Source organism: Salinivibrio sp. MA607, from assembly GCF_001996245.1.
GTDB classification, from domain to species: Bacteria; Pseudomonadota; Gammaproteobacteria; order Enterobacterales; family Vibrionaceae; genus Salinivibrio; species Salinivibrio costicola.
This window is the reverse complement of record NZ_MUFJ01000008.1, coordinates 1-115343: the sequence shown is the minus strand read 5'-3', so window position 1 is coordinate 115343 and position 115343 is coordinate 1. Positions and strand designations below refer to the sequence as shown.

100 protein-coding genes, 5 pseudogenes, 1 CRISPR repeat array and 2 riboswitches (1 of these 108 running past the window's edge) are annotated in these 115343 nt (G+C 48.6%); of the genes and pseudogenes, 62 read left to right on the top strand and 43 right to left on the bottom strand.

Annotated elements, in window-relative coordinates:
• Positions 1-1579 carry the 3' portion of an acetoacetate--CoA ligase gene (locus BZG81_RS05955; protein ID WP_077676963.1) on the top strand. It extends 380 nt beyond the left edge of the window, so 1579 of the gene's 1959 nt are visible here — the last part of the coding sequence; its start codon lies beyond the left edge, outside the window; its stop codon occupies positions 1577-1579.
• A gap of 113 nt (positions 1580-1692) precedes the next feature.
• Here BZG81_RS05955 and BZG81_RS05950 read toward each other — a convergent pair whose 3' ends face one another.
• Positions 1693-2214: an FxsA family protein gene (locus tag BZG81_RS05950; protein WP_077676962.1), complete on the bottom strand. Its 522-nt coding sequence runs from the start codon at positions 2212-2214 to the stop codon at positions 1693-1695.
• A 306-nt stretch (positions 2215-2520) separates the two neighbouring features.
• On the opposite strand from BZG81_RS05950, the gene aspA reads away from it, so the two are divergent.
• Positions 2521-3972 (top strand): aspartate ammonia-lyase, encoded by a 1452-nt coding sequence (gene aspA, locus BZG81_RS05945; protein WP_443216219.1) that lies wholly within the window; start codon positions 2521-2523, stop codon positions 3970-3972.
• Positions 3973-4047: 75 nt separating this feature from the next.
• Here the strand turns inward: aspA and BZG81_RS05940 are convergent, their stop codons facing one another.
• A complete protein-coding gene (locus BZG81_RS05940) occupies positions 4048-5358 on the bottom strand; it encodes an anaerobic C4-dicarboxylate transporter family protein (protein ID WP_077577070.1) in 1311 nt (436 codons plus the stop codon).
• 254 nt (positions 5359-5612) lie between these two features.
• On the opposite strand from BZG81_RS05940, the gene BZG81_RS05935 reads away from it, so the two are divergent.
• The 7 genes and pseudogenes from BZG81_RS05935 to BZG81_RS15690 all read left to right on the top strand — a co-directional run.
• Positions 5613-5882 carry a type B 50S ribosomal protein L31 gene (locus tag BZG81_RS05935; RefSeq protein ID WP_021024093.1) on the top strand — a complete coding sequence of 90 codons (270 nt, stop codon included), beginning with the start codon at positions 5613-5615 and terminating at the stop codon, positions 5880-5882.
• The gene (gene ykgO / locus BZG81_RS05930; RefSeq protein ID WP_077461903.1) at positions 5879-6022 is read left to right on the top strand and encodes a type B 50S ribosomal protein L36; all 144 of its coding nucleotides are present in this window, start codon (positions 5879-5881) and stop codon (positions 6020-6022) included. Before BZG81_RS05935 ends, ykgO begins: the two co-directional genes overlap by 4 nt.
• A 133-nt stretch (positions 6023-6155) precedes the next feature.
• A complete protein-coding gene (locus BZG81_RS05925) occupies positions 6156-6671 on the top strand; it encodes a thioredoxin fold domain-containing protein (protein ID WP_077676960.1) in 516 nt (171 codons plus the stop codon).
• 88 nt (positions 6672-6759) lie between these two features.
• Entirely contained in the window at positions 6760-7392 is a 633-nt protein-coding gene (locus BZG81_RS05920; protein ID WP_077676959.1) for a response regulator, read from the top strand.
• 35 nt (positions 7393-7427) lie between these two features.
• A pseudogene (locus BZG81_RS15480) lies at positions 7428-7535 on the top strand (MarC family protein); the annotation flags it as partial.
• Between the two features lie 177 nt (positions 7536-7712).
• On the top strand, positions 7713-8840 hold the full coding sequence (locus BZG81_RS05915; protein ID WP_077676958.1) for an ISAs1 family transposase: 1128 nt from the start codon (positions 7713-7715) through the stop codon (positions 8838-8840).
• 28 nt (positions 8841-8868) lie between these two features.
• A pseudogene (locus tag BZG81_RS15690) lies at positions 8869-9157 on the top strand (ISAs1 family transposase); the annotation flags it as partial.
• Positions 9158-9166: 9 nt separating this feature from the next.
• On the opposite strand, the pseudogene BZG81_RS05905 reads toward BZG81_RS15690, so the two are convergent.
• Positions 9167-9413, bottom strand: a pseudogene (locus BZG81_RS05905) (type II toxin-antitoxin system RelE/ParE family toxin).
• On the bottom strand, positions 9406-9684 hold the full coding sequence (locus BZG81_RS05900) for a type II toxin-antitoxin system RelB/DinJ family antitoxin (RefSeq protein WP_077676974.1): 279 nt from the start codon (positions 9682-9684) through the stop codon (positions 9406-9408). The pseudogene BZG81_RS05905 and the gene BZG81_RS05900 overlap by 8 nt, the downstream one beginning before the upstream one ends.
• Before the next feature lie 152 nt (positions 9685-9836).
• On the opposite strand from BZG81_RS05900, the gene BZG81_RS05895 reads away from it, so the two are divergent.
• Positions 9837-10283, top strand: coding sequence for a GNAT family N-acetyltransferase (locus BZG81_RS05895; RefSeq protein ID WP_077676956.1), 447 nt, complete (start codon positions 9837-9839; stop codon positions 10281-10283).
• A 124-nt stretch (positions 10284-10407) separates the two neighbouring features.
• Here BZG81_RS05895 and vapC read toward each other — a convergent pair whose 3' ends face one another.
• The 5 genes and pseudogenes from vapC to BZG81_RS15470 all read right to left on the bottom strand — a co-directional run.
• Positions 10408-10800 (bottom strand): type II toxin-antitoxin system VapC family toxin, encoded by a 393-nt coding sequence (vapC, locus tag BZG81_RS05885; RefSeq protein ID WP_241824056.1) that lies wholly within the window; start codon positions 10798-10800, stop codon positions 10408-10410.
• 5 nt (positions 10801-10805) lie between these two features.
• Complete coding sequence (locus BZG81_RS05880) at positions 10806-11000, bottom strand: type II toxin-antitoxin system VapB family antitoxin (RefSeq protein WP_077460653.1); 195 nt, start codon at positions 10998-11000, stop codon at positions 10806-10808.
• Between the two features lie 139 nt (positions 11001-11139).
• On the bottom strand, positions 11140-11430 hold the full coding sequence (locus tag BZG81_RS05875; RefSeq protein WP_021022844.1) for a type II toxin-antitoxin system RelE family toxin: 291 nt from the start codon (positions 11428-11430) through the stop codon (positions 11140-11142).
• Positions 11420-11668 carry a type II toxin-antitoxin system Phd/YefM family antitoxin gene (locus BZG81_RS05870; RefSeq protein ID WP_021022843.1) on the bottom strand — a complete coding sequence of 83 codons (249 nt, stop codon included), beginning with the start codon at positions 11666-11668 and terminating at the stop codon, positions 11420-11422. The genes BZG81_RS05875 and BZG81_RS05870 overlap by 11 nt, the downstream gene beginning before the upstream one ends.
• A gap of 312 nt (positions 11669-11980) precedes the next feature.
• Positions 11981-12127, bottom strand: a pseudogene (locus BZG81_RS15470) (IS4 family transposase); the annotation flags it as partial.
• A 53-nt stretch (positions 12128-12180) separates the two neighbouring features.
• Here BZG81_RS15470 and BZG81_RS05860 point away from each other — a divergent pair.
• The 9 genes and pseudogenes from BZG81_RS05860 to BZG81_RS05820 all read left to right on the top strand — a co-directional run bounded on the left by BZG81_RS05860 (position 12181) and on the right by BZG81_RS05820 (position 19950).
• On the top strand, positions 12181-12609 hold the full coding sequence (locus tag BZG81_RS05860; protein ID WP_077676955.1) for an N-acetyltransferase: 429 nt from the start codon (positions 12181-12183) through the stop codon (positions 12607-12609).
• Positions 12610-12630: 21 nt separating this feature from the next.
• Positions 12631-13158 (top strand): GNAT family N-acetyltransferase, encoded by a 528-nt coding sequence (locus BZG81_RS05855; RefSeq protein WP_241827362.1) that lies wholly within the window; start codon positions 12631-12633, stop codon positions 13156-13158.
• A 41-nt stretch (positions 13159-13199) separates the two neighbouring features.
• Positions 13200-13463: a DUF4282 domain-containing protein gene (locus BZG81_RS05850; protein ID WP_077676953.1), complete on the top strand. Its 264-nt coding sequence runs from the start codon at positions 13200-13202 to the stop codon at positions 13461-13463.
• A gap of 53 nt (positions 13464-13516) precedes the next feature.
• Positions 13517-14212, top strand: a pseudogene (locus tag BZG81_RS05845) (arylamine N-acetyltransferase family protein); the annotation flags it as partial.
• 89 nt (positions 14213-14301) lie between these two features.
• Entirely contained in the window at positions 14302-14544 is a 243-nt protein-coding gene (locus tag BZG81_RS05840; RefSeq protein ID WP_021022842.1) for a type II toxin-antitoxin system Phd/YefM family antitoxin, read from the top strand.
• Positions 14541-14804, top strand: coding sequence for a Txe/YoeB family addiction module toxin (locus BZG81_RS05835; RefSeq protein ID WP_021022841.1), 264 nt, complete (start codon positions 14541-14543; stop codon positions 14802-14804). The genes BZG81_RS05840 and BZG81_RS05835 overlap by 4 nt, the downstream gene beginning before the upstream one ends.
• 231 nt (positions 14805-15035) lie before the next feature.
• Positions 15036-15425 carry a response regulator gene (locus tag BZG81_RS05830; protein ID WP_077660780.1) on the top strand — a complete coding sequence of 130 codons (390 nt, stop codon included), beginning with the start codon at positions 15036-15038 and terminating at the stop codon, positions 15423-15425.
• Positions 15418-17067: a diguanylate cyclase gene (locus tag BZG81_RS05825; RefSeq protein WP_077676951.1), complete on the top strand. Its 1650-nt coding sequence runs from the start codon at positions 15418-15420 to the stop codon at positions 17065-17067. Before BZG81_RS05830 ends, BZG81_RS05825 begins: the two co-directional genes overlap by 8 nt.
• Before the next feature lie 24 nt (positions 17068-17091).
• Positions 17092-19950: a PAS domain-containing protein gene (locus BZG81_RS05820; protein WP_077676950.1), complete on the top strand. Its 2859-nt coding sequence runs from the start codon at positions 17092-17094 to the stop codon at positions 19948-19950.
• Between the two features lie 85 nt (positions 19951-20035).
• Here the strand turns inward: BZG81_RS05820 and BZG81_RS05815 are convergent, their stop codons facing one another.
• Entirely contained in the window at positions 20036-20302 is a 267-nt protein-coding gene (locus BZG81_RS05815; RefSeq protein WP_021022836.1) for a GrxA family glutaredoxin, read from the bottom strand.
• Positions 20303-20551: 249 nt separating this feature from the next.
• Here BZG81_RS05815 and nfsA point away from each other — a divergent pair, with 249 nt between their 5' ends.
• Entirely contained in the window at positions 20552-21274 is a 723-nt protein-coding gene (nfsA, locus tag BZG81_RS05810) for an oxygen-insensitive NADPH nitroreductase (protein ID WP_077676949.1), read from the top strand.
• Between the two features lie 255 nt (positions 21275-21529).
• Positions 21530-22132 carry an acetate uptake transporter gene (locus BZG81_RS05805; RefSeq protein WP_077460644.1) on the top strand — a complete coding sequence of 201 codons (603 nt, stop codon included), beginning with the start codon at positions 21530-21532 and terminating at the stop codon, positions 22130-22132.
• Positions 22133-22296: 164 nt separating this feature from the next.
• Here the strand turns inward: BZG81_RS05805 and BZG81_RS05800 are convergent, their stop codons facing one another.
• From BZG81_RS05800 to pabB, 4 genes are all read right to left on the bottom strand, one after another.
• Positions 22297-23658: an L-serine ammonia-lyase gene (locus tag BZG81_RS05800; protein ID WP_077676948.1), complete on the bottom strand. Its 1362-nt coding sequence runs from the start codon at positions 23656-23658 to the stop codon at positions 22297-22299.
• Between the two features lie 225 nt (positions 23659-23883).
• Positions 23884-25152 carry a serine/threonine transporter gene (locus BZG81_RS05795; protein WP_077660786.1) on the bottom strand — a complete coding sequence of 423 codons (1269 nt, stop codon included), beginning with the start codon at positions 25150-25152 and terminating at the stop codon, positions 23884-23886.
• Positions 25153-25355: 203 nt separating this feature from the next.
• On the bottom strand, positions 25356-26177 hold the full coding sequence (locus BZG81_RS05790; RefSeq protein ID WP_077676947.1) for an NUDIX hydrolase: 822 nt from the start codon (positions 26175-26177) through the stop codon (positions 25356-25358).
• A gap of 9 nt (positions 26178-26186) precedes the next feature.
• The gene (pabB, locus tag BZG81_RS05785) at positions 26187-27572 is read right to left on the bottom strand and encodes an aminodeoxychorismate synthase component 1 (protein WP_077676972.1); all 1386 of its coding nucleotides are present in this window, start codon (positions 27570-27572) and stop codon (positions 26187-26189) included.
• A 307-nt stretch (positions 27573-27879) separates the two neighbouring features.
• Between pabB and BZG81_RS05780 the strand changes: the two genes are divergently transcribed.
• Entirely contained in the window at positions 27880-29397 is a 1518-nt protein-coding gene (locus tag BZG81_RS05780; RefSeq protein ID WP_077647025.1) for a fumarate hydratase, read from the top strand.
• A gap of 159 nt (positions 29398-29556) precedes the next feature.
• Here the strand turns inward: BZG81_RS05780 and BZG81_RS05775 are convergent, their stop codons facing one another.
• Both BZG81_RS05775 and BZG81_RS05770 read right to left on the bottom strand, forming a co-directional pair.
• Positions 29557-31188, bottom strand: a complete 1632-nt coding sequence (locus tag BZG81_RS05775; protein WP_077676946.1) for an ABC transporter ATP-binding protein — start codon at positions 31186-31188, stop codon at positions 29557-29559.
• A 502-nt stretch (positions 31189-31690) separates the two neighbouring features.
• Positions 31691-33046, bottom strand: a complete 1356-nt coding sequence (locus BZG81_RS05770; RefSeq protein ID WP_021022827.1) for a dihydroorotase — start codon at positions 33044-33046, stop codon at positions 31691-31693.
• Positions 33047-33247: 201 nt separating this feature from the next.
• Here BZG81_RS05770 and hinT point away from each other — a divergent pair, with 201 nt between their 5' ends.
• The 7 genes from hinT (at position 33248) to BZG81_RS05735 (ending at position 39767) form a co-directional block, all read left to right on the top strand.
• Positions 33248-33598, top strand: a complete 351-nt coding sequence (gene hinT / locus BZG81_RS05765; protein ID WP_077460639.1) for a purine nucleoside phosphoramidase — start codon at positions 33248-33250, stop codon at positions 33596-33598.
• Positions 33599-33620: 22 nt separating this feature from the next.
• Entirely contained in the window at positions 33621-34211 is a 591-nt protein-coding gene (locus BZG81_RS05760; protein ID WP_158011539.1) for a hypothetical protein, read from the top strand.
• Entirely contained in the window at positions 34198-35055 is an 858-nt protein-coding gene (locus BZG81_RS05755; RefSeq protein ID WP_077676945.1) for a phosphotransferase, read from the top strand. The genes BZG81_RS05760 and BZG81_RS05755 overlap by 14 nt, the downstream gene beginning before the upstream one ends.
• A gap of 67 nt (positions 35056-35122) precedes the next feature.
• A complete protein-coding gene (locus BZG81_RS05750; RefSeq protein ID WP_077676944.1) occupies positions 35123-35977 on the top strand; it encodes a DUF6279 family lipoprotein in 855 nt (284 codons plus the stop codon).
• Positions 35978-36083: 106 nt separating this feature from the next.
• Positions 36084-36626, top strand: a complete 543-nt coding sequence (gene ycfP, locus BZG81_RS05745; protein ID WP_077577006.1) for an alpha/beta hydrolase YcfP — start codon at positions 36084-36086, stop codon at positions 36624-36626.
• Between the two features lie 289 nt (positions 36627-36915).
• Positions 36916-38205, top strand: coding sequence for an NAD(P)/FAD-dependent oxidoreductase (locus tag BZG81_RS05740; RefSeq protein ID WP_077460634.1), 1290 nt, complete (start codon positions 36916-36918; stop codon positions 38203-38205).
• 257 nt (positions 38206-38462) lie between these two features.
• Positions 38463-39767: a DEAD/DEAH box helicase gene (locus BZG81_RS05735; protein ID WP_021022820.1), complete on the top strand. Its 1305-nt coding sequence runs from the start codon at positions 38463-38465 to the stop codon at positions 39765-39767.
• A gap of 115 nt (positions 39768-39882) precedes the next feature.
• On the opposite strand, the gene BZG81_RS05730 is transcribed toward BZG81_RS05735, so the two are convergent.
• The 3 genes from BZG81_RS05730 to BZG81_RS05720 form a co-directional block, all read right to left on the bottom strand.
• Positions 39883-40755, bottom strand: a complete 873-nt coding sequence (locus BZG81_RS05730) for a peptidoglycan binding protein CsiV (protein ID WP_077676943.1) — start codon at positions 40753-40755, stop codon at positions 39883-39885.
• A 64-nt stretch (positions 40756-40819) separates the two neighbouring features.
• A complete protein-coding gene (gene mfd, locus BZG81_RS05725; protein WP_077676942.1) occupies positions 40820-44284 on the bottom strand; it encodes a transcription-repair coupling factor in 3465 nt (1154 codons plus the stop codon).
• A 4-nt stretch (positions 44285-44288) separates the two neighbouring features.
• Positions 44289-44882 carry a hypothetical protein gene (locus tag BZG81_RS05720; protein ID WP_021022817.1) on the bottom strand — a complete coding sequence of 198 codons (594 nt, stop codon included), beginning with the start codon at positions 44880-44882 and terminating at the stop codon, positions 44289-44291.
• A 195-nt stretch (positions 44883-45077) separates the two neighbouring features.
• Between BZG81_RS05720 and BZG81_RS05715 the strand changes: the two genes are divergently transcribed.
• From BZG81_RS05715 to lolE, 3 genes are read left to right on the top strand one after another with little or no spacing between them, the layout of a single operon-like run.
• The gene (locus BZG81_RS05715; protein WP_077676941.1) at positions 45078-46265 is read left to right on the top strand and encodes a lipoprotein-releasing ABC transporter permease subunit; all 1188 of its coding nucleotides are present in this window, start codon (positions 45078-45080) and stop codon (positions 46263-46265) included.
• Entirely contained in the window at positions 46258-46947 is a 690-nt protein-coding gene (gene lolD, locus BZG81_RS05710; RefSeq protein WP_021022815.1) for a lipoprotein-releasing ABC transporter ATP-binding protein LolD, read from the top strand. The genes BZG81_RS05715 and lolD overlap by 8 nt, the downstream gene beginning before the upstream one ends.
• Positions 46941-48182 (top strand): lipoprotein-releasing ABC transporter permease subunit LolE, encoded by a 1242-nt coding sequence (lolE, locus tag BZG81_RS05705; protein WP_025744329.1) that lies wholly within the window; start codon positions 46941-46943, stop codon positions 48180-48182. Before lolD ends, lolE begins: the two co-directional genes overlap by 7 nt.
• Positions 48183-48431: 249 nt before the next feature.
• Here the strand turns inward: lolE and BZG81_RS05700 are convergent, their stop codons facing one another.
• Positions 48432-48992, bottom strand: a complete 561-nt coding sequence (locus tag BZG81_RS05700; protein WP_021022813.1) for a DUF2062 domain-containing protein — start codon at positions 48990-48992, stop codon at positions 48432-48434.
• Between the two features lie 29 nt (positions 48993-49021).
• On the opposite strand from BZG81_RS05700, the gene BZG81_RS05695 reads away from it, so the two are divergent.
• Genes BZG81_RS05695 through kdsB form a run of 5 tightly spaced genes read left to right on the top strand, consistent with a single transcriptional unit; the run spans position 49022 to position 55074 of the window.
• Positions 49022-51319 (top strand): DNA internalization-related competence protein ComEC/Rec2, encoded by a 2298-nt coding sequence (locus BZG81_RS05695; protein ID WP_077676940.1) that lies wholly within the window; start codon positions 49022-49024, stop codon positions 51317-51319.
• 43 nt (positions 51320-51362) lie between these two features.
• Positions 51363-53117, top strand: coding sequence for a lipid A ABC transporter ATP-binding protein/permease MsbA (msbA, locus tag BZG81_RS05690; protein ID WP_077577016.1), 1755 nt, complete (start codon positions 51363-51365; stop codon positions 53115-53117).
• 2 nt (positions 53118-53119) lie between these two features.
• Complete coding sequence (lpxK, locus tag BZG81_RS05685) at positions 53120-54112, top strand: tetraacyldisaccharide 4'-kinase (protein ID WP_077676939.1); 993 nt, start codon at positions 53120-53122, stop codon at positions 54110-54112.
• A gap of 12 nt (positions 54113-54124) precedes the next feature.
• Entirely contained in the window at positions 54125-54307 is a 183-nt protein-coding gene (locus BZG81_RS05680; protein ID WP_077460625.1) for a Trm112 family protein, read from the top strand.
• A complete protein-coding gene (kdsB, locus tag BZG81_RS05675; RefSeq protein ID WP_077460624.1) occupies positions 54304-55074 on the top strand; it encodes a 3-deoxy-manno-octulosonate cytidylyltransferase in 771 nt (256 codons plus the stop codon). Before BZG81_RS05680 ends, kdsB begins: the two co-directional genes overlap by 4 nt.
• Positions 55075-55211: 137 nt before the next feature.
• Here kdsB and elyC read toward each other — a convergent pair whose 3' ends face one another.
• Entirely contained in the window at positions 55212-55988 is a 777-nt protein-coding gene (gene elyC / locus BZG81_RS05670; protein WP_021022808.1) for an envelope biogenesis factor ElyC, read from the bottom strand.
• A gap of 115 nt (positions 55989-56103) precedes the next feature.
• Between elyC and cmoM the strand changes: the two genes are divergently transcribed.
• Genes cmoM through mukB form a run of 4 tightly spaced genes read left to right on the top strand, consistent with a single transcriptional unit; the run spans position 56104 to position 63437 of the window.
• Positions 56104-56913: a tRNA uridine 5-oxyacetic acid(34) methyltransferase CmoM gene (gene cmoM, locus BZG81_RS05665; RefSeq protein WP_077669653.1), complete on the top strand. Its 810-nt coding sequence runs from the start codon at positions 56104-56106 to the stop codon at positions 56911-56913.
• On the top strand, positions 56910-58274 hold the full coding sequence (gene mukF, locus BZG81_RS05660) for a chromosome partition protein MukF (protein WP_021023818.1): 1365 nt from the start codon (positions 56910-56912) through the stop codon (positions 58272-58274). Before cmoM ends, mukF begins: the two co-directional genes overlap by 4 nt.
• On the top strand, positions 58255-58986 hold the full coding sequence (gene mukE, locus BZG81_RS05655) for a chromosome partition protein MukE (protein ID WP_021022806.1): 732 nt from the start codon (positions 58255-58257) through the stop codon (positions 58984-58986). The genes mukF and mukE overlap by 20 nt, the downstream gene beginning before the upstream one ends.
• Positions 58983-63437 (top strand): chromosome partition protein MukB, encoded by a 4455-nt coding sequence (gene mukB, locus BZG81_RS05650; protein WP_077676938.1) that lies wholly within the window; start codon positions 58983-58985, stop codon positions 63435-63437. Before mukE ends, mukB begins: the two co-directional genes overlap by 4 nt.
• Before the next feature lie 569 nt (positions 63438-64006).
• Here mukB and BZG81_RS05640 read toward each other — a convergent pair.
• A complete protein-coding gene (locus tag BZG81_RS05640) occupies positions 64007-66322 on the bottom strand; it encodes a methyl-accepting chemotaxis protein (RefSeq protein ID WP_077676936.1) in 2316 nt (771 codons plus the stop codon).
• Positions 66323-66423: 101 nt separating this feature from the next.
• Positions 66424-66921, bottom strand: a complete 498-nt coding sequence (locus BZG81_RS05635) for a GNAT family N-acetyltransferase (RefSeq protein ID WP_077676935.1) — start codon at positions 66919-66921, stop codon at positions 66424-66426.
• A gap of 280 nt (positions 66922-67201) precedes the next feature.
• Between BZG81_RS05635 and BZG81_RS05630 the strand changes: the two genes are divergently transcribed.
• Positions 67202-68062, top strand: a complete 861-nt coding sequence (locus tag BZG81_RS05630; RefSeq protein WP_077460668.1) for an aldo/keto reductase — start codon at positions 67202-67204, stop codon at positions 68060-68062.
• 183 nt (positions 68063-68245) lie between these two features.
• On the opposite strand, the gene BZG81_RS05625 is transcribed toward BZG81_RS05630, so the two are convergent.
• Positions 68246-68743 carry a MarR family winged helix-turn-helix transcriptional regulator gene (locus tag BZG81_RS05625; protein WP_021023622.1) on the bottom strand — a complete coding sequence of 166 codons (498 nt, stop codon included), beginning with the start codon at positions 68741-68743 and terminating at the stop codon, positions 68246-68248.
• A gap of 412 nt (positions 68744-69155) precedes the next feature.
• Between BZG81_RS05625 and BZG81_RS05620 the strand changes: the two genes are divergently transcribed.
• The 5 genes from BZG81_RS05620 (at position 69156) to BZG81_RS05600 (ending at position 75921) form a co-directional block, all read left to right on the top strand.
• A complete protein-coding gene (locus BZG81_RS05620) occupies positions 69156-70412 on the top strand; it encodes an imelysin family protein (protein ID WP_077676934.1) in 1257 nt (418 codons plus the stop codon).
• 60 nt (positions 70413-70472) lie between these two features.
• On the top strand, positions 70473-71870 hold the full coding sequence (locus tag BZG81_RS05615) for a di-heme oxidoreductase family protein (protein WP_077676933.1): 1398 nt from the start codon (positions 70473-70475) through the stop codon (positions 71868-71870).
• A gap of 40 nt (positions 71871-71910) precedes the next feature.
• Positions 71911-72924, top strand: a complete 1014-nt coding sequence (locus BZG81_RS05610) for an imelysin family protein (protein WP_158011829.1) — start codon at positions 71911-71913, stop codon at positions 72922-72924.
• Positions 72905-74011: a DUF1513 domain-containing protein gene (locus BZG81_RS05605; RefSeq protein WP_077676931.1), complete on the top strand. Its 1107-nt coding sequence runs from the start codon at positions 72905-72907 to the stop codon at positions 74009-74011. Before BZG81_RS05610 ends, BZG81_RS05605 begins: the two co-directional genes overlap by 20 nt.
• 149 nt (positions 74012-74160) lie before the next feature.
• Positions 74161-75921 carry a L,D-transpeptidase family protein gene (locus BZG81_RS05600; RefSeq protein ID WP_077676930.1) on the top strand — a complete coding sequence of 587 codons (1761 nt, stop codon included), beginning with the start codon at positions 74161-74163 and terminating at the stop codon, positions 75919-75921.
• Positions 75922-76069: 148 nt separating this feature from the next.
• On the opposite strand, the gene BZG81_RS05595 is transcribed toward BZG81_RS05600, so the two are convergent.
• A complete protein-coding gene (locus BZG81_RS05595; protein WP_077676929.1) occupies positions 76070-77815 on the bottom strand; it encodes a GNAT family N-acyltransferase in 1746 nt (581 codons plus the stop codon).
• A gap of 185 nt (positions 77816-78000) precedes the next feature.
• Here BZG81_RS05595 and BZG81_RS05590 point away from each other — a divergent pair, with 185 nt between their 5' ends.
• Entirely contained in the window at positions 78001-78645 is a 645-nt protein-coding gene (locus tag BZG81_RS05590) for an MBL fold metallo-hydrolase (RefSeq protein ID WP_077460613.1), read from the top strand.
• A 143-nt stretch (positions 78646-78788) separates the two neighbouring features.
• Here BZG81_RS05590 and BZG81_RS05585 read toward each other — a convergent pair whose 3' ends face one another.
• Positions 78789-79472 (bottom strand): DUF2982 domain-containing protein, encoded by a 684-nt coding sequence (locus tag BZG81_RS05585; RefSeq protein ID WP_241827360.1) that lies wholly within the window; start codon positions 79470-79472, stop codon positions 78789-78791.
• Positions 79473-79738: 266 nt separating this feature from the next.
• On the opposite strand from BZG81_RS05585, the gene BZG81_RS05580 reads away from it, so the two are divergent.
• Together BZG81_RS05580 and BZG81_RS05575 are read left to right on the top strand one after the other, a co-directional pair.
• The gene (locus tag BZG81_RS05580; protein WP_021023613.1) at positions 79739-80104 is read left to right on the top strand and encodes a hypothetical protein; all 366 of its coding nucleotides are present in this window, start codon (positions 79739-79741) and stop codon (positions 80102-80104) included.
• 276 nt (positions 80105-80380) lie between these two features.
• Positions 80381-80815: a hypothetical protein gene (locus BZG81_RS05575; protein ID WP_077676928.1), complete on the top strand. Its 435-nt coding sequence runs from the start codon at positions 80381-80383 to the stop codon at positions 80813-80815.
• Between the two features lie 8 nt (positions 80816-80823).
• On the opposite strand, the gene BZG81_RS05570 is transcribed toward BZG81_RS05575, so the two are convergent.
• The gene (locus tag BZG81_RS05570; RefSeq protein WP_131825315.1) at positions 80824-81231 is read right to left on the bottom strand and encodes a hypothetical protein; all 408 of its coding nucleotides are present in this window, start codon (positions 81229-81231) and stop codon (positions 80824-80826) included.
• Between the two features lie 198 nt (positions 81232-81429).
• Between BZG81_RS05570 and BZG81_RS05565 the strand changes: the two genes are divergently transcribed.
• Positions 81430-82047 (top strand): thiopurine S-methyltransferase, encoded by a 618-nt coding sequence (locus tag BZG81_RS05565; RefSeq protein WP_077660811.1) that lies wholly within the window; start codon positions 81430-81432, stop codon positions 82045-82047.
• Between the two features lie 44 nt (positions 82048-82091).
• Here BZG81_RS05565 and BZG81_RS05560 read toward each other — a convergent pair whose 3' ends face one another.
• The 5 genes from BZG81_RS05560 to BZG81_RS05540 all read right to left on the bottom strand — a co-directional run bounded on the left by BZG81_RS05560 (position 82092) and on the right by BZG81_RS05540 (position 87181).
• A complete protein-coding gene (locus BZG81_RS05560) occupies positions 82092-82991 on the bottom strand; it encodes a DMT family transporter (RefSeq protein WP_174566346.1) in 900 nt (299 codons plus the stop codon).
• A 95-nt stretch (positions 82992-83086) separates the two neighbouring features.
• On the bottom strand, positions 83087-83983 hold the full coding sequence (gene cdd / locus BZG81_RS05555; RefSeq protein WP_077676927.1) for a cytidine deaminase: 897 nt from the start codon (positions 83981-83983) through the stop codon (positions 83087-83089).
• A 309-nt stretch (positions 83984-84292) separates the two neighbouring features.
• Positions 84293-84793: a hypothetical protein gene (locus BZG81_RS05550; protein ID WP_241827359.1), complete on the bottom strand. Its 501-nt coding sequence runs from the start codon at positions 84791-84793 to the stop codon at positions 84293-84295.
• Between the two features lie 213 nt (positions 84794-85006).
• Positions 85007-86428: an exodeoxyribonuclease I gene (gene sbcB / locus BZG81_RS05545; protein ID WP_025744587.1), complete on the bottom strand. Its 1422-nt coding sequence runs from the start codon at positions 86426-86428 to the stop codon at positions 85007-85009.
• 168 nt (positions 86429-86596) lie between these two features.
• Entirely contained in the window at positions 86597-87181 is a 585-nt protein-coding gene (locus BZG81_RS05540; protein ID WP_077660813.1) for an FMN-dependent NADH-azoreductase, read from the bottom strand.
• Positions 87182-87488: 307 nt separating this feature from the next.
• Here BZG81_RS05540 and BZG81_RS05535 point away from each other — a divergent pair, with 307 nt between their 5' ends.
• Positions 87489-88163: an HAD family hydrolase gene (locus BZG81_RS05535; protein ID WP_236719564.1), complete on the top strand. Its 675-nt coding sequence runs from the start codon at positions 87489-87491 to the stop codon at positions 88161-88163.
• Between the two features lie 80 nt (positions 88164-88243).
• Here the strand turns inward: BZG81_RS05535 and BZG81_RS05530 are convergent, their stop codons facing one another.
• The gene (locus BZG81_RS05530) at positions 88244-89647 is read right to left on the bottom strand and encodes an alanine/glycine:cation symporter family protein (RefSeq protein WP_077676926.1); all 1404 of its coding nucleotides are present in this window, start codon (positions 89645-89647) and stop codon (positions 88244-88246) included.
• 80 nt (positions 89648-89727) lie between these two features.
• Positions 89728-89805: riboswitch (glycine riboswitch) on the bottom strand.
• Positions 89806-89808: 3 nt separating this feature from the next.
• Positions 89809-89896, bottom strand: a riboswitch (glycine riboswitch).
• Between the two features lie 275 nt (positions 89897-90171).
• Here BZG81_RS05530 and BZG81_RS05525 point away from each other — a divergent pair.
• Positions 90172-91341, top strand: coding sequence for a J domain-containing protein (locus tag BZG81_RS05525; protein ID WP_077676925.1), 1170 nt, complete (start codon positions 90172-90174; stop codon positions 91339-91341).
• A gap of 126 nt (positions 91342-91467) precedes the next feature.
• Positions 91468-92631, top strand: a complete 1164-nt coding sequence (locus BZG81_RS05520; protein ID WP_077676924.1) for an amidase family protein — start codon at positions 91468-91470, stop codon at positions 92629-92631.
• A 333-nt stretch (positions 92632-92964) separates the two neighbouring features.
• Here BZG81_RS05520 and BZG81_RS05515 read toward each other — a convergent pair whose 3' ends face one another.
• From BZG81_RS05515 to BZG81_RS05490, 6 genes are all read right to left on the bottom strand, one after another.
• Positions 92965-93234 (bottom strand): TIGR03643 family protein, encoded by a 270-nt coding sequence (locus tag BZG81_RS05515; protein WP_021023599.1) that lies wholly within the window; start codon positions 93232-93234, stop codon positions 92965-92967.
• A gap of 218 nt (positions 93235-93452) precedes the next feature.
• Positions 93453-94501: a CRISPR direct-repeat array (repeat unit 28 nt; unit sequence GTTCACTGCCGCACAGGCAGCTTAGAAA).
• Between the two features lie 499 nt (positions 94502-95000).
• On the bottom strand, positions 95001-95285 hold the full coding sequence (locus BZG81_RS05510; RefSeq protein WP_077676923.1) for a helix-turn-helix domain-containing protein: 285 nt from the start codon (positions 95283-95285) through the stop codon (positions 95001-95003).
• Positions 95278-95601 carry a type II toxin-antitoxin system RelE/ParE family toxin gene (locus BZG81_RS05505; RefSeq protein WP_077460598.1) on the bottom strand — a complete coding sequence of 108 codons (324 nt, stop codon included), beginning with the start codon at positions 95599-95601 and terminating at the stop codon, positions 95278-95280. Before BZG81_RS05505 ends, BZG81_RS05510 begins: the two co-directional genes overlap by 8 nt.
• 395 nt (positions 95602-95996) lie before the next feature.
• Positions 95997-96344: a type II toxin-antitoxin system RelE/ParE family toxin gene (locus BZG81_RS05500; RefSeq protein ID WP_077676922.1), complete on the bottom strand. Its 348-nt coding sequence runs from the start codon at positions 96342-96344 to the stop codon at positions 95997-95999.
• Positions 96313-96549, bottom strand: a complete 237-nt coding sequence (locus BZG81_RS05495) for a TA system antitoxin ParD family protein (protein WP_077676921.1) — start codon at positions 96547-96549, stop codon at positions 96313-96315. Before BZG81_RS05495 ends, BZG81_RS05500 begins: the two co-directional genes overlap by 32 nt.
• A gap of 194 nt (positions 96550-96743) precedes the next feature.
• Positions 96744-98645: a bifunctional metallophosphatase/5'-nucleotidase gene (locus tag BZG81_RS05490; RefSeq protein ID WP_077676920.1), complete on the bottom strand. Its 1902-nt coding sequence runs from the start codon at positions 98643-98645 to the stop codon at positions 96744-96746.
• Positions 98646-98960: 315 nt separating this feature from the next.
• Here BZG81_RS05490 and BZG81_RS05485 point away from each other — a divergent pair, with 315 nt between their 5' ends.
• Positions 98961-100697 carry a methyl-accepting chemotaxis protein gene (locus tag BZG81_RS05485; protein WP_077676919.1) on the top strand — a complete coding sequence of 579 codons (1737 nt, stop codon included), beginning with the start codon at positions 98961-98963 and terminating at the stop codon, positions 100695-100697.
• Between the two features lie 176 nt (positions 100698-100873).
• Positions 100874-101854: a VirK/YbjX family protein gene (locus tag BZG81_RS05480; RefSeq protein WP_131826429.1), complete on the top strand. Its 981-nt coding sequence runs from the start codon at positions 100874-100876 to the stop codon at positions 101852-101854.
• Between the two features lie 68 nt (positions 101855-101922).
• Here BZG81_RS05480 and BZG81_RS05475 read toward each other — a convergent pair whose 3' ends face one another.
• The 4 genes from BZG81_RS05475 to BZG81_RS05460 form a co-directional block, all read right to left on the bottom strand.
• Positions 101923-102819 (bottom strand): DMT family transporter, encoded by an 897-nt coding sequence (locus BZG81_RS05475; RefSeq protein WP_025744670.1) that lies wholly within the window; start codon positions 102817-102819, stop codon positions 101923-101925.
• 169 nt (positions 102820-102988) lie between these two features.
• The gene (locus BZG81_RS05470) at positions 102989-103471 is read right to left on the bottom strand and encodes a DUF2780 domain-containing protein (protein ID WP_077460594.1); all 483 of its coding nucleotides are present in this window, start codon (positions 103469-103471) and stop codon (positions 102989-102991) included.
• A 103-nt stretch (positions 103472-103574) separates the two neighbouring features.
• Positions 103575-105179: an ABC-F family ATPase gene (locus BZG81_RS05465; protein ID WP_021023270.1), complete on the bottom strand. Its 1605-nt coding sequence runs from the start codon at positions 105177-105179 to the stop codon at positions 103575-103577.
• A gap of 193 nt (positions 105180-105372) precedes the next feature.
• Positions 105373-106008: a GGDEF domain-containing protein gene (locus BZG81_RS05460; protein WP_077676918.1), complete on the bottom strand. Its 636-nt coding sequence runs from the start codon at positions 106006-106008 to the stop codon at positions 105373-105375.
• 224 nt (positions 106009-106232) lie between these two features.
• On the opposite strand from BZG81_RS05460, the gene BZG81_RS05455 reads away from it, so the two are divergent.
• From BZG81_RS05455 to BZG81_RS05430, 6 genes are all read left to right on the top strand, one after another.
• Positions 106233-107294 (top strand): helix-turn-helix transcriptional regulator, encoded by a 1062-nt coding sequence (locus tag BZG81_RS05455; protein ID WP_077676917.1) that lies wholly within the window; start codon positions 106233-106235, stop codon positions 107292-107294.
• Between the two features lie 21 nt (positions 107295-107315).
• A complete protein-coding gene (locus BZG81_RS05450; protein WP_077676916.1) occupies positions 107316-108941 on the top strand; it encodes a dynamin family protein in 1626 nt (541 codons plus the stop codon).
• Between the two features lie 11 nt (positions 108942-108952).
• Positions 108953-112576: a patatin-like phospholipase family protein gene (locus BZG81_RS05445; RefSeq protein ID WP_077676915.1), complete on the top strand. Its 3624-nt coding sequence runs from the start codon at positions 108953-108955 to the stop codon at positions 112574-112576.
• Positions 112577-112642: 66 nt separating this feature from the next.
• Positions 112643-113626 (top strand): hypothetical protein, encoded by a 984-nt coding sequence (locus BZG81_RS05440; RefSeq protein ID WP_077676914.1) that lies wholly within the window; start codon positions 112643-112645, stop codon positions 113624-113626.
• A gap of 22 nt (positions 113627-113648) precedes the next feature.
• Positions 113649-114824: a tellurite resistance TerB family protein gene (locus tag BZG81_RS05435; RefSeq protein WP_077676913.1), complete on the top strand. Its 1176-nt coding sequence runs from the start codon at positions 113649-113651 to the stop codon at positions 114822-114824.
• A gap of 113 nt (positions 114825-114937) precedes the next feature.
• Positions 114938-115343 (top strand): tellurite resistance TerB family protein (locus tag BZG81_RS05430; protein ID WP_131826428.1); only part of this gene is annotated, 406 nt, incomplete at its 3' end.

The following is a 115343-nucleotide window of genomic DNA, read 5'->3' as shown; positions in this document are numbered from 1 at the left end:
TCAGGTTGCGGCCATCCGTCACTACCTAGATATGCAAGGTGTTCAGCCGGGCGATGTGGTTGCGGGCTATTTACCTAACCTGCCTGAAACCGTGATTGCGATGCTTGCCACCGCGGCACTAGGCGCGATTTGGACCTCAACCTCACCGGACTTTGGCGTCGACAGTGTGTTAGACCGTTTTGGCCAAACCGAGCCCAAAGTGCTGTTTACCGCCGATCATTACCACTACAACGGCAAAACTTATGACTGCCTGAATAAAGCGCAGCAGGTGGTGGATAACGTACCGGCCATTGAGCGCCTAGTGGTGATCCCTTTTGATGGCGATCGACCTTCTTTACCTGCTGGCGTGGATAACTGGCAGGACTTATTAGTCAAGGACGTGCCGCCGCTTCGCTTTACCCGCGTGGCGTTCAATGCCCCACTCTTTGTGCTTTACTCTTCCGGCACCACGGGTAAACCTAAGTGCATTATCCATTCAGTGGGGGGAATATTGCTCAATCACCTGAAAGAGCATCAGCTCCATTCAGATGTGCGCCCCGGCGATCGCTTTTTCTACTTCACCACCTGCGGCTGGATAATGTGGAATTGGCAAGTCAGCGCTTTAGCAAGCGGCGCGACCTTGGTGCTCTATGATGGCTCGCCGTTTTATCCCGATGCGGGGGTACTTTGGCGACTGGCCGAGCAGCACCGGCTCACCCTTTTTGGCACCGCAGCCAAATACTTAGAGGCATTGGAAAAACAAGGCGTAGCGCCGAAAGACGATTACTCGCTGACGTCGCTACGCGTCCTATGTTCGACCGGCTCGGTACTTGCGCCCGAGCAGTTTGATTATGTCTATCAAAAAATAAAGTCTGATCTGCAATTAAGCTCGATTGCGGGTGGCACCGACATTTGTGGCTGTTTTGTTCTTGGCAGCCCACTATCACCGGTTTATCGCGGTGAAAGCCAAAAGCGGGGCTTGGCGCTCGATGTACAAGTGTTTAACGCCCAAGACCAAGCGGTTGAAGAGCAAAAAGGTGAGCTGGTGTGTTGTAATAGCTTCCCCAACCAGCCGGTTGGCTTTTGGCACGATACCGATGGCAGTCGCTATCACAATGCCTACTGGAACAAGATTGATGACATCTGGTTCCATGGTGACTATGTGCGCCTGACCGAACAAGGTGGCATGGTGTTTTATGGTCGGTCTGATGCGGTATTAAACCCAGGCGGGGTGCGAATTGGTACGGCGGAAATCTATCGCCATGTAAATCAGCTTAGCGAGATCATCGATTCAGTGGTCATTGGTCAGCAATGGCAAAATGATGTCCGCGTGGTGCTATTCGTCAAACTCGCCGCCGGAGTGACACTGGATGAGCCAATCAAGCAAGCCATCAAAAAAACCATCCGAACCCAGTGTACACCGCGTCATGTTCCCGCGGTGATTGCCGAGGTGAGCGATATTCCGCGCACCAAGTCAGGCAAACTGGCTGAGTTGGCGGTGCGCGATGTGGTCCATGGCCAAGACGTGGCACAGTTAAGCGCACTGGATAACCCAGCATCACTCGACCAATATCGCCAACGCCCTGAGCTTGCTGAATAAACGACACTCGCTGAATAAACGACAATAGTGCAATAGGCCCATAAGGTCCGCAAAAAACTAAAAATGGCCGCAGTGTGCGGCCATTTTTGTCGATGTTTTTTACAACGTAAACGTTATCTTAGGCGATGACTGTCATCGTCGTCATCGTCTTTACGCTCGTACTCACCTTCAAAGGTGTTGCCATCGTCATCGCGCCCGCCACGACGAAAAGGATCGTCACCAAAGGGGCCTTGCGTATTACCTCCTTGGTGGAAGCCGCCTTGGCCAAAGCCCGCTTGAGACACAGTGACCCGTTTCATCACTTGTTTGGCGAGCGCCGCACGCGGTGCTGGTAGCAGCACCAACATCCCCATCGCATCGGTCATAAAGCCTGGCGTCAACAGCAAGACACCTGCTACCGCAAGCATCACGCCTTCAAGGATTTGCTGCGCCGGTAACTCACCGCGATTGAGCCTATCCTGCACCGAGGCTAGCGTCATCAACCCCTGATTACGGACCAAAGACGCACCGACAAATGCCGTGATCAGAACCAACGCCAAGGTCGGCCACAAGCCCAGCCAGCCGCCGACCTGAATAAATAGGCCAATTTCGATCACTGGGACCAGAATAAATAGCAGTAGTAAGACTGGAAACACGGTTCACCTCGCGCTAAAAATTGACGTTTCATCCTAACATCAAAATAAGGCAAAAGCCGAACCGGGATCCTGTATTTACTGCTTGAATCCCAGCGCAAGAAAGCGCATTTTGTTTAGTCATCATGTTACAGCTGTGACGGAAGTCAGCCATTTCAACCGCATCATGTGCTGTAATATGGGTTGAAACGATGTAATAGACGATACATCCAGCCAAAATCTCTGAGGAATGGATTCTACAGCAATATTTGTGGCGACGTTTTAATCATTATAATAACTTGATGTTAAGGCCAACGCATGTCTCAGACGATTATTACCCCCAATGATACCCCTACGCAAACCACTGCCACCCGCTTGGAAGAGGACTTACTCGGCCAACGAGCGGTGCCTGCAGATGCGTATTATGGCATTCATACCTTGCGCGCGATTGAGAACTTCACTATTTCAAGCACCCGTATTTCTGATATCCCAGATTTCGTACGCGGCATGGTTTACACCAAAAAGGCCGCCGCAATGGCCAACCAAGAACTTGGCGTGCTCCCTGCTGACGTTGGTGATTACATCATCAAAGCCTGTGACCAGATGTTGGAAACCGGCAAATGCATGGATCAGTTCCCCTCGGATGTCTTTCAAGGCGGCGCAGGCACCTCGGTAAACATGAACGCCAACGAGGTAATTGCCAACCTTGCGCTTGAACTGATGGGGCACGAGAAAGGCGATTATGATGTGATTAACCCTAACGATCACGTCAACAAGAGCCAATCCACTAACTGTGCGTATCCAACCGGATTTCGAATTGCGGTATATAACAGCATTCTCAAACTGATGGATGCGATTGATTACTTACAAAAAGAATTCGATGTCAAAGCAGACACGTACGCTCATGTCATAAAAATGGGCCGTACCCAGCTGCAAGATGCGGTGCCAATGACAGTGGGACAAGAGTTCAAAGCCTTCTCTGTGCTGCTGCGTGAAGAGATTAAAAACATCAAATATACGGCGGCCCTGCTTTTAGAAGTGAACTTAGGCGCTACCGCGATCGGGACGAAGTTGAATGCTGCAGAAGGTTACCAGCAACTGGCGGTGAAACGCCTTGCAGAGATTACTGGTTTACCTTGTATCCCGGCAGAAGATTTGATTGAAGCCACCTCAGACTGTGGGTCCTATGTCATGGTGCATGGCGCGCTAAAACGCCTGGCGGTGAAACTATCGAAGATCTGTAATGATTTACGCCTACTTTCTTCTGGCCCTCGTGCAGGACTGAATGAAATTAACTTGCCTGAAATGCAAGCCGGTTCATCCATCATGCCTGCCAAGGTCAACCCGGTGATCCCTGAAGTAGTCAATCAGGTTTGTTATCGAGTCATGGGGAACGACACTACCATCACCTTTGCTGCCGAAGCCGGCCAACTTCAGCTTAACGTGATGGAGCCCGTAATTGGGCAGGCACTGTTTGAGTCTATTTCCATCCTGGCGAATGGCTGCCGGAACTTGGGTGAGAAGTGTGTAAGCGGGATTACGGTTAACCAAGAAGTGTGCGAGCACTACGTACATAACTCGATTGGGATTATCACCTATCTCAACCCCTTTATCGGTCATCACGAAGGCGATATTGTCGGCAAGATTTGTGCTGAAACCGGTAAAAGTGTTAAAGAGGTGATACTCGAGCGTGGTTTGATGACAGAGTCTGAGCTTGATGAGATTTTCTCCGTTGAGAACCTCATGCACCCCAAATACCGCGGTAAACGCTTTAACGCTTAGTCGGTCAAAATCACAACAACTATAAAACAACAAAGGGCGCTAATAGCGCCCTTTTTCATGCCGGTGAAACAGCCGCTACAACACCTGGGTAATCAACAAACCACATGCAATACTAAAGACCATGCTCAGTAAGCCTGGCAACATAAAGCTATGGTTGAACACATACTTACCAATCCGCGTGGTACCGGTGCGGTCAAAATCAATTGAAGCGATAATCGGACCATAATTCGGGACGAAGAAATAACCATTTACCGCAACAAAGGTGGCAATGATCATCGAAGGAGGTAAGCCAAGCGAAATCGCTACTGGAACAAGCACCGCCGTCGTTGCACCTTGACTATTCACCATCACTGATAGGGCAAATAAGGCAAAAGCAAATGTCCAGGGCGCCACTTCAACCAAGCCAGATACCGCGTCTTTGACCATATCTAGATGGCCGGCAACCAAGGTATCCCCTAACCAAGCAATACCAAAGATAGCAACGATGGCACGCATCCCAGCATGGAATACTGAGCCTTGGCTAATCGCATTACCGTCTGGTTTACAAGTCAGAATAATTAACGCAGCAACCGACAACATGACGATTTCAATGGTGTGGGCCATGCCCATTGGCTCACCATCAAATGCCGGACGCAAAGCAGGGAAAGCCCCCATGATGACCACGGCTAACGCACCGAATAAGAACAATGCAACCGATTTTTTCGCCTCAGGGGTGACTTCGATATCTTCAACCGCGAGGTCAGCTTCCATTTCCCGGCGAAACGCGGGATCTTGCAGACGACGTTGATATTCAGGATCGTCTTTAAGCTCTTTGCCCAGTTTATTCACGATCACACACGCCAGCGCCAAACCGATAAAGGTGCTAGGAATGGTCACTGATAGAACATCTGTCAGTGTGATGCCTTGCGGTTCTAAAAAGGCGACACATGCCACCACAGCAGCGGCAATCGGGCTGGCCACAATCGCAAACTGTGAGGCAATCACCGCCATACCGAGTGGGCGGGCAGGACGAATCCCGCTTTTGCGGCTCACTTCGGCAATAACTGGCAACACCGAGTACGCCACGTGTCCCGTCCCTGCCATCATGGTAAAGACATACGTCACTAAAGGTGCAACAAAAGTAATATGACGTGGATTTTTGCGCAGAATGCCACTGGCAATTTTAATTAAAAAATCGAGGCCCCCTGCCGCTTGCATGGTCGCGGCAGCGGCAACTACCGCCATGATCATTAATAAAACATCAATCGGAGGATGCGTCGGTTGCAACCCGAACACAAAGCTCAACACTAAGAGTCCAAGCCCGCCCATCACACCTAAACCGATGCCGCCGATACGGGCACCCACTAAGATGCAGCTGAGTACCACTAATAACTCAACCAAAAACATAATTTTCTCCTACTTTGGATAGACTTTCCCACTACGTCGCGTTCACACACGAGAGCAAACGCGCCCAGCACCATGGCCAAAGTCTAACCAGGCCCCGTAACGCGTATGTTGATTCAAGTAAGAAAAAGTAACACTTTTCGCGAACTGACAACAAAAAGTTCGGAAATTGAGATCTTTAACCTAGACACTAGGCAAGCTTTTCTTTTCTGCTTTTAATTGTTATGTTATATCATAACAATTAATGAGGAGTCATTATGCAAGCTAATATCCATCCCGAGTACCGCCCTGTCGTTTTTCATGACACCAGCGTTGACGCCTATTTTATAATCGGATCAACCTTGCAAACATCACGCACCATTGAGTGGCAAGATGGCAAAACCTATCCTTACTACCCGTTGGATATCTCGAGCGCTTCACATCCGGTGTACACAGGTAAACAACGCGCTGCCAATAAAGAGGGGCGCGCCGCCAACTTTGCGCGCAAGTTTGGCCAAATTGGTCGCAGTCAAAAGGCGTCGTCATGAAGGTATTGAACTCACTGAAAAGCGCCCGCCAGCGTCACCCTGATTGCCAGGTTATCCGTCGCCGCGGACGCATGTTTGTCATTTGCAAAACGAATCCGCGTTTTAAAGCCGTACAAGGGCGCGCGAAAAAACGCGCCTAAGCGTCGGCGACGCACTGCCACTGATGGGGCAGTGCGTCTCTGCGGGCAAACATCTTGATGTCGTCATTTCCTTTTTCTAAGCAAGTCATGGTATGTGTGTATACTCATCCTATTAGCGTGAAAAGGAAAACATATGAGACAGCGTCGCCGTGTCGCATTGACTGCTGGATTGTTGGTTGCCGCATTAGGCGCCAGTGCGCTTTATATTGTTCGCTCGCAACAAGCTACCGTCCCTGCGACAACATCGCATACCGTCACGGCGCCAACCTTTGTGACCGTTAATAGCCAAGCCGCGCTTGAGGCTGAACTTGCCAAAGCCGCTACCAATCAACAAGTCGCCTTTGTCGACTATTACGCCGACTGGTGCATTCCATGCAAACAGTTTGCGCAAAAGACATTCACTGATCCGGCAGTGGCTAAGCCACTTAGTACTATGCACCGAATTAAAGTGAACCTGAGTGAAAACCGTCCGGAAGATTTTGCCTTGATGCGTAGCCAAGCGGTGGCAGGCTTACCGACTCTCGATTTTTGGCTTCCCACGGGGGAACGAAATCAAGCGGCGCGTATAATCGGCTTTTTACCTCCTGAGGCATTTCTCGCTCACCTCAATGAACATGCACTTATGCCGTCAGTAAAAAGCAAGGAATGATCAATCTCTTAGTTCTCTTGTTACAAAATTGATAAGCCCTGCATCGGGTGATAGGTTGAAAGAAACTGAAGGGAAAGATAGCCGCATTATGGAAGCGCAACACACCATCGTTATTGCTGATGATCATCCACTATTTCGAAATGCCTTATTTCAATCTGTGCATATGGCGATAAGCGGTGCCAACCTGTTGGAAGCAGATAGCTTAGATAGCTTGCATAAAATACTCGCACGAGATGCTGACGTCGATTTAGTCTTACTCGACCTCAAAATGCCCGGCGCTAACGGCATGTCCGGTCTGATTGAGCTGCGCAACCAATATCCTAACCTGCCCATTGTCGTCGTCTCTGCCAGCGAAGAACGCAATGTGATCCGTCAAGTGCATTCACATGGTGCGTTTGGCTTTATCCCTAAGTCCAGCGATATGCGCGCCTTGGTACAATCATTAACCCAGGTACTCGAGGGAACGCCTTGTTTTCCTGATGATCTCGGCGAGGAGGATGACAGCGAGAGCCTATCTAGCAAACTCGCAGCGCTGACACCGCAGCAGTATAAGGTGTTGCGGATGCTCTGTGACGGTCTGCTCAATAAACAAATCGCTTACGATCTCGCCGTTTCCGAAGCCACCATCAAAGCGCATATGACGGCTATTTTCCGCAAGATCGGGGTGAAAAATCGTACGCAAGCGGTGATTTTATTGCAGCAATCCAATATAGAACTTTGATACGCTAGCGCCCTCGACCCTATTATGGAGCGCCCATGCTAAGTATTCTGGCTACACAATTCGTGATCTTATGGGCCGTGATCGATCCTGTCGGTAGCGTGCCCATTTATCTCTCGCAAACCAGCCATATGACAGCCAGGGAAAACGCATGAAGATCCGCGCCATGCCTGGGCTAGCAACTTAATGACTAAATTGTCACTTAGGGCTGAAAACCGTGCGTTATGCCATATTTATTAATTAAAATAAGTGAAAACAAAGGATCAATTTGTTGATCATTTTCAGTGCGATTTAATGGTCTCCTAACGTTTAGGAGATTAAAAATGACAGAAGATAAAAGTCCATTTATGCATTTCTTTTCCATTAGAGACATTCGCCAAGAAGGTAAAGTTGAACATACGTTATCAGATATTATTTTGATAACGATTTGTGCGGTTTTGTCTGGTCATGATACCTGGAAAGGCATTAGCGATTATGGACGTAAGCAGCGTGATTTTTTATTACGTTTTGGCTTCTCGGGTAAAGCATCACCGTCGGCAGATACGATCGCAAGAGTGATGGGAACTATCAGCACAAAAGCATTACAAAAAGCCTTCATAGAATGGATGAAATCGTGTCATGAATTAACGGATGGTGAAGTGGTTGCCATTGATGGAAAAACACTGAGGGGTTCATATAATCGAGCAACAGACCAAGCGGCGATCCATATGGTTAATGCGTTCGCAACCGCAAACGGTGTATGCCTCGGCCAATCAAAAGTAAACAGTAAAACCAATGAGATTACAGAAATACCTAAGCTGCTGGAATTGCTAGACATTTCTGGCTGTTTAATTACGATAGATGCTATGGGTTGTCAGCGAAAAATCGCACAGAAAATCATTAATAAAAATGCCGATTATTTGTTAGCGGTTAAAGCGAATCAAGGTAAGTTAGACAAAGCGTTTGATAATTATTACCGTCCTTCAATGCTTCAAAGTTTTGATGGTGATAGCTACTCATCACAAGAGAAATCGCATGGACGTTTAGAAACACGATGTGCACTCATCAATACCGATTTAAGTGTATTAGGTGATTTGGCTTATGATTGGCCTGAATTAAAAACGATGGGCATCATGGTCAGTGTTCGACAAGAAGGTAAACACGCCGACGAATCCGATATTTCTGTGCGCTATTATATAAGTTCAAAAGCACTGACAGCGAAAGAGCTTCATGATGCCACTCGCTCGCACTGGTTAATTGAATCAATGCACTGGCAACTCGATGTTGGATTAAAAGAAGACGCATGCCGAATTAGGGTAGATGACCGAGCTGAAGTTTTTGCACGAATAAGGCAAATGGTTTTGAATTTATTAAAGCAAGAGAAGAGTTTCAAAGCCGGCATTCAACGCAAGCGAATGATGTGTGCGATGGACCAAGAGTACTTAGCGACCGTGCTGGGAAGCCTTTCATGACGGGGATGTTCATGCGTTTTCCGTGTTNTCTGTGCGCTATTATATAAGTTCAAAAGCACTGACAGCGAAAGAGCTTCAATGCCACTCGCTCGCACTGGTTAATTGAATCAATGCACTGGCAACTCGATGTTGGATTAAAAGAAGACGCATGCCGAATTAGGGTAGATGACCGAGCTGAAGTTTTTGCACGAATAAGGCAAATGGTTTTGAATTTATTAAAGCAAGAGAAGAGTTTCAAAGCCGGCATTCAACGCAAGCGAATGATGTGTGCGATGGACCAAGAGTACTTAGCGACCGTGCTGGGAAGCCTTTCATGACGGGGATGTTCATGCGTTTTCCGTGGAATGGGTGCCAATTCGAGCCAGTTTGAGAGAGGTGTCATCGACTTTGGTGGCAATCTCGATAATTCTGCCAGTTTCCAGACAAAGAATGATCAACGTATTTTTCCGGTAGTGTTTCCCCGCGCTGTAATTGTTTAATGACATGACCGACTTCAACTACATCGGGAATCGAAAGTTTTGCTATTTTCTTGAAGTCCTTTTTAAATTGTCTTGAGTACTCGAGTTTAAGCATTGTTGGTCTTACCGATATTGAATTCTTCGAATAGCTCTTCAATATTGCTGGCGGTATTTGCCTTGCCGGACTCGAGCTCGGAGATGGCTGAGGCTGTTGCTGCATTGGGTTGCTTGACTTTAAGCTCAAAGGGTATGCCGCCGTAATTAACAACCGCTTTGGCAAAAAGCTTTATTGCTTGAGAGGGGCTAAGTCCCATGTTCTCGCAAACGTGAGTAAACGCTAACTTGGTGTCGTGGTCAATTCGGGTGCTCAGCAYTTCGTTTTTCATAACATCACCAAATGTGTGAATCTGTAATACAATGTGATACAAAGTATAGCAAAAGCATGTAACAATGCCAAGCAGGGCGACCCATTTTTCGTTGTGCTGCGGCTTCACTACAAATGGGCACCTGTTGGCGGCGTTATGTGCTCGGAGGAAAGATGCAATATATCGAAGTCAAAAGTAGCGATATTCCACTAGATTTATTGCTTGAAGCTGATCCTTCTGAAGCTAGTATCGCTTCATATTTATCTGATTCATGGTGCTTTACTACAGTAGACAATGGGCAAGTTTTGGCGGCTTGTATCGTTAAAGCGCAGACCAACAGTCTTGCTGAGATATTTAATGTATCTGTATCTCCAGAGCTACAAGGCCAAGGTATTGGCTCTAAGTTACTAAAGCTTGTTCTATCTCAGTTGCCAAGTAAGGGGATCAATCGTGTCGAGCTTGGTACGGGTACATTTGGCTATCAACTTACTTATTATCAGCGTTTAGGTTTTCGAGTAGACTCAATCATCAAAGACTATTTTTTGCTAAACTACCCCGATGCAATCTATGAAAATGGTATTCAGCACAAAGACATGCTGAGATTGTACGTAAATATTTAGTACGCACATACAAACGGTTCAAGAGGGACAACCAACGCGTGGCATTTTTACTATGCGTTGCTTTTTGTGGTTACGGTGTTATGCGGAAAGTTGGTAGTAGCGTTGGTTGCCCCTTAACCGGGCGTTATGTTTCTCTGAGGGCAGGCTCAAGCCCAAGATGATCAACAAAGGGGATAAAGTCGCGATCCAAAAACAGCAAAGGTAGCTTTTTCTCTATGCAGAAAGTCGCGATGATCACGTCGGCAGTTTTTCGGATTGTGATGCCCTTTTTGCGAAGTGCCCTATAATTGTCAGCGCAAACAAGTGCCATGTCTTTGCCAAACATTTCATACTGCTCCAGCGAGAGCAGGCTCTGTTTGGTCTGACGATAGTGTTTGTCGTTGCGGATGCCTTGAAGGATTTCCAGAAATATGAGGTCGCCGATAGCGACGGATCCGTGGACTATTGAGGCATCCAGCAGGTCAGTGTGCGGGTTTTTGACTCCGTTGAAATAGTCGATCCATACACTGGTATCCACCAATATCATCCTGCGCCCCGCATTTCATCCAGGTCGCCTTCCCACTTGATTTTGCCTCGCAGTTTTCGAATTTCCTGCTGCTTGCTAAGCTGAACTAGAAGTTTCAGACCTTGCTCAACAGCCTCTTTTTTGGTTTCGTAGCCGGAGGCTTTGAGAGCTTCTGCCATCAACTGGTCGTCTATGACGATGTTCGTTCTCATGTCGTACCTATGTGTATCGATTTCGGTTTCCATACACAATCTAGCACGTCAGGAAGAACATAACAATCGGCTGCACAGCGACCGATTTTCCGCCGCTTCGCGGCTTCAAACCGCGCGTGAGCCGGGCGTTATACCGCAATCAATCATCTAACCTTTTCATAGCTTTACGGTAAACGTCGCTATGTTCGCGTTTTCCGACTGCTAAGACGGTTACAATGATGACATCGTCTTCAACTTTGTAGACAAGACGGTAGCCCGATTGACGCAGCTTAATTTTATACATAGTGTCAGTTCCAGAGAGCTTTGAAGCCGGAACATGCGGGTTATCTAAGCGCTCGATTAGCTTTTTCTTAAATTGTTGTTGCAGCGTTGAGCCAAGCTTTTTCCACTCTTTGAGTGCGCTCTTTTTAAAGTTGAGTTTATAGGTCATCAATGTTTACCGAAATGGTATCTTCAGATTCACGCTCTTTTGCAATAGCGAGTAGTTCAAGATCTTCCAGTCTGTCCATCATCATTTCGTACGCTTCGGCAGGTACGCAATAAAATGCTGGCTCATTTCGGTTCAATACAGCAACAGGTTCACCGTAAGCACTAGTTGCAACTTTCATAGGATTAGCTTTCAACTCAGTAATGCTTGCAGCAACATCGGCTAAAATTCTAGTGGTCATATAATCGGTCTCTTAAGTGGTCTTTATGTTGGTCATTTTAGCCTCAACCCAGCGGTATAACAAGGTGTGTAGAAGGGATTCCCAACGCTTGGCAGTTTCGCTTCGCTCAAGTATGGCCAAGCATCGCTCACCTTAATGCGGCGCTGGCGGATCCTCTCATAATTGACCGGGCCCCAGCGTATGCGTTAGCCGTTGATATTCCCTGATGGCCCTCTGATATTGGGTCAGCTTAATCAGATATCGTCGATGATTTCTTACCTTGCGACCAAGACGAGGTATCGAGAGAGCGCGACGATGCTTGATGGTATTGGGAGGCGAGTTATAGTCGCCATATTTAAAAGCTTGCTCATACAAAGTGACGGCACGTCCATCCACGGCAATAGAAGCACGCAGTGTTATATAGCGCAGTTGATCACGCACATCCGACCAATCAACCAAGATAACGGGACAAGGATTGGCGCGCATGCCAGTGTTATGTTACCCCGATAAATTTGACAATCTAGAGTTCGAAAATGATTAGAAAGTACAATTCAAATGACTTAGATTCAGTTCTTGAAATCTGGCTTGAAGCATCTGTTAAAGCGCATGATTTCGTCTCGGCCGACTATTGGGCCTCGCAAGTTGAGAATATGCGTGAGATCTACATCCCAGCGTCAGAGGTCTACGTTTATGAAACCGAGTCAAAAGTCGTTGGCTTTTATGCACTGTATGAAAATAATTTGGCTGCCATCTTTGTGTCTCCGGCCTTTCAGGGCCAAGGTATTGGTAAGCAATTATTGAGTCATGCGAAGTCTCAAAGAGCAGTGTTAAACTTGTCGGTATACAAGGAAAATCAGGCGAGTTATCGGTTTTACTTATCTCAAGGTTTTAGCGTGATAAGTGAACAGCGAGATCAGCATACGGGGCATCCTGAGTACACAATGAGTACGGGCACAACCTAACGTATGATAACAACGAAAAGATTGATACTTCGGCAATGGGATGACGCCGATCAACAACCCTTTGCGCAGATGAGCCGCGATAGCCGTGTCATGGCGCACTTCCCAAAGTGTGTGAGCCAGGAAGAAAGCGACAAGATGGCAAGAAAAATCCAGTCGTTAATCGCCGAGCGTGGTTGGGGATTCTGGGCTGTCGAGATCCCCGACCAACACGCGTTTATTGGCTTTGTCGGTTTGCACATACCGAAAGATACGATGCCGTTCTCACCTTGTGTTGAGATTGGCTGGCGACTTGCGCCACAACATTGGGGTAGGGGCTATGCCACAGAAGCGGCTAATGCGTCGCTACACTATGCGTTTATGCACTTGGGCGTAGAGGAAGTCGTCTCTTTTACTACAGTGAATAACACTGGCTCTCAGGCAGTGATGAAAAAGCTTGGCATGTCCTATGCGTATCATTTCGCGCATCCTGATCTCGACGCGTCTGATCCGCTTAGCGAACATGTTTTATACAAAATCAGCAAAGCGCAGTGGGAAGTGTTTACTCGCTAATTCGAATACCCTTCTTCTCAGAATATATTAAGGAACTAAAAATGAAATCTATCTTCTTTTTTRACTCAATGCTAACCCCAAAACTCGTCACCGGCTTGTATTGGCTGCTGTTGTTAATTGCGTTGTTCTCTGGGCTGGGCACCATGTTTGGTGGCTACGGTGGGATGAGGCTTGAGAATATGGCCATTGGCCTGTTTACCATCGTCGGCGGTGCGGTTGGGGCAAGGATTTGGTGTGAGCTGATGATTGTAATTTTTAAAATCAACGAAAATCTTCAAAGCTTAAAAGACGAGAAAGATAATTAATTTTATAAGGTAAGCCAAGGTTTTTATTAACGAGGTGATATGCGTTTTCCAGCCTTAATGCCTTGGCGGGGCAGTCACTTTCTTTACAGGCCGATGCCTTGTTTGAGCGGTTGGTKGTGAACCAGCAAGGCGGCTATTGCTTTGAGCATAATAAAATTGCCTATCTAGCCCTGAAGCATTTGGGGTTTGAGGTGCGCAGTGTGCTGGCGCGGGTGATGCTTAATGGTAAACCGACCAATCCGCGCACTCACCGTATGAATGTGCTTGAGCTCGATGGCGAGACTTATCTAGTGGACGTTGGTTTTGGCAATAAAACCCCGCGCGGCTTACTCAATATCAACCAGCGCACCTGCACCATCGGACACGATACCTATCAAATCACGCGCAATGGCAATGTGGTGACGGTGGTGTTACACGAGCCCGAGCAACCGCCACTAACGCTGTACGAGGTTGAGCTTTACGATGTAGTAGAAGCCGACTTTGACGTGGCGCACTTCTATTCTCATCAACACCCCGATGCGGTTTTCGTCAAAAATTTAGTGGTTTCGTTGATCACTGCGTCGAATCGTTATCTGATCCGTAATCAGCAGTTTTTAGTCTGGGATGCGACAGGGCACCTTATTACCGAAAAAAGTATCGATAGCCTCGAGGCCTTAACCCAGTTGGTTCATGAGGTATTTTTATTGCAACCGCCCAACGCAGTGTTGGAAACCGCGTTTGCACAGGTGGCGGCCAACGCGGCGGTTTGAATGAGCGGATGTTAACGAAAACGTTCGTCTTGACGTACGTACTTGATGCCGTACAATTGATTAAAAGTTAATCACACTGGAGAAGCGCTATGACGGGGATCACTGCCACTGAAGCGCGTAGCAAATTGTATCGGCTCATTGATGAAACCGCCGAATCTCATCAGCCCATTGTTATTGCGGGCAAACGTAACAAAGCGGTGCTGATTTCAGAAGAAGACTGGTCAGCGATTCAGGAAACACTTTATCTGCTTTCTGTGCCAGGGATGCGCGAGTCGATTCGTGAAGGCATCGCCACGCCGACGGATGAATGCGATGAGGAGTTGGACTGGTGACATGGAAGTTGGTTTACACCAAACAAGCCCAGAAAGATGCAAAAAAGCTGGCCTCCAGTGGCCTTAAACCAAAAGCGCAAGAACTGCTAGCACTGATTAAAGACGATCCCTACCGTAAACCTCCTCCGTTCGAAAAGCTTGTCGGCGATCTCACTGGTGCCTATTCACGCCGTATTAATATTCAGCATCGCTTGGTCTATCAAGTCCTCGAGGATGAACAGGTGGTGAAAGTGCTCAGGCTCTGGAGCCATTATGAGTAGTGGCTGTCATCGGCCTTTATTGGTTGTGTTGTTAATTGCGTTGTTCTCTGGGCTGGGCACCATGTTTGGAGCGCAAAAATTATCCGTCTGTCCCACCAGAAGCTGACGGTATGCACTACGCTAAAAGACACAACTGACTAAAATTCAAAGACAAAACGCTAGTCAGTTGGTAGCAGTGAACGGGTCGCCGTATTTGTTGTACACCGTTAGGCGAATGAACAAGGAATGTATATGGCTGTTTTAAATAAAGTTTTATATGTAGAGGACGATCCTGATATACGAGAAATTGCTACCCTAGCACTCGAGGATGTGGGTGGCCTCACTCTTAAAACCTGTGAATCGGGAGAGCGGGCCTTGCAGGAAGTGGACGGATTTAAGCCGCAAATCATACTGCTCGATGTCATGATGCCAAATATGGATGGCCCAGAAACACTCACCGCGATGCGGGAACGAGGACTCGTTGATGACTCGGTGCTCATTCTTTTTATGACGGCGAAAGTTCATCCAGAAGAAGTGGCGCGCTACAAAGCGTTAGGGGCGAGTCATGTTATCTCGAAACCTTTCGATCCTATGACATTAGCTGATGATGTGCGTGCGTTTTGGGACGAATTCAATGGATGATAACAAAAAGACTAATGACACCGAAAAGCGTCTTGAAAGGCTCAAGGAAGCGTACGCTAAACGGCTGACCTCGGAGTTTAAACGGCTTCATGCCATCAATGATAAGTTGTTATCAGGCCATGATGACCAGGAAACGTTAAAGGCGTTGCACTCTGGGTTGCACACCATTGCGGGCGCGGCGGGAACATTTGGTTTTGCTAGTCTCGGCGAAGTGGCCCGTCAATTTGAGCAACAGGTTGCCAAGCGCTTATCCCAAGCAGAACCGCCCACCAGCCTGCCAACTGATTGGATGGAAGCGCTTGAGTCTGCGCACCATAAAGATAGCGTGTCAGCGACGCAAAGCACCACAACAATCCAGCAACCGGTTATGGAAGGGGCGCCTATTATCGGCTTAGTCGAGCGCGATAATATTTTGGCTAAATACGCCCAATCCCAGTTTGCTCGTTTTGGTTTTCAGGTGTACTGGATAAAGGATGCGAACGAACTAAAACAATTGACTAAACACGCACCTGACTTACTGCTTATTGACCATCATGCTATTCAGGACGACGTGTCTGATACCGATTTAGCAACTTTATGGAAGACCAAGTTGCAGCACTTTCAATGTCCCGTCTTTTTCATTAGTGCTGAGGAAAGTTATAAAGCTAGGCTGCAAGCATTGCGCGCGGGAGGCGCAGGTTATTATCCCAAGCCGTTGGACATGGCCAAACTTGCCTCAAAGTTTGCGCATATGCTTGGTCACATAGACGCGGAACCTGGTCGGGTTATGATGATTGATCAAGACCCAGCCCTCGTTTCTCAATGCCAATCTGTCTTAGCAGATGCAGACATGAACGTCGCGACACTGGATAAGCCAGAACGACTGTTTGAGTGTATCAGCGAGTTTAATCCTGAAATTATCCTTGTCAGTGTCTGGTTACCGCGGGTGACGGGCGCTGAATTAGTGGCCTTGCTCGCGCAGACAGAGCATTGGTCACATTTGCCGATTATTTTCCTCTCTCGCCACCCTAACGCAGATTTGCGTCGCCAATCATTGTTGCTAGACGGCGATGCCATTCTTGAGGTGCCGGTGGACACGGATCTTTTGGTGCGCCTGTGTCAAAGCAGAATACAGCGATTTCGAGCGTTTAACCGCACGCAACATCAAGACGGGCTGACCGGCTTATTGAAACACGCTAGCATCAAAGACGCGTTGCAAAAGCAATGGCAATTGGCGCAGCGTCGGTCGCAAGTATTCAGCGTGGTCATGTTGGATATTGATCACTTTAAAGGCGTGAATGACACCTATGGTCACGCTATTGGCGATCAGGTGATCGCGGCAATCGGTACGCTTTTACGTCAGCATTTTAGGAATACAGATAAGCTTGGCCGATACGGCGGAGAAGAGTTTGCGCTGGTATTGCCAGATTGTGATGCTGACCAAGCCGAGCATTTGGTTAATCAGTTACGAGAAGATTTCGGAGCGATCACGTTCAAGGCGAATGACACCACATTTTCTTGCACGCTGTCCGCCGGCATTGCCGACAATCAGCGCTTTCCGACAGAACCGAGTGAGTCTTTATTGGCGCTCGCGGACAAAGCCTTGTATCGCGCCAAGCATGACGGACGAAATTGTGTCGTACAAGCAATGAATACCCCTTAATCGCTAATTCTCCGGAGCCTTGGTATGCGAACGCCACCTATCCCTGATAACGAAGCCGAGCGTCAACAGGCACTAGACGAAACCGAGCTGCTTAACAGTGGTGCCGACTCTCGCTTTGATCGCATTACTCGTTTATGCCTTGACTTGTTTTCTGTGCCTATCGCGCTGGTGTCACTGATCGACCGGGAGCGACAATACTTTAAGTCTCGTCAGGGGGTAGATGCCTCTGAAACCCCAAGGGATATCTCTTTTTGTGGGCATGCCATTCTGGGTAGTGAACCATTGATTATTGAAAACGCGCTAGATGACACGCGTTTTTGTGATAATCCGCTCGTCTGTGGGGCGCCAGATATTCGGTTTTATGCGGGTATACCGATTCATAACAGTGAGGGTTATCGACTGGGCACGCTATGCCTGATTGATAAACAGCCAAGGCAGTTTAGTGAAGAAAACGTGGCGCAACTAAAGAACCTTGCTGGCATGGTGGAGGATCTGATTTGGAGCGATACCTATCAGCGACGTGAGTCAACAGCGTTGCAGCAACAACTGCAAACTAGCCACGATGAAATGGCATCGCTGATTAATAACATACCAGGCATCACGTTTCGTTGTTTGCCAGATAAAAGCTGGACCATGCTTTACATCAGTAACCAAGTTGACACCATCAGTGGTTATGCCGCCGAGGACTTGATAAATAATAAACGCGTTTGTTATGCGGATCTCATTCACCCTGATGATGTGTCCGTTGTTGATGACGCCGTTACCAACGCCATGGCCAACAATGAGGAATGGCATATTGAGTATCGTGTTCGGCATCGTACGCTGGGCTTTCGCTGGGTGGAGGAACGAGGTAAATGTATTGAAACAGACCCTAGGCATCCACAGGTGCTTGAAGGGTTTATTATCGATATTACTCGAGAGCGCAATGCCCTGACGCAGCTGGAGCGGCATCATCAGGCGCTAACGGTGCTGACTGACATTGCCTTTTCCAGTCATGGGAGCCTGGATGAGAGAATCAATCATGCCTTGCAAGAGGCCAAGCACTACTTGAGGGCTGAACTGGCTATTGTCAGTGAAATAAAAGGCGAGGTGTATACGGTTAACTGGATAGCTGGGCCGCCAGACACAACAATTGTTGCAGGGCAGCAGTTTGCATTAAAAGACACCTGGTGTCAGGTTTTGATGGCAGAGAACCCCAGCAGCACCACGCAGGAACAGTTTATTGCCGATACCGATCGCCCAGAGTTTCAGCAACATCCGTGTTATAAAACTGCACCGTTAGGCAGCTATGCTGGCGTTGTCATCAATGTCTATGATCGCCCCTGGGGCACATTGAACGTATCGTCCGCTAAGGCGCGTTCTGAAGACTACAACGATGGCGAAAAACTGTTTCTACGCCTCCTCGGCAACTGGTTATCCGATGTATTGACCCAGAATTTGAGCCAGCAGCGACTGACCAAATTAGCAGCATTATTGCCGGGAACGCTTTATCAATTTCGTCGTTTTCTCGATGGGCGTATGGTTTTTCCTTATAGTTCCCCTCAAATAGAGACTTTGTACGGCATCACACCAGAACAGGCTGCAGAAGATGCCATTCCTGCGTTTGAGCGCATCCATCCTGACGATATTGAGACCACTCGTTTATCCATAGAGCATTCGGCGAATACGTTAGAACACTGGCAATCTACCTATCAGGTCAATTGTCCGGGTAAGGGCTATCGTTGGATTTCTGGCGAGGCGAGGCCGGAGAAAATGATCGACGGTAGTATATTGTGGCACGGTTATTTGCAAGATGTTCACGAACAGCACCAGGCGCGTTTAGCTTTGGAGCAGAGCGAGGCGAGGTTGCGTAGCTTGTTTGACTTTTCTCCTATCGGCATCGCTTTGAACGATTTTGCCACCGGACAGTTTCTTGATCTCAATGATGCTTTGACTGCACCCACGGGTTACACCCGCGAAGAATTCGTTTCCCTCAGTTATTGGGATGTCACGCCTAAAGAATATGAGCCAGAGGAGCAAAAAGCGCTGGCAAGTATGCAAAGCACGGGTCGTTATGGGCCGTTTGAAAAAGAGTACATCCGCAAAGATGGCAGTCGTTATCCGGTCCGTTTGCAAGGCATGCTGAGCACAGAGTTGGATGGAAGAAAGGTGATCTGGTCCCTTGTCGAAGACATTACTGAGCGTAAAAAACTCGACAAAATGAAAGATGAATTTATTGCCACCGTCAGCCATGAACTGCGCACACCCTTAACGTCGATCAAAGGCGCGTTAGGATTATTGAATGGCGGCGCAACTGGGGAATTACCACCAAAGGCTAACAAGTTGCTGCATACTGCCGAGCGTAACGCAACACGTTTAACCTTGCTGATAAACGACTTGTTAGATATGGAAAAGCTCGTGGCAGGAAAAATGCCAATTCAGAGAAAAAAGCAAGATCTTGGCTCGCTATTGGATGACGCGATAGAGTCTGTTAAATCCTACCAGCATCAAACCCAGACACAAATACGCCCTCCAAATAACTGGCCGGCTGTGACGGTCAATGTTGATGGACCAAGATTGATTCAAGCACTGACCAATCTTTTATCTAATGCGATCAAATTCTCACCAGAACGTGAGTGGGTAGACGTTTCGGTAATTGTTGATAAAACGCTGGTTGAAATTGCTATCAGAGATCGCGGACCTGGGGTTGACCTAGCGTTTCAGGATCGACTGTTTCAGCGTTTTAGCCAAGCTGACAGCAGTGATAATCGCAAGCTTGCTGGTACAGGACTGGGGCTAGCGATTACGCGGGAGATATGTCAGCAAATGGACGGTGATGTGGGGTACCGCGATGCTGAGGGCGGTGGGGCGTTGTTTTTTATTCAGTTGCAGGTTGCACAATGAGCGCAGTTGCACCTCGATATATCAATGACCGCCAAAAACAAAAAAACCAGCCAATGGGCTGGTTTTTTATCGATTGCTCGACCGATTAGTCTTGGAACAAACCGAGATTTTCTTTAGCGTAGGCTTCAAATTCGGTAAAGCCGCCAACGTGCGCTTGATCAACGAAAATCTGTGGCACGGTTTCAACCGGTTTGCCGACGGTTTTTTCCAAATCCGCTTTGCTGATGCCTTCCGCGTGAATATCGACATAACGGTAGTTAAAGTCATCACGGTTGGTTTTAAGATCTTCCGCTAGGTCTTTGGCGCGAACACAAAAAGGGCACCCTGGGCGACCGAAAATTACGACGAACATATTCATCTCCTTTGGCATTAACGTTGTTACTATGCCTGATAGGCGATGGAGAGAAAAGACGAATTTCCCTTTTGCACCGATAGGCAAAACCGATTGCTGTGAACGTCTATACCGAATCGCACGACCGGCGGGAGATCACGGGTGGTATGGCCGCAGAGCGTCGCTATTGTGTTGATTGCGCGTCGGCTCATAAAGGTGTAAAACCAGCTCATCCCTCTTTTACAGCTCAACGTCTAATAAGGAAACATAATGAACCCAACGATTGAGACATTACTTTCTCACCGCTCTATTCGCAAATTTAGCCAAGCCCCCATTTCGTCAGAGCAACTGAGCCAGATTATTGATGCGGCGCGCTCGGCGTCGAGCTCAAGCTTTTTACAATGCACCAGTATTATTCGTGTGACCGATGGCGACAAACGACGTTTACTGGCGGAATACGCGGGCAACCAAGCGTATGTAGCCGACTGCGCCGAGTTTTTGGTGTGGTGTGCGGACTTTCATCGTCATGAGCAAATCAATCCCAATGCCAAGTTGGGCTTTACTGAGCAAACGTTAATTGGCGCGATTGACGGCGCTATCATGGCGCAAAATGCGATGGTCGCAGCGGAGTCCATGGGTCTTGGCGGTGTGTATATCGGTGGGTTGCGTAACCAACCGAATAAAGTCGCCGAGTTGCTGGATATGCCTAACCATGTGTTGCCATTATTCGGTATGTGCTTAGGCGTACCTGCACAAGATCCTGAAACCAAACCGAAACTACCGGCCAGTCTTATCGTTCACGAAAATCGTTATCAGGCGATTGATGAAGCGGCGCTAAGTGACTACGACAACCAAGTGCGCGAGTATTATCAAACACGTACAGGCGGCAATAAAGACATGAGCTGGAGCGAACAAGTGTCTGCCACATTGGAAAAAGAAGCGCGTCCGTTTATGAAAGAATTTCTGCGTAGTAAAGGCTTTAGTACCCGCTAACGCGCTATGCTTGAACAATTGAGTGAAAAAGCAGCATTTTGCTGCTTTTTTATTATCAACAAACCGGAATTGCCCAGTTTTATTGGCTATTTTGGCCCTCTTGTTTATGAAAGCAACGCTAAGCACTAAAAGTTATTTACATCTAATCTGTAACCCGTAATATTGCCGCGTTTTTGCGCGTGATAATCACTTTTATCCGTGGTTTTTGGCGCTTATTTTGAGTATTGATAGGTTTTTTTAATAAGTAGGGCACTGATGGAAAACAAACTGGCAAATCCTGCCCCTTTAGGGCTGATGGGTTTTGGAATGACCACGGTATTATTGAATATTCATAATGCAGGGTTTTTTCCGATTGATAGCATGATTTTGGCGATGGGGCTGTTTTATGGCGGCTTAGCGCAGGTGATTGTGGGGATCATGGAATTCAAAAAAGGCAATACGTTCGGAACAACCGCGTTTACCTCTTATGGTTTGTTCTGGTTGACGCTTGTTGGCCTGATTGTGATGCCAAAAATGGGTCTGGCTGACGCAAGCCCTGCTGCCTTTATGGGTTGGTATTTGGTGTTGTGGGGTGTGTTCACTGGATTTATGTTTATTGGCTCATTGCGCTATTGCCGTGCTAAACAGTTTGTATTTGGTAGCCTGACTATCCTGTTTTTCTTGCTCGCGGCGCGTGATTTTACCGGCAGTACACTCATTGGCACCATTGCCGGATTTGAAGGGATTGTGTGTGGCTTAAGCGCGATGTATTTTGCGATGGCGCAGGTGCTTAACGAGGAATATGGCCGTACCGTACTTCCGGTTGGTGAGCTAACACGTGATGCGAAAAAACCTGCGATGGCCACCCACGCGGCTTAAATCATACCTGTGAGGGCAGTGGAAAACACACTGTCTGTTTGCGGTGTAAACGCAGATAAAAAGGCCCGGTGACGTGATGTCCCGGGCCTTTTTGATGGTTTTAGTCAGCAATATAACGCGTTACTTTTCGATAGCGTGTGGCTACCTGGTGTGATTCTCTGGGATTAGCACATCACGGTGACAGCTAGGCCACCTTGTGATGTTTCACGGTATTTGGCGTTCATGTCTTTACCGGTTTCCATCATGGTTTCGATCACTTTATCTAACGACACCCGTGGCTCGGAAGAACGTTGTAGTGCCATGCGTGATGCATTGATCGCCTTCACCGCCGCAATGCCGTTACGCTCAATACACGGCACTTGCACCTGTCCAGCGACCGGATCGCAGGTAAGGCCTAAGTTGTGCTCCATTGCGATTTCAGCTGCCATACACACCTGGTGCGGATTACCGCCCATAAGTTCAGCCAAACCGGCGGCGGCCATTGAACACGCGACCCCGACTTCACCTTGGCAACCCACTTCTGCCCCAGAAATAGACGCGTTTTGTTTATATAAGCCGCCAATCGCACCGGATGCAGCAAAGTAGCGGGTATAGGTTTGCTTATCGACCGGCTCAATAAATTTATCGTAGTAGGCGAGGACGGCAGGAATAATTCCGCATGCCCCATTCGTTGGCGCGGTTACAACACGACCACCGGCGGCGTTTTCTTCGTTTACCGCAAAGGCAAACATATTGACCCAGTCCACTACCGACATGGGATCGATGTTGTATTTTTCGGTGGTTTTGAGCTGGTGATGCAACGCAGCGGCTCGACGAGGTACACGCAATGGACCGGGCAACACGCCTTCGTTTTCCATACCACGGTACATACACGCTTGCATGGTTTTCCAGATATTGGCGAAATAGGTGTCAATTTCTGCTTGGCTATGCATGCTACGCATGTTGGCCATCACTAAGCCGCTGATAGAAAAACCGGTTTCTTGCGTCAGTGCGAGCAAGCCGTCTGCGCTATTAAAGTCGTAAGGGACTTGCACCGCTTGCATGGTAGGCTGACCAAACTCGGCTTCTTCAACAATAAAGCCGCCACCAATGGAGTAGTAGGTTTTGCTCAGCACGCACTCATCGCCTTGCCAAGCATGAATACGCATGCCGTTTTCATGCAAGGAGAGGTTGGTTTGGTGAAAGTTCATGCCGCCATCACGCAAAAAGGTGACGACATGCTGCTGTTCGCCCAACGGCAATTGCTCTGTGTCTTCGACACGTTTAACAAAGCTAGGGATCGCGTCGATATCAACGGTTTCAGGGCTGTTGCCTGCGAGGCCCATAATGATCGCGATGTCGGTGTGGTGGCCTTTGCCTGTTAAAGACAAAGAGCCATAAACGTCAACCGTCACGCGGTCGACGTCGGTCAGGCGTTGGTTAGCAATAAGCGCATCAACAAAACACTGGCCGGCTTTCATTGGGCCAACAGTATGCGAGCTGGACGGGCCAACGCCAATCTTGAAAATGTCAAAAACACTGATCATGTGTTTACCTCAGTCAATGCCCTAAGGGCAATGGATTTAGTGTTTACGCCATCCGTCCATGGTATTGACTGTGCTGGCAATGCCGGTGGCTTGCCATAATGAAAGGAGCAGCGTTCACTGCTCCTGGTTATCCCGCAAACATCGATGAATGCGGCTGGGATTAATGCCCCAGTAACAGCAGTCCTATAGCACCTGCTGCGCGCGCTGATTAACGGTCATGGTTAATTAAAAAAGCATGCCGTACATAATCGCTGAAATCGCGACCAAGCCCATGATAAGAACAAAGGCGTTACTGATTGTACCTGAATACTTCTGCATTGCTGGCACGTTTTTCACGGCATACATTGGCATAATAAACAGGATGGTGGCAATGATAGGGCCGCCAAGTGATTCAATCATCCCCAAAATACTTGGGTTTAGGGTCGCTACCAACCAAATGGTGAGGATCATGAATATCACAGTAAACACGTCAATTTTCTTGCGGTTGATCGGTTTACCTGCACCACGCAGGGTTTTCACGACTAAGCCATTTAGGCCTTCACGTGCGCCCAAATAATGGCCGAAGAATGAAGACACGATCGCGACAAAGGCAACCAATGGGCCCAAGAAGGAAATAAATGGGCTCTCATGCTTGTTGGCAAGGTAAGACAAAATCGCAATGTTCTCTGCTTTGGCCGCTTCCAGGTCCGCTGGTGTCAGCGACAGGACGCAAGAGAACACAAACAACATCACAAAGCCAACCAGCATCGCTGCTGCGCGCATTAGAATTTGGCCAGACTTTTGTTCTGCATCGTCACCATGATCGCGACGTTGTGCCAATGAGAAAGATGAAATCGCTGGGCTGTGGTTAAACGCAAATACCAGCACCGGAATCGAGATCCAAAGAGTGATAGCAAAATCGCCGGCTGAGGGCACTTGCGACAGGGCGGCGGTGTTCCACTCTGGGATAAGATAGAGCGACATAAAAACTAAGATGGCAACCAGCGGATAAACCAAGAACTGGGTGACACGCAACATCATTTTCTCGCCCAGAAGCATGATAGCCATCATTCCCAAAATCAGGGCCAGTGACAAAATTGCCCGCGGTGGTGATGCCATACCAAGCTGGTTAACCAAGAAGGAATCAACGGTGTTGGTGATGCCGACACCGTAGATAAGAACAATCGGGTAAATCGCGAAAAAGTACAACAGGGTGATGATTTTACCCGCGCCGACGCCAAAGTGCTCTTCAACTACCTCGGTGATATCGCTGCCTGCGTTTTTGGACGAGAGCACAAAACGAGACAAACCACGGTGAGCAAAAAAGGTCATCGGGCCAACTAATAAGGTCATCACAACCAATGGCCAAAAACCGCTCATCCCCGCATTGATGGGAAGAAAGAGGATGCCGGCTCCAACAGCGGTGCCAAAAAGGGAAAGCGCCCAGGTTGTGTCTTGTTTGGTCCAGCGCGGGCGCGTGGTTGCGCGGGTACCAGTCGTCGAGGTTGTTTGCATAACAATACTACTCACATTGTAGGGAACAGGAATCAGGGAAGGCGAATTCTGGCGATTTCCACGCAGAAAACCAAGCGCTAGATCGCGATATGAAAAGGCGCGCCCGGACTATTGCACCAAAATGTGACAACTATCAATAATAAAAGCGCTTTAGTGCGATTAAGTAGGCAGGTGTGTACGGTTTTGTGTTGGATAAATATGCATCAAATTGCGCCAGATTCCATAGTATTGGTAGGGTTTATGGTGCGATTGACCGGAAAGTGAAACAGCGTGAGTTGACTGATCAACGCGCGTAACAGCTGGGCAGTGGCTCCCCAAACAAGATGATCGTGATGATAAAACGCACTCACAGGGTGCCATTGTCCGTCGATTAAAAACGATTGTTCTCGGATGTGGCCGGGATAACACAAGGTATCTAAGGGCACTTCAAAGCAGGCGGCCACTTCATTGGGATCCAGACAAGGCTGATAATCGGGATCCACCCAGGCAAGCACCGGATGAATATAATAGCCCGTCACCGTGGGCAAGGGACACAAGTGGCCAATGACAGCGTCGCGCGTGACGCGAATACCGGTTTCTTCCCACATTTCACGGGTGGCGGTGGCAATATTATCGTGATCGATAGACTCGCGTTTTCCGCCCGGGAAGCTCACTTGTCCCGGGTGATGTTTAAGGTGACTGGCGCGTTGGGTTAACACCAAATGAATGCCTGACGGCCTAGGCACCAGCCCGATCAATACTGCGGCGGGTTGAAAATCCGCCCCACCGAGAATGCGCGGAGATAGCCGCACGCGATTGAGAATACGGCTGTCGTGGCGCGCTAAAGGGGTGAGTGAAAATGCACGGACCACGTCGGTCGGTGATAGTCGCGTGGCCGCACCGTGATCAGCGAGGAAACACTCTCCTTCGTAGCGCGGCCAAAACCCAGGGTAAGGCCCAAACCCAGGTGTTGTCTGTGTTGCACTGCCTAGGGGTGAGACATTTAGGGGTGAGAAATACGCCTTCTCAGCGGTGAGTAACTGCATCCACTCTCCTTAATCCTGAATAGGTGTGCTCAATGCCTCATCTTCTGCCAGTACGGGTAAAATTCGGCTCACTTTATCGAGCGTCTCCTGATATTCGGCGTCGGCTTGGCTGTCAGCGACCAACCCGCCACCTGCCCAAACATGAAGTTGTCCTTGATGACCAACCAACGTACGAATGGTAATGCTGGTATCCATTCGTCCACAGCGACTGATATAGGCAAAGCTGCCACAATAAACATGACGACGATGGGGCTCGAGTTCTTCAATGATTTCCATTGCCCGCACCTTTGGTGCCCCGGTAATTGACCCGCCAGGAAACGCGGCGCGCAGCAAATCGAGTGCTGTCTTGTCATCGGGTAAGCGTCCAGTCACTGTACTGACCATGTGGTGGACAGCAGGAAAACTTTCTATATCAAAGAGTTTAGGCACAGATACGGAACCTGGCGAGGCAATGCGACCAATATCATTACGTAATAAGTCTACAATCATCAAATTTTCGGCGCGATCTTTTTCAGCCGACTTCAACGCTTGGGCGCGTTGTGCGTCTTTTTGTGGATCGGGATCGCGCGGGCGTGTGCCTTTAATCGGTTTGGTTTCTATCTGTTTGTCGTGCACCGATAAAAAGCGCTCAGGCGAGACCGACAACAGGGCGCTGTCTTGCAGGCGAATAAAGCCCGAAAACGGCGCGCCGTTGTTCGCGGCCAATTTGCGATACGCGTGCCACTCGTCGCCCTGATAGGGCGCGGAAAAGCGTTGAGCAAGATTGATTTGATAGCAATCGCCCGCGTGTAAATACGCTTGGACGATGTCGAACTTTTCGCCGTATTGTTGCGCGGTCATGTTGGCCTGCCAAGGCCCAGTGAGTGCCAAGGGTACCGGCGAGGTTGGCGCGTGTTGCTCGGTTAGCCACTGCCATCGTTGTTGGCTATTGGGTGCAATCACCACCGCTTGGCGCTGATGATGATCGATCACCACCGCCCAGTCATAGAGCCCGACCGCCATATCCGGCACCTCGAGCTCGTCTTTCGCCAATGCCGGTAGCACTTCTACCCATCGACCGAGATCATAGCCAAAGTACCCCAAGGCGCCACCAATAAATGGCCAAGGCGCTATCGGATCCGCGGTGGGTAAAAGCTTGGCCTGAAGATCGGCCACCCAGTGAAAAGGGTCTTGCGTATGGGTGGTGGTTGTGCCATCTGCGTAACAGGTTGTCACTTGGTTATAACGCGCAGTAATGGTGGCAACCGGATCGGCGACCAAGATATCGAAACGACTGTCTGGGTGGGTTCGCGTGGCCGAGTGGAGCAGCATCGCCCAGGGCTGGTGGGCAATCCGATCAAAGAGGGTCACCGCAAGATCCGGCGTATAATCGATGGGCGTCGTTGTCAGTGTCATGGCATTTTGTCGCTGCATTGTTCTTTTTGTGATCACGGTTGAAGCGCTGTGTGGCGCGCGAATAGCGCTAAGCGTATCATAGCTAGGCCTTTTCCGGCATGGGCCAACACAAATAACCAAGCAACGCTGTTGCCATTATCAACTTCTATAATTCGATGAGGCAACTTGGCCATATGCGATTTACATCTAGCGTCAACCGACAATCGAGCGCTACTCGAAAATTGATCGCCAACCGATAATAACGAGGGGAAAGCTCCCCCACACTGGATACCCGCTTTGGGTCCTGCAAATGACACCAGAGGCAATGATGACCACAATTAAACAGCAAGACGTGATCGAAAGTGTTGCAGATGCCCTGCAATATATCTCTTACTACCATCCCCTTGATTTTGTACAAGCCCTTGAAAAAGCGTACAACAAGGAACAAAGCCAGGCGGCAAAAGACGCCATTGCGCAAATTCTGATTAACTCCCGCATGTCGGCGGAAGGTAAGCGTCCTATTTGCCAAGATACAGGTATTGTCACCTGCTTTGTCAAAGTGGGCATGGCGGTGCAGTGGGATCGTCATGATATGACGGTGCAAGAAATGGTCGATGAAGGGGTACGACGTGCCTACACCAACCCTGACAATCCGCTACGTGCCTCCGTGGTTGCCGATCCGGCCGGTAAACGCCAAAACACCCGCGATAATAGCCCTGCGGTGGTGCACATCGATATGGTGCCGGGCGACGCGGTGGACATTCAAATTGCAGCCAAAGGCGGTGGTTCGGAAAACAAAACTAAGATGGTGATGTTGAATCCATCTGACGATGTGGCTGAGTGGGTTGAGAAAACATTGCCGACCATGGGCGCGGGTTGGTGCCCACCGGGTATGTTAGGTATTGGAATTGGTGGCACGGCCGAGAAAGCCGCCGTATTGGCCAAAGAATCGCTCATGGAGCACATTGATATTCAAGCGCTTATCGACCGTGGTCCAAGCAATGCGGATGAAGCACTGCGGTTAGATATTTTTGATCGGGTGAACAAGCTGGGTATCGGTGCTCAAGGCTTGGGCGGCCTGACCACGGTAGTGGATGTGAAAGTAAAAACCGCGCCCACCCATGCCGCTTCTAAGCCGGTATGCTTGATCCCGAACTGTGCCGCCACACGCCATGTTCACTTTACGCTTGATGGCTCAGGCCCAGCCGAATTGGCACCACCAAAACTGGACGACTGGCCACAGGTCACCTGGGAAGTGGGGGATAACGTCCGCCGTGTTAACTTAGATACCGTGACCAAAGAAGACGTGCAGAGCTGGAAAACCGGCGAAACTGTGTTGTTATCAGGTAAGATCTTGACCGGACGCGACGCCGCACATAAACGCTTACAAGAAATGCTGCGCAATGGCGAAGGCCTTCCCGAGGGGGTCGACTTTAACGGCCGCTTTATTTATTACGTTGGCCCTGTCGATGCGGTGGGGGATGAGGTAGTCGGTCCAGCAGGCCCAACCACCTCAACGCGCATGGACAAATTTACCGATATGATGCTGGCAGAAACCGGACTCACCGGCATGATCGGTAAGGCTGAGCGCGGTCCTGCGGCGGTGGAATCGATTAAAAACCACCAAGCGGTGTACCTCATGGCGGTCGGCGGTGCCGCGTACTTGGTATCAAAAGCGATCAAAAAAGCGCGCGTGGTCGCGTTTGAAGATCTCGGTATGGAGGCCATTTACGAATTTGAGGTGGAAGACATGCCCGTGACCGTAGCGGTTGATGCGCAAGGGCAAAACGCGCACCAGATTGGCCCGGATACCTGGAAGGTGAAGATAGCTGAAATGGATGATTAATCCGTCAATTGGACCTGTTCGGCTTAACGCCAGTTTGCGTTAATGAGAAGGCGTTGAGTCGGGCAGAGCCTAAGCGGATAGATGTCATAAAAAATGCGCCAATTTGGCGCATTTTTTGTCTACCGATCGATGTTGCCCGTTTGGACATCACTGCGTGGGCTAAGCCACTTCCTCTTCTTCCAGATCGAACGACGCGGCAATCAGGTTACGCGTGTATTCGTGTTGCGGGTGATGGAAGATTTCTTCTGGTGTGCCCGCCTCCATGACTTTGCCGTTTTGCATGACCATGACGCGGTCTGATAGCGCACGAACCACACTCAAGTCATGGCTGATAAACAGATAGCCAATATTGTGACGCTGTTGAATGTCTTTCAACAAATCAATCACGGTCAACTGCACTGAACGGTCCAATGCAGAGGTTGGTTCGTCGAGTAAGATAAACGCAGGATTCAAGATCAAGGCGCGTGCAATCGCAATTCGCTGACGCTGACCGCCAGAGAACTCGTGCGGATAACGGTTAATCGCGGAACTATCGAGACGTACTTCATAAAGGGCATCTTTTACCCGATCGAGACGCTCTTTTTTGTCGAGCTCTGGAAAGTGAGTGCGCAAGCCCTCAGCCACAATTTCACCGACCGTCATGCGGGGCGACAGTGAGCCAAATGGGTCTTGGAACACCATCTGCATATCGCGGCATAGCGCTTTATTCTCACTGTTTTTTATTTCGTGGATATCGTGACCTCGAAAACAGACTCGGCCTTCGGCAACGGGCAACAAGCGCATAATTGCGCGGCCCAGGGTCGATTTACCCGATCCAGACTCGCCCACGATACCTAAGGTCTCCCCACGGCGTAGCGATAAGCTAATGTCGCTCACCGCTTCAAAATAGCGTTTGTTGCCGCCAAAGAAGTCAGCACCAAGGAAATACTTGATGGTGACATTATCCACGGTTAGCAAGTTTTCTGAATCCTCGTYGACAGCCGCTTTGCGACCACGCGGTACCGCGTCAATCAGCATTTTGGTGTAATCTTCTTGCGGATTATCGAACAAGGCTTTGGTGTCGTTGGTTTCAACCACTTCACCTTTACACATCACCACAACGCGGTCGGCTAAGTGTTTCACCACGGCCAAGTCATGGGAGATAAACATGATCGCCATGCCCATCTTTTGCTGTAGTTCGCCAATCAAGTTCAATACTTCGGCTTGTACCGTTACATCCAGGGCCGTTGTTGGCTCATCGGCGATCAGCAAGTCAGGCTCATTCACTAGGGCCATAGCAATCATGATGCGTTGCAATTGGCCGCCTGAAAACTCATGCGGGTATTTTTGCAATGCACTAGTGGGGTTAGGAAGGTGGACTAAATTAAGGAGATCGATAATCCGCTGCTTGGCCTTGTCTGACGTGGTGCGGTGGTGACACTGAATGGCTTCGGTTAACTGCTCGCCAACGCGCATATACGGGTTCAGTGAGGTCATTGGCTCTTGGAAAATCATCGCGACACGATCACCGCGCATTTTCTGAATTTGCTTGGTCGACAAGGTCAGAACATTGGTATCGTTAAAGCTTACTTGCGATTCAGGTTTTACCACTGCGTTATTGGGCAGCAGGCCCATCACGGCACTGCTAGAGACCGATTTACCCGATCCTGATTCGCCAACGACAGCCACGGTTTCACCGGGCATGATGTCAAAGCTTACGTTTTTAACGGCATCGACCATACCGTCGTTGGTAGTAAATGACACGCTCAAGTTTTTGACACTGAGCAGTGGCTTAGAAGCAGATGAAGACATCATCACCTCACTGGTTGATTATTCGACGTCCCGAGCTTGCCGGTGCCTTCTGCACGACAATAACGTGCATGATATGGACTGCGGCGATGGCTCGATGATTTGGGTTACGCCTGCTGGATTACCGAGCAAACGTGAGTCATTCATGTGGGGTCATCATTGCTTGCGATGGCTTTGCAATGTACGCCCTGATGCGGATATCAGCCAGCTGGTGCCTTTGAACGGCTTACGCCAGTGGAAGAGGTAGGATACGAGTGTCGCGATAACCGAAAGACGCTTAAGGTTACCTCTCCTTGCGAACACAGCTTTTCAACATCATCCGGTGTTGAAACCAAGCAGCGTGAATATCCATATATCAACAACACAATAAACGATTCGGATATAAAAGCAAATCGTTATTATAAGCAAGGTTTGTGATGTGAGAGTTTGACCGCGCAGGCAAAAAGAAAAGCGCGCGACGGATTCGTTTTGGTGTCGCGCGCGTATCGATTAAGGGTTACGTCGTTTAGCTGCGGTCGAACGCTAGACGCGTGGAGTAGCGCTTCTCACTGTGCTGACCGTGCTCAAACGCGACTTCGCCATTAACGAGAGTCATCTCAATGCTTGACCCAAAGGTGTGGCCGTCAAACGGTGACCACTGGCACTGATAAAAGAGATTTTCTTGGCTGACTGTCTGAGTTTGGTTCAGATCCACCAGTACTAAGTCGGCCCAGTAGCCTTCACGAACGAAACCGCGCTCTTTCACCTGATAGCGAACAGCCGGCGCATGAGCCACTTTTTGTACCACCAACGGCAAATCAAAAATCCCGCGATGATAAAATTCTAACGCCACTTGCAAGGCATGTTGCACTAAGGGTAGGCCGGCTGGGGCGTTAAAGTAGGTATTTTGCTTCTCTTCAAAGGTGTGCGGCGCATGATCGGTAGCAATTACATCAATAACCCCGTCTTTCACCGCTTGAATGAGCGCCTGCTGGTGGTGCGCCTCTTTGATCGCAGGATTACATTTGATCAGTGTCCCTTTGCTGTCGTAGTCGTCGCGATTAAAAAACAGGTGATGAACGCAGGCTTCGGCAGTGATTTGCTTTTGCTGCAAGGCTTCTAGGGTTTTAGCAGGCTCAAACTGGTACAGCTCGTCTTCGGTCGTCAGATGCAATACATGCAAGCGTGTCCCGTGTTTTTTGGCCAAGTTAACCGCCAGTTGCGACGATTTTAAGCACGCTTCTTTGGAACGAATATGGGCGTGCGCATCAATGGGGACGTCGTCGCCATATTTTTCCCGATATATGCCTTCCAGTTCATTGATCATTGGCGTGTCTTCGCAATGGGTTGCGATCAGCGTTGGGCAGTCGGCAAAAATTGCGTTCAGTGTTTCAGGATCGTTGACCAACATGTTCCCGGTTGACGCGCCCATAAATACCTTCACGCCACACGCAGCGTTGGGATCAAGACGACGGATCTCATCGATATTGTCGTTAGTAGCGCCAAGATAAAAGGCGTAATTGGCATGACTGGATTGTGATGCGCGTTGATACTTTTCTTCCAGTGCCTCTCGCGTTGTGGTCGGCGGGTTAACGTTGGGCATTTCCATGTAGGTGGTGATGCCGCCGGCAACCGCGGCTTTCGATTCAGTGGCAATGGTGCCTTTTTTCGGGAAGCCAGGCTCACGAAAGTGAACTTGGTCATCAATCATTCCAGGTAATAGGTGTTTGCCGGTTGCATCAATCACGCGACAATCGGCGGCCGCAGGGGCACTGATGTCGCGAGCAATCTGGCTAATGCGGCCATTTTCGATCAGTACATCGGTCTCAACAACGTGTCCTTCGTTGACGACAGAAGCGTTTTTGAAAAGCAGGGTGGTCATGGTGTGATCCTTACATGTCAATGCATCGGTGCTATGGTAACGCAATCGATTACTTGATTCAGCCCCTGTTTTTACCGGGGATTGACGGATATTTCACCGCGCATTGACCGAATTGTTGCACATTCGTACCGTTAGCATATTGCCCTTCATTGGGGGCTGCCGCATACTTGGCCGACACACAATCATAAAAGGGAATCGACCATGGCGGAAGAAACTATTTTCAGCAAAATCATTCGCAAAGAAATCCCCGCGGATGTTGTCTATCAGGATGAACTTGTTACTGCCTTCCGTGATATTAATCCGCGCGCGCCGGTTCATGTGCTTATTGTGCCCAACAAATTGATCCCAACGACCAATGATGTGGAGCCAGATGATGAGCTCGCGCTCGGGCGTATGATTACCGTGGCCAAGAAAATTGCAGCGGACGAAGGGGTTGCCGAAAACGGCTATCGTTTGATCATGAACTGTAATCAACATGGTGGCCAAGAGGTCTATCATATCCACATGCATTTAGTGGGTGGGCGAGCGCTTGGGCCCATGGTGGTGGGTTAACACATTAAATATGAATGAAACCATGAAAACCGCGAACCTTGAGTGGTCACGCCGATGGACGAAAAAATGGGGCAAGTTGCGCTTGCCTCAACTAATGGTGGGCGCGCTCGTGCTGTTACTCGCAGGGTGTGCGCCTCGCTACCAGCCGGTTAACCCGTCGCCAGACACCAACCGCGCCGCACGTTTATCAGATTCGCAGGTGCATAACGGCATTGATCGCGCCATGCGTGCTGCGGTGGAAGCCTTATTGGCGAGTGAGCCTTTAAAGGTATCGCCGGTGACCTTGGTCCAACCGATCCAAAATAGCAGTGGCGATTATTTTCCTACCCCAAGGTATTCAACGCAGTTGCAAGCGGGCTTAATCGAATCCGGTCGGATAACGCCTGTTCCTGAAGCGAGAGTACAGGCGGTCCGCGCCTCGTTAGGGTTGGCAGCGAATCAGGTGCTGGTGGATCCCGCGACCATTATGCAATATGGCCGCATGCTGGGTGCGCAGTATCAACTGAGCGGTAAAATCACCGGTCAGGCCCCTTATCAGCTAAGTTTGCAGTTAATGGACTTACAGTCAGGAGTGATCGCTTGGCAGGATGTAGAACGCTTTGTCAGCCGTTGAATGGTCTCCTGCTCTGGCGCAGACTTTATCTACCGCACTGACGCGCTATTATGGTGTCCCTACCGAGGTTACCGGTGTCGAGCCGTTGGCAGCGGGCCTGACAAATCGCTGTTTACGACTCACCGACTCACAGGGGGGGCGCAGTGTTTGGCGTCCCCATGGTCGAGCGGCGAATGCTTTTGCCATTGACCGTGCGCGTGAAGCTCAGGCGCAATCTTTGGCCGCTGAGCATGAGCTGGCGCGTCAGCCGGTTGTCCACAACGGCGAAGGATTATTGGTGCCTTGGGTGGATGGCGAACCGCTTTGTAATCTAAAAACCGATCAGGCATCGATCCTTATTCCACTTTTATCCCGTATTCACCAACTGCCGACGGATCTGGAAACCGCGTCCGTCGAGGCACAATGCGCTCATTATGAAAAGCAACTGCCTGATGGTGTGGTAGCGCGTTTACACCGGCTCAAACATAAGGTGCTCACACACAGCCCGCTCCCAACGTATGAGCCATCGGCGGTGTGTCACATGGACTTAGGCGCTTACAATGTGGTGATCGAGCCGGATGGTAACCCGTGTGTGCTTGATTGGGAGTATGCCCGCGCCGGTGATCCTTATCTTGACATCGCGCTCTTTTGTCGTGCTAATGGCTGGTTACCACACACTGTGGTGGCGCGTTATTGTGGTCTTCAGCAACTAAAATCGGTGAATGTTATCCTCGCACGCGTCAACGCTTGGTTGCCGTTTACCGACTATTTAGCACTATGTTGGTATGAGGTGGGGGCGAATCTGTATGGATTACCTGCGTACAATCAAGCAGCGGACGTGCTGTATCAACAGCTTTCAGAGTAGACCGCCCGCTACATTCGGATAAATCCCTCGTAGCTGACGCATAGGCGAATAAGGATAAGGAGACAATATGGTCAAGGATTGCAAACGGCGGTGTCGAACAGGCTGGCTTGTGGGCTGTCTGTTGGTGCTTGCGGGATGTACCACGGAGCTTGCGTACAATACGTTGCCGTTTTGGATTCACTATTACCTGGACGATATTGTCGACCTGACCGCCACCCAATCGCGCCAAGTAAAAGCGGACCTCGATGCAGTTCAGCAATGGCATCGCGTGGAGGAGTTGCCTCGGTTAGCGGATCGGCTCACCTTGATCGCCGCGCAAAGTACGGAACGGCAAACATGGGACCAATTGCGCGATCATCAAGCTGGGTTTAAAACTCGGATACAAGCCACACTCAATGCACTGATCCCGGCGACGACGCGTTTATTGCAAAGCCTGGATGATCGTCAGGCTGAGCGATTGACCCAATTTTTAAAAGACGAAATTGCTGAGGCACAAGCGCGCCGTGACCAGCAATCACCGCAAGAACGGCTAGCCGAGCAACAAGAAGAGCTTGAAGAGCGCACTGAGGGTTGGGTCGGACACACCACAGACAGCCAAGCGCCATTCTACGCTGAGATGGCGGACTACCAGCAACGCGCGATGCCGACCTTCATTACGGTACGTGAGCAGTTGCAAGCGCGGCTATTTAACCTGATTGAGACACGCCAACGCGATGACTTGGACAGTCAACTGCGTCAATGGGTGGATGACCTCGTCGCCTGGCGCGGTGGTAGTGATACGCAGACAGACATGGCGATCTATCGCTCTCGGCGCCTTGACTGGTTACTCAGGTTCGATAAAAGCTTGGATGATGATCAACGCACGCACTTGATAGAAGAACTTGAGCAATGGGCGTCGCGTTTGCAAGGCATGGCTGGATAAAAATACCCTGATCCTCGCTAGGGTGATCTTGCTCATTTTTGCGTGTAAGCAGCTATGCTATTGATAAAGGCCATTACATTCTTAGCGCAATCAGCAAGGACCGCTTATGATCATCTATCTGCATGGCTTTGATGCCACCAGTCCAGGCAACCACGAAAAAGTGCTTCAACTTCAATTTGTTGACGACGATGTTCGCACCATTAATTACAGCACCCTGCACCCCAAGCATGATATGCAGCACTTACTTAAACAGGTGCAAACGCAGATCGAAGCCAGCCAGGATCCTAACCCATTAATATGTGGTGTTGGGCTAGGCGGGTATTGGTCAGAGCGAATTGGATTTTTGTGCGGGATAAAACAGGTTCTGATCAACCCTAACTTGCACCCTCAGGAAAATATGCCGGGCAAAATCGACCGTCCTGAAGAGTACGAAGATATTGCAACTAAATGTGTCACTGATTTTCGTCAGCGTAACCAGCAGCGGGCGTTGGTTATCCTATCACGTGAAGACGACGTGCTAGACAGTCAACGTAGCTATCATCTGCTTTCACCTTTCTATCCTGTGCGTTGGGATGAGGCGCAAACCCATAAATTTAAAAACCTTTCTACGCATCTACAAGCGATTGCGCACTTTAAAAAGTCTACCTGATGGTCACTTTCCCGTATCGAGCGTATAGCTAGGCCATTGTTATACGCGCTTGGTGTTATTTTCCTACATTTTATCCGTAAATAAAGCACAGACAAGGGTCGAAGTGATCGCCATTTTACGGCAAAATGGACGGGCGTGCTGACCAACTACACAGCAATAAACCACACGCACTGATACAGATTATGTCGTTAGTCACTAACAAATAGAAAGTGGCGTACTTAAGACCGATTTTAGCTAGTGGCATACGTGCGGCTAGCGAGTGTTTTTTAATTAAGGTAAGGATGTAGAAGTGACCAAAATTATCGTTGTCGGCGGTGGTGCAGGCGGGCTTGAGCTCGCGACCAAGCTAGGCCGCACGTTAGGCCGCAAACGCCGTGCTGAAATCACCCTCGTCGATAAAAACAGTAGCCATTTATGGAAACCCTTGCTGCACGAGGTGGCCACGGGATCGATGGATGAAGGCGTCGATGCATTAAGCTATCGCGCGCATGCTAAAAATCATGGGTTTGATTTCCAAATGGGCACATTGTGGGATATTGATCGCGAACGTAAGGTGATCACCCTCGCGCCCATGTATGACGAGAATAACGAGCTATTAATGCCCGAGCGTGAGCTCGAATATGACACCTTAGTGATGGCGATTGGCTCGACCTCTAATGACTTTAATACCCCTGGCGTGCGTGACAATTGTATTTTCCTGGATAACCCGAAACAGGCACACCGTTTCCGCCGTGAAATGAACAATGAGTTTATGCGCCTGCACGCGAAACACGGTGACGGCAGTGTTGATATTGCCATTGTCGGTGCGGGGGCGACAGGCGTTGAATTGTCGGCTGAGCTGCATAATGCGATTAAAGAGCTGCGCAACTATGGTTTCCGTGACCTCGAGAACTCTAAGTTGAATGTGACCTTGGTTGAAGCAGGCGAGCGAATCCTACCGGCGTTACCGCCACGTATTTCTAGTGCCGCGCATCAAGAGTTATTAAAACTCGGCGTAACAGTAAAAACCAACACCTTTGTGGTAAAAGCTGATGAAGATGGCCTAGAAACCAAATCGGGTGAACGTATCCATGCCGACATTATGGTTTGGGCTGCGGGGATTAAAGCGCCTGATTTCTTGAAAGATATTGCGGGTTTAGAAACCAACCGCATTAATCAGCTTGAGGTGAAGAACACCTTACAAACCACCCGTGACGACGATATTTTTGTGATTGGTGATTGTGCGGCGTGCACGCAGGAAGATGGCAGTAAAGTGCCACCGCGCGCGCAGTCTGCCCATCAAATGGCGAGCCTGTGCTTTAGCAATATTGTTGCGAAAATGAACGGGCGTGAACTTAAACCTTATGTGTTTAAAGATCATGGTTCGCTGGTTTCCTTAAGCCGCTTCTCGACGGTTGGCAGCTTAATGGGGAACCTGACCAAAGGCTCAATGATGATCGAAGGGCGCATCGCGCGTGTGGTTTATATTTCTTTGTATCGCATGCATCAAATTGCGTTGCACGGCTATGTAAAAACCGGCTTGATGATGTTAGTCGGCCGCATTAACCGTGTGTTACGTCCAAGCTTGAAGCTGCACTAAAGTGGGATAACGCGCCTAATCTAAACCGGGGCCTGTCCCCGGTTTTCTTTTTGAAGATGGCGCTTTTGCGATAATTGTTGCTCAATGGCGCGAAAGTCGTCACAATGGCGCCGCAATCAAGATTATTGATATCACTTCTAGAGCAACCCTCCTGAACGCCGAGTTTTCCTCATACAACGATATTGATATTCATGCCCTTAAGCGACGGGTAGGGTGTCTACACGTGGCGACATTTTTTTATTTAWTGAGATCAATTGATGAGTTTCTCCTCTTTAGGACTATCTGCACCACTCCTTAAAGCCGTGCAAGAGCAAGGCTATACCATCCCATCACCGATTCAGGCTAAAGCGATTCCGGCAGTAATTGAAGGCCAAGATGTGATGGCTGCCGCGCAAACCGGCACCGGTAAAACCGCTGGGTTTACGTTACCGATTTTAGAACGTTTGCAAGCCGGTAAACGTGCACGCCCGAATCACGTTCGCACTTTGATTTTAACGCCAACGCGTGAACTCGCCGCACAAGTTCATAAAAACGTTGAACAATACAGTCAGTACACGCCGCTGACCTCGCTGGTGGTGTATGGTGGGGTGAAGATAAACCCGCAAATGATGAAATTGCGTAAAGGGGCCGACGTCCTCGTGGCAACGCCGGGTCGTTTATTGGATCTGTATAACCAAAATGCCGTCAACTTTTCGCAACTTGAAGTGTTGGTGCTGGATGAAGCCGATCGCATGCTGGATATGGGCTTTATTCGTGATATCCGTAAGATTTTGGCCGCTTTGCCTGCGAAACGTCAGAATCTATTGTTCTCAGCCACCTTCTCGGATGAGATCCGTCAACTTGCCAAAGGCATGGTCAACAATCCGGTAGAGATTTCGGTCAGCCCTGCTAACCAAGCGGCGACCAGTGTCGAACAGTGCATTTATCCTGTTGATAAAAAGCAAAAAGCGCCGATGCTCTTATCGTTAATTGCCGATAACAACTGGCAACAAGTGTTGGTCTTTAGTAAAACCAAGCACGGTGCCAATCGTCTGTCGCGTTATTTAGATGAGTATGGCGTCAGTGCTGCCGCGATTCACGGTAATAAAAGCCAAGGCGCACGTACCAAAGCACTGGAGCAATTCAAAACCGGTGATGTACGTGTGCTTGTCGCGACCGATATTGCCGCGCGTGGCATCGATATTGCGCAATTACCACAAGTGGTTAACTTTGATTTGCCCCATGTCGCTGAAGATTATGTTCACCGTATTGGACGGACCGGACGGGCCGGCGCTGTGGGTCATGCGATTTCGCTCGTCTGTGCCGACGAAGCTAAAGATCTCTTTGCGATTGAACGTCTAACCAAGCAAGTGTTACCGCGCCTTAGCCTTGAGGGTTTCCCAGTGGCGAATCCACTGCCGGAGTCGCGGTTAGATACGCGACCACTGAAGCCGAAAAAACCGAAGAAGCCAAAGCAGTATCAAGATGGCCAACGTTCGGGCGAAAAAGCACGAGGGCATAAACCGATGAGTAAAAATCGTCGCCATACGGGCAAGCCGGGTGCGAAACCGTCATCCTCATAGTCTGACTGGGGCTGTGAGCGTGAAACTAAAAAAGCCGGCTTGATGTGCCGGCTTTTTAATGCGATTTTTTCGATGAGCGGCTTTCAATGAACGGCTTTCAATGAGCGACTGTCGATTAACCGTTATTGACTTTGCGGACCTGAATAATCAATCCCATCATTGGATTATCGAGATAATGTGTTTCACCACTGCGCATACGGCGTTTGTGGGTAAATGCATAAGGCTGCAAGTAGCGTTCAACATGGTATTGTTTTTCTACTTTCTGTAGCCCTGCCACTTGCACATCGTTATTTTGATTCGCGGCAGCATCGGCGCGTTGCAGTGGCATATCAATGATGTCTTCAACTAAAGCGCGACGTTCAGTCGGCTCGCGTAACACCATATCGGCCTCGACATATAAGTAATGCTGGACATAGACACGTAGTGTGCCGTCAAGTTCATACAATCCCTGCGGTGTCGCGGGCTCGGAGACGCTTTGTTCGTCCYAGTCTTTGCGGCTTAAGCCATCGGTAGGGTCGTCAGCGGTCTTCGGCTCAGGTGTTGCTTTGATCGGCGTGCCGTCGGGATTAAAACTTGCGCGATAGTCTTTTCCTGCCATCACTCGCAGTAAAGGCAGTGCCGCTCGACCACTGTCATCTTGGCGCCATGCCACATGAACCATGGGCGTAAAGCCTGCATGGTTTTTTAATTTGTTGTAGGCATCGTTAAGTTGCCATTGGTTAGGTGACAATGGCGTTAACCCGGCGTCTTGTAACGCGCGTTGATTGGTGACTGGCACGCCGCGGCTCACACTGCTCTCGCTGTCTTGCGATGGCCAGTTTTCTTCTACGCTTGCAGGATCTTGGTTGCGCTTAAAAACAATTAATTCGACATCATAAAGCCGTTTAGCCCAGACGGGTTGGCTTAATGACAACAGTAATAACACCACAAGTCCTTTTAGGCCTGCGGCTGAGCGCCAATCTTTCGCGGGACGTTGATGATTTCTCACTGGTTACTCCATTGGTAATGAAAGGCGACGTTGTCAGCCGCCTTTCATTGGGTTTGTTGACGCACTAGGCGACTAACTGATGGCTCGCAAATTGAGTCAACAGCTCATCAATAAAGTTCATCCGCTCGCGTCGGTCGGTGAGCGTTTCGACAAACTTGATCTTAGTTGGCCCGTCAAACTTAAACTTATCTGGGCGAGATTGTAACAGTCCCACTAAAAATCCGGGATCAATTTGCGCGTTTTCATGAAACTCCACTAAGCCACCCCGTTCACTGGCCTCGATCTTCTTCACGCCTAGGCTCGCGGCACGTATTTTCAGTTGCTGAATGTGGAGGAGGTTCTTCGCCGCATCAGGCAGTAATCCAAAGCGGTCAATCAGCTCGACTTGCAGCTCGTTCATGTCGTCGTTGGACTTGGCGCTGGCAATGCGTTTATACATCGATAGACGCATATTAATGTCCGGAATATAGTCATCCGGTAATAGGGCAGGTAGCCGCAATTCAATGTCGGTCTGTTCATTGAGCAGTGCATCTAGGCTTGGCTCTTTGCCCTCTTTTAAGGCTTCAACCGCTTGCTCTAACATATCCATGTAGAGGGTAAAGCCAATCGATTGAATTTGGCCGCTCTGCTCATCGCCCAATAACTCGCCCGCCCCACGAATTTCCAAATCTTGCGTCGCGAGAGTAAAACCGGCCCCTAAATCTTCCAGCGCGGCAATGGCGTCGAGTCGTTTGACCGCATCTTTGGTCATGCGTTTTGGATGTGGCGTGAGCAGATACGCATAGGCTTGGTGGTGTGAGCGTCCAACCCGGCCACGCAACTGATGAAGCTGCGCCAAGCCAAAGTGATCGGCGCGATCAATAATAATGGTGTTGGCTGAGGGAATATCGATGCCGGTTTCGATGATGGTGGTACACACCAATACATTGTACTTTTGGTGATAGAAATCACTCATGATTTTTTCTAGCTCACGCTCGCGCATTTGCCCATGCGCCACGGTCACGCGAGCTTCAGGGATCATGTCACTGATTTCATTCGCGGTTTTTTCTATTGTCTCGATATCGTTGTGCAAAAAGTACACTTGCCCCCCGCGCATGATTTCGCGCAAGAGCGATTCTTTGATCAAGTTGTCTTCGCGCTCGCGGACAAAAGTCTTCACCGCTAAGCGTCGTGAGGGCGGGGTCGCAATAATCGACAGATCACGCATGCCACTCATGGCCATATTGAGTGTCCGGGGAATCGGTGTGGCGGTGAGCGTGAGAATATCAACATTGGCACGCATGGCTTTGATTTTCTCTTTTTGACGTACCCCAAAGCGGTGTTCTTCGTCGACAATCAGTAAGCCTAAATCCCGTACTTTGACATCGGATTGCAGTAACTTATGGGTGCCGATCAGTATGTCGACTTTGCCGGCTTCGCAATCGGCCATGATCGCTTTTTGCTCTTTGGCGGATTTAAAACGTGAGAGCACTTCAACCCGCACTGGCAGGTTAGCGAATCGATCGCGGAAGTTTTCAAAGTGCTGTTGCGCGAGCAAGGTGGTTGGCACTAATACAGCAACTTGCTTACTGTTGTTTACGGCGAGGAACGTCGCCCGCATTGCCACTTCCGTTTTGCCGAAGCCAACATCGCCGCAGACCAGGCGATCCATGGCGATCGGGCGGCACATGTCGGATAACACCGCATTAATCGCTTGAGACTGATCTGCGGTTTCTTCAAACGGGAAGGTGGCCCGAAATGTTTGATAGGCCTCTTTGTCATGAGTAAAGGTAAAGCCTGGCTTGGTTTCGCGTTTGGCATAGACATCCAAAAGCTCTGCGGCGACATCACGGACTTTTTCGGCCGCACGGCGACGGGCTTTTTCCCACGCTTCGCCGCCTAATTTATGGATAGGTGCGGTGTCTTCCGCTCCGCCAGAGTAACGGCTAATTAAATGCAATGCGCCGACAGGCACATACAGTTTGGCTCCTTGCTGGTATTCGAGCGTCATGTATTCGGTTTTTAAGCCGCCGGCCTCTAAGGTCTGCAAACCTTGATAGCGGCCAATACCGTGCTCAAGGTGAACCACTGCTTGTCCCGGTTTGAGCTCTGCCAAGCTGCGGATCACCGCATCATTACTGACGGTTTGTTTGCGTTTTTCGCGTCGGCGTTGTTGCACGGCGCGCTCGCCGAACATATCACTTTCGCAGATCAGGGCAAATTGGCGCGGGTTATCAATAAAGCCTTGATCCACCGGACCGATGATTAAACCAAAACGACCGGGTTGTGATAGGGCTTCGGATAAGCCATCTGCGACCATAGGACGGATTTTCGCTTGGCTAAGTAAATCCAACAATGCTTCGCGTCGACCTTCCGATTCGACCGAGAAAATCACCTTACCGCTATACACTTCGCTGAATTGACGCAATGCGGCCAACGGCTCTTTCGCTTGGTGGTTAACGGTCAGTGGCGGCAGTGGCGAGATGTCCAGATTCTCGCGTCCGGCTTTTTCTGTGACGCTGTCACTTTCAAGCTTAAGCCGAGGGTACTGTTTGAGTGTCGCAAACAGGGTGTCTTTGCTCAGCCATAGTGCATCGGGAGGAAGCAGTGGACGCAGCGGATCAACACGGCGTTGATCATAGCGGTTAGCGACATCTGCTTCAAAGTGGCTGATCGCCGCATCGATATCGCCGACCGATAAGATAAGTGTGTTGTCAGGCAAATAATCGAACAAGGTTTCGGTTTGCTCGAAAAATAGCGGCAGCCAATACTCGATCCCCGCTGGCCAGGTTTTTTTGCTGACTTGCTGATAAATCGACTCAGGCTCTCGGCGCGCTTCAAAGTGTTCACGAAAACGGCCGCGAAAGTATTCGACGGCGGCATCATCGGTAGGAAACTCATGAGCCGGCAGTAATTGGATCTGAGTCAGTTCGCCGGTTGAGCGCTGGTTTTCCGGATCAAATTGACGAATGGTATCGACTTCATCATCAAAAAAGTCAATGCGATAGGGTTCGTCGCTGCCCATTGGGAATAAATCAAGAATGGAGCCGCGGCTGGCAAATTCACCATGTTCCATCACCTGATCAACATGGCGGTAGCCGGCATCGGTGAGTTGATCACGCAGCTTTTCAAGCGAAAGAATATCGCCTTTTTTCACCATTAACGCATGTTGGTGCAAAAACTGTCTTGGTGTGACGCGTTGCAGTGCCGTACTGGCCGGTGCGATTAATACTCCCGTTTTCTGGTGCGGCAGTTGATACAAGCAAGATAGGCGTGCCGAGATAATGTCTTGGTGGGGCGAAAAACTGTCGTACGGCAGCGTTTCCCAATCCGGAAAAAGATCGCACTCACCTTGGGTGAACTGGCGAATGGCCGGCTGTAATCGCACCGCGGTTTGGTTATCCGGGACCAATAGAAAAACCGGGCCCGCATGCTGTTGGGTTAAGGTTGCAATCGCTAGCGGAAGCGCGGCCCCTGCTAGGTTACCAAGGTGTTTAACGTCGCCGGGGCCCGTGGGCAGAGTGAAAGCGTAGAGCGGTTGTTGGGTCATGAGTTTAACTGCTTGATTGTTTTCGGTCGCGTGCGCGTTTTTTTAAGAGTTTTTGCTGATGATACAACGCGGCACGAATGAGAGTGTCTTGGTCTTCTTCCAATAACCGTGTGTACTGGATTTGGATCAAATAGTGAGGCTGATTGCCATCGTCTTCTTGGTGATGCTCGCAATCGGTCACCACGCCGTAGCAATAAATGGCTGTGGGTGGATGATCAAGGAACAGCTTGACGCGTGCATGTACCCCAAGTGCTAACGGCGATGGACTCAGGTACGAAAAACGACTCGCCCCAAAGGTATGGGTGATAAAGCGGTGAGAAGGCTGATCTTCATGGCTGAGCATGTAGCCCATCATCAGTGTGAGCTTTTCGTTTTGAGTCTGCAAAATGCGGAACAATGCTGACGCGTCATTAGGGTCAATCGACTGTAAATCCTTTTCCACGTCAGCATCAAGCTGGCCGCATTGGCTCGCCAAGCGAAATGGCGCGGGGATCTCCGCGATGAAGCCATCCGCGTCCGGTTGCGGTTGATTGTCGGCGAGAGGCTCCACATTTATCCGCATGGCCGCTCGCACAGAGAAGTATTCGTCTTGGCTCATCACTGTGCCTTTACATTGCTGTTGTATTCATGATTATCACGCACCCTTACCGAGAGGTAAAGGTTAGCGATACTTTCTCGCCCTAAAGGCATGGATTTGTATTATCCAGAGGGGGTTAAATGCGGCGGTTAACTTGGCGAGCCTGACTTGGACAGGTATGCTTGCAGCGAATCAAAACAATAAGCTAGGTGTGCTATGTATCAACCTTTGTCGGTGTTTATTGGCCTGCGCTATCTGCGTGGCCGTTCAGCCGACCGCTTTGGGCGTTTTGTCTCGTCGATGTCTACCGCGGGGATCGCGATCGGTGTATTGGCGTTGATTACGGTGTCATCGGTGATGAATGGATTTGAAGCCCAACTCAAAGGCCGTATTTTAGGGGTGTTGCCCCATGCGATTATCGCCAATGGCCAGTTAGGATCGACACCATCGACCATAGAGCAGTGGCCGCATGTGGTCGATACCGCGCCGATAAAAACCACCGATGCGGTGATTCAAAGCCGTAATGGCCTCAGTGCCGGTTTACTTGAAGGGATTGATCCGAAGGCGACAGAGCCGCTGGCGTCCCACCTTTTGCAAGGTGAGATGTCGGCACTGCGTCCGGGACGCTATCAAGTGATGATAGGGCGCGCGATGGCATCTGAGTTGCAATTACGGGTCGGAGATTCGGTCCGAATCATGGTCACCAGTGCCAGCCGTTTTACGCCCATCGGTCGGATCCCAGCGCAACGTTTATTTACCGTAGGTGGGATTTTTCATACTGGCACGGATGTCGATAACCAGTTGATGCTGGCCAACATTGAAGATGTCGCAAAACTGAGTGGTATTTCCCCAAACCAAGCGAACGACTTACGGTTATTTTTGGATGATCCATTTGCGATTACCCAGCTTAAACCCAAGGCCGATCCTGCCACCTGGACCGATTGGCGACGTTGGCGTGGTGAGCTCTTTCAAGCGGTGAAAATGGAAAAAAACATGATGAGTTTGATGCTGAGTCTGATCATTGTGGTGGCGTCATTTAACATCATTTCCGCGCTGATCATGGTGGTGATGGAAAAACAATCCGAGGTCGCGATTTTAAAAACACTGGGCATGAAAGATAGAGACATTGTGGCTGTCTTTATCGCTCAAGGCAGTTTAAGTGGTCTGGTTGGTGCTGCCATTGGGGGCGTGCTTGGTGTATTGATTGCATCATACATCAACGAAATCATGGCGATATTCGGCGTGAGTCTATTGGGTAACGGCTTAGCGTTGCCTGTGGTTGTTAATCCGTTTCAAGTTGCCATGATACTCGGCTTAGCCGTTGTGCTAAGCGTGTTGGCAACCTTATTCCCTGCATTTAAAGCGGCATCTGTTCACCCTGCTGAGGCACTGCGTTATGAGTAAATCTTTGTTGTCCTGCCACCGTGTCAGTAAAACCTATCAAGAAGGTGGGCAATCAACCTGTGTGTTAAACCAGGTGTCAATGACAATAGCCCCGGGCGAGCTGGTGGCGATTGTGGGGTCATCCGGCTCGGGGAAAAGTACGCTATTGCACACGCTTGGCACGCTTGATGCGCCGAGCGAGGGCGATGTTTGGATTGAGGATGCATTAGTGAGTGCGATGTCGGCGTCACAACAGGCGACACTGCGCAATCAAACCTTAGGATTTGTTTATCAGTTTCATCATTTGTTGGCCGACTTCACCGCGCTCGAAAACGTGATGATGCCTTTGCTGATCAACAAAGTCAGTCACAAAGCGGCAGCAAAACAAGCCACTGCGATCTTGAACGCGGTTGGGGTTGGGCATCGACTCAAGCATCGCCCCTCGGAGTTATCGGGGGGTGAGCGCCAACGTGTGGCGATTGCACGTGCCTTAGTCAATGAGCCGAAGTTGGTATTGGCCGACGAACCGACAGGCAATTTGGATCACGCCACGGCGTTAGAGATCTACGATTTGATGCGACAACTGAATGCGAAACATGGCACGGCGTTTTTAGTGGTCACTCATGATAGTGAGCTGGCAGCAAAACTGGATCGCCAAGTGATGATGCAAGATGGCCATTTGGTTGTGCAGGAGGCATCATGAAACCGTTATCCTTGGCGATAGGCCGGCGCTTTAGTCGTGCTCGGCAGCGAAATCGCTTGGTCTCCTTTATTTCTCTTTCCTCGGTCATTGGTATCGCGGTGGGCGTCATGGTGATCATTGTGGGTTTATCGGCCATGAACGGGTTTGAGCGAGAGTTGAATCAACGCGTGCTGTCGGTGGTGCCTCATGGGCAGGTGTTTGGGGTCAATGGTCCGATTGAAAACTGGCAACAGGTGCAAGCGCAAAGTGAACGGCACCCACAGGTGGAAGCGGCGGCGCCTTATGTCGAGCTTACGGCATTGATGGAACATGGCACTCGCTTACAGCCCGCACAAATTCGCGCGGTGGATCCCACCTCAGAGCGCACGGTTAGCCGGATTGGTGATTATATCGATGGTGGATGGGAAAGCTTGCCAGCGGGGCAGTCTCGCCTTGTCTTAGGGCAAGGCATTGCTTCTCAGCTCGGTGTTAGCAAGGGTGACTGGATCACGGTCATGGTGCCGGCGACAGACAGTAGCCTTAACCTACGGGCACCGAAGCGGGTGCGAATGCAGGTTGCTGGCCTGTTGCAGTTAGGCGGACAAATCGACCATTCGCTGGCATTAATGCGTCTCCAAGATGCCCAAGCTCTGATGGGAATGGATGAGGCGGTGACCGGCGTCTCGCTTAAGGTTTCGCCGGTACTCGACGCGCGAAAAATCGTACAAGAAGTAGGGCAAACCTTATCTACTTATGTGTACTTAAAAGATTGGACGGGCGATTTCGGGTATTTATATCGCGATATCCAGTTGGTCAGAGCCATTATGTATTTGGTGATGGTGCTGGTGATTGGCGTGGCGTGTTTTAATGTGGTGTCAACCTTGATGATGTCGGTAAAAGATAGAGCCGCGGACATTGCGATTTTACGCACAATGGGCGCGAATGATCGCCTGATTCGACGCATATTTATCTGGTACGGATTGTTCTCTGGGGCGTTAGGCAGCGCAATTGGCAGTGTGTTGGGCGTGGCGATTGCCAGTCATCTCACCGCGATCTTGTCTCAGATTGAGGCTTGGGTCGGGCATCGTTTTTTGTCAGGTGATGTGTATTTTGTCAACTTTCTCCCCAGTGAGCTACATGCCACAGACGTGGTACTTGTTAGTATCACGGCGATACTTCTGAGCTTGCTGGCGGCTTGGTACCCAGCACGTCGTGCTTGCCAGCTTCAACCCGCTGCAGTGCTCAGTGCCAAATAGCGTGAATACCAGATAGCTTTAATACCAGAGAGCTCTAAAACTAGATAGCTTTAATACAAAATAGCCTTGATACAAGATAGCCTGCATAAAAGACAGCGACAAAAAGAGCCCGTTACGACGGGCTCTTTTTGATCTGTCTCGCTCAAGGGTGTTAACGATTGTATAACGACCAACAGCTATTCCATCTCACTCGCACCTTCTCGGGCTCACTCTTGCGCAAGATGCACCGAGCGCTACGCTACGTGCTCACTAAGATGACGGTTTGGTCGGCTTTGGGAGTACTTGTTTGATTTTCTTAGGCAAGCGAAGTTTGCGCTTTTGCCAGCTTCTCACCACCGAGTAGCGCCAAATACCGCGCACACTGAAATAACCAATCACCGCGAAGACGAGCCCGCTAGTGATACACCCTAATAAAAAAGGTGGGCCAATATGGCTCATTTGCTCGGCAAGGTAATGCCATGAAAGCTCAAAGTGAAAGGGGATAGGTGCCGTATTCAGCATCCAGGTCCCGAGTTTGTAAGCGAGATAAAACATCACCGGCATGGTGATTGGATTGCTTACCCACACCAAAGCCACGGCCAGTGGCAGATTCACGCCGAACATAATGGCCAGGCCAGCGGCCATGATCATTTGGCTAGGAAGCGGGACAAATGCCATAAACAGCCCCACCGCAAAGGCCCCTGATGCCGAGCGCCGGTTAAGGCACCACAGATTGGGATCCTGCAACAGGCTACCAAATACGCGTAGCGCCTTATTGTCGCGCAACGCCTCCCGCTTTGGCATATAGCGTTGAAAAAACTTCTTGGGCATACCTGTTTACATTACCTGGAAATTACGCGATGAAGCTAACCTTTACGATAACCGCGGCACTGACTTTGCTATCACTACCATGGTGGCCTGTATTACCGCCGTTTTGGGTCTGCTCCATTACCTGTATTGTCTTTTTTTTCGGGATGAAAACACGTTGGTGGTGGCTTGCAGGGAGCGCGCTGGGGCTCACTTGGGCTGTATTATCCGCAAACCTGTATCAAGCCAACGTGATCCACATCATTTCAAACCAAAAGGATACTACAATCACGGGCACTGTGGGCACCCTTTTTAGCGATAAAGCCGGCGCGCAAGCGATTATTTTTGATGTCGATAAAATTAATCAATCGAGATTGGCGCCTTTTCGTTCAGCGCGTGTACGTGTGTACTGGCAATCGGCGCCTTTTCCTAAGCAGGGCGAGCGTTGGCAGCTGACTGTACGGCTTAAGCCACCGTATGGCCGACTCAATGAAACCGGCTTTGATGCGGAAAAATATTATGTGGCTCGGCGAATACACGCCAAAGCCAGTTTAAAACAGGTCACACAATTAACCGATACCATTACTTGGCGTCAGCAGCTGCTTGATACCTTAACACCGACTTTATCACCACTTCGGTTTGGCCCTCACCTTTTAGCATTGAGTTTGGGCGAGCGATCGTGGCTGACTGCCGCCCATTGGGACACATTGACACAAAGTGGTTTGGCCCACTTGATGGCGATTTCAGGGTTACACATTGGCTTGGCTTATGGCATGGGGTGGCAACTTGGCCGTTGGGCGCGTGTTTGGCTGCCAGAGCAGCGTTTATTTACATGGTTGCCGCTCTATGTGGCACTCGGTGTCGCGATAGTCTATGCCGCACTAGCGGGATTTGCACTGCCAACCCAACGGGCATTGATTGCGCTGTTATTGGTGTCGGTGGCAAAGCGTCTTGGTGCCAGCGTCTCACCGCTTAATCTTTTGCAACTCACCGTGTTATTGGTACTTGCGCGTGATCCGTTAGCCGGCTTCTCGGTCAGCTTTTGGTTATCATTTTCGGCGGTCGGTGCCTTATGTCTTGCGCATTATGGCTTTTCGCGCTCATCCGGTTGGGGACAAGCGCCCCGGCGCTGGCACTGGCTGCGGCCGTTGAAGCAGCTGTTGGTCGTCCAACTTGTACTGCTGATTGGTATGTTACCGCTGCAACTCAGTTTTTTTTCTGGAGTGAGTGCGGCGGCAACGCCTATTAATCTGGTTGCGGTCCCGTGGGTGGGAATGATAACGGTACCGTTAGTTTTTATGGCCCTTTTTTTGTCAACGACTGGATTAGGGGGCGTGTTATGTTGGCAGTGGGCCAATATCAGTCTGATCCCGGTGATGGCACTGGCTGAAAATGCCTCAGCGAGTTGGTTGACTGTACCGGTGGCATCAATCGGATGGGCGTTTACTGTGATAGCGTTAGCGATAGGATTATATGGTTGGCGGTGCCATCGATGCAGCGGCTTGGTCATTGTGTTTATCGTCGCGTTAATCACCTGGCGCGCGCCGAAAGCGGTGAACTGGCAAGTGGATGTGTTGGATGTTGGCCATGGTCTTGCGGTGTTGGTGAGTAAAAATGGAAAGGCCATCCTTTATGATACTGGCAATCGTTGGCAAGTGGGCGGCATTGCACAGGCGGTCATCGCGCCTATTTTAGAAAGTCGACACATTGAGCGCCTGGACGGTCTTATTCTCAGCCATGGCGACAGTGATCACGATGGCGGTGCCGATTTTATCGTCGCTCAATATTCACCGCGTTGGCGCCGTGCCAGTGAGGTACGCTCTGGCTATCAAACGTGTGTGGCAGGGCAGCGCTGGCAGTGGCAAGGATTAGACTTCGCCGCCTTATGGCCGCCAGAGGCAACGGCACCTGCAGACAATAATGACTCTTGCGTCATACGCATCTCTGACGGGGAATACAGCGTGTTACTGACCGGAGACATTGAGAGAAAGGGAGAAGCAAATTTGCTTGCATCCTTGGGCGATCAAACGCAGCTGGACAGCGATATTATGCTGGTGCCGCACCATGGCAGTCGTTCTTCTTCTTCGCCTTCTTTTATTGGTGCGGTGAATCCTTCTTGGGCGGTGGCATCCACGGGGTTACTCAATCCTTGGCGGTTGCCCGCGCAACAGGTACGGGTCGCCTATGAGCACGCCGATGTGACGTGGTTAGATACCGCAGCCAATGGTCAGGTCCGTTGGCAGCGTGTCGACACGGGTTGGCAGTTAACGCGTTGGCGCCAAGATCATCGTGCGGCTTGGTATCGTCAGATGTTTAAACGTCGGCCAGTAAATTTGGACGCAGACCGGTAAAAGAGTAGAATGCCGGTCTGTTTTACCCATCAAAACGATTTTAATGAGCGAATATCAAGATAAAACGACCTGGCAGACGTTTAAGCAACTCTGGCCCTATATTGCTAATTACAAACTAGGGTTAATCGTTGCCATTGTCGCCTTGGTAATGAACGCCGCCAGTGACACCCTGATGCTTTCCATGCTTGGCCCACTGCTTGATCAAGGCTTTTCTTACGATGACGTTGAGGGCGATTTCCTTAAATGGATGCCACTTTACCTCGTGATATTAATGTTGGTGCGTGGCTTATCAAGCTTTGTCTCTGCTTATTGCTTATCTTGGGTGTCGGGTAATGTGGTAATGACCATGCGTCGTCGCATGTTTAATCACTTTATGAAAATGCCCGTGAGCTTTTTCGACCAAGAGTCGTCAGGGGCGCTGTTGTCGCGTATTACCTATGACTCCGAACAAGTGGCGTCTGCAACCAGTGGCGCATTAGTGAGTTTGGTGAGAGAGGGCGCATCGATTCTTGGCTTGATGATCTTAATGTTTTGGTCAAGTTGGCAGTTATCCGCCATTCTTTTGGTTATTGCGCCGGTTGTAGCGATTTCCATTCAAGTGGTCTCTAAACGCTTCCGCCGTATTTCGTCGAATATGCAAGATGCAATGGGCTCGGTCACCAGCTCCGCGGAGCAAATGCTCAAAGGCCATAAAGTGGTCTTAAGCTATGGTGGTCAAGACGTCGAGAAAAAACGGTTTGAAAAAGTCAGTAACCGTATGCGTCAGCAAACCATGAAGCTGGTTTCAGCCCAGGCGATTGCCAACCCTGTGATTCAGCTTATCGCGTCAATGGCGCTGGTGGTGGTGCTGATTCTCGCCAACACCGAAGCCATTCGGTCAGAGCTAACGGCAGGGACCTTTGCGGTGGTATTCGGTGCCATGTTTGGTTTGATGCGGCCACTGAAATCGTTAACCAACGTGACGTCGCAATTTCAGCGCGGGATGGCAGCGTGTCATAGCTTATTTAACTTAATGGAACTTGAGACCGAGAAAGATACCGGCACCCATGAGGCCGAGCAGATTAACGGCGACATTAAAGTTGAAGACGTGGTCTTTACCTATCCATCACGAGAAGCGCCGGCACTGAATCATGTGAGTTTTGAGGTACCCGCAGGGAAAACGCTAGCACTGGTGGGGCGGTCAGGTTCAGGAAAAAGTACCATTGCCAACCTTTTAACCCGTTTTTACGAGATAGACAGCGGTTCAATTACCTTAGATGGGATGCCGATTGAGCAATATACGTTGAGTAATTTGCGCCAACAGGTTGCGGTGGTGTCGCAAAATGTCCACCTGTTCAACGATACGGTGGCTAACAATATAGCCTACGCCGCGGCCGATCAATATAGCCGTGAGCAAATTGAGCATGCCGCTAAGTTGGCCTACGCAGACGACTTTATTCGCGGTATGGATGAGGGCTACGACACCATGATTGGTGAAAATGGCGTGAGTTTGTCGGGTGGACAGCGTCAGCGTATCGCCATTGCCCGCGCGCTGTTACGTAATGCGCCTGTTTTAATCCTGGATGAGGCAACCTCAGCCCTGGATACAGAGTCAGAGCGCGCGATTCAAGCCGCCTTGGATGAGCTGCAAAAAGACCGCACCGTACTGGTGATTGCTCACCGTCTATCTACCATTGAAGATGCCGATCAAATTTTGGTGGTGGATGAGGGTGAGATTGTTGAGCGAGGTAGCCATCAAGCATTGCTCGCGCACAACGGTGCCTACGCTCAACTCCATCGTATTCAGTTTGGTGACTAAGTATGCTGGATCAACTTTGGTTTGGCCATCAAGGATCCCTTTGGACGGCGCTATTACGGCCGTTTAGTGCTTTATTTGGTTTGATTGCTCGTCATCGGCGCCGCCAATATTTGCGCGGGAAATCGCCCTGTTATCGTGCGCCAGTTCCTGTGGTGGTTGTCGGTAATATCATGGTGGGGGGAAACGGTAAAACTCCCTTCGTGATCTGGCTAGTGGAGCAACTGAAAGCGCAAGGCTATCGTCCAGGCGTGGTCTCCCGTGGATATGGCGGTAAATCAGACCAATACCCGTTACTGTTGACGCAAACGACATCGCCGAGAGCCGCCGGTGATGAGCCGGTATTAATCGCTCGCCGCACTCAGGTACCAGTGTGCGTTGACCCTGACCGCAGTGAAGCAGTGAAGCGCTTATTGCAAGAGGGCGTCGATATCGTGGTGACGGACGATGGCATGCAGCATTACCGTTTAGACCGTGATCTTGAAATCGTGATCATTGATGGTCAGCGCCGCTTTGGTAATGGTCATTACTTACCCCTTGGACCCTTGCGTGAATCGGTCGATCGCCTCGACAGTGTCGACATGCTGATTAATAACGGCGGCACCACCCAGGGGCAAGAGTGGCCTATGCATTTGGTGGCCGGGCAAGCCACGAACCTTCGAACCGGTCAGGCTTGCCCTGCATCTATGTTACCGGGTGTGGTTGCCGTGGCAGGAATTGGTCATCCGCCGCGCTTTTTTGCCACCTTGCAACAAATGGGCGTGACGCCACTGTACAGCCAAGGGATCAATGATCACCAAACCCTCAGCGCCGAGGAACTGGACAGGTTGGCAAAGAAGGGGCAACATTTACTCATGACCGAAAAAGACGCGGTAAAATACCAAGGCATCGCACAAGATAACTGGTGGTATTTGCCGGTAGAAGCGAGTTTGCCGGAGGCTGCGGCCCAGGCTTTACTCGCCAAGATCGAACGTTTGACCAAAAACGCGAACAAATAAAAAAGGAACGCTATGGATCACCGCCTGCTTGAAATCGTGGCCTGCCCATCATGCCAGGGCAAATTGTTTTATAACCGAGATAATAACGAGCTGATTTGTAAATTCGATCGGGTTGCTTATCCTATTGTCGATGGAATTCCGGTACTGCTCGCGTCGGAAGCGCGCGATTTATCCTTGGAAGAGGTGCAAGGATGAGTCCGTTTTATGTGGTGATCCCAGCACGGTTTGGTTCAAGCCGTCTGCCAGGAAAGCCATTGGCTGAGATCGCGGGCAAACCGATGATCCAACATGTGTATGAGCGCGCGCAAGCCGCAGGGGCCAGTAAGGTCATTGTTGCAACAGACGACAAACGCATTGAGACTGCGGTACGTGACTTTGGCGGCGACGTATGCCTAACACGTGCTGACCATGAGTCAGGGACTGAACGCTTGGCGGAAGTGGTGGCACAATACGGTTTTGCTGATGATGACATCATTGTCAACGTGCAAGGCGATGAGCCTTTAATTCCGTCTGCAGTGATTGGGCAAGTGGCGGCGAATTTGAATCAGTACCCGCAAGCCCCGATGGCGACCTTAGCCGTTGCGATTGATGACAGTGAGCAAGTATTCAACCCCAACGTAGTCAAAGTCGTCACGGATCAGCAAGGGTTTGCGTTGTATTTCAGTCGCGCCACGATTCCCTGGGATCGTACTCATTTCGAGGCTGAATCTCCCGATATTCCAGACGCTTTACTCCGTCATGTTGGCATTTATGGCTACCGTGCGGGGTTTATTAGTCGCTACATTCATTGGACGCCAAGTCCGTTGGAAAAGATTGAGTCGCTTGAGCAGCTCAGAGTGCTTTGGCATGGTGAAAAAATTCATGTTGCGGTTGCCGCCGAAACGCCACCGCATGGGGTCGATACCCAGGCTGATCTCGAGGCGGTACGTGCGCATATCGCCGCCAATGGTGCAAGCGAGTGACGTTAACAGCCATCAGGTCGTAATCTCCTCGCTTGTCATGGCAATAAACGATAAAAAAGCCGCGAATGTTATCGCGGCTTTTTTCTTTTTTACCCGTTACCTTTTCTTGTTATCCGTTGTCTCTTCGCTGTTACTTGTTACTTGGATGCCGGCTGTGCGATCAAATCACGAAGGCGTTGCCAGGCTTGACCGAGCCGCTCGTGCCAATAGCGCTCAAATTGCTCCAAGTATTGGGCGCGAGGGCTGTATTTAATCCATGGCTGTTTGATCTCTTTTTGCGCCATGAAGTTGGTCGGTGCAGGGATGGGATTAAGGCCTGCGCTTTGAAACTCATACACCGCACGCTCCATATGTGCGGCTGATGTGACTAACACCAGATTACGACTCCCCACCACAGACGCTGCTTGATACGCCTCCTCCCAGGTATCTTTTGCTGTTTCCAGTAACAAGATACTGTTTTTGTTGACACCCAGCGCCATCGCGACACGTGCCAACATGCGGGCGTGGCTCACCTCATAGCCGTGGTCATAGCCCGATAATATTAGTTTGGATGTCGGATACATCCGGTGAATTCGGATCCCCTCGGTCAGACGCATGAGCGCTGCACGCGAGAGTTCAGACGTTGGTGGTAATGCGTCATCTACCACATGACTGTTTCCAAGTACCATTACAAAGTCCACCGGTTTCTCTGTCGGGAGAAAAGCGGTGTATTGACGCTCAAGAGGGCGAAGTAACCCAGAGGCGACCGGTTGAAACGCAGTGAGAAAAATCCCAGCAAACGCGATGAAAATAACAAAAGATGCCAGCCTTTTACGCTGAGAGAACCAAAGCAGGCATAGCCCGAAAAGACCCAAGAGCAACAGCGCGGGCAAGGGCATTATCAAGGTTGAGATAAGTTTTTTTAATTCAAACATGCAATGTCGCCCGAAATATAGTCAAACGAGGCACAAATAATGCCATAAACCTTTATTAACGTAAGGCTTGTGACAGAATAAGCCTTCATACCACTCAATGATAACGAATGCCATTGTGACTGAGGATAAAAATTTCGACGACATCGCCCACAAATTTGTTAAAAACATTTATGGATCGGGCAAAGGCGAAATCCGTCAAGCGGTAATTTGGCACGACATCGAGCAGATGTTGCAGTGCTTTCCGCCGGATCAACCACTCCATATTTTGGATGCGGGTGGCGGCGTTGCACCGATTTCACAACCGCTGGCCGCTCGAGGTCACAGGGTCACTTTGTGTGATCTTTCTTCACAAATGCTCGAGTTGGCGCGTCAGGAGATTGAACAACAGGACTTACTTGCGCAGTATCAGCTGGTCCACTCCTCGGTGCAGTCCATTGGTGAGCATTTGGCGTCACCCCCGGATGTGATTTTATTTCACGCGGTATTGGAGTGGGTCGCCGCTCCTGAGCAAGTGCTAAAAGATTTGCTCAGCCATTTACGGCCGGGTGGCGTTGCATCCGTGATGTTTTATAACCAAACCGGATTGCTGTTTAAAAACCTCGTCTGTGGCAACTTGACCCATGTTGAACAGGGAATGCCGCACCGTAAACGGTTTAAACTGCAGCCGCCCAAAGGGTTGCAGCCAGACAGTGTCTATCAATGGATGCAAGACAGTGGCATTAGCCTCAAAGGTAAAACCGGGGTGCGCACGTTTCATGACTACATGCGCGATACCAATATTGGTGATTTTACCTTTGAGCAGGTGCTGGCGTTGGAGCAGCAACTTTGCCGCCAAGAGCCGTTTGTGTCTCTAGGGCGATATATTCATGTATGGGGACAACATAATGCCTCCAGCCATCAAGATGAAAACAAGGACAACCGATGAGTGATCAGGCTCAGTCTTCTCAGCATAGGGAAGGCGAYGCTCAGACCGTACCGGAATTGGTCAGTTGGGTTAAACACAATAACTTTGCACTTCAGCTGCCGCCCGAGCGCTTGGCATTTTTGCTGGCAATGGCGGTGATGAGCCAAGAGCGCTTAGACGATGAACTGAGCGAACATGAATTAGTCGATGTTTTTCGGCTAGTGAGTGAACAGTTCATGAATGACGAAGGTGGCAGCGTCGGCAACATCGCTTTTCGTGCCAACAATGCCATCAATGAAATGGTACAAGCGCGCTTATTAAGCCGTTTTACCAGTGAAATGACCGAGGGCGATAGCATTTATCGTCTGACGCCGCTCGCCCTGGGCATTGCGGATTATTATGCGCGCCATCGTGAATACTCGACGTTAAAGTTGTCAGTGCAGCTTTCAATGGTCGCGGATGAAATCGCCAAGGCACGCGGTGCGGCAGAGGAAGACGGCGATGCCGCTTTTTGGCGTCACAATGTGTATGGGGTATTAAAATACTCGGTGGCCGATATCTTTGACCGTATCGATCTTAACCAGCGGGTGATGGATGAGCAGCAACAGCAAGTTAAAGACGATATTGCCGCCTTACTTACCCAAGACTGGCAAGCCGCTATCGCTAACTGTGAGCACTTGTTAAATGAAACATCCAATACGTTGCAAGAGCTGCAAGAAACGCTGCAAGCGGCGGGAGATGAATTACAAAGCCAACTGTTAGAGATCCAGGAAGTGGTGCGACAACGCGACGAGCTCGAGTTTGTCGATGCCATGGTTTATCGACTGCAGATGAAACTGGATCGGATCGTGAACTGGGGTCAGCAAGCGATTGATTTATGGATAGGTTACGATCGCCATGTGCATAAATTTATTCGAACCGCGATTGATATGGATAAAAACCGTGCGTTTAGTCAGCGTCTGCGTCAATCGGTCTCGGACTATTTGGATGCGCCGTGGTTTTTGACCTATGCGGATGCCGAGCGTTTGCGCGACACCCGTGATGAAGCCTTGGTGTTACGTGATGATGAAGTCACCGGCGATATGCCAGAAGAAGTGACGTTTGAGCAGTTGGCTGTGGTTGATGACACCTTGTCACAGAAAGTTTCACAGATGCTCAACCGTCACCGAGAAACCGGACAAGCGATCGATCTCGGTCGTGTTCTCAAAGACTACTTAGCCGAGCACCCCCAAGCTCGCCATTTTGATCTCGCGCGCTTAGTGATTAATCAAGCGGTTCGGATGGGCTATTCCCAATCTGATCTCAACGCGATCCAGCCTGATTGGCAGGCGATTAACGACTTCGGAGCGAAGGTACAAGCGAATGTCATCGATAAATACTGAACAGCCAATGCCAGAGGAACTGGCCAAAGCCATTGCTAACCCTTTATTTCCGGCGTTGGATAGTGCATTACGCGCTGGCCGCCATGTTGCCAGTGACGATTTAGATAACCACGCCTTGCTGATTGAATTTGAGCAAGCGTTAAATATTTTTTATCAGCGCTATAACGCGGAGTTAGTGCGTGCGCCAGAAGGCTTTTTCTATCTGCGTCCGCGTTCCACCAGCCTTATCCGCCGCAGTGTCTTGTCGGAGCTTGATATGCTGGTCGGCAAAGTGCTGTGCTTTTTGTATTTGAGCCCAGAGCGCTTGGCCCAAGAAGGGATCTTCACCACGCAAGAATTGTTCGACGAGCTGATGGCATTGGCCGACGAGAAAAAACTGATGAAGCTGGTCACCCACCGTGCCACAGGCTCAGATCTCGACCGCGAGAAGCTGTTTGATAAGGTGAAAACCTCGCTGCGTCGCCTGCGTCGTTTGGGAATGATCTTGCCGATTGGTGAGGGCAATAAGTTTCGCGTTAGTGAAGCCACTTTCCGTTTTGGCGCCGATGTACGCACGGGCGATGATCCGCAAGAAGCGCAGTTACGCTTAATCCGAGATGGCGAAGCTGTGGTCCATAGCCAAGAACATATTCAATCTAGCTTGCTTGATGATGCGTTTGATCAGGAAGCTGAGACGTCCGCAACACAACACACGGAGGAGCCGACAGCATGAGCCAGCGCGGTAAGTATCAATCACTCACCATGGTGAACTGGAACGGCTTTTTTGCGCGGACCTTTGATATCGATTCACTGGTCACCACGTTATCGGGTGGCAATGGCGCCGGTAAATCCACCACTATGGCGGCTTTTATTACCTCATTGATCCCCGATCAAACCTTACTGCACTTTCGCAATACTACGGAAGCAGGCAGCTCGAGCGCATCTCGAGACAAAGGTTTGCACGGTAAATTGCAACCAGGCGCCTGTTATGCGGCATTAGACGTGGTGAACTCGCGTCAACAGCGCGTGTTATTTGGCGTACGCCTACAGCAAGTCGCCGGTCGAGATAAGAAAGTCGATATCAAGCCATTTATCTTGCAAGGGTTACCGTCCTCCGTCTCACCTACTGATGTCTTGGTGGAAACCTTAAATAACGGCCAAGCACGAGTGCGTCAGTTGAACGAAGTGAAAGACGCGGCCGGTGCGTATGAAACCGCGCATTTTAAAGCGTTTAGTTCGGTCACTGACTATCATGCGCAAATGTTTGAATTTGGAGTGTTACCTAAAAAGCTGCGTACGCAACAAGATCGTGGCAAATTCTACCGTCTGATCGAAGCGTCTTTGTATGGCGGTATTTCCAGTGCCATTACTAAGTCACTTCGTGAGTACTTATTGCCACAAAATGGCGGGGTTAAAAAAGCCTTCCAAGACATGGAAGTGGCGCTAAAAGAAAACCGCATGACGCTGGAGGCGATTAAAGTTACCCAGCGCGATCGGGATTTGTTTAAGCACCTGATCACCGAGGCGACCCATTATGTGGCTTCAGATTACATGCGCCATGCTAACGAACGTCGTACCAAGCTCGAACAGGCTTTGTCTTTGCGTGCTGAATTAAACGCCGCGCAGCAAACCTTGCAGCAAAAACAGCAGCACGCTGAGGCCATGCGTGCCGAATTAAGTGAGTTGGAAGCCGGACAAGATCATCTTGAGCAAGATCATCAAGCCGCGGCGGACCACTTACAACTGGTGCAATCGGCGATGCGTCAGCAAGAAAAAATCCAGCGTTATGAAGAAGACTTGCTTGAATTGTCTGAGCGACTGGAAGAGCAAATCATGGTGGTGGAAGAAGCCACGGAGCAGCTCACCGAGGCCGAGTTGCGGGCGGCACAAAGTGAAGAAGAAGTCGATAGCCTGAAAACGCAACTGGCGGACTATCAGCAAGCGCTAAATACTCAGCAAACGCGATCTTTGCAATATCAGCAAGCTGTAACGGCGCTGGAAACAGCCAGACGTCTCACCGACGATGACGCCTTAACCGTCGATGAGGTAGGGGCCTGCTTGCAAAGGCTCAAAACCGAAGAATCAGAGCAAACGGATCGCGTATTGTCGCTTAAACACAAGCGGGATCTGGCATCGGCAACGGCCAATCAGTTTGCGCAAGGATTAAGCTTATTACAACGCATTGACCCGTCAGTGGCCCGGTCCGAGGCAGGAGAAAAAGCCAAGTATTGGGTAGAGCAGGGCCGCACCCGTCGCTATCTCGCCGACAGCCTCTCACAACGCCAATATGAACATCGCGAATTAACCCAACGTGTTGAGCAGCAGCAAAAGGCTAGCCACCTGGTGTTAGACTATCAGGCGTTAACCGGGGAGCGCCTGGCTGATAGTGATGCCGTGGAGCAAGCTGTTGCCTTGCAACAAGAAAAACGAGAGACCTTACAGCAAGAAAAAGAGGCTCAAGCCGAGCGGCTGCGCGAGTTATCACGTACCGAGGCAGCGATTGATGCGGACATTCGCGAGCTTGAAGGCAAAGCGCCCCGTTGGTTTGCCGCCAATGAGGCGTTGACCAAACTCGAAACCCAGACCGAGCAAACCTTGGCGGATAGCCAAGCGGTGATGGACGCCATGCATGCCACACATGAGTCAGTGCGTCAGCAGACCCATCATCAAGAGGAGCTTGCCCGCCAAAAAGCTGAGATAGAGCAGGCGATTGAACAGCTGGCGCAACCTGGTGGCAGTGAAGATTCGCAATTACAAGGACTGGCAGAGACGCTTGGCGGAACCCTGCTCTCTGAGATTTACGACGATATTACCTTAGAAGATGCCCCGTATTTTAGCGCTCTGTATGGTCCAGCGCGTCATGCGATTGTGGTGCCGGATCTGAAAGGCGTAAAGGAGAAGCTGGCTTCGCTTGACGCGTGCCCAGATGATCTTTACATCATTGAAGGCGATGCGGACGCATTTGATGATCGCGTGTTTGATGCTCAAGAGCTGGGCGGTGCGGTATGTGTGCACCTGAATGATCGGCAAATGCGCTATTCACGCTTCCCAGAGACCCCGCTATTTGGCCGTGCGGCTCGTGAGCATCGGCTTGAGCAGCTCAGAGAACAACGTGATGCACTTGTAGAAGATTACGCGAAGGCCTCGTTTGATGTGCAAAAGTGGCAGCGTTTATCGCAAGCGTTTAGCCAATTTATTGCGGAGCACCTAACCGTTGCCTTTACTCCCGATCCCGAGCAAGCGATAGCGCGCTGCCGTGAAAAACGCGTGCAAACCCAGCGCGCGATAACTGAGAGTAAACAGACGCTGACGCAGCATGAGGCTGAGGTTTCACGTTGTCAGCAAGCCCTGCAATGCCTTGATAAGCTGCGTTACTGTGCCGACGCCCTAGCAGAATCCGAACTTGATGTTCGCTTGCAAACCGCAAATGACAACCTGCACGCGGCGAAACAGGCCAAAACGTTTATCCAGCAGCATGGAGAGACGTTGGCGTCCCTAGAAGGATACTTGGCCACATTGGAGAGTGATCCTGAGCAGTTTGATAAGTTGGAGCAAGCCTATCAAGAAGCGGATGAAGCCTTACAAGCGATTAAGCAACAGCTATTTGCCGTCGCCGACTTAGCGGAGCGCCGTCCTCATTTTGCTTATCAAGATGCGGCAGAGATGCTGACGCAAAGCAGTGAGTTAAACGAGCAACTGAAGGCCAAACTAAAAGACGCAGAGCAAGTTCGCCAACGTGAGCGTGATGCGCTAAAGCAGGTACAGGGGCAAAATAGCCAGTATCAGCAGCTGCTCGCGTCGCTTAAAAGTGCCCATCAGTCCAAGCAAGAGACGTTGAACGAGTTTAAACGTGAATTTGCCGAGTTAGGTGTACAAGCGGACGAAGAAGCTTTGATGCGCGCGCAGCATCGTCGCGATACCTTGTATGAGCAAATGCACCAAGCGCGACAGCGACATAGTGAGCTGTCACGTGGGATCACCTCGTTAGAGATGGAAACCAAGTCGCTGACCAAAGAGCTGCGTAAATCGCTCAAGCAGTATAAAGAACTGCGTCAGTTTGTGGTCAATGCCAAAGCAGGCTGGTGCAGTGTATTACGGATTGCGCGTGATAACGGCGTTGAAAAGCAACTGAACCGCCGAGAAATGGCGTATATGTCTGCCGAGGAATTGCGCTCACTGTCGGATAAGTCGTTGGGTGCCTTGCGCCTTGCCGTGGCCGATAATGAAATTTTGCGTGATGCTTTACGCGCGTCAGAAGATATCGGTCGGCCTGAGCGTAAAGTGTTGTTTTACGTTGCGGTTTATCAACATCTGCGCGAGCGGATCCGCCACGACATTATTCGCACCGACGATCCGGTTGAAGCGATTGAAGAGATGGAAGTGGAGCTTGCGCGCCTGACCGAAGAACTCACGCAGCGTGAGCAGCGGTTAGCGATTAGCTCAGAGTCGGTCGCTAATATTATTCGTAAAACGATTCAGCGTGAACAAAACCGGATCCGCATGCTCAACCAAGGGTTGCAAAGTGTCGGGTTTGGTCAGGTTAAAGGCGTGCGTCTCAATGTCTCGATTCGTGACACTCATGCGCAGCTACTGATGGGCTTGGCCGAGCATGCCGATCAACACCAAGACTTGTTCGGCAATCCAAACCTAACCTTCTCAGAAGCGATGGCGAAGTTATTCCAACGCCTGAATCCGCATATCGACATGGGGCAGCGTTCACCACAGACCTTAGGCGAAGAGTTGTTAGATTATCGCAATTTCCTCGAATTAGGCATTGAGGTGAATCGTGGTACCGACGGCTGGCTTAAAGCTGAATCCGGTGCGTTGTCGACAGGGGAGGCCATTGGTACCGGCCAGGCCATTTTGCTGATGGTAATTCAAAGCTGGGAAGAGGAATCACGGCGGTTACGCGGTAAAGACGTGATCCCATGTCGTTTGCTGTTCCTTGATGAAGCCGCGCGTTTGGATGCTAAATCGATCTCGACCTTGTTTGAGTTGTGTCATCGTTTGGATATGCAGCTGTTGATTGCCGCACCGGAAAACATCAGCCCAGAGCAAGGCACCACCTATAAATTAGTGCGTAAGATCTTTAACGATCGTGAGCATGTGCATGTGGTTGGCTTACGTGGTTTTGGTGAGGAGAAGCGTCAAGCGCTTGCGCAAGAGCCAGTGTCATTGGCGTAGGTGAAACAAGCCCCGGTAGTCGGTTGGGATAGGCGCCCGATGCTACCGGGCGCTTGTCACATTCGATGCCAAATTTGCCCCAGGTGTCGGAGGCGCGCGTTGGCTTGGGTATGCACGACTGGCGCCAACTTTGACCTTAATGTCGGATGGCGCGCAGCGCAAATCACACCAAGCTTGCGCGATCGAGAAGGCGCTTATGCCGACCTACGCCTGGTTTCTATATCGGTGGTGCCATTGGCTACGATTGCTCGTTCCCACGCTCCTGCGTGGGAATGCATACAATGACAAAATTTATACATCGATGGTGCCATTGGCGTAGGTGACACAAGCCCAAGAACCATGTCAATAATAGTGCACTTTGCCGCCTGGGCGCCTGTCACGATCGGCGCCAATTTTAACACCGGCGCCAACTTTGACCTTAATGTCCGATGGCGCCGTGCAACGGGCGCGCGGCGCAAATCACACCAAGCTTGCACGATCGATAAGACGCTTATGCCAAACTACACGTATTTTAACGTCTGTGGGGCCATCGGCGAGGATGACACAAAGCGTTAATATTGTGAGATATATTATTCGGTTTTGAAATGTCCGATGGTATCCGCCAATCGCGCAGAACGTTGGCTTAAGCCGGTGACGGTTTCTGCCGTGTCATGCGTACGTTGCGAGACAGTCTCTGCTGATTGTGCAATGTCTGTGATGCTTTCGCTAATCTCCGTTGTCACTTGCGTTTGTTGCTGTGTGGCATTGGCGATGTGTGAGGTCATTTGATTAATTTCGGTGACCATGTTGGCAATATCCACCAAGGCGGCGTTGTTTTGCTGACAGTGGTTCACACAAACTTCCACGGTTTGGCTGGTGGTATCCATATCCGCCACCGCCGATTGGGTCTCTTGGCGCAATGCGGCAATTTTATCGCGAATACTTTCGGTGGAGTCCTGGGTACGAGAGGCAAGGGTACGTACTTCTTCAGCGACCACGCTGAATCCACGGCCTTGTTCGTCGGCACGGGCGGCCTCGATAGCAGCATTCAATGCCAACAAGTTTGTTTGCTCGGCAATCGCTTGGATCACATCGAGCACGGTGCCAATTTCCTCACTTTGCTGCGATAAGCGGCTCATGGTCGCCGTGGCGGCGTCCATACTCGATGACAACGTGCGGATCTGTTCTACCAGGTCGTCACCAATTTGCGAGCCTTTATTCACCGCTTGGGTGATATCGTCTGACGCGGTTGAGGCTTGATCGGCGTATTGCGCGACATCCGTGACCGATGTAGCCATTTCCGTCGCCGCTGAGGCCACTTGATGGGTATGCTTGACCTGGTCGGTAACGCTATCGTGCATGGTGACTACGTCTTGGTTAATATCGTTAGCGGCTTGCCCAAGTAATCCAGATGCTTGATGCGCTTCTTGGATCACGGTTTGGAAGCTGGCAAACATCTGATTGAGCGAACGGCCGAGCAGCGCCATTTCATCTTTACCTTTATCCGGCAGCCGTTGAGTTAAATCCTTGTCTTCGGCGATCGTCTTAATCCGTGTGGTCACCGCAATCATGGGTTTAGCAATATTGCCACCCAATACATAACCAATCAGTATCGCGACACCCACCAGAACCAGCGATGTGAACACGGTGGCGTTTAAAATAGTGTCTTTCATGGTCGTCACTTGGGCAAGCGCTTCTTGTTGACTAATTTGATTCACCAACGCCCAGCGCTTTCCAAATACATCAATCGGCGCATAAGCGGTATAAACGGTTTGGTTGCGGTAGCTTTTTTCTTCCCCCGTGCCTGTTTGGCCCGCGAGCGCCTGGGCCACACTTGGAGAATCGATTGGCATTTGTCCAGCCGCGGTGTCAGTGAAGTCGATGCGGTTAATCAAACCGGGTTTTACGCCATTGGTGCGCAACAAATTCAAATAGGCCGATTTATCTTCTTGTAACGCGCGTGCCTCGGTACGGAGAACCTTGTCTGGCCCCACCATAAACATTTCGCCCGTCTCACCAAATCCGGCAGATTGCCAGTGCCCTTGGCCACTTATGACACCGCTTAATCGTGCGATGGGCAGTTTAAAGATCAGCACCCCTTGGGTTTCGCCGTTYTCRACRATAGGGGTRGCGATAAATGARGCYGGYTCRTCRTAGCTGGGAAAATAAGGGCGATAATCMACAAAACTAATGTCGCCTGCTTGCGCGTCGATAGCCTCTAAAAACGCATCTCCCATCCCGCTGGTGGCGTAGGGACCGGCAAACAAACTGGTGCCAAAATCGATTTCTTTCGCCACCGAATAAACGATACGACCGTTCGCATCTGCTAATAAAATATCTTGGTAGCCAAAGGTTTCGGCAAAACGGTGATAGTTGGGATGGTACTGGGTGTGAACGTTATCGTAGGTTGATCCGTCATTAGTGGTAACTAACTTGTCTTTCTCGCCCAAAGGGTGCGGGCTACCACTGATGTAAAATTGTTGCAGTGTACGCGTGGCGGGGGCGAGCGCGGCGAGGTTGGAACGAGCGTTGGCATTCGTATCGTTAAGCGCCTGGTAGGCATCACCAAAGGTGTCGGTATAGTAATCCTGCAGGGCGCGGCGTGACGCGCGGTCGGTCCGTACTTCACGGCTGTAGCGTAAATAGGCCTGACTAAATGCGTTAACGGCATTTTCAGTCATGGTTGAATCGGCCATTGATGTCAACTGTTGACCGATAAATGAAAAATAACTGCTGAGCTCTGATTGTTTAGCTTCACGGACTGCTTTGAGCTGGCTAATGGCTTGATCTTGCATCTGGTCGCCAAACAATGCAGTGGTGCGGTTGGCGAGCACTGCTGCGGTGGCGAGAATACAGATAACACAGGCGGAGATGATTGCCGCAGATACCTTTGTGCGAACTTTCATACTACTAAACTCCTGAACGTCGTGACGACGGTATCAAATGAGGGCACCGTAACGGTGCATGGTGAAGAGGGTGGGGCTTATTCAACAGGCCAACAGCATGCTCAAACGGTCAGATCACACTCGAGCATGGCGACACTATGGTATTGGCCGAACTTTTCACCGACCTCGTTAAGTTGGCCAACTTGCTGAAAGCCAAAACGACGATGAAGCGCCAGTGAAGAGGGGTTAGGGAGTGTGATCAGCGAGTAAGCACGGCGAAGATCTTGCTCTCGCATCCCCTCGAGCAAAGTGCGCATCAATTGTGAGCCGATACCGCGACCGCCGGCATCAGGCGCGGCGTAAATCGTGATCTCTGAGGCGATATGAAAAGCCTGTTTAGCGTTGAACGGCGTGTTATAAGCAAACCCAACGATTTGTTGATCTTGCTCTGCCACCCAAGCTTGATAGCGGGAGGACGGATCAAATTGCGCAAACCAATGTTCACGCTCTTGCTTTTGCCAAGGGGTTAAATCGAACGTGATCGCAGTGTGGGTGATGTAATAGTTATAAATGATATTGATCGCGTCACAATCACGCAACTCCATGCGTCGAATAAGCATTTTCGCTTCCTTTTTGCTTTTTTGCGGCGCATAAGATACCGAAGTTCGTCCCATTCGCCAAGTATTGATGACAAATTGCTCATCTTTCGTTCAAACGCGTGGTACGCAAAAAATCAAAAATTGAGAGAAAACAAACTATCTCGTTATATTAATAAAAAAGGGATTGTGACGTGAAATTGATCGGACTAGCATGAGATCTTCACTTCTCGGCATATAAGGACGCGTTTTGTCAGAGTTTAAAGCGACATCCATTTCTCCGGTCGGCCCGTTTTTCTCGCCTATGGTGCAGGGATACTGGCGATTAGATGATTGGCAGATGACCCCGCAGCAGCGGCTCAGTTTTCTCAAATCCCATATTGATTTGGGAATTACAACGGTTGATCATGCTGATATCTATGGAGATTATCGCTGTGAAACCTTGTTTGGACAAGCGGTTAAATTGGATCCGAGTGTGAGAAAATCGATCCAAGTTGTCTCCAAGTGCGACATTAAGTTGGTCAGCGAGGCGGCCCCTAATCGTAAAATTAATCATTATGACACCAGCTATCATCACATCCTGGAGTCGGTGGATCATTCACTGAAGCGTTTAGGGGTGGAAAAGCTCGACGTGTTATTGTTGCATCGCCCTGATGCATTGATGGACGCGGATGAAGTGGCAGAGGCGTTTACAACGCTTCGCTATCACGGAAAAGTCGCGCACTTCGGGGTATCAAACTTTACGCCGTCACAATTTGATTTATTGCAATCTCGTTGGGACGAATCGCTCGTCACCAACCAGGTTGAAATCAACCCGCTACGTTTTGATGTGATCCACGATGGCACGCTTGATCAGCTTCAGCGTCTTCAGATAAAACCGATGGCGTGGTCATGCCTTGCTGGCGGTGAATTATTGACGGGTGAGTCACAACAGGCTGTCCGTGTGCGCGAAACGCTTAGCACTATTGGTGAGGAGTTAGGCGGCGCGAGTATCGATCAAGTGATTTATGCTTGGGTGATGCGGCATCCATCGAAACCATTACCCATTATAGGCTCGGGGAACATTGAGCGAGTGAAAACCGCTAAACAGGCTTATGATCTTAAATTAACGCGTGAGCAGTGGTATCGCATATGGGTCGCTTCGAAAGGGCATAACGTGCCTTAGAGCGAAGGTGTTGGTCATTCGTGCGAAGGCGTTGATCAAGGGAAAAATCAACAGACGGTACGTGGTGCCGTCTTTTTATTTTCCGATGAGCAATGGCGACAAAAAGCGTTCAATCCATGGCTTTTCTGGCGCCTTGCTGGCAGGTTGACCGGTGGAGACGTCCTGTTTACCCGCCGGTAGCTGCTATTTTTTAGCCTGAGACATGGAGTGATGCGAGGTAAGCGCAGACACCTCTAGCATCGGTGCGGCATCAATATCGTCTGCATTCATCATTGATGAGATACGTTGGACAGAAGACAGGAGCAGAGATTGTTCCCATTCTTCTAGGTTTTGAAAGCGTGAGATAAAGTTCTCCTGCAGTGGCTTAGGGGCTTGCTCCAATGCCGCTTCCCCTTGTTCGGTCAGGTGTGCGTGCACTTTACGCTTATCAAGCTCGCTCCGGACACGCAAAATCAGCCCACGCTTTTCTAAGCGGTCCAAAATGGTGGTTGCTGTGGCCTGGCTCATGTTGGTATGGACAGATAACTTACGAATTGTCACTTGACCAAGCTCTTTAATCGCACGCATCAGTACCAATTGGGGGCCAGTGATCCCCGATACTTTGTTAAGCTTTCGTGAATGCAAATCGATTGCGCGTATAATTTGCCGCAATGCGACCAGTACTTCTTCGTGTTTTTCCATTACCTCACCTCCACCAGAAAAAATTGCCCCCGAAACTTACAATACCCGCGGTTGTAGTGCAAAGACATCGAGAGAAAAATCGATGATTTATGTTTGTTTCAACGAGAAAATAATCGACGTGCTTTCAGTCTATTATAACCATTAGAGTTCAAATTAAATCTAATTTATTGTTATTTTTGACTGTTTCAGTGAGTAAATGCAAAAAATGGCCTTTAGTCATCGGTTTACCTAAACAACAGGTCGGATGTGCATTGCAACGTATTGCCATCAACCTTACACATAGCATAGCCATCACACTTCGCGTAATGAGAAAAATTCTTTGTTGCATTTCGTAACATTATGCTTAGAATTCTTTCGTACAAACGATAATGGTTATCATAACCGTTCATATAAGGCGAAGGACAACACGACTATGGAATTGACACCGTTTAAGCGCAACCTGATTGCGCTCTCACTATTTGCGGCCCCATTTGGCGCTAATGCGGCGACCCAACAAGAGGTCGTGGCACATTATGCAGACATTGCTCACGCCGTTTTTGCTGATGCTCACACAACCGCGGTTGAACTCGACAGTGCACTGAACGCTTTTATTGCCGAACCTTCTGAAACAACCCTTCAGGCAGCCAAAAAGGCGTGGCTAGATGCACGTGTGCCTTACCAACAGTCAGAAGTTTTTCGCTTTGGCAATGCCATTGTCGATGACTGGGAAGGACAGCTCAATGCTTGGCCTTTGGACGAGGGGTTAATTGATTATGTCGCGGATGGCTATCAGGCAGAACTAGGTAATGCCGGAGCGACAGCTAACATTATTGCGAATCAACGCATTCAGATTGGCGCCACCGATCTTGATGTTACTGACATCACGCCAACACTGCTCGCAAGTTTAAATGAAGTGGGCGGCTCAGAAGCCAATGTGGCATCGGGCTACCATGCCATCGAGTTCCTGTTGTGGGGGCAAGATTTAAACGGCACCAACGCAGGAGCCGGTGAGCGCCCTTATACCGATTTCGCCTATGGTGAAGCGTGTACCCATGACCATTGTGATCGTCGTCGTGATTACTTGAAAGCGGCTGCTGATCTATTGGTTGATGATCTGGCGTGGATGCGTGATCAATGGGCCGAGGGTAACAAAGATAATTACCGTGCGAGTCTGCTTGCCGATTCAAGTGAGAATGGCCTACGCAAAATGCTATTTGGTATGGGATCACTGTCGTTAGGTGAACTGGCGGGGGAGCGAATGAAAGTCGCGCTAGAAGCCAACTCAACCGAAGATGAGCATGACTGTTTTTCTGACAATACGCACAATTCGCATTTTTATAACGAGCAGGGCATTTACAATGTCATGACGGGGACATATCAGCGCGTGAATGGTAATACCTTATCGGGACCGTCAGTCCTTGATTTGGTTAGAGATAAAAATGCCGATGCCGCAGAGGCAATTAAAGCCAGCTTTGATCAAGCCCAGCAGCAAGTTAAAACCTTGGTTGTTTCTGCGGAGGACAACAACGTGCATTTTGATCAGCTGATTGCTGCTGGTAATAACGAAGGGAATCAACTGGTCAACGCATCTATCGCGGCGCTGGTGGATCAGACCAAGCATATTGAACAAGCGGCGCAAGTGATTGGTATTGATAACCTGAATCCAGACACCGCTGATCACCAATTCTAAACGACATATTATTCTAGTTAGCCCCGTGGTACGGGGCTTTTTGCCTTGTCAGGACACACTATGAAGCCCAATGTCATTGCTTACCTCAACGTGACATGTCTTACTTTTTTGGTGACCACCTCCGCACTTGCGTTCGAGCGCACATCCGGTGGGGGAACAACCGTTATCAAGGAAGGACCGAACGCCTTTTCTCAACCTGCCGCTAACCTGCCGATGAGTGAGCGCATTGATTTCAGTGTCGGTAATAGCTTTTTTCGTAATCCTTGGGTCAGTTCACCGGCATCAACGGATGCCCGTGACGGCCTTGGCCCATTATTTAATACTAATGGCTGCCAAAATTGCCATATCAAAGATGGGCGAGGCCATCCTCCATCGCCAGGTGATATCAATGCCGTTTCCATGTTGGTTCGGCTGAGTGTGCCAGCGATGAGTGAAGCGGAAAAACAAAAGCTGATCCAATATGGCAATATTCCAGAGCCCAATTATGGCGGTCAACTTCAAGATTTTTCCTTACCAGGCGTCAAGCCAGAGGGCAAAATAGCAATCAGCTATCGCGAAGTACCGGTGACCTTTGAAGACGGTGAGACTGTGACATTACGCCAGCCAAACTTAGCTATTACAGACCTTAATTATGGTCCGATGGCAGAGAATGTGCAGCTGTCAGCGCGGATTGCACCACCGATGATAGGTCTTGGGCTACTCGAGTCGATCCCCGCTGAGGCGATCTATGCGTACGCCGATCCTGAGGATGCCAATGGCGACGGCATTTCCGGGCGCCCCAACCAAGTGTGGGATATCGACACACAGCGTACCGCACTGGGGCGGTTTGGGTGGAAAGCCGGATTACCCAACGTGAATCAACAAAATGCAGCCGCTTTTAATGGCGATGTCGGGCTAACAACCTCGATGTTCCCTCATCACAACTGTATGCCGTCGCAGTCGGTGTGCGACGATATGCCCAATGGCGGCGATCCCGAAGTGAGTGATAATATTCTCGACTTTGTTGAATTTTATGCTCGCCATCTCGCGGTTCCCGCGCGTCGTAACATCCAAGACTCGCAAGTCCAACGAGGGCAAGAGATGTTTGTTAATGCTGGATGTAACGCTTGTCACGTTGAGTCGTTCACAACAGCAAAACGTCCTGATCTGGCGGCACTGAGTGAACAAGAAATTCACCCTTATACCGACTTACTGTTACACGATATGGGAGAAGGACTAGCGGATCACCGTGGTGAGTTTATTGCGAACGGCCGAGAATGGCGAACAGCACCACTTTGGGGGATTGGTTATACCAAAGAGGTTAATGCTGATGGTACCTACTTACATGACGGTCGTGCTCGAACGTTGATGGAAGCCGTTTTATGGCATGGTGGCGAAGCCGATGGCACCAAACAGCGTGTACTGGCGATGCCAAAAGCGGACCGTGATGCACTGATTGCATTTTTACGTTCATTATAAAAGCACTTATTATAAAAACACCATGCTGGAGTCTTGTGGTATGCGTTTTCGATTTAATCCTATTGTGGTGCTTACGCTCAGCGCCACCGTGTTGCTCGGCGGATGTTTGTCTCAAGCTGAGACAGGGCCTAATCATGGCCTTTGGCAACTACAAAAACAAAGAAGCGAACAGTTTCTCTCTGCAACCAAGGCGCTTGCGCAGACCACGCAATCGGTTTGCTCGCAGGGCACGGATGTGGATAAGGCGCGTCAAGCATGGAAGAAGGTTATGACCGCTTGGATGCCTTTACAAGGCGTAGAAAAGGGCTCAGAGCAAGCCTTGGCACAAAGTTGGCGGATTCAGTTTTATCCTGACAAAAAGAATACCACCGGACGGAAAATGAATGCCTTGCTGGCCAGTGATACTACCTGGACTGCGGATGCATTAGCGGATCAAAGTGTGGCCGTGCAAGGTGTCGGCGCGATGGAATGGTTGTTGTATGATCACCAAGCGGATTTAACTCAGCCAAAACACTGCGAAGTAGCCATGGCCGTCAGTGGGCGTTTGCAGCAAAGTGCAACGGCATTAACCCTAGCGTGGCAGAAAAACCCGTGGTTAGGGATGCCATCTTCGATGGCCACGGCAGAAAAACTTGGCGCACTGACACATCAGCTCGATTATGTGCTTAAAAAGCTTGCCGGCCCTTTGGGCAAACCTGGTTTTCCTAACCCCTACCAAGGAGAAGCCTGGCGATCGCGGCACTCTCTAACACTATTAAGCGAGAGCATTCAAGCGATGCAAGTTCAATATCACGCTGAAGGTGGTATCGAGCAAGCGCTACGCGAGCGAGGCAACCATCAGGTGGCCGATCGTGTTAGCGAGCATTGGCAACTCGCCTATGACAGTGTGCCCAAAGACGGCGAGCCGCTGTTTGATAGGCTCAACAGCGTACCGGGTTATCGTGACATGCTCACCGTCTATAACAATCTGGAATATCTAAAACTCGTGTTGGGTGGTCAAGTCGCACAAGATTTAGGCATTGTTGTGGGGTTTAATGCAACCGATGGCGATTAGTCAGAAACGCCGCCGTTTACTCAAGGCGGTGCTAATGGGCGCGGCTTTACCCACCGTCGTAAATACATTGAGTGGTTGTCGTGGTAATACCGCAGCAGCGCGGTGTGAGTTACTGGGCTGTGCGCTGAGTCGTGATGGCTCTTTCGCGGTGGTTGGCGCTGATCCGTCTGGGCAACCCGTTTTCCGCCTACCATTGCCGGATCGGGGTCATGGTGTCGCTGCTCAGCGACGAGAGGTTGGAACGCTAGGGGTGGCATTTGCGCGCCGGCCTGGTGATTTTATGCAGGTGTTTGACTACCAACGTGGAGTGACGTTGTCACGAGTAAGGGCCGCCTCCGATCGTTATTTTTATGGACACGGTGCCATTTCTGATGATGGAAAATGGTTATATACCACCGAGGGTAAACGGCAAACCAGCGAAGGTGTGATCGGTGTTTACCAATTAACCGCGCAGGGGCAGGTAAAAAAAGTGCGTGAAATAAGCGGCTTTGGCATTGGTCCTCATGAGTTAGCGCTGGTGGATACTAACATGTTAGTCGTGGGTGTCGGTGGCATGCATACTGATGGACGCACAGTGTTAAACATTGACGCTATGTCACCGGCACTGGTCTATATCGATATCGACAGTGGCAAAGTGATCGAGCGCGCTGAGCTTGCAAATAAGAAGCTCAGTATTCGTCATTTAATGGTGTCAGATGAGGGTTATGTGGTGACAGGTCAGCAATACCATGGTGCTGATAACGCCCCCCTTGTCGCGATTCATCGCCGTGGTGAGCCGATGAAAATGCTTGATGCTTCACCAGAGCAGTGGTCGCGTTTTAATAACTATGTTGCCAGTATTGCTACCCTCAATGGCTGGATTGTCGCCACGTCGCCCCGTGGCAATTGTTATGGTATTTGGTCGTTAAATAGTGGCGAGTTACTTGGACTGCATCCGCTGATAGATGCTTCTGGCGCGAGTCGCGATGGTGATGTGATTAACCTCAGTGCGGGTAGCGGTAAAATGGTGACGCTAAATAATGCACACCATCCGGATTATAAAATGACGCCAGTCCGATGGGATAATCACTGGATAACCTTAGTGTAATGAATCCATGATAATGTTCTAAACGGCAGTCAATTTTGGCTGCCGTTTTTGTTTCAATACCTTGCGTTGTGATGAGGAAAAACAGACGTTAATTTTGCTTCTTTGCAGTAAAACTTTGCCATAATCATAACAGGGATGAGGAGGGGCGTATGATGAGAAGGCACGATGCCTGGTTGGCTAACCTTCTGATAGTGTTTTGCTTTTTGGTAAAGCCAGTGATGGCCAATAACGCCAGTGAAACGGGTGGAGTACGGTTACTGACTGAACCGCAGATCTCGGGGAAAAGAGTGCCTGATGATCAAACTGTATCGGCGGATGTTCATCGCCAGCGAGCCTACCAGTATGCGCGCGATTGGCTTGAATCGGCGGCACCGGATGCGACCGTATTGGCCTATCCCCAAGCGCTGACTCAAGACTACCTGGATAATGGATTTTCGTTGATTTGGACACAAGATGCGGCGCGAGATGAGTTAGAAACGCAAGTGAATGTGATTTCACTGGCTGGCTTTAGTCCTGAGTTTGAATGGCGAGCATGGCAATTGCGGCAACTTCGTCAGCAGCCCAGCGATGCGGCCTATGATATTTTTGCTACCGATACCGCCTATGCGCTGCTTCGCTATTTAAGTGTGATCCCCGATAAAGGAATGCAATGGTTTTTTGGCGCGTCTCATCGCACCCCCTTGCCAGCTCCCTCATCGCAAAGGCGTGCTGCTTTATTTAAGGCAGGACTTAACGGGTCACTGGCTCCGTTTTTGCAGCAGCGGCGTCCACAACACTCGCAATACGATGCATTAGTAAAACAAATTGTTCGCTTACAAGAGCAGGCGCAGTCGGTTTGGCCAACGATTCAGGCTGAGAACGTCATATACCCGGACCAAGCGATTGCGACAACGTTAGCGCTTAACTTGGTGGATAATCTGAGGCTACAGGGCTTTTGGGGCAGCTCTGAGCGCTTGGAAGCGATAAATGGCGATACTGTGCGCTACGGTGGTGACTTGCTTCGCGCAGTTGAACGCTTTCAGCAACAGCATGGTTTATCCATGGATGGCATTATCGGCCCAGCAACCGCGAAGTGGTTAAATTTGGACCCACAAGCACGGGTTCGGTTATTGGCACTTAATGCAGAACGGCTGCGGTTGTGGCCTAACGATAACCCCAATCGAATTGTGGTGAACATTCCCGATTATCGCATGCATGTATGGCATGACGATCAAAATGTATTCGAAAGTAAAGTGGTCGTTGGTCGACAATCAAGGCGTACGCCGCTGTTTACGTCGCAACTTGATTCGGTAGTGCTGAACCCCAGCTGGAATGTACCTCGTAGCATTGTGCAAAAAGATATCTTGCCCAAACTGGCGGATGACCAGCAGTATTTGTCTCGCAATCAGTATCGCATTTTGCCTAACTGGCAAAGCAACATCGCTATCGACCCGAGTACGATTAATTGGCAAACCGTGAACGACGACGGCTTCCCTTATCGATTGCAACAGGCACCGGGCCAAGGCAATGCATTAGGAAAGTACAAGTTTAACACCCCAAACAGAAACGCCATTTATTTACATGACACGCCGGCACAAAGCTTATTTAGTCGCTCGCGCCGCGCGTTTAGTTCTGGGTGTATTCGGGTGGAGCAGGCCGAGCAGTTGGCGGATTTGGTGCTGGATTTGTCCGGGAAACAGTTGGCTAACTACCAAGGGTATTTGGATAAAACACAAACTAAGTGGGTGTCGTTGCAAACGCGCCTTTCCGTACAAACCATTTACCAAACAGCATGGGTCACTGAAGACGGCAAGCTCGCGTTTCGCGATGATGTATATGCCTATGATAGTCATGCCGAACGACAAATCACCACTCAGGAGCCGAGCTACTTAACCCAGCAACGTGATATATCCTCATCACGGTCACAGTAGTCTCAATCACGATCACAAGAGTTGACAGTCATAGCCCCGCGCCATCAAGACAGAGAGCGCGGGGCTTTGTTTGTTCACCGCGACGCTTATTCACCGCGACGCTTATTCACCGCGACGCTTATTCACGGCAAGGTACTCACAGCGAGGTTTAGTCACAAGTAGAGGTTGGGGGAGTGGTTAGATGTGGCGCAATATAGCGTTGGTAGCGCTTGGGTTTTAAACGCTTGAGGTCGACTAAAACCAGTCCATCAATGCAGTCGGCGAAATCAGGATCAACACCAAAGTCTAAGAATTGTACGCCGCCAGGCTCACATAGCTCACTGTACTGCTTATAAAGCGTTGGGATCCCGACGCCAAGGTGATCGAGTAACATTTTTAGCTTTTTCAGATCGCGCGCATAGTCGTTGCCACAAAAGTGGTCGAGCAACTCGCTTTGTTTACTTTCGGCGAGTTGATACGGTCGTTTCGATCGCGCACAGCGGTTGTCGCCACGAAAGTAGGTGCGATAAAAGAAGATCAGTAGCTCTTTAGCGGGTTGTGGTATCGCGTTGCTGATAGTGACAGGCCCGAATAAATAACGGTACTGTGGGCGATTAGCGAGTAGGGCGCCAATGCCTAACCATAAATAATCCAGGCTTCGTTTTCCCCAATATTTGGGCTGAACAAAACTACGGCCTAGCTCTAAGCCTTGGTCAAGAAAAGGCTGCATCCCTTGTTCATAATCGAACAAGCTTGCGCTATAGATCCCTCCAAGCCCTTGATGAGCGAGAGTGGCTTGGGTATCACATAAGCGGTATGCGCCGACGATATCGAGCTCAATCGGATCCCACAAGACCAAATGCCAATAGTATTGGTCGTATTTATCAAGATCACGCCGCTGTCCGGTGCCTTCCCCAACAGCGCGGAACGCGACCTCACGTAAACGACCTATTTCGCGCATCACCGGCGAATCGGCTTGATAATCAAGTAAATAAATGAGTTTACCATCGGGTGTCTGTCCGAGTTGCTCGCCGAGTGCAATTGCATGCTTGAGCGCCAGTCGTGGCTCCGGTGAGGCAATCGCAGTTTCGGTGGGAAATAAGCCTTGCTTACGCTTGGCGATCCGGTAGAGGTGTTTACGAAAGAGTTTAACCCGTGTTTTTACCGGAAGGTTCGCGCTGGCACTGTAACTGTGGTGTGGGATCATTTCGCCCACAGTGAAGGCGATGGTGTTGTTCTCTTGTCGAAACATCTCTTCAACCAGTAACAAAGTCGACAAAGGTTTATAGACCATTGACGCACCATAAAAACGGGCAGAATTTCGCCCGTCGACATGAATCGGCAAAATAGGGGCGTTTGATTTACTCGCCATACGTAAGAAGCCAGAGTGCCAAACACCGTCTCGAATTCCTGTTGGTGCGACGCGCGAAACCTCACCGGCTGGAAAGATAATCAAAGCGCCATCACGCTCTAGCCACTGTGTGATTTGTTGTAGATTTTGTTTAGGCGTTCGGCCTCCCATATTGTTGACTGGCAACAGACAACTGTGAAGTGGGCCGACTTGCATGAGTAATTCATTGGCAATAACTTTAACGTCTGGACGCACTGAGCGTACGAGTTTAAGCAGCGCCAAGCCATCCAGTGATCCGATTGGATGATTGGCGATAATCACCACCCGTCCAGATTCCGGGATCCGCTCTTTTTCTCTATCGCTGACCCGATAGCTAAAGTTAAAATAATCCAGCACCTGTTCAACAAACTCGAATCCTTGTAGATGCGGGTAGCGTTCAGCAAACGCTTGAAACTCCTGCTCATGAAGTAAACGCTTTAACGTTTTACTGACGGGGCGCATGAGCCAACCGCGCTGTTCTAACCGGGGATAATGCGACGATAATACTTTATCAATATCTAACATAAGCAGCCCTGCATACAATAAAGCGCACCTGAAAGGTATCCAGGTATCCTTATCTCAGCCTAGAGCGTGAAGGTGACATCTCCTTGGCAGCACAGTTGCAAACTGATGACAGCATGGCATAGTGAGGCCCGTATTTACGTCGTTATCGGCGGCTACCGCACTTATACAAAAGGAAGGCTAACTGTATGGCGTTGCATTATGAGATTGTGCCGGTCACGGCATTTCAACAAAACTGCTCGATTATTTGGTGCGATCAAACTCAAGACGCAGCGATCGTCGACCCAGGTGGTGACGTGGCTAAAATTCGCCAAGTGATTCATTCACTCAATGTCACCGTGACGAAAATCCTTCTTACTCACGGCCATTTAGATCACGTGGGTGGCACAGTAGAATTGGCTAACGCGCTTGATATTCCGGTGATTGGTCCGCACAAAGAAGATGCATTTTGGTTACAAGCCTTACCGGCGCAGGCACAAATGTTTGGTTTTGCCCACGCCGAGCCGTTCGAGCCGGATCAGTGGTTAGTGCAAGGTGATACGGTCACCGTCGGCAAGCATACTTTGTCGGTCTTATTTACCCCCGGGCATACGCCAGGACATATTGTCTTTGTGGATGAAGAAAGCCGTACCGCATGGGTAGGCGATGTGTTATTTAACGGTGGTATTGGCCGTACCGACTTTCCAAAAGGCGATCACGCGACCTTGATTGACGCCATCAAGAACACGCTGCTTCCGGTGGGAGATGATGTGACTTTTATTCCCGGCCACGGACCCACCTCAACGCTGGGCCATGAGCGTAAAACCAATCCTTTTCTTACCGGTGCTTTCTAACCCTTTTCACTAAACTGGCTTGTACTCATAGTACGGGCCAGCTTGTTTGTTTAGAGCCTGTTTGTTTAGAGCTTGTTTGTTTAGAGCTTGTTTGTTTAGAGCTTGTTTGTTTTGTTTAGAAGAGCCTATTTGTCCCAAGACCATTATTGCGTACTGGCAGCAGCCAGATAGCGTCTTGTCACCCCGATAAAGTCTTCTAGGGGGCGATCGAGTAAGTCTTCGCTGATAAAAATGTCATAACCTAACAATTCGCGCATATATCGCATACGATTGGCCAACATCGCCATCAGACCTTTATAAAGCACACCATTGGCACCACGATATGGGGTGTCATCAAACATCATATCTTCCAATGGCTTACTGGGTTTGCTTCCCGCACGACGGTAAGCTGTAATCAGTAATGCCCGTTGAGTCATGATGATATGAGTCACCATTCTCAAGCTAATACCATCTAATAATGCATCATAGTGTTTGATTTTAATCCCCATCCAAGGCAGTGGCTCGCCAAGGCCTTGCGGATAGATTTGAGGGATCCCTATCGTGTCAATATGGCGCCATTTGAGTGCCCAACCGCCACGAAAGCTGTGATGCTGTATATGCATAAATGAGAGCGAAAACGACAGTTGTACGCGCTGCAGAAGTTTATGTATGGCATATAAAATTGCGCCGATAGCGATCAGGCCGATAATGCCTTGCCCAAGTGACAAGGAGGGTTGGATTAAAAAAAAGCATACCAATGCAAATGCGACAACCATTGCGATTAGCATGCTCCATCGCGCCGCTTCAAATTGGGGCGGGTAGATTTTTATTGTCTTGAGTGCATCCATAATCTTCCATTCCACGCCATAGATAAAGCGGCGAGTACAAGCGTTTAGCCAGGATTTACCTTGTAAGTGTACGATGAAAGTGTCTGATTAGTTTGCCTAAAAAACACCGAATAGGTAAACATTTGTCGCTGAATGTCACGAACTTTGCACCGACTAAGGGACGCTTACCTACAAAAGTGAGCTGAAATTTGGTATAACACGCGCTTTGTTTTTCACCCGCTGCTTTCAGCGAGCCTGAACGTAGTGCGTCTGAGTAGGATGATTGAATGAAAATTTCTCACAAACGTAAAGTACAAGGTAAACTCAACAAGCGTGTTAAGGCATCGTCGCCAGCGCGTCAACGTCCCGTAAAAGCGAAACCCGCGGTAGCGGCTAAACCGGCGGTAGACTCTGCAGCAAAAGCGCCCGTTGTGGATACCGTTTCGTCATTCACCCCTAAGCAGCAGCAAGTATTAGACATCGTTAAAGCCAATCCTGAAGGGATCAACCCGAAAGGCATTGGTCTGGCTGCAGGACAAGAAGACAGTAAAGCCGCTTCTTGGGCGACAGGTGCGTTGAAAAAATTGACCGAAGAGGGCGCAGTCGAGCGTGTTCAAATGGCCGCCAACAAGGTGATTTACAAAGCATCTTGATCAGTGTTTGCTCATCCGCTTAAGTCGTATGATTTGTCTTTGTACTTAAGCGGGTGTTCGATAACACCGCCTCTCAGTTACTTCATTTTGCACATGCTAAGAAAATCGGTTTCTTTTCAACTATTTGTTTTCTTTGTGTTAAAAAAGCTTTTCGAAATAATCGTGTTACGTGTATAAAGCATGATCGAGTGCAAAATACTGTATAATCTTCCAGACATCTGTTTAAAACTGCTTATAGTGGGTGTATCCGCTTAGGTTTTAGTCTGGAGGTAAGCCATGGATGCGCTGTCAACCCAGCTGAAAACACCCACAGAGGTTGTTTTCGATTACACGCATTTTTTGTGTGAAAGTCAGCAGCCCAATTGGACTTTTTTCGATATTTTTCGAAGCTTGTTGCCCATGTTTAATACTGTGCTTGAGTATCAAGCGGGTGGCGATCAATCACCACTAACCGCTCAAGAGCGCCTACAGCAAGACGCTGCGCGTGTGATGTCAGTGCGTCATACCGATACATCTAATTTGGTTCAACTGGCCGGTTTGGCTCGTGCGCAAGGAATTAAAGAACTCACTGTATTGATGCCTTATGCTTTAGAGTATCGGCAAATGGAGTCGATAAGCCACCAAACAGGCGCACAGCTTGAATACAGTAATGAAAACCGCGAGTGGGTTAGATTTACTTTCATCTCTGACGCGGATACTTGCCTGCACTGAGGCGCGTACTAATGACGTTGTGCCAATGTTGGATCGACGCGTGCAATCCACTGCTGATTGTGTTCGTAACAGGTTAAACGTGTCAATGTGGGTGTAAACGCAATGATCGCACATGACGTATCTGCGGCCATTGCGGCGTCAATCAGTGCTTCATCGTCAAACCCATGCCGACGATAAATCATCCTGACCTGATTGGTATTAATTCCCCAATGACTAAGCTGCTCGGCGTTCAATGAGCGGGGTGGATTAATGATCGTGATCCACTTTTGCTGTCGTGCTTTGAATGCTAACGCCTGTAACATCGACAGCCAATGGGCATTGATGGGTGTCTGTGCGTTCAACGCAGAAGAATAATAGCTTCCGTCACGCATCTGTACTGACGTTTGCGTCGTTGCTTGATTTGACTCATTAGACATCGCGTACATAAAGCACCTGTATATATGATCATTACTGTATGTATAAACAGTACTTGTTTGTGGACTGCCTCGCAAGTTACTCGTTGACTAATTTGTGATCAAGATCGTGAACAATTTCCACCCGTTTTTAAGCAATTGCTAATGAGATTGATTTAATAACTTGCTAAACTGGCCGCTTTTCATCTTCTCGGAGAAACCATGGAACAAGAATTTTGGCATCAGCGTTGGGCTGAAAATCAAATAGGGTTTCATCGGGACAGTGTGCACCCAATGCTTATGCGTTACTGGTCAACACTTTGTCCAATGCCCGATGAGACAGTACTGGTGCCTTTGTGTGGCAAATCCATCGATTTAAACTGGCTTGCGGAAAAACACGAACATGTGATTGGTGTAGAACTGAGTGATATCGCGGTACGGGCCTTTTTTTCAGAAAACCTGTATACCCCGCAAGTTCACCGTGCGCCGTCGGGTCATACACATTATTGTTTCGATGAGTTGGAGTTGATCAGTGGTGACTTTTTTACTGCACGTTTGAGCCCGACTTCGCTGATCTACGATCGTGCCGCTTTGGTGGCGATGCCACCGTCGATGCGGGATCAGTATGTGCATCGTGTGCGTGATCTTTTAGCGCCGGGAGGCCGCCTATTACTGATCACCTTGTTTTATCCGCAGGCCGATGATAATCCGCCGTTTTCCATCGATACGTCAATAGTGGAAGAGGCGTTTTCAGGGCTCGATATTAGGTTGTTAGAGACGCAAACCGAGCCAGAGGGTGACCGAGGTGAGCAAGTCTGGTTGATAAAAGCCAACGCTTAGTGCTCGGGTTTGATAGAGCCATGCTCGGATAGCGCCGTTTTGCGCTAGACGGTTTTGACTCGAGGTTGATTAGACTGTCGTGATTCCCAGTGGGTAATAAAGAAAACGGCTGCGATAATAATTCCTGCGCCGAGCCATAGCCGACCAGGTGGAACCCAGCTGAATACCAGCCAACCAAAGAGGACGTTCAGCGGCAGTTTAGCGTGATCAAACGGCTGAACAAACGAGGCATCTGACGCGGCATAGGCTTTGGCTATTGCCCACTGTGCGAGTGCGGTGAGCATTCCAGCACCGAACAGCATCCACCATGCCATTGCAGATGACGGCAGTGTCCAGTCAGGCACGGCCAAGAGTAGATTAAATGGGGTGATCAACAAAAGGAGGTAAACGACCATCGTGGTCGGTGGATCGTAGGCTGATAACCGTTTCACCATTAATGAATAGGTCGCCCAAAAGAAAGCGGCGCCTATCGGCAGTAACGTTGCCCATGTAAAACCATTTGACCAAGGTTCTAGGATAATCATCGCGCCACAAAACCCCGCAAGTGTGGCCAAGCTACGTGCAATACCAACCCGTTCACGAAGAAATAGCCCCGATCCTATGGTTGCAAACAGCGGTGATGTCATTAGTAGGGCTATGCCTTGCCAAATGGGAACCGGATAAGCGAGCGCCCATAGCCAAAGTTGGATCCCAATAACAGAAATAAACACCCGCAAACAATGTTGCCCAAGGTGCTGGGTTTTTAAAGATTGGCGAATCCCCAGTTGCTTTAACCAGGGGATCATGGCCACTAAGGCAATGGCATATTGAATAAAAGCAACGGTCGTCGAAGGCAAGCCCAACTTGAAGCTAACATATTGAGAAAGGCTGTTGACTAATGCGAAGCATAAGCCTGCAGTGAGCATCCAGGCCGCGCCTTGGAGGGGATGATGAACTTGTTTCATTACCGTGACAATCCGAAAAAAGACGTACGGATAGTAGCGCAAATTAGGCCTCAGAGCGATCAGAAATCCCCGCTGAGGCCAAGCGTATCATGTGGTTAAGTTGAAAGGGTCGAATAGACGAAAGGAATATCAGGATCCATCGCGTCCAATGTGGCTTGGGTATCGGTCAGATGGCTCACCGTACTGTTTGTCATCTCGGCCAGCGCCACCGACCGAATGTCGTCCCAGTGATAGCCGGCCATATTGGTCGCAATGAGCGCCACTTGAAGCGGGGGTAAACTCGGGTTAAACGCTGCATTTTCGGCATACATCCCAGAGAAAACCGCCCCATCAGATGTTTCAACGGCCACGCCGCTGTAGTTACCCGAATACGGTGCATGACTTCGGTTCGCTGCATCGGCGGCAGCTTTGAGTAGTGGAATATCAATATCGTCTGTGGGTAACGGGTGTGGCGCGTCAGTTAATAAACGTGATTCAACCCCTAAATCGGCAGGACCAAAAGAATCAGGTAAATACGCATGTAACGGTTTGGGATCCGTTTTTGGTAGCTGAATGGTGAGTGACTCTGCACCGTTTAGCTCATTCATAAACTGACGGCAATGACCACATGGGCTGTAGTTGATCGTGATATCGGTTAAGCGAGTTGCCCCTTTGGTCCACGCATGGGCAATCGCGCATTGCTCGGCGTGAATGGTTTGGCCTAGTTGCACCCCTGTGAACTCAATATTGGCTCCCAAGTATAGGGTGCCATCTTCGCCACGAACGATGGCGCCAACGTTAAACGTTGATATCGGAGTCACCGCATAAGCCGCCGCTATTGGCAATAGAGTAAGACGCAATGCGGCGCCAGATAGGCCACTTTCGGCTTCCATTTGCGCCACTTGCTCTGGTGAAAATGTCGCACCAAAGTGTGTGTCAGTTATCCAATCAGAGACAACGCGTTGTAATGCGTCGGGCAATTGTGTCAGTGCATCGGTTAGTGCAGTTCGCATAGCATCACTTCTTAGTCATTAACGGAGGCTCAGTGTAGGGAAGCACTCCTGATAATTATGTGATAAAAGTCACGCATAATATGCAAAACTGATTTCGTTGCTGAAAGTTAGAGTGACATCAATGTTTTTTCGCCTTCTAATTTTGCCAACGCTAACGCTGCAAAAGCCAATGTTGCCAGCGCGAAGGTCACCGGATCCACGATCATTAGAGATAAGACAAAGTCAGATAAAACATCAACGATCTGAGCTCACAACGCGAATAGTGTGAGTGTGAGCTCGAAAGTACTCGGATTTCGCGTCGACGAACAGCTACTGCGTTAATAACGCAGTAATGCCAATAATGAGGCTCGCGGTCGCAATCAACACAATAAGCGGTTTTGTAATGCTAAAAGAGGGATCCCCTAATGCCGATGATTGCGTTGCCGGAGGTGGGGTGAGATCAGGTTGATTTTCCGCCGGTGTGGTTGGCCGTTGCGCAAAGGTTTGTTGGGGTAAAGCAACACGAAAACCAAACTCGCCAACCACGTCAAAGGGGAAGCACTTTTTACCGTTGCGGTAAGACTTAGCCATGAGCGAAGTGACCACACTTTGGTGTTGTGCAAAAGAACTGTCGGGTAATGCGACTTGTTTAAACAAGGTGCGACTTGACAACACCTCGCCTGCGTAATAACAAAGCATTTCGAGCATTCGTGATTCTTCATACGACAAAACCGTGATTGCCTGATCCGTCCAATACAGTGTGCGACTCTCTGGCTCAAAATCTACTTCAGGAAAACGGTAACAGCGTGTATTTACTTTTGTTGTCATCATCAAGCCCACTCCAAACGACAGCTTTTATAAAAGTGTGGACTTAAATCACAGAACTGCAACTCGTTAGCATGTCTTTTTTGGGTCTAGTTATGCAGGCATAATGTTGAATTTTCTGATTTTATAAGGAATAACAATAGATTAAAAAAAGCACAACCGCTATGGCGTCATAACGGTTGTTGAACCTATCGAAAAACACGACATCGTCTATCGAGGCTAACCGACTAATGATTCGACGTAATGGTAGACCGCTTTCAAGATACGGACCTTGTGCTCATCCGCCTGATGATGATCCGCCAGTTGTTGTAGGTTGTCCATGTACGTGGGAAGGTGTGTTTCAAAATAATCGCGGCGGTGCATAAACCATTGTTTTTGTTCATCGTCAGTAAGTGTCCACGGATAGTTGCGGGCACGATAACGAAACAACAGAGGTTTGATGCGCCAATCGTCGACACTCAAGTCAATCCCGGCAAGGTTTTCTGGATCTTGCGCGCGGATAATGTCCATCGCGCTGCGATCACTTTTTGAAAAAAAGCCAGCATACAGTGCGTTATCAACATCTTGATTGTCAAAGGGCTTGGATTGCGCGAAGACAGCCACCAGCTTCTCTCGGATTTCGGGCGCCGCCTTTAGTGCTTTAAGATGTTGAAGACATGCTTCTCTATCCACGCCAAGACGTGCGGCATCGTCAGGACGAAGTACTTTGGCATCGGCTAAGACCGGGCATTTATTGATATGGATAAGCTTTAATGGTGCCGGCAATTGGTCGTCACTCAATGCTTGCCGAGGAGTATATAAACGCTCACGGAGGGCATCGGCATCGAGGGCGAATAAAGGTGAGGGATCGCGGGCAAGATCAACAGTGATCACGGCATTGGGGTTGTCAGGATGCCATGCCACTGGCACAACCCAACTGGTGTTGCCTCGCTCGGTGCCAAACATACCTGAGACATGTACCAGTGGTGTCATGTTGACCACGTCAATCAGGTGCTTAATTTTATTCTTATGGCGGTGAGTGAGAAGGTAATCAAACAACCGGGGTTGCGCGGCTTTCACTTTTTTCGCTAACTCAATGGTCGCGTGCACATCCGCCATGGCGTCATGCGCATCACTGTGTTCAATGCCATTGGCGACGGACAAGTTTTCTAACTTAAAACTGGGCTTACCGTTTTCGTCATGTGGCCATTCAATCCCTTCCGGCCGCAACGCGTAACAGGCGCGCATCACATCGAGTAAATCCCAGCGCGAGTTTCCGTTTTGCCAGCTCCACCCATATGGGTCAAAAAAGTTACGATATAAGGTATAACGTGTCACTTCGTCATCAAACCGAACATTGTTATAGCCAATTACACAGGTGTTCGGTTGAGACAGGGCCGCATGGATTTGGGCAATAAACTCGGGTTCGGGCAGCCCTTTTTTCAGTGCGAGTTGCGGGGTAATGCCTGTGACCAAACAAGCTTCTGGGGCCGGCAAGTAATCATTGGGGGGCTGACAAAATAGCACCAGAGGCTCGCCAATAATATTAAAATCACTGTCGGTGCGAACGCCAGCAAATTGGCAAGGCCTGTCTTTACCCGGATGGGTACCGAACGTCTCAAAGTCGTAAATAAAAAAGGTTGGCTGGTCCGCGTCTGTCACAATCGAATCCAATTTGATCAAACAAAAGAAAGCAGAGTCAATACCCTGCGATAAGTGCTCATGGTAACACTGGCAAGACGTATCACCAATCCTGTCGGTGGTAAGATCAAATGCATCAAAGCCTGCAACGAGGCAGGCTCTGATCAATCATTTACAAACAAAGATGCATTAAGAGGCAAGGCGCTTCAGTGTTTGCTTCGCCTCGTCGATGGCTTTTGTCGCGCTTTCTTCGCCCATAGCGAGGCCTTCTGCATAGACAAACTCAACATCTGTGATCCCAATAAAGCCAAGCACCGTTTGCATATATCCGGTGACATGATCCGTGTCTCCTCCTTTATGCATCCCCCCTCGTGTGGTGACCACAATGGCGCGCTTACCGGTTAGCAGGCCTTCAGGCCCGTTTTCGGTATAGCGGAACGTTACCCCTGCACGGGCAACCAGATCAATCCATGCTTTTAGCTGCACGGGGATGGTAAAGTTATACATAGGTGCCGCGATCACTAGAGTATCGCTTTGTTGTATTTCTTCAATCAGTTGGTCCGATGCTTGTTGCACCTGTTGTTGCGGCTCAGTGAGCTCGTCTGCGCCACGCAAACCACCGACGTTATTTCCTGTTAGCGTAGGCAAAGGAGTCGCCGCCAGATCGCGCTCAATCAGCGTCTCTGGAGACAGGGAATCCACTACACTGTCAATGACTGCGTTTGAGCTAGAGTAGGGGCCGAGAATGCTTGATTTTAAGACCAGCGCTTTCATATATTTCTCCTTAAAATGGGTTGGCGTGATTCAGCACACGTTAGAGTGTAGAGAAACGACACGGTAAAACCAGCGTATAAATTCGTTAAACTTGTTCAAAATTTTTGTTGGGCCCGGTTATTTCTCACGGTAGCGTTGCGCTGAGTGAATAGGGGCGTATGATGTCGCCCGATAGTCGTTCAGAATGTAAAAATAATGTTATAATGCTCGTTGTGTTGACAAAAAACGAAGATCAAGAACGGCAAAGCGCCCGATCAAATCACAAGTCGGCCACTTGTGGGACACAACGGGATTTGAGGAAATGTGCGTGAAAAACTTATTTATGTTAGACGTGGACGGTACGTTGGTAGACAGCTGCCAAATGGACCACGAGTGTTTCAGCCAGGCGATTGATGAAGTCACAGGTTTAGCGGTTCCAGATAATTGGGGAAGCTACACCAATGTGACCGATGCGGGGATCATCGAAGAGTTAATCGACACCCATGGACTCAACCATGACAAGATCAGGCTGTTTAGAGAGATCAAACGGGTGTTTAGGCAAAAATTGGCGGTTAGGATTGCAGAGAAAGGCTTAGCGCCAATTCCCGGCGCGGTGGAATTTGTAGAACACATGCGCCATGTGCCCTCGGTTGAATTAGCCATTGCCACCGGCGGGTGGGAAGAAACCGCACGGATGAAGTTAAAAGCGGCAGGTTTTAATATCGACGGCATTGTATTTTCATCTTGCTCCGATGCCATGAGTCGGAGTGAAGTCATGGCGTTGGCGGCATTTCGAGCCAAACAAGATTACGGTGTGTATTTTGATCGTCGAATCTATTTCGGTGATGGTGTATGGGATAAGCAAGCCACGCAATCACTGAACTATGAATTCGTCGCGGTGGGTGACAAGGTAGAGCACGAGGTGCGGGTGAATCACTTTATCAATCCTCAAGCAATTCTTGGTAAGTTAGGGATTGAGGAAGCTGAGCGTCAATACGCTTAATCCCCCTCGCCCCACATATGCACAACAAGCCGGTTCAGTCTATGAACCGGCTTTTTTTGTACAAAGTAACTGGCACGCGATCATGATGATTGTGAACAGGGTTGCGCTATCTCGCTGGCCTGGTCACTGTCTTGTGACGAAAAATACGCTTGGGTCTCTTCAATCACGACTTTACGCAGCAGTAACAAACCGATGAGGTTGGGGACCGCCATTAAGCCATTAACAATATCGGCAAGAATCCAGATCGTATTCAGTTGAATAAAGGCACCGGATGCAATCAAGCCGATAAAGAATAGTTTATAGATATAAATCGCTTTTTTGCCAAACAAGTACGCGACGCAGCGCTCGCCATAGTAGTGCCAGCCTAAAATCGTCGTGAAGGCGAAAAAGAGTAGGCCGATATTTACTAACATAGGGCCAATGCTGCTCTCCATGCCCACGGCAAAGGCATGCGATGTCATTGCTGCTCCCGCTAATTCGCCTGACCATGATTGCGTTAAAATTAACGTTAACCCTGTCATGGTACAAATCACCAAGGTATCGATAAAGGTGCCTGTCATTGATACCAACCCTTGCTCAACGCAAGAGTCGGTTTTAGCGGCCGCCGCGGCAATGGGGGCACTCCCTAGGCCAGACTCGTTAGAGAACACACCACGGGCAATCCCTGATTGAATGGCGAGCATCATACCTGCCCCAGCAAAGCCGCCGGTGGCTGCCATGCCGTTAAACGCGGACTCAAACACCAGGCCAACCGCATGGGGTAATTGGGATATATTGGCGCCGAGTACCCACAAGCAGGCAGCGACGTATAATACGGCCATCACAGGAACGATTTTGGCGGCGACGGCCGAGATAGATTTAACGCCCCCGATAGTCACTAACGCCACTAGCACCGTAAGGATAGCAGCGACGGCAACGGTGGGAATATTAAACAAATGGGTCGCGGCGCTATTAATGGCGTTCACCTGTGGGAAAGTGCCAATGCCAAAACAAGCCACGCCGATGCCGAATAAGGCAAATAATTTGGCTAATATCGGCTTGCCGGCGCCTTTGGATAGGTACATCATCGGCCCGCCAAGCATATTACCTTTATGATCGGTTTCGCGGTATTTCACCGCCAGTAAACACTCAGCGTATTTGGTCGCCATCCCTAAAAAAGCGGCTAACCACATCCAAAATAGTGCGCCTGGGCCCCCTAACGAAATGGCTGTGGCAACCCCGATAATATTACCGGTACCAATGGTGGCAGATAATGCGGTACATAGCGCGGCAAAACCAGAGACATCGCCTTGGCTGGTGGCATCAGAAGGTTTAAATATTTGCTTGAGCGCAAAGGGCAAACGGCGGAATTGGAGCAAGCCCAAGCGAACGGTAAAAAAGAGCCCGGTACCGGTTAATAACAATAAAAGCGGTGGGCCCCAAATCCAGCCGTCAACGGTGGCGAGAAGCGCGGGTATATCGGGTAGTTGTGAAAAAAATGGCATTAATCCCCCTTTAAACATCAAAGGAGAAGATAGACCACACTAATATTAACAAAAGTGCTACATATTGGGGTGGGTATCTCCTCTGTCCTTTTGCCTGAGAGTTTCACTTGAAAACAAGCTTGCTCCTTCGGCGCCCGAATTAACGGGTCTCTCCAGAGTTTCCTCCAACAGCAGTCCATACAATTAAGTGCCTGAAAGATTTACTTCTTCGGCGGATGGCATTTGCCATCTCTCTCCTGCTGTCTTCATCGGAACGTCGTTATGACGGAAAGTATGATAGATCACAGAAATATGAATGCAATGCAAAATTAAGTGAACAGGGCATTGTTCTTCTGAAAAGGTAAAAATTATCGCTTTATAGAAGGTTCTACTGGCTATAGATGCCGCGTGATATGTGTCAGTTGCCTGAGTGTTTCTTGCACTTATTAACGCCCGTTTTTAAACGAGGTGGCTCAATGTTATAAGACATTGGCCGATATTATTATTACCATTAATCGGTAACCACTGACTCAACGAGCCCTAGCATGACCACTTGGAACGAACTTTTAGGCGTGAATGCCGGCGAAACGGCCGCGCAGGTTAAACAACGCTATAAGCGACTTTCTAGCCGTGTGCATCCGGATAAAGGTGGCAGCACTGGGTTGATGCAGCTGGTCAGTGAAGCATACCAGGCCGTTAAATCAGGGAAGGGTGACGATAGCGCTTTAGGGCAAACGCAAAACGAGGGAAGTCAGGCGGCGTTACGTAGCCAGATTGCACGCCTGCAAAAAGAGTTAGCGGTGTTGCAGCAAGAAAATCGCACCCTCAAATCTCGTCAGGCCGGCCAACAAATACCGGCACACCTCACGGCTAAAATTGCCAAACTTGAGTTTGATAACCGCCAGTGGCGAGAGCAGTACCAAAAACTTGAGCGTCAGCACCAATCATTAGACGGACAACATGCGCGCCTGACACGTGAGCACGACAAAGAAAAAAAAGAGGCCACACAACGCAACCGTGAGCTTAAAGATGCGTTAGCGCGCGTGGAACAGCTAGAAACGGAGCTAACGCATAAAGCCACTCCAGTCACTTTAAAACCGGCTAAACCTGGGCTGGCTTGGCGTTGGGTATTGGCCTCGTGGTGCGCCATTGCGCTGGTAATGGTGCCTTTTGGGCAATGGCAACGGTGGCTTGCTCCACTTATCGGTGACAGCCAGCCTGATACCGCGCAACGTGTACGTATCATTAATCCCAAGCCACCAGCCTCTGAGCCGGTTGATACTGTTGCCGCCACTCAGTCGCCCGCAGCACCGCCACCGAGTTTACCGGCCGCGCCGATGATTGAACTCAACCCGACGGCAGAAAAATGGCATATCAATCAATATACTGATATCGCCCAGCCGTATCTCGCGCTGCGTAGTCAACAAGGCTCATACATCGTGGCAAATTGCGTGGGCGATTTTTACATCTATTTGAACCGCAGTTATCAACCGTTGCGCGTGCCACCTAATCTCGATTACGTCGCACAGCGGCAGCATTTTCATGTGTATGCGATTCCTTATGGCCAAGGGGCATCTACCGATAGTTGGCAATTAGCACGTAAGGTACAAATATTCGATGACACCTTTGTGAGTGCTGATCTGACCCCGAAGTTAAGGGCGTTTGAACAATCGTGCCGACAAACATCGGATCTTACTGCGGTGAACCGTGAGTAGGCAGCGTTACCGCGAGTGTTCTCGGTTAAAGATGGCAACCGTCAGATAGAAGGAATTTCAACTCAGTATCGCCTGAATGTATTACACTGATCAGTAAGCAATAACACTTATTTGAGGCCAGTCACTATGCTCGATCAAGCGATGTTCGCGCACCAATTTGAGCCACCGCGGCAAGACAGTGCAAGCGGCGTATTTCGGCGCCACAAGATAGCGGTGTCGCATTCGGTATCGCTCGAAGCGTGTGTGTCCGGGATAGGCATTCCGGCTTGGTCGGAAACGCGCACAGCCGCAAGCCAAGATGCGGGCGTGGTGAAAACGATGATGGCGCAGGGTGCCAGTGTGATCGGCCAGGTGCAAATCGATCCGCTCGGCTTTAGTATCACCGGATTCAATCCTTTTTATGCCGAACTTCGCAACCCCCACTATCGTCAATACCGTGTGGGTGGTGCCAATGCCGGTATCGCAGTCGCAGTGGCGAAAAAACTGGCGGATCTGGGTTTAGGCAATGATGCGTTCGGGGGCGTGCGGATCCCCGCCGCGCATTGCGGCCTCTATGGCTATCGGCCCACGCCTGGTTTGGTCGATACTACCGGGATAATCGCCATGGCTGATACCTTTGATAACATTGGCGTGTGCAGTGCGAGTCTCGGACATTTAAGCCAGTTTCAAGAGCTGGTGGCAAAGCCCTCAACCGCGGTCACCAATATTCAAGGTGTGGTCATTGCTGAGCCAATTTTTGCCTTGTTTTACTCGGATGAAGCAATGAAGCAGGTCTACCAACACCTCGACAAGCTTCACCTTCCCCAAGAAACCACCTTAGCGATGAATAAATTAGTGCTTACTCGGGTAGAGAAAACCCAAGTCGCGATTGCCAGTCAAGAATTTTTACTGATGTATCAAGCTTGGCTAGACAGCGCCGAACTTGACTTACCTACCTCAACCCAAAGCTACCTTGAACGGCTGCGGGAAGTGGATTACAAAGCCCATTATCAGGCCAAGAAAACGCGCAAGCAGCTTCGCGATACCATTACCGCCATGTGGCCGAGTGATAAGGTATTGATTATGCCTTCAACACCAGGCGCGATTTTGCCCCGTGATGCAGACCAACCCGCCAGTGATACCTTTAATCTCGCCCAGCGCCGCCTTATGGCGTTAGCCGATGTGTGTGGATTACCACAATTAACAATGCCTTTATTCACTCACGATAACGTGCCCTATGGGATAACGTTACTTGCTCATCCCTATAAAGATAAGTTGTTGATGGAAGTTGCGCGTCGATGGTTAAACTAAAGGATGGATTGCTTCCTTATCCTCAGCTTCGTCAAGAAATTTCTATAAAAAACCTTTTTACCTCGATAAACGCATGATTTATATGTTTTAAATAAGTTTTATGTTGTGCATTTACTATCAACAGAAACTGTGGATAACTGGTTGGATTAGTCGGTGTTTAACTTTTTAACTACCTGATATTTAACAGGTTAACTTAGTGACTCATGAGTTTTGGCACGCAAGCCTCGTGGTATAAGAAAGTGACAAATTGGCTGTCACCTTCCCGTAACGTTTCGGAGACGCCCAATTAACGCATCCACGTTATTCACAAAACACGATCTATCGCTAAACCTATCACTTTTTAGCGGATTTTATTTTGTATTGCGTTTTGCAATGGCTACGTAAGACGTGCTCTGACCGTAGGGCCTGATGCTTGGTTTTACGCCCGCGCGTCCGCTCACGCCATACCTTAAAGCTGCGTGGTTTTAACTCGCGCCGCATCAAAGCGATGACGTCATCCTGACGCAAGCCATACAGCGTCTCAATCGCCTCAAAGGGGGTTCTATCTTCCCACGCCATTTCAATGATCCGGTCAATGTCTCCCGGTTGCTCGTTCAATGCCATATCGGTCTCCTTGCTCTAGTGGCAAACAGTACGCGTCGAGCATGAAAGACCGATCAGCGTGAGTCCTCAGACTGAGCAATGCTTTTATCCTTGTTTTTGGGATATTTAGAAATAAATAGCGAATACAGTCAGTTACGACTGGGCGTTTTTAATAAGGGTAAAAAACGATTTTTATCCTAACGGCCTGTTGTCACAGGCTATTATTTCGTTATTCTATAGTTCACTGCCGCACAGGCAGCTTAGAAATGACCCAAAATATTGCCACGCGGGGTTAGACGGTTCACTGCCGCACAGGCAGCTTAGAAACTTTAGACGTAAAATCACCACGAGGCTTTCTAGTTCACTGCCGCACAGGCAGCTTAGAAAGTGACGGGTTGCAACAAATGGCAACCGGTGCGGTTCACTGCCGCACAGGCAGCTTAGAAATGTAACCACCGCGATTATCAAGCTAGGCAAGCGTTCACTGCCGCACAGGCAGCTTAGAAATACGAGATAGGCGACTACTACGGCGGCAGTCTGTTCACTGCCGCACAGGCAGCTTAGAAAACTCCATCAAGCGCGTTAACCGCAGCTAGTACGTTCACTGCCGCACAGGCAGCTTAGAAAAGCTTAGAGTCTCGCTCTTTGCGCAGAACACCGTTCACTGCCGCACAGGCAGCTTAGAAATGGCGCGGTTTGTGACCGTGACCAGTGTAAATGTTCACTGCCGCACAGGCAGCTTAGAAACAACGAGGGACGGCCATTTGGTGATCGCGAAGTGTTCACTGCCGCACAGGCAGCTTAGAAATAGCACGTTTTTTGCATTCATCATAATCAGGAGTTCACTGCCGCACAGGCAGCTTAGAAAAAATCCACGGCATAGCCTGATTCGACGATCGCGTTCACTGCCGCACAGGCAGCTTAGAAATGATAACCCAAAGCCACAAGGTGACGGAGAAAGTTCACTGCCGCACAGGCAGCTTAGAAATGCTCCGTGTGTGACTTACGGTCTCGGTCATCGTTCACTGCCGCACAGGCAGCTTAGAAAAAGTGAACAAATCGACCGCTTGCGCCTGACTGGTTCACTGCCGCACAGGCAGCTTAGAAAGATAGAGACTTCTCACACGTGGGCGCGGGTTAGTTCACTGCCGCACAGGCAGCTTAGAAAAAGGAGCCAGCAATGGACAAAGACGAACTACGGTTCACTGCCGCACAGGCAGCTTAGAAAGCCGAGGGGATGCGCAGATAACGTCGACAACCGTTCACTGCCGCACAGGCAGCTTAGAAAAGATTAACGACCTGGCCGTCTGTCACGATCGAGGTTAATCGTTGGCCTCAATGTCGGATGGCGCGCGGTGCAAATCACACCAAGCTTGTACGATCGAGTTGGCGCTTATGCCGACCTACGCGAACTTTAACATCGGTGGTGCCATTGGCGTACATTGGTTATCGGAACAGCCACTTTTGGCCCGATGATACCATTGGCGTAGGTGACACAAGCCCCAGCACGGTGTTGGATATGAGCACATTGCCAACGGGCGCCTGTCACGATCGATGTTAATCGTTGGCTCCGATGTCGGATGGCGCCAGTTGCACTGCGCGCGGCGTAAGTGATACCAAGTTTGTTCGATCGAGTTAGCGCTTATGCCGACCTACGCATAGGCAGCTTAGACACTGAAAATAATTGTTTTTTTGATGTCAGTTCATTGTTAGTGGGTCGTGGCATCGAGGGAGTAGGGGATGGTTCAAGGTCAATAAAAGCGTATGACTAGCAATGACCATACACGTCAATTTGACGCATGTTTATAGCCAAAGTTAAGCGTGCAATTGCATGCTTTTGCATAGCTAAGCAGGGTTTTAAGGGTTGGATTACCTTTCCCTTTTTCAAGTCGAGAAATGTTGCCTTCTTTCGTCCCCATACGTTCTGCAACCTGCTGTTGAGTTAGCCCGGCCTGCTTACGCATGCTGAGTAACATATCGATCAATTCAAACTCAGGCGCCAATTCATCGTATGCTTGTTTCACGTCTGGGTTTTGTAGTGCTTTCGCTTTTAATGCTTGTAAGCTATTCACTTTTCACCTCTTTCATACGCCTTGTTGCCAATGCTAAGTCTTTCATTGGTGTCTTTTGACTTTTCTTCACAAATGCATGAAGGATATAGATGTTGGGGCCGTCTAAATAGCAGAATAGACTTCGTCCGATCCCTTCTTTTGCTTTGGCGCGAACTTCAAACAGGCCGTTACCTATTGATTTTGTGTGAGGAGGACCCAAGTTTGCGCCATGTTTTTCTATTAGTTCAAGCAGCTTGAGCATTCGCGCTTGAATCTTAGGAGGCATGTTGAGAATGCTCTCCTCCACGCCTTGGTAAAAAACGATGCTCCAGTTCATCTTTTACTTCTTGTTATCATATATGATAAGTTTCTGTGGGTCAAAATCCACTCATCATACCGAGTAATCTCGAGTAATCTTGGGCGATTAGTGTTATCTGATTCGCATAACAATCATACAGACAGCAGACTGCGATCTTTCTTGTTTACTGCCGCACAGGTAGCGTCGATGACACAAGCCCCAGCACGGTGTTGGATATGTGCACATTGCCAGCGGGCGCCTGTCACGATCGAGGTTAATTGTTGGTTCCGATGTCAGATGGCGCCAGTTGCACTGCGCGCGGCGCAAATCACACCAAGCTTGTACGATCGAGCTGGCGCTTATGCCGAGTTACGTATAGGCGGCATAGAAAGGGAAAGTGATCTCGTTGGGTTTCGGATTTTCATTCACTGTCACTAACGTCGATTTGGCGGTTCACCAATGATCTTTAAATCCGCTTTTTTTCGCTTTTTCATCGTCGCGTAGAAATTCTCGTGCGAGCTGATATTAAGCAGGTAGAGCTCGAGTTTGTTTTCAACCCAAGCGTAGCCAAGCAACACCTCTTGCCTATCGAGCTTGAACTTGTGCACCCAAAGATAAGAGAGATCGCCTTTTTTCTGGCTGCCGAGTGTGGGCTCTTCAATGATTCTATCTATCTGGTCCTCGACCACTTCACATTGCGCGTCGGACAGCTTGTTCATCTGCTTTTCAAAAACACGAGAGACGAAAACATCAATCTGATTGTCGTGGGGTCCGTCGCTCATAACGTTTTACCTTACCAAGTTTGACTTCTTCAGATGCAATCAGGGCTTCTTGCATAAAGCTATAGGGTAAATCAGGGTTCTCAGTCATGATTTTCCCAATTTTTGCCCAATACTCAATTTGCTTGGGCACAGAGCGCATTTCAGCTTCTGCATGCACTTTTACATCTGACACAAACTCATCATCTAACCGTACACTGGTTGGCATGATTCATTACCTCGCTTATATGTCTGTACAAGTCATTGTGCGACAAAATGTCGCGCCTTGCAATTTGTTTAAGGCTGCGTTCCTGGCGTAATGCGCCAGTTGCACTGCGCACGGCTTATATCGTGATAATTCTTGATCATGGGCAGGGGTATGCGGCCGGGGTGTTACCGACCGCATAAGCTATACCAGCGAGCCTAGTTCAGCGCGTTGATGATGACGATTTCTCGTTCAAGGTTTTCTTTCTCTGTGCCTGTTGCCGTAGCGAGTTTTGCTTCACGAACGGCCAGTGCTTCGGCTTTTTCTTCTTTGGTGTTAAAACGTAAGCCTTTTACGTTGATCGCAGCAACGTTGGTATAACGCCCGTCGTCGCTACTTGGTACATCAATTTGCTTGCTGTTGACCAAATCTTTAATGATATTGCGTGTGTTAGTGTCAATATCTAGACCTTTTAACTGCCAGCGAGCCATAGGTTTGCCGGTATAAACGCCACCTTTTTCCTCTGTTAGATAGCGAATAGTCATATTTCTGATGGTACCTTCTTCTTCACCATAAGCTTGTTCTGAGTCGAACAGCACCGGAAAATCTTTTCCTTCTAACGCGCCACCTGATTTGGTCAGGTGCCCCATTCGATAACTATTCATCCCGAGGTTTATCTCGGTTGTATCGGTAATTGGCTGTCCATCAGCAAAGGCTAAATCTGTTATGCGTTTTCCTGCCGGTTGAGTAAGATCAATGGTATAGGTGACTCCCGCAAAAAAGTCATTGGTTGAGTATTTCGATGCGCGACGTTCAGGGTTAAAGCTATAGGTGACATCACCCGGTTTGACTGAGTTGAAATAGTCAGCGGACCATTCCATATATTTGCGTAGATCTGCCCCGGTCATTTGATAGACAGTAATTTCGCCGCCAGCATATTGATAGTTATAGGCGATATCTTTTGCTTTAATCGGACCGACGTTTAGCTCGGCATTGTCATTATCAATTTGCAGAGCAATCACGTTGGCTTTTGGTGCATAGAAAAAACTGGCTTCTTGGAACAGTGCACTAATGCCAGTATCTTGAATGTGAACTTGCGGGATCCCTCGGATCTCATTCTGGGGGACCAAATCCACCCCTCTTAATTCCGCGACTTCGCGGTTTGCCATCGCACGAAGGCGTTGGTGGTAAGGCTGGTACAAGGTTTCCATTTCTGGATCTGACGCTGTGCCTTTAATTTTATAAGTAAAACTATCTTTGTTAACCAATGTGTATTGACCGTTTTTTTCCTCAAACGAGAGATCAATACGAGATAGAGCACGACCGTATTTATCCGGCTCAGTCACGATCACACCATTAACAACTGCTTTATCAATGCGAGTATGCATATGGCCGGCGACAATCGCATCAAGTTCTGGATTGGCATTGGCAATATCTGTGACCCCGGTATTCGCAATGTCGTTTTCATTATCCAGGCCCATGTGGGCGACTAAGATAAGAGCGTCGACATCATTTTTGAGTGTCTCGACCACTTTTTTAACTTCCAGTGAAGGGTTGGTAAAGGTCACGCCTTCGAGTCGCCCGGTGCCTTCGGCAAAGACTTGTGTCATCGGTGTATCCATACCAATTACACCCACTTTGATGCCATTTCGCTCGATGATGGTATGAGCGGGTAAAAAAGGGTTGCCGTCAGGTCGTTTAATATTGCCGCCGAGTGATTGTCCCTCAAATTGATCGAGCGAGCGCTGCAAAACATCCAAGCCAAAATCAAACTCGTGGTTACCCATGACCCATACATCATAATCCATTTGGTTAAAACCAAGCATCATTGGGCTTGTCTCTTCATCCTTAAACGTCTCGACAAAGTTACCTTGAATGGTGTCACCCGCATCGACCATGATGACATTTTTGTTGGTGCTACGAATATCCGCTACCTTGGTCGCGATCTGGCTCAAACTGCCACGCATATTGAGTTTGTCTGCCGCGTAATCCCATGGCATGAAATGGCCATGTAAATCTGATGTGCCAAGGATAGTGACATTATGCATATCCCCATCAGCGGCAAGAGTGGGGAACGAGAGTGAGAGCATGATCAGACTAGCGAGTGCGTTTTTTTTCATCAGAGGGTACCTGTTTAAAAAGTTAGGCGAACCTTAAGGGAAATGAGCACTACATAGAGTGACTAACTTCATGCTTTTTGATTGTTAATATCAGTAGATTACATTTTTATGAGATGTTGCACTCTTTCAACAATGTCAGGGATAGAACAAGGCCTGTGACAACGAAGATCATGCTTTAATTTTATATTAATCAGATGCTTGAGGTTTTTTTGTCTTTTTCTTTTATTTTTCAAAGTCGATGAAATGATTCTGTCCTACGCTGAAATTGAACAATTTTAAGTAGATATAAATGTGATAGAGGCGGTAGGAATGGGTATGAACATCAATAACACCATGAAATTAGTGTTTTTTATTATTGGTGCAGGCATTGTGGTGAGTTTTTTTACGATCATTCAGCTTAATGGCTTGATGAATAAAGTCGATGAAATGGCTCAGGTGCGATATGAATCGTATCAAACGGCCGATGAATTAAGACAAAGCTCTGATGACTTAACGCGTCTGGGTAGAACTTACACAGTTACCGGCAATGAAAAGTATGAAAAAATGTATAACGATATTCTAGCCATTCGTAACGGTGAGAAACCTCGGCCTGTTAACTATCATACGATCTACTGGGACTTAGTGTTAGAACATGGTCAAAAACCTAAACCAGATGGCCAAGCTATTTCGTTAAATCAACGGATGAGAGATTTAGGCTTTACCGAGAAAGAGTTTGATTTACTCAAAAAGGCTCAGGCCAATTCTGATGGGCTGGTGAATATGGAAGTCAAAGCCATGAACGCGGTTAAAGGACTATATCCGGACAGCAGCGGTAATTATACTGTTCGAGGAGAGCCCGACAAACAAATGGCGATTGAGCTATTGCATAGCTCGCAGTATCACCAAGAAAAAGCAAAAATCATGAAACCCATCGAAAGCTTTTTTATTGCGTTGGAACAGCGAACGGATACACAGTTTAACGAGGCAGCATCTAGTGTCAAAAAAACGGTGCTCATCGGCAATATCTCGTTAGCAGTGGTGATCGTAATTGCGATTTTGGGATACATCATCACGAAACGAACGGTTGTTAATCCAATCGATAAGATGGCATCCACGCTAAAAAAAGTAGATGATAATTCAGATCTTACGTTGCGAGTCGACGATAGTAAAAAGAATGAAATTGGAACCATTGGTAATACTGTTAATAAAGTTATCGGGAGTTACTCATCGACGATTAATAAAATTAATGACGTTAATCATATGATCGCTCAGATTACGGATAGTTTGGTCGATATTACCAGTAAAAATGCCAAAATATCTAACCAGCAAAACCAAGAGCTCGAGATGGGTGCCACGGCCATGGAAGAAATGACCTCCGCCCTTGCCACGGTAGCGGAGAACACCTCCATGGCAGAARAGTACGCAGGTAGTACCGAGAAAGAAACCACCACCAGTAAAGATGTGTTCGATAAAACCATGGTCGAGTTTGGCAGTTTAGAAACTGAATTCAAAAAGACATCGGAGGTGATCCAAGAGCTTGCCGATGAATCCACTAATGTAGGTAATGTACTTGATGTGATTAAAGGCATTGCAGAGCAAACCAACCTCTTAGCGCTAAACGCAGCCATCGAAGCGGCGCGTGCAGGCGATCAAGGTCGTGGGTTTGCGGTTGTGGCCGACGAGGTGAGATCTTTAGCGCAACGGACACAAAAATCTGCTGGAGAGATTGAAGAAATGATCGGTGGTTTGCAAGGTAAGGCGGAACAATCAACACAGACTATTCGTGTTAACGCAGATAAGATTGCATCGACACGTGACAATATGACCACCGCAAACGAATCGCTTGGCACGATCAAAGAATCTGCGATAGAAATCCATCGACTGAATTCATCGATTGCATCGGCCACGGAAGAACAGCTTTCTGTCAGTGATGAAATCTCGAGCAATTTATCAAACATAAAAACCTTATCAAGCGATATGCATGAAGCGATTGATCAACTGGGCCCGATTGTGTCTGATTTAAAAGATAACGTTAACGCATTGAACGGTGCTATTCAGGATATTCGTACCTAATTGACAGGCGATGACTGTTAACCGGATTGCTCGAGTGAGCAATCCGGTTTTGTCCAAACGCTCATACGTTCTCTCATTGCAATGAGATCTACCGACAAACACTGACACACTCGTACATTCTCACGACAGCCTTTTTTCTACTTGGTGATTATAGTCAGCCTTCTTTAACGCGTTTTATGCGACACAATGAACTGGGTTTGGCTGTGATGAATATCCGTAAACAACACCTTACTAGCCTTGTGAACTGGGCTGACAAAATTTACCCGAACAGCAAAGGATGGCGAGTGGTGAGCAAGAACTGGCGCTTTTATGCGTTGGGCTTTGCATTTTCGAATATTATGGAGCGAATGGTTGGGGTGTTTGACGAGCCGCATTTGGAACCTGTATTAGCTGACTATCCAGAAGTGATCACCAAACCGCTCAAACCGTATCTGAATGTGTCGCTAACCATGCTGGAGCGGGTTGAAATGTTGCATGACCATTATCGTTTTATGGCGAATACCTTTGGTCCTCATTGCAGCACTATTTTCTCTGTCACGGGGCTGCTGCTTGCCAGCTTTACCGCCAATAATGGCCGCAGCTATGGCGTGCGTTTCTATCGTGGTGCGATTCGCGAAGGAGCATTGGGTCTGTCGTTGTATGACGTGGAGAGCAAGCAAGGCGTGTATAGTATTTCGTTCCACTTTAACCGTGGTGGGCGTGATCTGTATATTGGTGCGCTGCAAGGCCCAAGCGACAGTGTGCCCGAACGCCAGCAGATCATTAAAATATTAACGAAAACCGCTCACGGCTTGCGCACAAAAGCCTTGATGTTAGAGTTAGTGCTGATGCTAGGACGGATCATGGGAGCCGAGCGCTGTTATGCGGTGTCTAATAAAGGCCATATTTATAAAGCGATTCGTTATGTCACCTCCAAGCGAAATGTCGTTACCTTTGATTATGATGCGCTCTGGCGTGAATATGATGGCACACCACAAGATCGGTACTTTTTTACTTTAGCGATGCAGCCGTTGCGTAAAGATGTCACTCAATTGAGCAGCAGTAAACGACGCTTGTATACTAAACGTTATGCTTGGCTTCATGCCTTGGAGCAAAATATGAGCTTTACGTTGAACGGACTCACAGAAACTCGCACAGAAATGGATCAAGTTGCCTGATCAGCAAACCAAAACTGGCCTCAAATGAGGCCAGTTTTGCTCGTATTAAACCTTTGAATGTGCGAGTGTTATACGATACGTCGCCGAAAGATGCGATGGCCAACTGCATTGAATAATGCGCCTGCCACAATTAACCCACCACCGAGATAGGTCCAAATTGAGGGCACTTCATTAAAGATCCATACCCCAAGCAAGGTTGAGAACACAATTTGTATATAGGCATAAGCAGACGCTTCACCGGCTTGTTGGGTTTGCATGGCTTTGGTGAGTCCATACTGGCCAACCTGGGTAAATACACCGACTAAAACCAATAGCAATGTGAGCGATAAACTTGGCATCACGAACTGTGGCCACATCAGCACGGTCGCGACGGGTAGGGCAACCATGGGAAAGTACAAAATAATTACCGAGCTGTCTTCGGTGCGGCTGAGTTTACGCACAATCACATAAGCCATTGAGCTGCCTAATGCCCCCAGAAGCGCAATAATCACGCTAAACGTGGGCAAGGCCTCCGCAATATTACCGTTAAGGTTAGGTTGCACCATCACGTAAAGCCCGATTAAACAAAGCGCAATACACACCAACGTGGCGCCTTGTAATCGCTCTTTGAGTAACACCAACCCAAGCACAGCAGTAAACACCGGGTGAGTGTATTGCAAAACAGTGGCTTCGGCTAAGGGTAAAGTCGTGACCGCATAATACACACACATCAGCGCGGCTGTACCGAGTACACCACGCAGCAACAGGAGTTGCTTATTGTTACCCCATACCGACAGGCCTTTACGTTTCACATCGGTGTAGCTGATGATGAGCGACACCAGTGCTCGGGCGGCGACAATCTCAAATACCGGGATACCATTGACAGCCACGTATTTCACACAGGCGGACATCAAGGCAAAGCCAAGCGCAGACAGAAGCATAAAGCGGATCCCAACTGGGATCGCAGAGAAAGAGAAGGCAGGCATAATCATACAAACTTAAACAACAGGGCGACTATGATAACGCGTCTCGGTGCGCTTTGCTTGATGATTCGATAAATAAACGCGCGTCAGCGATTGCCGCGCGTTGTCGTTGTTTAAACTGCCGAGGCATGCGGCGACGGAGTAATTTAATCGGTGTTTAAGTCGCGTCGCGCTATGGCCAAAGTTGGGTTAGCGAGCTTAGCAATCCATCGCTCGCGCCTTGCTGGCCCAAATAGTCGAGCACAACCGGAACAAACTGCTTTAACGTGGCTGCGTCGATACCAAGTTTTTCTGCTGCACGATACACATCACCCATTGAACCGATGCCACCCGCACTCGCATTGTCTCCGAGTAATGACGAAAGCGACGATAAATCAGGGCGTAAACTTGCAAGCTCTTGTTGATCGCTGCCGGTGAGGCCATTCGCTGCCATGGCGAGTAAGGCCCCGGCGCCACCTGTTGCTTGAGCTGGGCTCACATCCACTTGTTCAGTGATCGATTTAACGAGCGGAGATTGGCTTACCTCATCACCGGCAAATTGGGTTGCCATTTGCGTCATCACATCAGTGGTTTTATCGCCCTGGCCGAAAAGGGCATAGCTCGGAGTGGTAAGAAGAAGACTGGAAAGCGTTAACAGTGTGGCCGCGTATTTCATGATCCCTCGCTCGTTATAAAGAATAAGCACGTTACTCTAGGTATAGCGGGACTTGCCGCTGAATGGAAGCCAATCAGCGGCAAATTCAGGCTCAGTCTTATGATCAAGCCACCGCACGTACTTTTTCTAAGTGGGCGAGGTATTCATCGTAACTGCCGTTAAAGTGGATCAATTGCTGGTCTTTGATCTCAATAATGTCAGTGGCCAGTGACGACACAAATTCACGGTCGTGGCTGACAAAAATCAAAGTGCCTGGGAATTGCTCTAGGCCTTTATTGAGTGATTCGATGGCTTCCATATCCATGTGGTTGGTGGGCTCGTCCATCACAATCACATTGATATCTTGCATCATCAGCTTGCCGAACATCAGGCGGTTTTTCTCGCCCCCTGAGCAGCTTTTCGCTTTTTTGTTCACATCATCTGCTGAGAACAACAAGCGACCCAAAATGCCACGAACAATCAAATCATCATGCTTGGCCGTACGCCATTGCGACATCCACTCAAACACGGTGAGATCGTTATCAAACTCGGCACTGTTATCTTGCGCACAGTAACCAATGGATGCGTTTTCTGACCATTTAATTGTGCCTTCGCTTTGCGCAAGCTCGCCCACTAAACAACGCAACAGGGTGGTTTTACCCACACCATTTTCGCCAATGATCGCCAGGCGCGAGCCCGCTTCAAGCAAAAAGTGACCGTTTTTAAATAAAGCTGTCTCGTCAAAGGTATGGCCAACCTCGCGTAATTCGACCGCTTGACGGTGGAGTTTTTTGCTTTCGGTAAATTGAATGTAAGGGTGCACACGGCTAGACGCTTTGACTTCATCAAGCTGGATCTTTTCCATGCGTTTGGCGCGTGAACTGGCTTGCTTAGCTTTAGAGGCATTGGCACCAAAGCGATTCACGAAGTCTTGCAGCTCACTAAGCTCCGCTTCTTTTTTGGCGTTGCTCGACAACAGTTGCTCGCGTGCCAAGCTAGATGCGGCGACAAAGTCATCGTAGTTGCCTGGATATACACGTAGCTCGCCAAAGTCGATATCGGCCATGTGGGTGCACGTGGCGTTCAAGAAGTGACGATCGTGAGAAATGATAATCATGGTGCACTGGCGCTGTTGCAGCTCACCGGCTAACCAGTTGATGGTATGAATATCCAAGTTGTTGGTCGGCTCATCCAACAGCAAAATATCAGGATTCGCAAACAAAGCTTGGGCAAGCAGCACCCGTAATTTCCAACCCGGTGCCACTTGCGACATCAGGCCAAAGTGCAGCTCTTCTTCAATCCCCGCTTGCAGCAGAATATCGCCAGCACGGCTCTCGGCGGTATAACCGTCCATTTCCGCGAACTGGCTTTCTAGCTCTGCGACGGCCATGCCATCTTCTTCGCTCATTTCCGGCAAAGAATAAATGCGCTCACGCTCTTGTTTGATTTCCCACAGCTTGCGATCGCCCATCATCACCGCATCAATCACTGAGTATTGCTCATAGGCAAATTGATCTTGGCTAAGCTCGCCCAAGGTTTGTCCTGGCGTGATGGACACATTGCCTGCGGTAGGCGTGAGCGCGCCACTCATGATTTTCATCAAGGTGGATTTGCCACAGCCGTTGGCTCCGATCAATCCGTAGCGGTTACCGTTACCAAATTTGGCAGAGATGTTTTCGAATAGCGGCTCGGCACCAAACTGCATGGTGATATTGGCGATTGAAATCAAAAGACGTTCCTAGCGAATGTGCTCAACCAGGGCGTGTAGTCATGCCAACAAAGCATCTGACTCACGGCCAAGCGAGAGGGTGTAAAGATAAATATGGCTGAGCGCGCATTGTACAGAAGTGTGATGGAATTAACAGATTAATGGTGAAGAATCACAAGGCGATGCTGGTTATCACCTTGTGATGTCTATGGTGTTAGGCCTTGCGAGTGAGCATACGTGTATCCGCTTGACGAATTAACTGATCCAACGCGGTTTTACTGCTGGTTAACTGAGGGGCATTATCCGCACGCATGTCGCTCACACCAAAACTAAAGCTCAAATAATGCGGGCGTTGATCAATCAGGAGTGGTGAATGAGCCAGTTGCATTACCAGTGACTGGGCCCAATCAGTGGCAGCCGCGTGTGTGGTGTTGGGCAATAGCACCGCAAACTCATCCCCGCCAAAGCGCGCCGCGATCCCCTCGTGCGTATTATCGGCGAGCAGTGTAGCAAGGTGACAAATAGCCTGGTCACCCACCAGGTGGCCGTATTGATCATTCACCGCCTTCAACTTATTCATATCGATAAACACCAGTGCCAACTGGTGGCATTGAGGTTGGCTTAGCAGTGTATTGAAGCTGGTTTCGAGATGATACCGGTTGGCAAGGCCTGTCATGTCATCGGTATTGAGCTTTTGTACCAAATGCCCCAACTGATCGACCAAGCGCTGGTTTTCGGTTTCTAACGCGGCAATTAATTGTTCACACTGACCCACCTGATAACGCAGTTGTTTAATGGTTTTGGTGTCATCGTTTATCAGCGTTTTGACTTGTTCTAGCACATCGTTCATGACTATATTCCTTTACGCACCCTAACCAGGTATGACGCCACTTTATCGGTACGGTGCGACAGAATGTGTCTGATTAAATCGGTTTAACTGATTGTTTTATATGCGACGCATTTTGCCTTTTTGTGATGGTAGGCTCAGTTATGAAATGGAACCGCGATCGCGGCTTGTTTGTGAAAATAGGCAGGTAAATAATAGTGGAAACATCATTAGACAGCGAAACATTTATGACAACCCGTCCGCCTAAAAGTGACTCGCTAAGGCTCGCATTCTTGTTGTTGCGCCACCTTTCACACCGGATCAAACAAACCGCAGGCGATCTACAAAAAGCCGTTGCAAGCGATGGGATAGAACGCAATATCCGTACCATTCAACGTAACTTAGAGATGCTTTGCGAGGAAGGGTTTGCCGAGTGTGATGATGCTAGCAAGCCTTATGGGTATCGGTTATCGCGCTATGCCCCAGAGCTGAGCAACGGCAAGTTATCCACGCAAGAGGCGTTATTGTTGTCGCTGGCTGAAAACTACCTCACCAACTTGTTGCCGGCTAATGTTACCGAATCACTCAGTACCATGTTTGCGGCAGCGCGCTGTGAATTGAACCCGACGGGTGATGCCGAAAAAGCGCGCGCCTGGACCAAGAAAGTGCGTGTGGTCAGCGAGACCCAGCCGTTGCTCCCCCCCAAGATGAGTGACGAGGTTTTTAAAAATGTTACTGACGCACTCTACAACGACTATCCGCTAATCCTCGATTACTACAACGCCAAACAGCAACAAAAAACTGGCCAACGGGTTTATCCACTCGGCCTCGCGCAACAAGGCCCACGCTTATATTTAGTATGCCGGTTCGAGGGCTACGACAATGAACGCAGCATAGCGGTTCACCGCATTAACCGTGCCAATGTGTCTAAATTCCCATTTACGCCGCCACCAGATTTTGATCTGAAAAAATACGATGACGACGGCCGGTTTGGCTTTGGAGAGGGCGAGCGCTGCTTACTGACCTTTAACATTAAAAAAAGCGCCGGCCACTATTTACAAGAAACGCCACTGTCTTCCGATCAAACCATGACCGAGCACGACGATCATTATCAAGTCACCGCCACGGTCATCCGCTCGCAACAACTCACCCACTGGCTTGATGGGTTTGGGGAGTTGGTGTGGGGCAGGGAGATCAGCGAGGCAGTGCCTTCAACATATGGTGAAACCTTATTGGATGACAAACATCTTCCTGATGATAAAGGTGTATCTTCTAATAAATCGAACCTTCCGAGACCACAACTAAAATAAATACAGTAGAGGTTAAATGAGATGGATATTGATAGTTTGATGAATCGTCACTTGGCATCATCCGAAGAAGAAAAAAAAGACGAAACACCTATATCATCATTAGGTAACTCCAATTGTTACCTTAAAGACGCGGAACTAGGCTTAGAGCTATGTGCTAGCTTAGTAGCAAAACCAGAATTAAGAACTTCAAATGATAAAATATTAGATGACGTTAGATGCCTGATAAATAACGAGTTTTTATCACATACAGAACAAGGTGAAAATACCAGTGGGGCAACAGCTTATGCTCGTTTGTTAAAGTGGTTTGATTTACTAAAAGAGGCTGTATCTTTCCCTCAGCTACAACAGAGCCATACTGTGGCTGTTGGTGGTTCTTTTAGTGCAGGAAAAACACGATTTCTAAATACAGTTTTAGGTTGCCCATCGCTTTTGCCAGTAGATACAACACCTACAACATCTATCCCTACCTTCTTGTGCAAAGGCGACCAAAACCGAATAGATGCTTTGAACTTTTACGGCAAAAAAACTGAAATCAATGAAGATGCGATTAAAGCAATCTGTCATGCTTTTAATAAGAAGTATCAAGTTACGTTCAGCCATATTCTACAAATGATTGCTGTTGAAAGAAAAATCTTAAGTTACGCTAATCTTATCTTTTTGGATACGCCAGGATACAGTAAGTCTGATAATCAGCAAAAAATTGATGAAAACATCGCCCGTCAACATTTAAGAGTTTCCGACTACCTTATATGGCTTGTTGATAGTCAAAACGGAACAGTGCCTCAGCAAGATATCGAGTTTCTTCAAAGTTTGGAGTTAGACAGCCCTGTATTGGTTGTGCTTAGTAAAGCTGATAAAAAACTTGAGTCCGAAGTGAAAGGCATTATCACAAAGGCAAAAGAAGATCTTGATAATGCGGAAATTGATTACCTTGATGTTATTGGATACTCAGCGGTAGACGATAAAGAAATTTCAGAACATGGTGATCGCCTTAAAGAGTTTCTTACTCATATTAATCGAGGCAGCGAAGGCTCAACATTAAAATGGCAACTTTCAAACATATTCGATGAGTATCATCGAGAATATTTGGCAACACAACAAACGCTTAAGTTAACTATTGGTACATTAAACGAGCTAATCTTTGATGAAAAACTGACAGGTGATAAGAAGGAACACCTGACTAATTTTCATAAGAAAGTTAAAGCTCAACTAGATACCATACAACGTCATAAACAAGGCTCTGAAAAAATTCATGATCAGATAGAAGATTTGTTGAGGGACGTTTGTAAATCAAAGCAAATATTCTTATCCGATAAGCCAAGTATGACTCAACTAAAAGCGATGAGAAAGAAGTCAGGCGCAGCACAAAGCGCGACATTTAGATTTGATGCTCTTCTTCAAGGTGATCAAAGTTCTCTTTCTCATTTAGCGAACTTAGATAGTTTAGAGGGGGAGGTGACGAAGGTAAGTGTCTTAGGTTTGTCTATCAAATTGGATAAAGCCCCAAATCTAGAAATTATGGTCATGAAAAATGTGATCAATAAAACAGCACCGTCACTCAAGTTTGAGCAATTTTATGTTTCGCAAGAAGTGAAAGTGCAAATCATTAGTAGCAAAAAAGCATCAGTGTCTGTCAGTTTCGAATAATAGGTTAAACAATGAGTAAATTGGGTATTGTCTTCTCTGGGGGGGGCGGAAAAGGCGCTTATGAAGTAGGCGCTTGGAAAGCACTGCACGAGTTTGGCCTAGACAAAAATGTAGAAGCGGTTGCTGGTACGTCAGTAGGGGGCTTGAATGGCGCTTTGTTCGTACAAGGTAATGTATCAGCCGCAGAAAAGCTATGGCGTGGCATCTCTGAAGACCAAATTATGTCTTTAAATAAAGACAATCTTGCTAGAAAAGCCGCTTCCTATACGAGTATATTGTTCACACCGTCATTGGCAGCTAGAGCAGTTTTGGCTATCACGGGGTTGAGTCAATCACAGGGGTTATTTAATCAAAGTGGGCTGAAATACCTAATTGAAACAAGTGGTGCTTGTGATGACGTTAGTCGAAGTCAAATCCCGTTCCACGTTTGTGCATTGAACTCTAGTTCCCGAAAATTAGAGTACCCAGATCTAACAGATAAAACACCGACAAGTATAGTTCAGTGGCTACTGGCATCAGCAGCCATTCCTATTGTCTTTGATGGCATCGATATTGATGGAACGACTTACTTCGATGGTGGCGTATTGCCTGGTGAGTATAGCGATAACACCCCTTATAAGGTGTTGATCGAACAGCACAACTGTACTCACATCATTAATCTATATTTAGAGCGAGACCCACAGTTATCTCAGACAGAGAAACAATACCCTAATGTTCGTTTCTGGAATATCGTACCCAATAGAGAATTTGATGGGTTAATTGCACCTCTTAATTTTACTCCTGAAAATGCAGGCAAACTGATTGATGAAGGCTATGAGGATGTGAAGCGAATTTTGGAGCAGTTTAAAGAGTTTCAGGATACGGAAGAGCAGTTTGTAGCGGTTATCGATAAGCTTGCAGAAGATGCAAAAGAGTTCGATCAAAGCGTCTATCTGAATAAGCAAATAAGAAGTGGTCAGCTTGATAGCTATGAAAGCATTAAAGAAGTCACACAACAAGTTGCAAAAGAGATTGGTGTACAAGAACAAGCCTTCATTGATAGCAGCATTGATAGTTTGATCGCCGAAATGAAAGACAACTCTTCGGAGTTAATTAATGAGGCTTTTTCATCAATTACAACACTTGTATCGACTGAAGGCGCAATCAATACACAACTAGAGCAAAGCAGGTTTGGGCGTATCATCGGTAATCTGACTGGCAGTAATAATGTTCGACAGGCAGAGGTTAATCATGGTTTAAACAGAGCAATTTATGCTAACCAACGCTTGATACAAAAGCTGAATGAGAAAAACAAGCTAACAGTAGAAGTTGTTGCCTCTCTATCAAATAAAACCAACTATCTAATGAACCATGTCAATGTATTATATGGAAGCATCCAGATGGCAGAGCATCGACTCAGCCGTTCGTTAGCACTTATGAATAATGGCTTTAAAGTGTTGGAAGCAGAACTTTCTCAAAAAATATCGCATGTCTCTCAAAGAGTTGAGGTTTTAGAAAGARACCAAATCATTAATGACTGGTTTCATGTCGCTACGGCTAGAGGCTTAGGTTCCAATGCCTATCAGTCGCTACTTGACCTCACGAGTAGCTTTTATCTAACGTCTGGTCGTATTTGGGAAAATAATGAGTTAGCTCGCTATGTAAATGCAATGAAAGCTTTGAAAATTGATGAAGAGGAGCTAGTGCCCGCCTCTCTCATCTGGGAGTCTCAGGAACGTAGACTCATTGATAGTATTGATGGTCAGTATATTTTGCCTATAGCGAGCCATATGGAGAATGATTTCCCTCTGCTGAAAGGCATTCAGATGGTGGATGAGGTATCAAGTGACCGAGATATTATTGGTGAGTTAGAGGCCGAGCTTGGATTGAACCTCTTTACTCCTCGTCCTGCAAAAGAGTTAGGTTTAGAGCTTCTTCATTCCATACGTCAAAATGATCGCAGACCAGTGACACTTAATCTGACATCAGAGGAAACTCCGTTACTGCCAAATGGATCTATTGCTTCTCAAGTTCAGGCTCAGTGGTTATCAGTGATTGCAGAGTTAAAAGAAGCTAACACTCAATACTTGAGTGATGAAAGTATCAAAGAGCAGTTAGAGTTTCTTAACTCACGAATTAACAACTACACGGTGGTCATTCCGATCATCGGTAAATTCTCAGCAGGTAAGAGTTCATTACTTAATAGCTACTTAGGTAAAGACTACTTAAAGGTAAATATTGCACCAGAAACAGCAGTAGCCACCGAATTGACTTACGGTGACGTGGAGCAATTTACGGTTCATTACGTTGATGGTACTCAACCAGCGGTTTACTCGTTGAATGTGTTACAAGGCTTTCAGCCTACTGAACAAGTAGCCTATCTGACTGTAGAGCTTAATAACCAACGCCTAAAGAATAGAAGWGACATAGTGCTAGTCGACATGCCTGGCTTTGACGCTCGTAACAAAGCGCATCAGAAAGCGATAGCAACCTATCTAGAGCGTGGCGACTACTTTGTTACTCTATTCCCTGCTAATATCCCGTTTGATAACACAGTCGTAGAACGCATCGAAGAGATTTACTACGACCACAATAAAGACATTGCCTGTTTAATTTCCAAAGCGGCTCGTAAGTCTGAAGTCGAATTAGCAAAAACCATTGAACAAGTGAAGCAAACGCTCAATGAAAGAATGCAAGATGACTTTGAAGTAACAAGTATCGAAACGCAAGATAAACAGCTATATACGATAAAAGGCTTTGAAACGATCATTGATAATGCTGCAAGCCAGTTTGATATGTTGCTGAAACATCGTTATTACCCAGCACTGTCATCATTGATTGCCAGCATTGGAGAAGCTTTAAAAGCGAAAATATTTTATACCTCAAATAGTGCGGTTGAAATTGAAGATAAGATAAACGGCCTAGAGCAGAACTTTAATAAAGAAAAGCAACGCCTTGAACAGATGATAACCGAGCTTGAGTATAATCTATGCAGCGTAGGTAAAGAGCAACTTACCGCTAAAATTAGTTCTGTATTATCGAACAATACACACCGCTTAGTAAGTGCGGCTAAGAGTAATACTTTGTCTGACTCAATGGCTAGCATCGTACGACCAGTAGTACAGGTTGAGCTAGATGAACTCATTGAAAAAGAGCTAGAACGATTCGAGCGTAAGTTAGAGAGTAACGACACTGTCGATGTAAATGACATTGGAGTTCATCTAGATATTCCACCGCAAGAGAAAGAGAAATTCTCACTAAGCTCAGGAACCATTGCAGGGGCGATTAGCTTAGTTGTACTAGGTCCGATTGCTGGTCTTGTTGTTGGTATCTTAGGCGGTTTGCTTGGTAAGAAAAAAGACAACGAAGCGGATCGAGACTCGCAAATTGAGCAGAAAATTCGTGACCAAGTGATACCAGAAGCGACAAGCCAAATTATGGATACAGTAGCTGATCATCTAGCTCGTGTAGTAAGAAACTTTAGTCAGCAACTTTATATTACTTTTGAGCAGAAGAAGCAAGCGCGTAACGAGCAGCTTGTTGAACTGCAAAAACAACATAAAGAACAAGCAGACACATTTGAAGAGACGAAGAAGCAGCTAACGCAAGCGCTAGCTGCAATGTCTACCCTAAAGCAGAAAATTGATAATGGCTAGCTTAGCGCTATGGAGTTTTGTGGAAGTGCAAAGCTCCATAACTAAACAGCTTTATTCGAGGCAATTATGAGTTATATTTTAAAAACACTAAAAAACTATAATGATGAAAAATTAAAACTATCAGAGCATCCAATAGGTGACTTGGATTTAGAGTACAAAGTGACATACCTTTATGGCCTTGGGCTTATTATGGGATCTGATGAGCAGGCCGATAAATCAGAGAAAACGTTTGTAGGTACGTTACTGAGAACATTGGAACTTCCTGATGAGTTATTAGAAGAGATTGAACAAAACGTACAATCAATAGATGAAGATTTTATTGAGGAACTCACAAAGATACTGAGTGCTAATAATCTAGTGAGCACGTTTTTTTACGACGCTGTTATGATATGCCACCTAGGTGGTAGTTATGATAAGGTAAAAAAAGAGGTTATTAAGCAGATGAGCTACTTGTTAAATTTTCCAGGCGAAAATTTAGAAATAGTAGAGAAAGTGATTAACGCTATCAATTCTAGAGATAAAAACAACATTAAAACTATTGAGGGCGAAGAGTATTGGGATTGGAAGCATTTACTGGAATATGCCAGAGTTGATTATGAACCTGAAAGCGTGAAGGTTTCAAGCTATGAAAAATTTCGCATTCTTCTTGGTCGAGATGTTTTCAATGTAAATATAAAGCTGGGTAAGGGCGAGTTTTGGTTGTCAGAAGAGGATGTTGATAAATTATTTGGCGCTACAATAAATGGCGCGGGAGCAGACAAAACAAAAATATGGTTGATTGGCGAAGAGAATCCTAGTTTCGATGAAGGAGGTCCTTTCAATGAACACAGCCATGAAATGACGATTAGTAAAATTAGTTTAGAGTCAATATCTAATTGCAATGTTGTTAGCGTTCACTCTAAAATGCTAGTGCTAACATTATTTTTTAAAAGAAAATTATTCAACAACTGTAAGCTTGAAGGTGTTTCTGAAGTGGATTCAGTTCAAAGAGGCGCAGAGCAATTAGACGCTAGCATGGATGCGCTTAAAGAACTTCGTGATTTAATTTGATGAAAATTGGAGTGTTTATAATATGATGGACATATTAGATGTGATTAATGAAGCAACGAAAGAAGCAAATGCGTTTGAAAATCATGCGGCAAAGGATTTACCGCTCGAAGAGCGTTTGCTCTATTTGCAAGGTTTAGCTCTTATAATGAACGCTGATGGAGACATTCACCCAGAGGAGAAAGAATATATTCGTATTTTGATCAAATCGTTTGAAATGGACGAATCTATTATAGAAGAGTTTGTCGAGTTTGCAAGTCGGCCCGAAAAAGATACAGTTCAAGCGTTCTTCCGCACATTTAGACGCAGAACAATTTCTCAATTATTCTTGTTTGATGCACTTATGATGACTCGCCGAGATGATAGTGTCGATGAACGTGAAAAAGCTGTTGTTGACAAAGTTGCACAAGAACTCGAAGTGTTGAAGGGGACATATCAAGATATATTTGACTTGTTCTGTCATATTAAAAATAAGGATTGGGATGAGAGCTCATTATATTTTTCTAGTCATTTGTTAAATCCAGAGCACTTTAATCACTTGTTGGATTATTTTGATGTTGATATGGGCGATATTTTGGAAAGGACAAGTGATTTAAGGAAAGATAGAGTTCTTAGAATTATTAAAGAAAGATTAGTAGGTGACTTTGACCCTAACAATCCATCTTTAGATATTGACAATGAAGTTATTATTCCATTGCTGCAGTCGGGAATCAATAGAGGAGAGATAAAAGTAATATTAGAAGTTGTTGAAGTTCCAGAGTTCGGAGAGTTCTCCTTGGCTAATCTTGGTATTGGTTACAATAAAGAAACGAAAGAGTTATTTTTGAAAGAACCAAAGGTTGTAAGTGAGATAAAATTAGTTGAATATTTAGGAAGTGTACTTAACCTTAATGGATTTGACACGTATAATTTCATTTGGGGTGGAACTGAAAGTTCTGTAGTTGTTGGAGAAGTTGACCCAGAAGATCCAAGAATAATAAACCTAACTCAGCCATATCAAGAAGGTCAATTTATTATTATCGATGGTTTCTTATGGCGTTACTCTAAGGGGTCTAGATACAATATTTACGGTCAGACTGTTTTGCATTCAAGTAGCAACAATAAATTTAATAATATAGGGAGTGAGAAAGCTTATTCTCTTTGGTATGGTAAGACTGATTCTGATTCGAGAGGATCTATTCATAAAGTTAAACTTATATAGTCTTAACTTCTCAGTTAAATCTAGGCTTTCCTATCGCTATTTTTTACTGAGAAGTATAAGTCTTTTATCTGTTTTTTTTTGAAATGTGATATTGATAACGGAAGCAGGTTGCTTTGGAAAGTATATTGGAAAAAATAAAAGAAGCAGCAAAAGAAAGTAATGCTTTTTTAAACCATGCTGCAAAATTCTTACCTCTTGAAGATAGAGTGCTCTATCTTCAAGGGTTGGCTTTGGTTATGAATGCCGACGGAAGGATTCATGAAGAAGAGAAAAACTATTTGCTGATTCTAGTTAATTCTTTTGAATTAGATGAGTCACTTATTGATATCTGTGTTGATTTTGCTCAGCAGCCAGACAAAAGTACTATACAAAGTATCTTGAAATGCTTCAAGCGCAAGCCGATTGCACAACTCTTTTTGTTTGATGCTCTAATGATAAGCTACCGTGACGGGGATATGTCACAGAAAGAGAAAGAAGTTATTGATGAACTTGCTTTTCAATTTGAAGTGGCTAAAGGGG

Excerpts from the sequence above, each read along its gene's own strand:
- BZG81_RS05860 (WP_077676955.1), top strand. The coding sequence starts at position 12,181 with ATGATTAGAAAGTACAATTCAAATGACTTAGATTCAGTTCTTGAAATC.
- mukB (WP_077676938.1), top strand. The coding sequence starts at position 58,983 with ATGAGCCAGCGCGGTAAGTATCAATCACTCACCATGGTGAACTGGAAC.
- pabB (WP_077676972.1), bottom strand. The coding sequence starts at position 27,572 with ATGACACTGACAACGACGCCCATCGATTATACGCCGGATCTTGCGGTG.
- BZG81_RS05560 (WP_174566346.1), bottom strand. The coding sequence starts at position 82,991 with ATGAAACAAGTTCATCATCCCCTCCAAGGCGCGGCCTGGATGCTCACT.
- BZG81_RS05495 (WP_077676921.1), bottom strand. The coding sequence starts at position 96,549 with ATGCCAACCAGTGTACGGTTAGATGATGAGTTTGTGTCAGATGTAAAA.
- BZG81_RS05635 (WP_077676935.1), bottom strand. The coding sequence starts at position 66,921 with ATGCTTATTCGACGCATGGAGTTGCGTGATTGTGACGCGATCAATATC.
- BZG81_RS05780 (WP_077647025.1), top strand. The coding sequence starts at position 27,880 with ATGACCACAATTAAACAGCAAGACGTGATCGAAAGTGTTGCAGATGCC.
- BZG81_RS05715 (WP_077676941.1), top strand. The coding sequence starts at position 45,078 with ATGTATCAACCTTTGTCGGTGTTTATTGGCCTGCGCTATCTGCGTGGC.
- kdsB (WP_077460624.1), top strand. The coding sequence starts at position 54,304 with ATGAGTCCGTTTTATGTGGTGATCCCAGCACGGTTTGGTTCAAGCCGT.
- BZG81_RS05800 (WP_077676948.1), bottom strand. The coding sequence starts at position 23,658 with ATGATCAGTGTTTTTGACATTTTCAAGATTGGCGTTGGCCCGTCCAGC.
- BZG81_RS05530 (WP_077676926.1), bottom strand. The coding sequence starts at position 89,647 with ATGCCATTTTTTTCACAACTACCCGATATACCCGCGCTTCTCGCCACC.
- BZG81_RS05790 (WP_077676947.1), bottom strand. The coding sequence starts at position 26,177 with ATGCAGTTACTCACCGCTGAGAAGGCGTATTTCTCACCCCTAAATGTC.
- BZG81_RS05575 (WP_077676928.1), top strand. The coding sequence starts at position 80,381 with ATGGATGCGCTGTCAACCCAGCTGAAAACACCCACAGAGGTTGTTTTC.
- BZG81_RS05935 (WP_021024093.1), top strand. The coding sequence starts at position 5,613 with ATGCAAGCTAATATCCATCCCGAGTACCGCCCTGTCGTTTTTCATGAC.
- BZG81_RS05695 (WP_077676940.1), top strand. The coding sequence starts at position 49,022 with ATGAAGCTAACCTTTACGATAACCGCGGCACTGACTTTGCTATCACTA.
- BZG81_RS05735 (WP_021022820.1), top strand. The coding sequence starts at position 38,463 with ATGAGTTTCTCCTCTTTAGGACTATCTGCACCACTCCTTAAAGCCGTG.
- BZG81_RS05760 (WP_158011539.1), top strand. The coding sequence starts at position 33,621 with ATGAAAACCGCGAACCTTGAGTGGTCACGCCGATGGACGAAAAAATGG.
- nfsA (WP_077676949.1), top strand. The coding sequence starts at position 20,552 with ATGAACCCAACGATTGAGACATTACTTTCTCACCGCTCTATTCGCAAA.
- BZG81_RS05525 (WP_077676925.1), top strand. The coding sequence starts at position 90,172 with ATGACCACTTGGAACGAACTTTTAGGCGTGAATGCCGGCGAAACGGCC.
- BZG81_RS05595 (WP_077676929.1), bottom strand. The coding sequence starts at position 77,815 with ATGTTAGATATTGATAAAGTATTATCGTCGCATTATCCCCGGTTAGAA.
- mukE (WP_021022806.1), top strand. The coding sequence starts at position 58,255 with ATGTCATCGATAAATACTGAACAGCCAATGCCAGAGGAACTGGCCAAA.
- BZG81_RS05450 (WP_077676916.1), top strand. The coding sequence starts at position 107,316 with ATGGATATTGATAGTTTGATGAATCGTCACTTGGCATCATCCGAAGAA.
- BZG81_RS05825 (WP_077676951.1), top strand. The coding sequence starts at position 15,418 with ATGGATGATAACAAAAAGACTAATGACACCGAAAAGCGTCTTGAAAGG.
- BZG81_RS05925 (WP_077676960.1), top strand. The coding sequence starts at position 6,156 with ATGAGACAGCGTCGCCGTGTCGCATTGACTGCTGGATTGTTGGTTGCC.
- ycfP (WP_077577006.1), top strand. The coding sequence starts at position 36,084 with ATGATCATCTATCTGCATGGCTTTGATGCCACCAGTCCAGGCAACCAC.
- BZG81_RS05880 (WP_077460653.1), bottom strand. The coding sequence starts at position 11,000 with ATGAGAACGAACATCGTCATAGACGACCAGTTGATGGCAGAAGCTCTC.
- BZG81_RS05940 (WP_077577070.1), bottom strand. The coding sequence starts at position 5,358 with ATGTTTTTGGTTGAGTTATTAGTGGTACTCAGCTGCATCTTAGTGGGT.
- BZG81_RS05915 (WP_077676958.1), top strand. The coding sequence starts at position 7,713 with ATGACAGAAGATAAAAGTCCATTTATGCATTTCTTTTCCATTAGAGAC.
- BZG81_RS05615 (WP_077676933.1), top strand. The coding sequence starts at position 70,473 with ATGAAGCCCAATGTCATTGCTTACCTCAACGTGACATGTCTTACTTTT.
- BZG81_RS05700 (WP_021022813.1), bottom strand. The coding sequence starts at position 48,992 with ATGCCCAAGAAGTTTTTTCAACGCTATATGCCAAAGCGGGAGGCGTTG.
- BZG81_RS05600 (WP_077676930.1), top strand. The coding sequence starts at position 74,161 with ATGATGAGAAGGCACGATGCCTGGTTGGCTAACCTTCTGATAGTGTTT.
- BZG81_RS05720 (WP_021022817.1), bottom strand. The coding sequence starts at position 44,882 with ATGAGCCAAGACGAATACTTCTCTGTGCGAGCGGCCATGCGGATAAAT.
- BZG81_RS05550 (WP_241827359.1), bottom strand. The coding sequence starts at position 84,793 with ATGATGACAACAAAAGTAAATACACGCTGTTACCGTTTTCCTGAAGTA.
- BZG81_RS05480 (WP_131826429.1), top strand. The coding sequence starts at position 100,874 with ATGCGACACAATGAACTGGGTTTGGCTGTGATGAATATCCGTAAACAA.
- BZG81_RS05520 (WP_077676924.1), top strand. The coding sequence starts at position 91,468 with ATGCTCGATCAAGCGATGTTCGCGCACCAATTTGAGCCACCGCGGCAA.
- BZG81_RS05750 (WP_077676944.1), top strand. The coding sequence starts at position 35,123 with ATGGTCAAGGATTGCAAACGGCGGTGTCGAACAGGCTGGCTTGTGGGC.
- BZG81_RS05870 (WP_021022843.1), bottom strand. The coding sequence starts at position 11,668 with ATGACCACTAGAATTTTAGCCGATGTTGCTGCAAGCATTACTGAGTTG.
- BZG81_RS05455 (WP_077676917.1), top strand. The coding sequence starts at position 106,233 with ATGACAACCCGTCCGCCTAAAAGTGACTCGCTAAGGCTCGCATTCTTG.
- BZG81_RS05435 (WP_077676913.1), top strand. The coding sequence starts at position 113,649 with ATGATGGACATATTAGATGTGATTAATGAAGCAACGAAAGAAGCAAAT.
- BZG81_RS05500 (WP_077676922.1), bottom strand. The coding sequence starts at position 96,344 with ATGAGCGACGGACCCCACGACAATCAGATTGATGTTTTCGTCTCTCGT.
- BZG81_RS05840 (WP_021022842.1), top strand. The coding sequence starts at position 14,302 with ATGACGGGGATCACTGCCACTGAAGCGCGTAGCAAATTGTATCGGCTC.
- BZG81_RS05815 (WP_021022836.1), bottom strand. The coding sequence starts at position 20,302 with ATGTTCGTCGTAATTTTCGGTCGCCCAGGGTGCCCTTTTTGTGTTCGC.
- ykgO (WP_077461903.1), top strand. The coding sequence starts at position 5,879 with ATGAAGGTATTGAACTCACTGAAAAGCGCCCGCCAGCGTCACCCTGAT.
- BZG81_RS05630 (WP_077460668.1), top strand. The coding sequence starts at position 67,202 with ATGGTGCAGGGATACTGGCGATTAGATGATTGGCAGATGACCCCGCAG.
- BZG81_RS05515 (WP_021023599.1), bottom strand. The coding sequence starts at position 93,234 with ATGGCATTGAACGAGCAACCGGGAGACATTGACCGGATCATTGAAATG.
- BZG81_RS05830 (WP_077660780.1), top strand. The coding sequence starts at position 15,036 with ATGGCTGTTTTAAATAAAGTTTTATATGTAGAGGACGATCCTGATATA.
- BZG81_RS05505 (WP_077460598.1), bottom strand. The coding sequence starts at position 95,601 with ATGAACTGGAGCATCGTTTTTTACCAAGGCGTGGAGGAGAGCATTCTC.
- BZG81_RS05570 (WP_131825315.1), bottom strand. The coding sequence starts at position 81,231 with ATGTCTAATGAGTCAAATCAAGCAACGACGCAAACGTCAGTACAGATG.
- BZG81_RS05625 (WP_021023622.1), bottom strand. The coding sequence starts at position 68,743 with ATGGAAAAACACGAAGAAGTACTGGTCGCATTGCGGCAAATTATACGC.
- BZG81_RS05820 (WP_077676950.1), top strand. The coding sequence starts at position 17,092 with ATGCGAACGCCACCTATCCCTGATAACGAAGCCGAGCGTCAACAGGCA.
- BZG81_RS05460 (WP_077676918.1), bottom strand. The coding sequence starts at position 106,008 with ATGAACGATGTGCTAGAACAAGTCAAAACGCTGATAAACGATGACACC.
- msbA (WP_077577016.1), top strand. The coding sequence starts at position 51,363 with ATGAGCGAATATCAAGATAAAACGACCTGGCAGACGTTTAAGCAACTC.
- BZG81_RS05795 (WP_077660786.1), bottom strand. The coding sequence starts at position 25,152 with ATGCAAACAACCTCGACGACTGGTACCCGCGCAACCACGCGCCCGCGC.
- BZG81_RS05605 (WP_077676931.1), top strand. The coding sequence starts at position 72,905 with ATGCAACCGATGGCGATTAGTCAGAAACGCCGCCGTTTACTCAAGGCG.
- elyC (WP_021022808.1), bottom strand. The coding sequence starts at position 55,988 with ATGTTTGAATTAAAAAAACTTATCTCAACCTTGATAATGCCCTTGCCC.
- BZG81_RS05770 (WP_021022827.1), bottom strand. The coding sequence starts at position 33,046 with ATGACCACCCTGCTTTTCAAAAACGCTTCTGTCGTCAACGAAGGACAC.
- BZG81_RS05470 (WP_077460594.1), bottom strand. The coding sequence starts at position 103,471 with ATGAAATACGCGGCCACACTGTTAACGCTTTCCAGTCTTCTTCTTACC.
- BZG81_RS05895 (WP_077676956.1), top strand. The coding sequence starts at position 9,837 with ATGCAATATATCGAAGTCAAAAGTAGCGATATTCCACTAGATTTATTG.
- BZG81_RS05590 (WP_077460613.1), top strand. The coding sequence starts at position 78,001 with ATGGCGTTGCATTATGAGATTGTGCCGGTCACGGCATTTCAACAAAAC.
- mfd (WP_077676942.1), bottom strand. The coding sequence starts at position 44,284 with ATGACCCAACAACCGCTCTACGCTTTCACTCTGCCCACGGGCCCCGGC.
- BZG81_RS05475 (WP_025744670.1), bottom strand. The coding sequence starts at position 102,819 with ATGCCTGCCTTCTCTTTCTCTGCGATCCCAGTTGGGATCCGCTTTATG.
- hinT (WP_077460639.1), top strand. The coding sequence starts at position 33,248 with ATGGCGGAAGAAACTATTTTCAGCAAAATCATTCGCAAAGAAATCCCC.
- BZG81_RS05580 (WP_021023613.1), top strand. The coding sequence starts at position 79,739 with ATGAAAATTTCTCACAAACGTAAAGTACAAGGTAAACTCAACAAGCGT.
- BZG81_RS05440 (WP_077676914.1), top strand. The coding sequence starts at position 112,643 with ATGAGTTATATTTTAAAAACACTAAAAAACTATAATGATGAAAAATTA.
- BZG81_RS05540 (WP_077660813.1), bottom strand. The coding sequence starts at position 87,181 with ATGAAAGCGCTGGTCTTAAAATCAAGCATTCTCGGCCCCTACTCTAGC.
- BZG81_RS05585 (WP_241827360.1), bottom strand. The coding sequence starts at position 79,472 with ATGGATGCACTCAAGACAATAAAAATCTACCCGCCCCAATTTGAAGCG.
- BZG81_RS05620 (WP_077676934.1), top strand. The coding sequence starts at position 69,156 with ATGGAATTGACACCGTTTAAGCGCAACCTGATTGCGCTCTCACTATTT.
- BZG81_RS05805 (WP_077460644.1), top strand. The coding sequence starts at position 21,530 with ATGGAAAACAAACTGGCAAATCCTGCCCCTTTAGGGCTGATGGGTTTT.
- cdd (WP_077676927.1), bottom strand. The coding sequence starts at position 83,983 with ATGCGAACTGCACTAACCGATGCACTGACACAATTGCCCGACGCATTA.
- BZG81_RS05920 (WP_077676959.1), top strand. The coding sequence starts at position 6,760 with ATGGAAGCGCAACACACCATCGTTATTGCTGATGATCATCCACTATTT.
- BZG81_RS05490 (WP_077676920.1), bottom strand. The coding sequence starts at position 98,645 with ATGAAAAAAAACGCACTCGCTAGTCTGATCATGCTCTCACTCTCGTTC.
- BZG81_RS05610 (WP_158011829.1), top strand. The coding sequence starts at position 71,911 with ATGCGTTTTCGATTTAATCCTATTGTGGTGCTTACGCTCAGCGCCACC.
- lpxK (WP_077676939.1), top strand. The coding sequence starts at position 53,120 with ATGCTGGATCAACTTTGGTTTGGCCATCAAGGATCCCTTTGGACGGCG.
- BZG81_RS05680 (WP_077460625.1), top strand. The coding sequence starts at position 54,125 with ATGGATCACCGCCTGCTTGAAATCGTGGCCTGCCCATCATGCCAGGGC.
- BZG81_RS05875 (WP_021022844.1), bottom strand. The coding sequence starts at position 11,430 with ATGACCTATAAACTCAACTTTAAAAAGAGCGCACTCAAAGAGTGGAAA.
- BZG81_RS05565 (WP_077660811.1), top strand. The coding sequence starts at position 81,430 with ATGGAACAAGAATTTTGGCATCAGCGTTGGGCTGAAAATCAAATAGGG.
- lolD (WP_021022815.1), top strand. The coding sequence starts at position 46,258 with ATGAGTAAATCTTTGTTGTCCTGCCACCGTGTCAGTAAAACCTATCAA.